This is a genomic window from Bacillus sp. iso_77 (assembly GCF_056173625.1).
This window is the reverse complement of record NZ_CM149683.1, coordinates 2528363-2643705: the sequence shown is the minus strand read 5'-3', so window position 1 is coordinate 2643705 and position 115343 is coordinate 2528363. Positions and strand designations below refer to the sequence as shown.

Sequence of the window (115343 nt, the reverse complement as noted above, 5' to 3'; positions counted from 1 at the left end):
TCCCGCCAACTAGGAGAGAAGCTGCCTCATGCATCCCTGCAAACATCGGGGTATCCTCAGTGCCAAGACCATAACGTTCCCCCTCTGCGGTGGACAGTTTTCCTTCACTTGCCCGCTGTACTGCTTGAATGTAGTCTGTTGTATGGACGAGCTTTAATTCCTCCAGCGTCGCCATACGAGGTGCGACAATCTCATCATCCGTTAATGCCTTCATTTTTTGAAGAAGATCATAAGTTAAGTAGACGCGAAGCTGATTGAAGGGATGATCTTGGTGAAACTGGTACGTTTGAAAAGATGGTGAAAAAACAAAGGTCGCTTCCTTCATTTGATCGTCTGCTCCATAGGCCAGAGCACTTTATAGCCTTTTGCACGAATCAGCTTCATCACATGATCTGCATGCATCGTTTGAAGGCGGAAGACGAGCACTTTAGAGGCTTCATTGGCATGTGGGTACACGAGTACACTCAGCATTTGAATATGCTGCTCTTTTAAAATGGACGTAATGTCTGCAAGACCCTCTGTCACTTGCGCTACTTCAACCTCTAAATGTGATCCAGGCTGATCTGCACCTGTTAGTCTTACAAATGTACGAAGTAAATCTGTTTTTGTGATGATCCCTACAAGCTTGCCACGTCTCACAACGGGAAGACAGCCAATTCCGTGTTCAAAAAAGACACTTGAAATCTCCTCAACGAAATCAAGCGGATGAGCGGTAATCGTCTCTAGCACCATGATGTCTTCAACCGGCCGCTGAATAAAAAGCTGCCTTTTCTCTGTTTCAAAAATACTTGGACTGGCATTTTTAATATCCCGATCTGTCACCATCCCAATGACAGATCCCTGCTCAGATACGATGGGAATATGCCGAATGTGATGTGCACTCATTTTTTGAATGGCTTCTTCAATCGTATCGGTTTTGCGTAGCGTGATCACATCACGCTCCATAATTTGTTCAATCATCATGTTTACCAATCCCCTTTGCCAAAAAAACGAATTGAACGTTAATACATAAAGCGCTGATGGAAGCGAAGACGATCGAAACGCTCGATCGAATCAGGACTCACATTTTTTCCGATCCGTGCCATTAAACAATTGGCTGGATGTGAGCTAATCTCTGGCTCGTCTGTTGCAAACCAGACAAGACCGCCGGCGTTCATCATTTTCTCCATCATTTTGCGGTACTCCCACACGTTTTTCTTTGTCCCCTTTAAATCCCAATGCCAGTAATATTCAGTTGTAATGATAATGTAATTCTCCATTTGCTCATCCATCATGCTCACATCCAGTAAATGCTTGCCAAGTGAGCAGCCTCTGAATGGAGGAGCGACTTCAATGGCACCGAGCTCAATTAAATTGTCCATGTTGCCTTCTGACCAGCGTTCAAGCGGATCAGGGTACAAATACGTGACATAGCCTACGACAAGCTCATCCACCCTAGCAATGATAATACGTCCTTCAGGAAGATCTGCTATTTCAACAAGTGCTTGTTTCTGTTCCTCAGGCGTGCGAAATGCCGTTAGTCCTTCATGAAACGTATAGTTCGCAAGCTCTGATGCAGGTACCGGTCCTTCAATCAGGATGGAACCTGTTTCTCGCTCAATGGTTTTTGAATAATAAGTTTTAGGATGCTCCACGTATCCACCGCCTCAAATTCTAGTGAGTCGTCTCTATTCTATCTTAAATCTTGCAATAATTAAAACGGTTTCATCAGAAGTTTTTTAAAAATTGAGAAAAAAAGTCATCTATACTATAATGGTCATTGTAAACGTATGCAAAGGGGGACTGTTTGATGAAAGTGGAAACGCTACCATCAGTAAAAGGGGACTATCATTTAAATGATTATGAGCAAGCATACAAAGAATTTTCATGGGAGGAAGCGAGAAAAAATTTCTCTTGGTATGAAACAGGAAAAGTAAATGCAGCTTATGAAGCGATTGACAGACATGCGGACTCGTTTCGTAAAAACAAGGTGGCGCTTCACTACAAAGATTCAGAGCGGGATGAAAAGTATACGTTCAGGGATATGAAAATCAAGACAAACAAAGCAGGAAATCTATTAAGAGAACAGGCACATGTGCAAAAAGGGGATCGCGTGTTTATCTTTATGCCAAGATCACCTGAGCTCTATTTTCTACTGCTTGGTGCTGTCAAAATTGGTGCGATCGTCGGTCCGTTATTTGAGGCATTTATGGAAGGTGCCGTCAAAGATCGTTTAGAAAATAGTGAGGCAAAAGTGATTGTGACAACGCCTGATCTGCTTGAGCGGATTCCGTTTGCAGAACTTCCAAAGCTTGAATCCGTCATCATTGTCGGCGGTGAAAAAGAGGATGCAGGTGATGTGCGGACGATTCACTTTGAAGAAGCATTTGAACAGGCAGCGAAGGAACTTGAAATCGAGTGGATGGATGAAAAAGATGGATACCTGCTTCATTACACGTCAGGGTCCACTGGTACGCCAAAAGGTGTGCTCCATGTTCATGGCGCAATGGTGCAGCAAGGCCAGACGGGTAAATGGGTACTTGATTTGACAGAAGAAGATGTCTACTGGTGTACAGCTGATCCAGGCTGGGTAACAGGGACGGTGTACGGTATTTTTTCTCCGTGGCTGAATGGAGCGACGAATGTCATTTTAGGCGGCAGGTTCAATCCTGATACGTGGTACGAAACCATTGAATCGCTTGGTGTGACCGTTTGGTACAGTGCACCGACAGCCTTCAGAATGCTGATGGGAGCAGGAGACGATCTCATTCAAAAATATGATCTCAGCTCACTCCGTCATGTGTTAAGTGTAGGAGAGCCACTAAATCCAGAAGTGATCCGCTGGGGAGACGCTGTATTCGGTAAACGAATTCATGACACTTGGTGGATGACAGAAACAGGTGCACAGCTGATTTGTAACTATCCATGCATGGATATCAAACCAGGTTCGATGGGGAAACCAATTCCAGGCGTTGAAGCCGCGATTGTAGATAATGCCGGAAATGAACTTCCGCCATACCGGATGGGGAACCTTGCCATCAAAAAGGGCTGGCCGTCTATGATGCATACGATCTGGAACAATCCTGAAAAATATGAATCTTACTTTATGCCGGGAGATTGGTATGTTTCAGGAGATTCAGCTTATATGGATGAAGATGGATACTTCTGGTTCCAGGGACGTGTCGACGATGTCATTATGACGTCAGGAGAGCGGGTCGGTCCATTTGAGGTAGAAAGTAAACTGGTGGAACATCCGGCCATTGCAGAGGCTGGTGTTATCGGAAAACCAGATCCTGTGCGCGGTGAAATTATTAAAGCATTTATAGCGCTTAGAAGCGGATACGAACCGACAGATGAGCTGAAAGAAGAGATTCGCACGTTTGTGAAAAAAGGACTCGCTGCACATGCAGCACCGAGAGAAATTGAGTTTAAAGACAAACTGCCAAAAACACGCAGCGGTAAAATTATGAGACGTGTGCTAAAAGCGTGGGAACTGAATTTACCTGCTGGCGATCTCTCGACAATGGAAGATTAATCGCTTCCGTCAGTTGACTTGATATCAAAAGTATGTTAAAAATGACTTTAGTTGAATATGAAAAGGTTTTGACTGAGATTCAGTAGAATCATCTTTCCCTGTCCAAGAGAGCTGACGGCTGGTGCGAGTCAGTACAAAGAGATATTCGAATTACCCTCACGAACCGCTTTTACGAAAAGGAGCATACATGTTGCCTGATTAGTGAAAGAACGGATCTGTCCGTTATCAGTGTAAGTGAAAAGACGTGTTGTTTTGTCTTTTAAGCAGGGTGGTACCGCGATATATATCGTCCCTTCGTTCATTCGAAGGGGCGTTTTTTATGTTGAATTGTAAAAAAAGGAGATTTGGATATGAGTCAATTGATGGAAGAATTATCGTTCAGAGGATTAATTCAGCAGCAAACAGATGAAGAAGGTTTAACAAAATTATTAGCAGAAGAAAAAATCAAGCTATACTCCGGTTTTGATCCAACAGCTGACAGCTTGCACATTGGTCACTTACTGCCAATTTTAACATTGCGCAGATTCCAAGAAGCAGGTCATCATCCGATTGCACTTGTTGGCGGCGCAACTGGACTGATTGGTGACCCAAGTTTCAAAAAAGCAGAACGTTCACTAAACCCAGCAGAAATCGTCGAACAGTGGTCAGAGAAAATCAAAGGCCAGCTCTCTCAATTCCTTGATTTTGAAGCAGGTGACAACCCAGCTGTCATCGTCAATAACTATGACTGGATCAGTCAAATGAATGTCATCACGTTCCTTCGTGATATTGGAAAGAACTTCGGTGTCAACTTCATGCTCGCAAAAGATATCGTCAGCTCACGGATTGAGACAGGAATTTCGTACACAGAGTTCAGCTACGTTATCCTGCAATCTTTAGACTTTTTAAACCTTTACAGAAATGAAAACTGTAAACTGCAAATTGGCGGAAGCGACCAGTGGGGAAATATCACATCTGGCCTTGAGTTGATCCGTAAGTCTGAAGCAGAAGGTGCAAAAGCATTCGGTCTCACAATGCCGCTTGTGACAAAAGCAGATGGCACGAAGTTTGGTAAAACAGAAGGCGGCGCCATTTGGTTAGATAAAGAAAAAACATCACCATATGAATTCTACCAATTCTGGATCAACACAGATGACCGTGATGTCGTGAAATACTTAAAATACTTTACGTTCCTATCAAAAGAAGAGATCGCATCGTATGAAGAAAAAGTGCAAACAGCTCCTGAAAAACGTGAAGCACAGCGCCGTTTGGCAGAAGAAGTCACAACACTTGTGCATGGCCGTGAATCACTAGAACAGGCTGTCAACATCTCAAATGCGCTATTTAAAGGTGAGATTAAATCTCTTACAGCAGAAGAAGTGAAAGTAGGCTTTAAAGATGTGCCATCAATGGAGAAAGACAGTGCAGAAGAATTAACACTGGTTGATGTTCTTGTCGAATCAAAACTGTCTCCATCAAAACGCCAAGCACGTGAAGATATCACGAATGGCGCAGTTTCCATCAACGGAGAGAGACAAACCGACAAAGACTACGTCCTTTCAGCTGAAGATAGAATTGAAAACCAATTTACCGTCTTAAGAAGAGGGAAAAAGAAATATTTCCTTGTGACGTATAAATAAATCCTTATGAAACAGTAAGTATCATGAAAAGCACCTCAAATGTTCATATACATTGAGGTGCTTTTCTTTTTTATTCAGAAGTAGGAATTAAGCTTTTACAGAGCGGTTTTCTCTCATTTGTCTGTTTCTTACTCAAGGAGTGAATCTTCGTTTGTATAAGCATGTTCTACCTTACAAATTCGGGTTGTATAGGATTCATACCAATCTTTTTTTCCTTTTTTTTGAACACGCTGATGTGCTGTATGTGCTTTCCATTCTTTGATGGCTGTTAATGAATCCCAGTAAGAGACAGTGATTCCAACACCATGTTCATCTCGTACACTTTCTATTCCAAGAAACCCGTCTAGTTCTTTCGCTAATTCTTCCATTTTTTGAGCAGCCACGGCGTATTCTTTCTGCTCGACATTTGTTCGTTTTGATGTGAAAATCACGGCATAATAGGGTAGTGCAGGTGTTTGAGTAAACAGCATCTAGCAGAACCTCCTTTTGTCTATTCACATTATATATGAAAGATAGAGGGGCTCGTAGTCTTTTTGTTTTAATTTAAAAAAGTCCAAGGTGCTTTATGATTATTTATATTTCTGTAAAATCATCTTATAAACATTACCTTGTTCACTTTTCTGACATATTTTTCTTGTATAAAATAGAGTCGAATAAGATGAATAAGGGGGAATGAAAGTGATTCGATTTAAGAAAAAGAGTTTGCAAATTCTTGTTGCCCTTGCCTTAGTGCTAGGTTCAATAGCCTTCATCCAGCCGAAAGAAGCCAAAGCGGCTGAGCATAATCCGGTTGTAATGGTACACGGCATGGGTGGTGCGTCTTATAACTTTGCTTCGATCAAACGATACTTGGTATCACAGGGATGGGATCAAAACCAACTTTTTGCAATCGATTTCATAGACAAAACGGGCAATAACCTGAACAATGGCCCGAGGCTCTCTAGATTCGTCAAAGATGTACTAGCCAAAACGGGCGCCAAAAAAGTAGATATTGTGGCTCATAGTATGGGCGGTGCGAACACGTTATACTATATTAAGAACCTAGACGGCGGAGATAAAATTGAAAACGTCGTCACACTTGGTGGAGCGAATGGACTCGTTTCACTCAGAGCATTACCAGGCACCGATCCAAATCAAAAAATTCTTTACACTTCTGTCTATAGCTCAGCCGATCTCATCGTCGTCAACAGTCTCTCTCGCTTAATTGGCGCAAGAAACGTCCTCATCCACGGCGTTGGACATATCGGTCTATTAACCTCAAGCCAAGTCAAAGGCTATGTGAAAGAAGGATTGAATGGCGGAGGACAGAATACGAATTAAATCATGAAAAAAGACAGCGATTTGTGCTGTCTTTTTTGATGTCATGGTTATATAGGATCTGCTAGGTGTTGCAGAAGGTTTTTAGGAGGATAAAAGATGACGCAAAAACTCAAATATGCTTTCTTGGGCTACTTTCTCTATTTCCCATGTTCATTTCTGATCATCTATATGATCTGGATGGCAATCGTCAAATCAGTGCAATGGGCAGAAGTCATATCTAATTGTACATCCATCATTGGTATCTATTACTTAATAGCCAGTGTGTGGTTTGTCTTTTTACTGCAAAAACAGACAAAACATCGTACATAGCCAAATAAAAACATGTACAAATCAACCGCCATTCCTTACACTACATATAATGAACGAGAATCTTCGGAGGTGGGTATTTGTGCAACATCATCAAAAGGCTTTGATTATGGTTGATGTACAGAAAGCATTCGAGCACGAAAAATGGGGAGAACGGAATAATCTAGATGCAGAGAAGAATATCAGTCGTCTATTGACGTTTTGGAGAGAAAAAGGATGGACAGTCATTCATATTCAGCATACATCGGATCAGCCGCACTCCTTATTTCATCCAGCAAATGAAGGGCACTCCTTCAAAGAGATCGCTAAACCGCTAGATGAAGAAACGGTCATACAAAAGAAAGTCAACAGCAGCTTTATAGGTACAAACTTAGAGGAACAACTAAGATCAAACGAGATCAACACTGTTGTGATTGCTGGACTCACAACACCGCACTGCGTATCTACCACAACAAGAATGAGTGGAAACCTAGGCTTTGATACTTACCTCATGTCAGATGCAACAGCCGCCTTTGGACTCGCAGATCAAACCGGTACATACTATGATCCAGAAACGATCCATCGCCTTTCACTTGCAACACTGCATGACGAATTTGCGACTGTCCTGACAACAGAGCAGCTGATCACAAATTGGGCAAGCAAAAGCTCCTAGAATCATCTCTAGGAGCTTTTTGCTTGTTCATCCAGCGGCTGTTTTCGTTGTTCAATACTTGAGTAGATGAGATCAATTCCAATAAATAAGAAGCTGACAAAGAAAGATAAAATGAGTGTGCCGTGCTCCCAAATTGAGATATTTACTAGTTTTATGTAAAGGACATACTTAATCGAGAGGTGTAAAACGATCCAAGAACTGATCCACTCCAAAGCAAAAGTCAGCCATGAAGGGAATTTGAGTAAATAAGCCAGCCCTTTTCCTATGAAAAGAAGAAAAGGTGACCAAAAAACCACGATTCCACTCACCAATAAAGAGAACGAGATGAAAGAAAAAAATGAATCATATGTGATGTAATCTCCAAAAAGATAGTTTATCCCTAAAGCGACGATGCACAGCATGACACTTGGAACAGCGATCACGAGGCAAAGAGAAAAATAAAGCAGTAATATGAACGATATCGTAGCCAGTAGGTTTGGTGGTGCATCTATGACCTGCTTTTTTCTTAAAAGAGAATAGGCGAAAATAGACAAGAAAAAGAGAACGAAAATCATGACTATGGTAAAAAACATGGAATTCCTCCAGCTTAGTGAGTTAGAAAAAAACCTCTATCATCATTGTAACAATAGACAAACGGCAGCTAAATGATATTTTTTTCCTATAGTTGCATGTGGGAATGACAATCACGTAATGAAGCGTGAAGGTGGTTATGCTGCAAAGAAAGGTTTTTAAATATGGAAGGTAACTTCCAATGTTTTCATGAATAATAGAGAGCGTACAAATTTACGGCGTACTCAATGGTGGTCTTGGCTAAATCCCCTTGAAAGGGGGTGCAGCCTATGTCAACTTTTCAAGCGTTGTCCCTTATGTTTTTATTTGGGATGTTTATACTTGCTTTGTTGACGTATATAGACAAAAAGAAATAGACCACCCTTTGAGCCTAGACAACTTGTAGGGTAGGTCCATTTATTGTGTACCTTCTAGCCAGCTCACTTTGAGCCAAGCATTTGTGCATTGCCGGGATGTGACAGCATCCTGGCTTCTTTTAATTTACGCTACATCTATTTGTATTATAACATAAAAAGGATTTTGTTAAACACTGTCATACATCCACTCTCATCTAGTTAGGTGTTAGAACATGATAGAATACAAACAAAAAACCCTAGAAATCCTTGAACAATCAAGGTCTCTAGGGTTTGTTTGATCACTCTCTGAGAGAGTCATGAAATTAACGAGAGTAGAACTCAACGATTAGTTGTTCGCTGATTTCAGGCGCTAATTCAGAACGCTCTGGAAGACGAGTGAAAGTTCCTTCAAGCTTTTCAGCATCGAAAGTAAGGTATTCAGGTACGAAGTTGTTCACTTCAACTGATTCTTTCACAACTGCAAGGTTTTGAGATTTCTCACGAAGAGCAATCGTTTGACCTGGTTTCACAGAGAAAGATGGGATATCTACACGGCTTCCATCAACAAGGATGTGACCATGGTTTACTAGCTGACGAGCTTGGCGGCGCGTACGAGCAAGGCCAAGACGGTATACTAGGTTGTCAAGGCGAGTTTCAAGAAGGATCATGAAGTTTTCACCTTGTTTACCAGGAAGTTTAGCAGCTCTGTCAAATAGTGTACGGAATTGACGTTCGTTGACACCGTACATGTGACGAAGCTTTTGCTTCTCTTGTAATTGTAAACCGTATTCAGATAGTTTTTTGCGTTGTCCTGGACCATGTGGGCCTGGAGCGTAAGGGCGTTTTTCAAGTTCCTTACCTGTTCCGCTTAATGAAATGCCTAAACGGCGGGAAATCTTCCAACTTGGACCTGTATAGCGAGCCATAATGTGACTCCTCCTTATTGTTTTTATTTGTGAAAAATAAAAACCGTCTGTTCTTTGTCTTTTCCGTCATTATGTTTTCATGCATCCTCGCTCCAGCAGCAGGGAGTTACAAGATGCACCTCCATATAGAAGGAACAAAATGATACAAAAAAGCCGAACAAAAAGGCTGCCATATTTCACACAAACTCTATTATATGACGCCAGATAGGAGAAGTCAACCTATTTAAAGAGGAGAATGTCAAACACGGCCGGCTTTTACCGAGAAAGAAAGCAAAACAAAAAAGCAGACACATTGTCTGCTTTTCAAGCATCATGACGCATCAGTAGAGGCTGATAACGCATTTTGGAGAACCTCTGTAAATTGAACTAAGTACGTTTCATCCACTTCATTGAAACGATCTTTCACTGGACTGTCAATATCGAGTACCCCAATGATTTGTCCATTTACTTTAAGTGGGATCACAATTTCAGATTGCGATGCTGCATCACATGCAATATGACCAGGGAATGCATGGACATCAGCGATACGCTGTACATCACCTGTCGCAAATGCTGTACCGCAAACCCCTTTTCCAGAAGGAATGCGTACACATGCGGGCAGTCCGTTGAATGGACCAAGCACAAGTTCTCCGCCTTTTGCTAAATAAAATCCTGCCCAATTGACTTCAGGAAGCGAGTGATAAAGCAGCGCCGCAGCATTGGCTAGGTTGGCAATGAGATCAGGTTCACCATCCGTAATCGCTTCTACTTGCTTGATGAGTAATTGATAGTCTTTCGATGGATCACCAGACTGTTTTTCGACATGAAACATGAAAATCTCCTACTTTCTATCTCAAAAATACATAACTTGCGCTTCGCATGTGGGATTTGTCGAGCAATGATTAAAGGAACTTCCGCCTTCACCTTGAAGTATGTACACATGAAGAGGGGTGAGCGGATGAAAACATCAACAACCGTGCAAACAAAAGACCGTATTATTGAAGCTGCCATCAGACTTTTTAACCAAAAAGGATTTTCTGGAACCTCTGTCCGTGAGATTGCGAAGGAAGCAAACGTCAACGTTGCCCATATATCTTATTACTTTCAAGGAAAAGGAGGGCTGCTCGAGCAACTCGTATCCGATTTTTATGAAGGCTATATTCAGATGATTGAATCGCACATCCAGCACATGGAAACCCGTCATGCAAAAGAATGTTTACTTCATGTGGTTTTTGATATTTTATCTTATCAGCATGAAAATCGTCAATTAACCCGTTTCGTTTATCGAGAGGTGACCATTGATTCAACGCTGATCAGGGAAATCATGTCCACCTATTTAACAAAGGAAAAATACTTGTTTCAGCTCATCATTGAAAAAGGAAAAAGCACCCATGTGATTTGTAAGCAGCTGTCACTCTCATCATTTATGATCCAGCTAAAATCACTTCTGATGATGCCATATTTACAGCCGCAATATTTAACAGAGGTGCTTTATATCAACCCAAATGAGCCTTACTTTTATCAAACGTACTATAAGGAACTGAGCCGGTCGCTTCATCATCTGTTAGAACCAAACGAACCCGCACTTGATCCTCACCTGAAACTCATGATGTCTTCAAATTGATCATACGCATACCCGAGATCTTCCGCTTGATGGGCATCAGACCCGAATATGAGCGGAATTTTTTTCTGTTTTGCAAGATCGATCATCCATTGATCTAAATAGATACTTCTGGCATATGTTTTACGAAGACCTGATGTATTAAAATCTAAGGACATGCCTTTTTTTGCCGTTTCTTCAAGACAAAGGGTGACCCTTTGACATAGTTCTGGCGACATTTCGTATGGAAAAAGCTGTTTGAATTTCTGGACAAGGGTGATATGACCGATTCTCTTTGGCTTATATGGACCTAAAGATGATAGAATAGAAGAATGAATTTGGTCATAGTAGCTTTGATAGACGTGTTCGGTGCTGCCATAGATGCTGATCAGCTGCTTGAAGGCGTGCTCATCAAAATCAAGACAAATATAATCATTGCCAGCAGGAAGAAAGTGAACAGATAAAATGCTATCGTCTAGTTCAGGGCCGTAGCAGTCTAAAAAGGCACTTGTTTCCTCTTCATACTCTTTGATATAGTCGACCTCAAGCCCAGTTTTTACTATTAACTGTCCTTTGTATTCCTGTTTCAGCTGATCCAGCTTCGTCAAATAGGCTTCAAGGTCTCGAAGCTTCATGGCGCTATCCTGCTCAGGCGTTGGATCTCGAAACGAAGGAGGCAGCGGGGCATGCTCGGTAAAGGTGATGGAATCAAATCCCTTTTTCATTGCTTTTTCAATATAAGAATGAAAAGGATCAAGCGTACCGTGCGGGCAAAATGGCGTATGTAAATGTGCATCTTGTTTCAACATGTCGTCACCTCTTGTCGATATTTTGAAAAACGTCATGTTTATCAGCGAAAATAATGAAAAATCATGACCAAAAATGCTGGTTACATGGTATCATAATAACAATGAAAACGACAGCTTCCGCATACATAAAAACAGGTCACATCAATACATGTGATCAAATGATAGAAAGCCTGAATGACTTTCTTGAAAAAACATACATAAAACCGTGAATGGATCGTATTGGGAAAAATACAATCCTGCTTATAAAAAACAAATGCAAAGCGGACACGAAAGGGTTCTCAGGTCTACTCGGGACACTACCCTGACATCACTTAGATCACAACAAGGGGGCTCATTATGGAGTTTATCATCGGTTTAATTGTCATTTTGCTTGCTTTGTTTTCAGTCGGTTATTTCCTCAGAAAAAATATATATAAAGAGATTGACCGATTGGAAGCATGGAAAATTGAAATTTTAAACAGATCAATTGTAGAAGAAATTTCAAAAATCAAACATTTAAAAATGACCGGAGAAACAGAGCAGTTTTTTGAAAGATGGCGTGCAGAGTGGGACGATATCGTCACAGCCCATCTTCCAAAGGTAGAGGAGCTATTATATGATGCAGAGGAGTATTCTGATAAATATCGATTCTCCAAAGCGAAGCAAGTTCTTGCACATATAGGAGATCTGCTCACCGCTGCTGATTCAAACATCGAAGACATTTTAAAAGAGATTGCAGACCTTGTCACAAGTGAAGAGCAAAACCGAAAAGACATCGAGAAGGTCAAAGAGCAATATCAAACGGTACGAAAAAATCTACTTGCTTACAGCCATTTATACGGCACCCTTTATGACAAAATGGAGCAGGACTTAGATGAGGCCTGGGAAGGGATCAAGCAGTACGAGGAAGAAACAGAAAACGGAAACTACATGACAGCAAGGAAAATTTTGCTTGAGCAAGACCGCAGACTCGATCAGCTGCAATTATATATCAATGATGTACCGAAGCTCATCGCAGACTGCAAACAAACGGTGCCAGGTCAGCTGACGAAGCTGAAAGACGGTTATAAAGAAATGACAGACAAAGGCTACAAGCTAGAGCACATCCAGATCACAAAAGAGCTGGAGAACTTGAATAAACAGCTGACCCGGGCGGAGAAACTGCTGATTGATGAACTCAACTTAGATGAAGCATCAAGCATTCTGCAAATGATTGATGATGCGATTCAGACGCTGTATGATCAGTTAGAAGCAGAAGTAGAAGCAGGTCAGGAAATCAAGAGCAAAATGCCTGAGCTGACCGAAGCATTTGAAAAACTTGAACAAGACCACACGCAGACAAAGGCAGAAACGGCTCTTGTGAAAGAAAGCTACAAGCTGACAGCGGGAGAGCTGGATCAGCAGAAAGCCTTCGAAAAACGATTAGAAGAAATTGAAAAGCTCATGAAGCAAATACGAGAGAAGCTTGATCGTGACCATGTCGCATACACATTATTAATGGATGAAATCAATCAGCTTGAGACCTTTATTGAGGAAGCCAAAACGCTTCATGAAGCGTTTAAAGATCACCTTCAATCGTTACGAAAAGAAGAATTACAGGCAAGAGAAACATTGGCTGAACTTAAAACCATGCTGACAGATACAGTGCGCCAGCTGCACAAAAGCAACATTCCAGGTGTACCTGCTGACATCAAAGACCGTGCTGAAAAAGCGCAGGAGATGATTCAGCAAGTGCAGGAGCAGCTAGAGAATTTGCCGCTGAATATGCCAGCAGTGAACCAGCAATTAAAAGAAGCCTCTGAAACAGTCAGACAAGTGGTTGATGAAACACATGACATGCTTCGTAAAGTGGATCAAATTGAACGGATTATACAATACGGCAACCGGTTTAGAAGTCAAAACCACATTCTTTCAGAGCAATTAAAAGAGGCAGAACGAAGATTTTATGCCTATGATTACAACGGTTCATTTGATGTGGCAGCAGCTGCTGTCGAAAAAGCATCACCTGGAGCCGTTCAGAAGCTTTTAACTCAGCAAGAAAAAGAATATCAGCATCAATAAAAAAGCTGAAGTCCATTTTGGGACTTCAGCTTTTTCCATGTTATGAAGCTTGCTTTTGGCGTTCTTCTGAAGCAGAAGAAGTGAATAGAGAGATAACAAATCCAATCACGATTCCGAGTATGGCAGGTACAATCCAGCCAATGCCAAGGTCATATAGCGGCAAGATCGTTTGAAAGAGATCTTTCACAGGACCAATCGGCAGTTTCGCCGCTGCTAAGCCGTCAAACAGACTGACGCAGCCAGTTAAAATCAAAGTAAGGACATACACAGGTCTTCTATGACCAAGCCATTTGTCAGCAAGTGATAAGACGATAATCACAATCGCTAACGGATAAATCGCAGTTAAAACAGGTACTGAAAAAGCGATAATATGAGCAAGTCCAAAATTTGAAATGATAAAACTGAATAATGTCACAAGCGTCACAACTGTTTTATAAGAAAGCTTAGGTAATAACTTTGAGAAATACTCTCCGCACGAAGTCACGAGACCGATACTTGTTGTTAAACAAGCAACCGTAATCGCAGCACCTAACACAATATTTCCTAAACTGCCAAAAAGGAATTGTGAAGACTGAGCCAAGATTTTACTGCCATCTCCAACAAAACCAATGGCGTGTGTACTTGAAGCGCCTAAATACGCAAGTGATAAATAAACAAATGTTAATCCGCAAGCTGCAATCAGACCTGCTTTGATACAAGCAGATGTGAGTGCTTTTTTACTTGTTACACCACGTCCTTTAATGGCGTTGATGACAACAACCCCAAACACAATAGATGCAAGAGCGTCCATGGTTTTATAGCCTTCTAAAAACCCTTTGAAAAATGATCCATTGCTATAGGACACATCAGGTGTGCCAATGACGCCCATTGGTGTCAAAATGGCTTTGACGATAATAATCAAAATGATCGTAAATTTAATCGGTGTTAACACTTTCCCTACACGATCCACAATTTTCGTTGGATTTAGTGCAAGATAATACGTAATACCAAAAAAGGCCAGTGTAAATAAAAGAAGTGAGAGCCAAGCTGGTACACCAGCTAAAAAGGGTAGTGCACCAATTTCATATGAAACCGTTCCTGTACGAGGAATAGCGAAAAGTGGCCCGATGGATAAATATAAAATGACGGTAAACGCTGTTCCAAAAGCTGGGTGAGCTTTATCAGCTAATCCTTTCGCATCTCGACCTGTCAAAGCGATTGCAATAATCCCTAGAAGAGGTAAACCGACACCTGTTAATAAAAATCCGCCCATTGCTTTCCACACATTTTGCCCAGCATATTGCCCAAGCTCTGGTGGATAAATCATATTACCGGCGCCGAAGAATAGAGCAAACAGCATAAAACCTATGATAACCGTATCTTTCGTCGACAAAGTTGCCTTCATTGCATTTAAAGCCTCCATTATTATGTTGAAATATTCTGTTAATTAGTTGCTAGGTAACCGTTCATCATTAACAATCACTAATTATAAAGGATGTACGCCTGATGTCAACATGTGTTTTCGTACAAAAGTCATGAATTTTTCTATTTTAGTATATGAAGAACAATAAAAAAACATCCCCTTCTTCTTTGGAAGGGGATGTTTTGGCTTGTGATGATTATGAGGCAAGTTGCTTTGGTGGGCTGGTAAACATGGAAATAAGTACACCAATCAGAGCACCGATAATAGCTGGTATGATCCAGCCAATGCCTAAATCGTAAAACGGAACAATTGATTTCAAGATGCCAGGCAATCCGCCTAGATTCACTTTGGCAGCTAATAATCCATCAGTGATGGCAAAGAAACCAGTAAAGATGAGAGAAGTGATATAAATGACTCTTCTGCCGTTAATCCAGCGGTCAAGGAACGATAATAAAATAATGACAATGGCCAGTGGATAGATCGCTACGAGTACAGGCACCGACAGAGAAATGATTTGTGCCAGTCCGAGGTTTGCAACGAATGTGCTAAATAAAGAAACAATTAGAACGACAGTACGATAAGAAAGTGCTGGGAAGAGCTTTGAAAAGTATTCTCCACAAGATGAAATAAGTCCAACACTAGTCGTTAAACAAGCGAATAAAATGGCTGCGCCAAGAACAATGTTACCAGCAGAACCGAATAAAAAGTTGGCAGAAAGTGAAAGCAGTTTGCCGCCATCATTTGCTCCAACCATTCCCGTGGCATCGGGGCTTGAAGCACCCACATAAGCAAGTGAAATGTACACGAGTGCCAGTCCAACAGCTGCTACGATTCCTGCCTTAATACAAGCTGCTGCAAGAGATTTTCGCTCTGTGATGCCTCTGTCCTTAACAGCTGTCACCACGACGATTCCAAATACGATAGAAGCAAGTGCATCCATTGTTTTATAGCCTTCTAAAAATCCAGTGAAAAGCGGATTTGCCTCATATGTTTTATCTGGAGCACCGATCATTCCCATTGGCGTAGCAATGGCTTTAATGACAATAATAGCAATAACAGTTAATAAGATCGGTGTCAAAATTTTACCAATACGATCAACCAGCTTTGAAGGATTTAACGCAAGCAAGTATGAAATAGTGAAAAACACTACGGTAAAGATGAATAGTGGTACCCATGAAGTGGCTTGGGCACCTGAGAGAAATGGAGCTAATCCAATCTCATACGAAACCGTACCAGTTCGCGGAATGGCGAAAAATGGTCCAATGGATAAATACAGAATAACGGTAAAGATAGTCCCGAATTTAGGGTGTGCTTTATCGGCAAGACCTTTGGCGCCGGTACCTGTAAGGGCGACAGCAATAACCCCTAATAGTGGAAGACCTACGCCTGTAAGTAGGAATCCGCCGATGGCAAGCCATACGTTTTCACCAGCATATTGTCCAAGAACAGGCGGGAAAATCATATTTCCTGCACCAAAGAATAATGCAAAAAGCATTAGTCCAATAGCCAATGTCTCTTTTATACTTAAACTATTATTCAAAATAGTCCCTCCTCAATCAGTGTATTGTGTCAAATTTAAATATTCTGACAATTTAGGTGTTTATATGACAATTGCACTATGGATGATATAGTGAAAATAAAAAGTTGTCAACTGCCATTTTCAGAAAATTCTCTGTCTGACTTCATTATGGTAACATATAAATGCATTTATTTTTTAAGTTTTTTTGTAAGGAGTTTAAGATATGATTTATCTTGATAATAGTGCTACAACAAAGCCTTATCCAGAGGTTTTACAAGTACATCAGCAAGTGAGTGAGCGTTTTTTTGGGAATCCGTCTTCGCTGCATCAACTTGGAATTGATGCGAGCCGTCTATTAAGTGAAACGCGAAAACAAATCCTTCACTATACAGGTTTTACACAATATGAGATTATTTTTACTTCAGGTGCAACAGAAGCAAATAACATTGCCATCAAAGGGGCTGCTCTTGCCAAGATGAACCGAGGCAGACATATTGTCACAACAGCGATTGAGCATCCATCTGTCATCGAATCGTTTGAACAGCTGAAAACATTATTTGGCTTTGATATTTCCTATATTCAAGTAAATGAGCATGGCCGTGCAGATATGACGCATTTAAAAGAAGTGCTTCGCCCTGATACAGTGCTTGTCAGTCTCATGCATGTAAACAATGAAACAGGCGCGATTCAGCCGATAGAGGAAGCGGCCAGCATCATTCGGAAGTATGCCAAAGAGGCGATTTTTCATGTTGACGGCGTACAAGGAATTGGCAAGGTTCCGCTGCCTAAAGAGATGGATATTGATCTTTTAACGATGTCAGGCCACAAGATTCACGGCCTGAAGGGAACAGGTGCCCTCTTTTTAAAGAGAGAGATCGTACTTGCACCTTTTATCACAGGAGGAGAGCAAGAACTAGGCCTTCGCTCAGGGACTGAGAACCCTGCTGGAGCTGTCAGTTTAGCAAAAGCCATAAAGCAATCATTTGAATATTTAAACAAGCATCATGATGAGATGATCGCCTTAAAAACGGAGCTAGAGCAGCAGCTTGGAAAGATAGAAGGCGTCGTCATAAACACACCGCTGACGCATAGCGCACCGCACATTGTGAATTTTTCAGTGCCAGGTATTCAGATCGAAGTCCTTCTGCATATGCTCGAAAAAGAAGGCATTTACGTTTCGACAACGTCTGCTTGTTCTGCTAAGAAAAAGGAACCAAGCCGTGTCCTGCTCGCGATGGGAAAATCAGAAGAAGCAGCCAAAAGCAGCATGAGAATCAGTTTGACATATGGACAAGGACCAGAGCTAGCGCCACAAATCATCACATCGATCGCACAAAGTGTGAAAAAATTAAAAGGAATGAGATAACAACATGAAGTATGACCATATTTTAGTCCGTTTTGGTGAGATTTCAACAAAAGGGAAAAATAGAAAGAAATTTATCGAAAAACTAAGACAGCATATCCGGTTTGTATTAAAAGACTTTGAAGCATTAAAGTATGCATCTGACAGAGACCGCATTACGATCATGCTAAACGGAGAAGATCCTGAACCGATTTCAGAACAGCTTAAAGGTGTATTTGGCATTCAAAGCTTTAGCCTGGCTGTGAAATGTGAGACAAATCTTGATGCCATCAAAGAAGCGGCACTCTCAGCGGTTCAGGAAGTGTATAAACAAGGAAATACATTTAAGGTCTCAACGAAACGCTCTTATAAACAATTTGAGCTTGATTCAAATGAAATGAACCGAGAAATTGGTGGACATGTTTTAAGGAATACAGACAACTTAACCGTTAATGTGAAACAGCCAGATGTTCACTTGCGAATTGAAATAAGAGAACACGCGACGTACATTACATTTAAAGATGTAAAAGGTGCAGGCGGACTGCCAGTTGGTTCAAGTGGAAGAGCGATGCTGATGCTCTCTGGCGGTTTTGACAGCCCAGTGGCCGGCTATCAGGCAATGAAACGAGGCATTCAAATTGAAGCTGTTCATTTCTTTAGCCCACCTTATACAAGTGAACGTGCCAAGCAAAAGGTCATTGATCTAGCGGAATGCTTAGCTGCCTATGGAGGCGAAGTCAAGCTTCACATCGTTCCTTTTACGAAAATCCAAGAGCTCATTCACAAACAAGTACCAGAAAACTATACGATGACTTCAACGAGAAGAATGATGCTCAAAATTGCAGATAAAATAAGAGCCAAGCGTGATGCGCTTGCCATTATTACAGGGGAAAGCCTTGGTCAAGTGGCAAGTCAGACACTTGAAAGCATGTATGCCATTAATCATGTCACAAACACACCGATCATTCGCCCGCTGATTGCCGTGGATAAGAATGACATTATCGAAGAAGCGAGACGAATTGGCACATATGAGACAAGCATTCAGCCATTTGAGGATTGCTGCACGATCTTTACGCCGCCATCTCCAAAAACAAAACCAAAGCTTGAAAAAGTAGAACGCTACGAAAGCTTTGCTGAATTCGAGCCAATGCTTGATGAGGCAGTGGAGCAGATCGAAACAATCGTTGTCACAAATGAAAAGAAAGCAGCTGACAAATTCGCTGATTTATTCTAAATAAAAAATTTCATAATAATTACCATAAAATCAATCGCATGAAGTCATGTGTTTCTACACATTCTATATTCACAAGGAGGTGAGAACACATGGCTCAACAAAACAGACAAAGCAGTTCTAATCAATTAGTCGTTCCAGGCGCTGCACAAGCGATCGACCAAATGAAGTACGAAATCGCTTCAGAATTTGGCGTAAACCTTGGACCAGAAACAACAGCTCGCGCTAACGGATCAGTTGGTGGAGAAATCACTAAGCGTCTTGTATCTTACGCTCAACAACATATGGGTGGCGGATCTTTCTAAGACACACAATTAAAAAGCTATGGCTTATGAGCGGGTTCATTCCCGCTCTTTTTTTGTACATAAATTGTTAGAATATTTTTAAAAAAGAAGACGAAATGAAAAAATTATGGCATAATACTAGGAGTAGGTCCTAATTCAAGCATTTTTCAGTTATGAGTGTTAGAATAGGTAAATTGAAACATGATTCGTTTCATAGAAAGAGGCTAAAAGGAGCTGTACCATGAAAAGAGAAGACTTAATTGCACCAGAACAATATAACTTAGTCAGTGAGATTGAAGCGTTCAGTCATGACCAGAAGAAAATCGCCCTGCACTGGCAGGACGGAAATGGCCATGAAGCACATGTGACATATGCAGCATTAGTGGAAGAGGCGAATAAAATTGGTCATGTTCTATTAAATGCAGGCTTTAAAAAAGGCGATAAAATCATTGTGATGGTGCCTCGTATGCTAGAGGCATACAGCATTTATTTAGCCATTCTAAAAACAGGAATGGTTGTGATTCCTTGTTCAGAAATGCTTCGCGCTAAAGATATAGATTACCGAATTGAACATGCAGAAGCAAAAGGAGCGATTGTTTACGCATCATTCATTCAATCGTTTGAAGGAACCAACCAGCCAAAAGATTTCAAAACATTCTCGATTGGTGAGAATGATCATGGCTGGACAAACATTGTTGCGCAAAAGGAAGAGCAGTCAAGCGAGTTGAAATTGGCAGACACAACACGTACAGACATGGCGTTTCTCTCTTATACATCAGGCACAACAGGTAACCCAAAAGGGGTTGTTCATACACATGGCTGGGCGTATGCACATTTACGTACTGCGGCCAAAGCATGGCTCTCCATTAATGAAGGGGATAAAGTATGGGCAACAGCAGGACCAGGCTGGCAAAAATGGGTGTGGAGTCCTCTCTTATCTGTTTTAGGAAGCGGAGCAGAAGGTTTTGTTTATGGAGGGAAATTTAATCCGAATACGTACTTAGAGCTGCTTCAAAAAAATGAAATCAATGTTCTATGCTGTACACCAACAGAATATCGATTTATGGCAAAAGTGGATGACCTCAGTCAGTACGAGCTACCCAAATTGCATAGTGCTGTTTCTGCGGGAGAGCCGCTCAACCGTGAAGTCATCGATACGTTCAAAAAACATTTCGATATCGAAGTGCGAGATGGTTACGGGCAAACAGAAAGCACGCTGCTAGTCGGGGTGCTGAAAGGAATGGACATCAAGCCAGGTAGCATGGGCAAACCAACACCTGGAAATGAAGTAGAGATCATTGATGAGAATGGCCAGATCTGTGCTCCAGGAGAAATAGGTGACATTGCCGTTCATCTTGAAACGCCGGCTTTATTCAAGGAATACTACAAAGATGCAGAGCGTACAAAGGCGCAGCGCCGCGGGGATTACTTTATTACCGGTGACCGTGCGAAAAAAGATGAAGACGGGTATTTTTGGTTTGAAAGCCGCAGGGATGACATCATTGTCAGCTCAGGTTATACAATTGGTCCATTTGAAGTCGAAGATGCACTGATTAAGCACCCAGCAGTGAAAGAATGTGCGGTTGTGGCAAGTCCAGATGAAATCAGAGGATCAATCGTGAAAGCATACGTCGTCCTGCGTGATGCATCTGCACAAAGCGATGAGCTGATTAAAGAGCTGCAAACACACGTGAAAAATACAACAGCACCGTACAAATATCCAAGAGAAATCGAATTCATTGACGAGCTACCAAAAACTCCGTCAGCGAAAATTCGACGTGTCGAGCTGAGAGAAAGAGAGCTTGCACGAAAATCATCATAACAGTAGAAACAATAAGCGTCTGGATGGAAAATCATCCAGCGCTTTTTTTATTGGACAAATCAAATATGTAAAATTCGTTCATGATGTTTTATGTTAAAATGTGTAAGGATGACTTGAAAAGGAGAATGTTCTGAAAATGTCGATTGCGATAATTCATGGGATTGTGCTTGCCTTTGGTCTTATTTTACCTTTGGGCGCACAAAATGTATTTGTATTTCAGCAAGGAGCCCTTCAGCCTCGATTATATCGCGTACTGCCTGTGGTCATTACAGCTGCTCTCTGCGACACACTTTTAATTACTTTAGCTGTCATTGGGGTTTCGGTTGTTGTACTCACCATTCCTATCTTGCAAATGGGTCTTTTTATCATTGGATTTTTCTTTTTACTTTATATGGGTTGGTCGGTTTGGAACACGAGCTCCGCAACAGGTAATCAAGAAACGATAGACCTGATGCCTGTGAGAAAACAAATCATATTTGCCTGTTCCGTTTCACTTTTAAATCCTCACGCGATTCTCGATACAATAGGAGTGATAGGAACGAACTCTCTTCAATATCATGGGGCGGAAAAGGTGGCATTTACCGCAGCCTGTATCATTGTCTCGTGGTTATGGTTTATGGGTCTTGCCCTTCTCGGGAAAATGTTAGGAAAGCTAGATACAAACGGCAAGTGGATGAACCGGATCAATAAAGCCTCTGCGGTCATGATCTGGCTGGTTGCATTATATATCGCCTATCAGCTTATTGGATAAAGGATACATAGAGCAAAAGAGACGTGATGCATGAAAATGAGTGCTGAACATGTCATGGGAAAAAGCGTTGGATGGAAAACATCTGGCGCTTTTTTGTTGACTACTATCTCGGTAGAAGCTTCAGTTACATCCTGTTCATTTTTATCAGACATGCTGACGGTTCAATTACCTGGAGGAAATGATCAAAATAGAATGTATGCTACACTATAAAAATGTATTTTATTGGATGTGGAGGTTTTCAAATGGCTCATAAAGAACAGCGTAAAGGGGCAGTGCTTGCTGTCTTTGATACATTGACGTTTGGTGTACCAGTCTTGTTGTGGAATTTATATAAGAATACGAATAAAACATTGAAGCTGATGATCCCGATTATTCCAATAGTAGGTTTCATCACGTATCTTTTAGCATCTCTTTACTAATGTGTTCAAAAATCATTTGCATGAGCGATACGCTCATGCTTTTTTCATTCGATCATTTTTTGAAGATGGTTTGATTTAATAGACGAAGAGCTTGTACGATATCATCCATTTGATTTTGGTCAGAGGAAGAAAGGCTGTCCATGAGCATGGATTCAATTTGTTGAAATGCTTTGTCCATACACGCACGACCTTTTTTAGACAGCATAATGACATGTTTTCGCTTGTCATCTTTATCTGCTTGTCTATCAATGAATTGTTTTTCGTGAAGCTTTTTCAATTCTCTGCTGACATTCGGAAGAGACATGTGCTGACAATCGGCGATTTCACTAGGTGTTAGCGGCTCACTGACGGCTAACTGCTCCAGAATCAAATATTGTAGAGTGGTTAGATCAGATGGTTTGATCTTGCTCATCATAGAATGTTTCAGCTCAGAAAAAGTAGAAGCAAATGTGACAAACTCTTTGAAAAAATGTGGGTTTTTCATCATTTTTCACCTCCTACGTACCATACCAAATTTGTTATTAAAAAACAATTATCATTTGACAACTAAAAAAGAGAGGCGTATGCTTTTTATTATCAAATGATAACTAAAGGAGACAAGCCATGAATGTACTCATTATTTATACTCACCCCCATCACAATAGTTTAAATGGTGCTTTTTTTAAAGAAATCCTAAAGGGCAGTGAAGAAAATCCAAACGTTCAAGAAGTGAGAATCATAGATTTATACCAAGACAAATTTGATCCTGTACTTATTTTTAATGAAGAGAAAAAAAGACGTGATATGCATAAGGACCCTGAGATTCAAGAATATCAAGAGAAAATCAAATGGGCAGACAACATCGTGTTTGTTTATCCGATTTGGTGGGGGCGGCCGCCAGCCATGCTGCTTGGTTTTATTGATCGCATGTTTGCAGCGAATTTTGCTTACCGTCAAACAGGCGGGCTGCTTCCAGAAGGCTTGTTAAAAGGAAAGAGGGCTGTATGTGTATCGACAATGCAAGGACCGACCCACTACCCTTTCTTCTTTTTGCAAAATGCCCACAAGGTGTTAATGAAACGAGCTCTTTTGCAATATGTAGGGATTAAGCCGGTGAAGTTCTTTGAATTTGGCATGATGGAAAGTCCGAAAGGGAAGCATGACGTGAAATTAAAACGGATATACAACTATTTTCGGAATATATCAGCTCATAAAACCACATTCCTTGAGTCACTTTTCTTCTAATTTGAACCTGTTATGTCTTAAAATGACAGAGAGGGTGAGTGACTCATTCTCTTTATTTGAAAAGGGGGATATGGATGAAGAAAACATTGTTTAAAGATGCGGCTCTTATCACACTTGATCCATCTTTAGGTTTTCTGGAGAAGGGAGATCTATTAATTGAAGGGGCACATATTTTAGAAGTCGGACCTTCGATTGAAGTAAGCGGTGCTGATGTTGTGGATGCGTCTGACATGGTCATCATGCCAGGGCTTGTGGATACCCATCGTCATGTGTGGCAGTCTGTCATACGGGGAATCGGAACAGATTGGTCTTTGCAAACGTATTTGAGCAAAATTTATTATGGCAACTATGGGGCGATGAGACGTCCATCAGATGATCGAATTGCTAATTATTTAGGCGCATTAGAGGCATTAGATGCAGGAGTAACCACGTTTTTCGACTGGACGATGATCAATTCTATGGATCATACAGAAGAACTCATTGGAGGTTTAAAAGATGCGGGTATTCGAGCGGTCTTTGGTTTTGGTACCTCTGGAGATGCAGCGTATTGGGACAGAGAGAGTACGCTCACGAATATGGAAGACGCAGCCCGCGTGAAACAAAAACATTTTCAATCATCGGATCAGCTGTTGACGATGGGACTTGCCATTCGTGGACCTGAATTTTCTTCATGGGAGACGACCGTCTTTGAAATTGAAACAGCGAGATCACTAGATGCATTATGCAGTATGCACATTGGCTTTGGAAATTGGGGAGCAGCGGATCGATCGATTGAGCGGCTTCATCAAGCAGGGCTGCTCGGGCCTGATTTGAATATGGTGCATATCAATGCAATTGATGCAGATCAAATGAAGATGTTAGCTGACAGCGGAAGCTCCATCTCTATTACACCTGAGATTGAAATGATGATGGGACACGGATATCCTGTCACAGGGCTCGCCATTGAAAATGGCGTTCTGCCAACGCTTGGTGTAGATGTGGTGACAGCGACAGGCGGAGATTTATTTACCCAAATGAAATTCGGACTACAGGCGGAGCGGGCGATTCAAAATCAATCTTTATTGATGGAAGGGACGATGCCAGGGCCTGAACTTGGATTGTCTGCACAGCAAATGCTTGAAGCAGCCACAATAAACGGGGCTCGTGCCTTGAAGCTTGATGACAAAATCGGCTCACTCACACCTGGAAAAGAAGCTGATTTTATCTTAATTGATCGGACAAGCATGAATCTTCTTCCGATGACAGATCCAGCTGGGGCAGTTGTGCAAACGGCACACCCTTCAAATGTTGATTCTGTCTATGTGGCTGGAAAAGCAGTGAAACAAAATGGGAAGCTAGTTGGAGTGAACGTAGAAGAGATCAAACAAAAAGCTTATGCGGCAAGAGATCATATTTTATCGCATCAGTTTGAATCAACAAAATGACGTGCAATATCCCCATAGGCCACTGCCTATGGGGAATACTTTACAACGATTCTTTAATGACTTTTTTATAATATTGGACAGATAGGAATCCGAAGACGGAGTATAAAACGGTATAAATCGCCATGACAATCAGCATAGGTGTCCACAGTTCGCTGCCAAATAAAAACCAGCCAGATTGTACAGCAAAGTAGCTGTGCAAGAGCCCGACGAGAAGCGGAATGCCAAAGTTGAAAAGCTGTTTGAGCCGAATGCCTTTTAAGAGATCTGTCTCCGTAAAACCAAGCTTACGCAGAATCGTGTATGAGCTTTGTTCCTCTTCGCTCTCATTCATCTGTTTGAAGTATAAAATACAGCCTGATGTCACAAGGAAGCTGAGGCCTAAAAATCCGACTACAAACATCATCAGTCCGATGGTTTGTTTTTGCTGCTGAGTGGTAGCAAATCTAGACATGCTTTCATCACTCAATTTCACAGACATAAAGACGTCATTGGCTTGTTCAACTTTTCCTTCATCTTTTATATTGATCGCAATATATTGGTTATTCTCACGCTGCAGCTTAGGGTCTTTGTTTTGATCAAGCTGCTCAAAGACGTTTTGACTGACGACAGCAACAGGTAGGCCGCCAAAAGTAAACTGGTAAGAGATTAAATGATCCTTTTTCATATCAATTACTTTTAAATCAATTGGTTTTTTTATTAAAAGTTTCACATCACCAGAGCTTTTAATCGGCATGAATTTTTTCAATATATCATTGTAGCCACTTAACATGACTTCGTTGTTCTCTACATGAATATTTGGTACGTTTTTCTCGCTGATCACAGGTAGTGTCAAGACTCCTGGAGCTTTATTCACACTGCTTAACTTTGTATCGATGATCTGATTTGCATCAAAATCGGCTTGAATGACCTCGAACTGCTTTTTCTCATAGGCAATATGCTGATTAGAAAGTGCACGAGTGAATGTGCCAGCATCTTTCTCTGATCCCATGACAAAATGTGCTGGAATTTGCTGTTCAGCTGTTTTTTCTGCTGAGTAGTAGGAAATATAGCTGAGTGATAACAAACCGATGGCAAGTGCAGATACGGTAGTAATAATCGTTAACAGCAATGCATTTGATTTTAAACGGAACATGATCGACGATAAAGACAAGACTTCATGAATGGCAAGGTAGCCATTTTTTCTTTTTCGTACGATATTGGCAATGAATGAAACAGAGCCTTTATAGAACAGGAAAGTACCAATAATGACAGAAGCTAAAATATAGATCATGGCTAAAGATAACGAAAACATCGATGTGTATGAGCCACTAAAAAGCTGAGAAGAAATGTAATAGCCTGAGCTGATAAAGGCAATGCCTAGAACCCCGATGATGATTTCAAAGACAGAGATTTTTTTAATACGCTGCTCTGTAGAAGAGGTTGTTCTAAACAAAGCTAAGATCGTTTGCTTCTGAATAAAACGTCTATTTCTTAGCATGATGACAACATAAATCAAGAGAAACACGATGATTGTTTGCAAAAGAGCCGTGCCAGAAAAATGAAGATTGGCAATTGCATGAACACCTGTCACTTTAAATAGAACCATCAGCATCAGCTTTGAACCGATAAATCCGGCCAATATTCCAATAGCCATCGAAATCATATAGAGGATAAAATTTTCTGCATGGAGCAGCTTGGCAATTTTTTGTTTCGTCATTCCAATGAGCTGCAAGAGACCGATTTCTTTTCCTCTACGTTTGATGAAAATGCTATTTGCATATAAAAGGAAGATGCCGACGATGGCGATCAGCAGAATAGAAGCGGCTTTAATGGACGCACCGCCTTTAATAGACCCTTTCACATCATCAAGTGCTGGTGAATACTGCAAGGTGACAAAGGAAAAATAGAGCGCCACACTAAATACAAGTGCAAACACGTATAAATAGTAATTTTTTAAGTTTTTCTTCAGATTGCGGAAGACGAGCTGATTAATGTTCATGCTTCACACCGCCTAAAACACCTTGCGTTTTCATAATATCCTCGAAAAACATCTTTCTCTCTAATGTGCCTTTATTCAATTGTGTATAGATCTGTCCATCTTTGATAAAAATCACTCGTCTTGAATAACTGGCTGCAACAGGGTCATGCGTCACCATGACAATGGTTGCTTTGCGCTTGTGATTGAATTCTTGCAGCTTGTTCAGTAAGTCAGACGCAGATTTGGAATCAAGTGCTCCAGTTGGTTCATCAGCAAAAATGAGGCTTGGTTCGTGAATAAAGGCACGTACCGCAGATGTCCGTTGCTTTTGTCCCCCAGACAGTTCATTTGGATATTTGTCTCTTAGTTCATAAATCCCCATATCCTCTGCAAGCTGTTGAAAGCGTTCAAAAGCTTCTTTTTTAGGCGTTTTGGAGATGGATAATGGCAAGAGGATGTTCTCTTTAACTGTGAGTGTATCAAGTAAGTTATAATCCTGAAAAACAAAGCCAAGCTGTTTCTTTCTAAATTCAGCGAGCTGCTGATCTTTCATTTGCGTCATTTCTGCATCTGCGATCCGAATCGATCCGCTGGACACATGATCAATCGATGACAATACGTTCAAAAGGGTCGTTTTCCCCGAGCCTGATGGCCCCATGATGCTGACAAATTCTCCAGCTTCTATCGTCAAATCAATGCCTTTCAGCACCTCTTGTTTATTGAATTTATTTCCATAGCTTTTATATAACTTGCGAGCTTCTAAAATGTTCATCTGTCGAACCCCTTTTTTATTTAATTGATATCTCTAGTATAAAAAGAAGCCGATCAGACTTCCTGCGATTTGGCGAACAAAACAGACGAGCATGTGACATTGTTGTCACATGCTCGCAATATGCACAAAATCATTCTTTTTCGGAAAGATAAAGGTGAAAGTTGTCCCTTGATCTAATGTGGAGTTGACCTCGATTGTGATATGAAGAGCGTCAGCTCCCTTTTTTGTTAAATAGAGCCCCATGCCTGTGGAGGCCGTGTCATTGTGATGTCTTGTGGAGGTAAAGCCTTTTTCAAAAATACGGGACACGTCTCTTGGGTCAATTCCTCTGCCTTGATCTGTGATGGTGAGCACCACTTGTTCGTTCATTTGTTTGCTTTCGATGATAATGTCAGATGATTGGCTGTACTTGACGGCGTTTGTCAGCACTTGTCTGATCATAAAGGATAACCATTTTGTATCACTTAATACATCTCGCTCTTCTAATAAAAGGTCAAAGCCAATTCCTTTTTGCATACACCACGATTGGAGCGCTTTGATTTCTTTCGTTAGCATGTTTTGGAGATCCAGTTTTTCAATAAATAAATCATTTTCAATATGTTGGATCCTGCTTTGATGCAGCTGTGCATCAAGGAGTAAATGTATTCTAAGCCATTCATATGTCATATTTGATTTGAGCGGCTGTTCTGTTATGCGGTCAATCATTAAGTGCATCGCCGTGAGCGGCGTTTTCACCTCGTGTATCCATGAGAGCAGTTCATCTTTTTCTTCTTCCAGCGCAGTTTTTTGCTTAGCCGTCATCTGGCGGTATCGGTCGATTTGCTCTGACGTTGCCTCCTGTACAATTTGTTCAAAGGGGGAAGAGGGTTTGAGACGTATTTGATGGTCTATGTTTTCATCCCATTCTTTCAGTTGCATGTAATAAGCAGTTTCTTTCCGATAACGAAAAAAAAGAAAAACAATGAAGAGTAATGTAGACAAAAGCACGATATAAAAAAGAGAAGCGAGTGGAATCGTTGTATCCAAATATGCAACAAAGAGAATGAGAAGCTGCAAACTAAGAAAGAACAAGATCCAGCTTCGTCGTTCTTTTAGAAATGCTTGCAGCATCATTGATCATCCTTTTCTTTTGCAAGATAACCTTGACCCACCTTTGTTTCAATGAAGGCGCCAAGAGAGATTTCGTCTAGTTTTTTTCTAAGGCGGTTGACGTTTACAGTGAGTGTATTGTCACTCACGAATCGTTCATCGTCCCATAAAGCTTGGATGAGAGATTCCCTTTTGACAATATGGTTTTTATGCTGAATTAATTCTTTGAGAATAAAAAACTCATTTTTTGTTAATTCAATCTCACCGTTTTCATTTGTCACTGTATTATTTTCGAGGTCAAGGGTAGCGCCGCACCAAACTTTTAAGTTGGCTGGTTCCGCATTATAATCATGGACTCGGCGAAGGACAGCACTTACTTTGGCGATGAGAACGTCAAAGTGAAAGGGCTTTTGTACAAAATCATCAGCTCCAAGCTGCATCGACATGACCATATCAGCAGGATGATCACGAGAGGAAAGAAAGATGATGGGCACATTAGAATGATGCCGAATCATCCGGCACCAATGAAATCCGTCGTACTTTGGCAGCTGAATATCAATAATGACTAAATCAGGCTGGATGGAAGTGAACTCCTGCATGACCTGTTGAAAATTGTTGATCCCATACACATCATAAGACCAGTTGACTAAACGTTCTTTGATTTCTTGGAAGAGGGTTGTATCATCCTCAATCAGCAAAATTTTAAACAAAACGAGCACCACACTTTTTGAATTACTTGTACATCATTGTAGCGGAAAACAGGCACTCCCGCTAGAAGCAGACAGCAAAAAAGCAAGGGAAGAGATCCCTTGCTTCAGTTTATTTACCTAAAAAGTGCTTTTTAAAGAATGATAATTGATATTCAAGTGTGAGCGGGTCATTAAAGTAAAACTCTTCCGCATTTGCTTCATACACACGATGTTTTTTCACAGCAGGAATGGACTTATAGATTTCACTGTTTTGATAAGAATTGTCCATTTCGCTGTTTTTGCTAATGATCATATAGTCTCCGGCAAATTCAGGGATGACCTCTTGTGATACCGCATAATAGCCAGCTTTTAATGCTTTTTCTTTTACTTTTTCAGGCATTTTTAGTTTCATTGCTTGGTAGAGGATTTCTGTTCCCCGTCCCCACGCATCTCCAAAGACGTAAAGATCTTTTGTGCCGCTTTCAAAGACAGATACGGTTGCATCTTCACCAATTTTTGCTTTGATTTCTTTGCCAGCTTCAGCTGCACGCTGTTTGAAATCCTTGACCCATGCTTTTGCTTCTTTTTCTTTGTTTAAGACTTTTCCAATTTCAATATGCTGCTGAAGGTAATCGACTTTGTTATACGTGAATAAAACGGTAGGGGCGATTTTTTTTAGTTTTTCTACATTTTTTGCACCGCTTAAACCGATGATGACATCAGGTTTTAGCTTCATGATTTTTTCTACATTTTCATCGGATACTTCTTCCACATTTTTTAATTTCTTTTTGAAACGTGGATTCTTTTTTGACCAAGAGTCAACGCCCACAAGGTTCACACCAAGTGACAAGACATTTCCTGTATAAGAGGCGAGAACAACAACACGTTTTGGATTTGCTGGCAGCTTCACAGGTCCATTTTCAGATTGATATGTAATCGTGTCCGATGACGTTGATTGCTTTCCTTTATTTGAGGAAGAGTTGCTGCTATTGCCACATGCGCTCAACGCAAGTACGAAGATGAGCATCAGAGGGAACAATATTTTCTTCATGAATGTAAACTCCTTTGAAATCGGCACATCAGCCGTGTATTTGGTTGTATGAGTGATAATGATAATTATTATCACTCAGATATCATACCATAGAAGTGAGGTTTGTTGTCAATGATATTTTAGCAGTGGATAGAGGAATAATGATAGAAAGAAAAAAAGATCAAGGCAGTGTATGACCTGATCTTTTTTCTTATTTAAACCAGCCTTTTTCTTTGGAACGAGTAATGGCCTCAATTCGGTTTTTGACTTCTAGTTTATCTAAAATAACGGATATGTAGTTTCGGACAGTGCCGCTTTTAATGCTGAGTTCCTTGGCGATTTCTTTTGTGTTTTTTCCGTCTGCGACGAGTTCTAGAACCGACTTTTCTCGTTCAGTTAAAGGATTTTCGTCGCTGTACAAGTCTTCCATTAATTCAGGGGCGTACACCTTTTTCCCTTTCATCACGCTGCGGATGGCACTTGCTAAATCCTCGCTTGGGCTGTCTTTCAGCATGTAGCCGCTAACGCCAGCTTTCAGTGCTCTTTGAAAATAGCCAGAACGGGCAAAGGTTGTTAAAATGATGATTTTCACATCAGACTTTTTGAGTTCTTCAGCGGCATCGAGACCAGATTTTCCTGGCATTTCAATATCCATTAAACAAATATCGACCGGATGTTTTTGAGCAAAATCAATGGCGTCCTGGCCGTTTGTCCCTTTTCCAACAACGGTCATATCGTCTTCTAAATCGAGAAGCGACCCAAGAGCACCAAGCAGCATTTGCTGATCCTCTGCGATAAAGATGTTAATCATTTTATTTCCTCCTTATCTTTCGCTGCTGAATCATTTGGAATACTCATGATCAGCTTCGTCCCGTCTTTTGTTTCAATGTGCAGGCGTCCATTTGCAAATTCCAATCTTTCTCTAATCCCTAAAAGGCCATGTCCCTTCGTTTGAGAGGATGGATCACCGCCTTTAAATGTGCCGTTATCCTCAACTGTAATGACAACTTCCTTTGACTTTTGATGAATGGTGATTTGACAGACAGTGGCATCGCTGTGTTTGACGACATTCGTTACGGCTTCTTTGATGCACATGCTCACAATGTTTTCGTTCAGAAGAGAGATGTATTTCGGCGCTTCCTTTTCATCATAAATCATGTCAATATCGGCGGCTTCAAGGATTTGCTTGATGTTCAATTTCTCATCTTTGATCCGAATGCCTTTCATGGAAGAAACAATTTTCCGCACTTCATTTAGAGACGTTCTAGCTGTCTGTTGGACGCTTTTTAGTTCGGCGCGTGCCTGTTCAGGGTCTTTATACACGAGTTTACGGGCAAGGTCACTCTTTAAACCGATAAGAGAGAGTTTTTGTCCAAGTGTATCATGTAGATCACGAGCAATGCGCTGTCTTTCTTCAAGTTTGACAAGATCGGCGATCCGTTCATTGGCATTTTCTAATTTCTCTTCAAGGCGTTCACGTTCTTTTCGGCTTCGAATGCTGAGAGGGAGGAGAATGGCGCTAATAAGTGTGATCACAACAAAAGGAATTTGTGTGAGAAACCATCCCTTTTTTAAAATCAAGCTAAAGTTCACTGCTACGGCGGCGCTCCCTAGATGAATATAGTATAAGATATAAAAAGGGACTTTTCTTTTAATGTGCCCATTGAAATAGGCGATGCAAAAAGCGAAATAAATATAGCTGTAGAGCATCACATAGCCTGTAGAAATCGCAATCAATAAAAGACCGAAGACATATAAAGACCAGCCTTTTGCGACAAAGGCAAAACGATACACTCCGAAAAAAACCACGTTCAAAATAATGCCAATGACAATACCTAAAGTCGTAGGCGTCTTTAAGATAAAATAGAAGGGCAGGATGAAAAAAATGGCCCATATATAGGGGGAAATCCCATGCAATTTTTGAATTTTAAACTGTTTTTTCATCCGTGTGCCACCTTTTCCGTTTTCGTTCTTTTCCTTACTTTATCAAATTCAACTTACGGTTGCATCCTGTAAATGGCAACAAGCTCCTTCTAGAGTAAGAAAGAGCTTGCACCAATTATGCATTTTTCTTCAGAATGTCTCCTTTAATGACAGGTGCGGGCATCTTCTTAGATTGCCGTGCTTCTTTAAAGGTAACGAATGCTTTCGTTTCTTCATCCCAAAGTCTAAATTTCATTGATTCGATACTTGTTTTTAAAGTGATGGTTGGAACATTTTGAAGCGGCTCACTATGATCATGTGCATGCTCCAAGTGATAATTCGGTACCCTCGGACTTAAATGATGAACATGGTGATAGCCGATATTGCCTGTTAACCATTGAAGAAGCTTTGGTAATTTGTAAAAAGAACTGCCTTCTACTGCCGCCTGCACATAATTCCAATGTTCATCTGCTTCAAAGTAAGAATCTTCAAATGTATGCTGCACATAAAACAGCCATACGCCGATTGATCCTGAGATCAGGAAGATTGGACCTTGGACAAGCAGGAACTCCTGCCAGCCAAAAAGAAGACACGTTGCAGTTGCTAGTGCAATGATGCTCACGTTTGTGAAATACGTGTTCCAGCGCTCTTTTTTACGAGCATTTTTGACGTTGAAACGGTTTTTTAAGAGAAAAACAAAGATCGGTCCTAAAATAAACATCACAAAAGGATTACGGTAAAATCTGTAGCGAAATTTCGTCCAAGCTGATGCTTCTTGATATTCTTTGACTGTCAGGAGCCAAATGTCGCCAGTACCTCGTTTGTCTAGATTACTGCTTGTGGCATGGTGAATTGAATGATCTCTTTGCCATTGAAGATAAGGGAAAAGGGTGAGTACGCCCGTTACAAAACCGAACAGGTGATTCAGCGGCTTCTGTTTAAAAAAGGATTGATGGCAGCAGTCGTGAAAAATAATAAAGACACGTACTAAAAAACCAGCTGCAATCACCGCAAAGAAGAGGGTTAAAAGGTAGGAGATGTTCAGGCTATAATAGGCAAGAAACCAAAGCCCCAAAAATGGAATGAATGTATTAAAGAGTTGAATGATACTTTTTTTCGAATTAGCACCAGAGAATTGGCCAACTTGTTTTCTTAAAGTGGCTTGCTGCTGTGTGTTTGTTGAAGTCGTCATGAACGTTCAAGTCCTTTCCGTTTCTTTCTACTTCAAAGTATAGAAGGAAAGGTGTCATGCTCATAGTAGCACCCATCATGTATTCAATATGACATTTGTCATGTTGGACGCGGGAAAGGCTGATGGTTCAAGGGTTGTAAGCTTATTTTATTTTAAATAAAAAAAGTAAAGGCGCTTAGCCTTCACTTTTTATGCACGTGCTTCATGTACTTTTAACTGCTTGCCTTTAATCGTTGTGTGGCGCATGGCATTTAGCACAAGAGGGCCTTTGCCATTTAAAATATCGACATATGTTTTCGTTTCCTGAATGGTAATAATCCCAATGTCATCAAACGCAACGCCATCTATTTTGGCGATTGTTCCAACGAAATCAACTGCCCGGAGTTTCTTTTTCTTCCCGCCGTTAAAATAAAGCTTCATAATATCCTTTTCAACGCCAGCTTGTTTATTTTCCTTTTGAATCGGCGTTTCAATCTTTTCTTCAAAGCTTTCTACATGCTGTTCTGCGTCTTCTTTTGTAGGATAAGGCTGAGTCTGAAAATGAATGCCAGCTTCCTGCTTTAATTCTTCAATGAGCTGCTGCCCGTGCCTTGTCATAAACGCAATCGTTTTTCCGCTTTTACCCGCTCTGCCAGTTCTTCCGGTCCGATGAATATAGCGTTCTTTTTCATATGGCAAGTCGTAATGAATGACATGTGTCATATCACTGACATCAATTCCTCGGGCTGCTATATCGGTTGCGATCAAATAACGGAATTCCCCGTTTTTGAATTCATCCATTACAGCAAAGCGGTCTTCCTGCCTCATGCCTCCGTGAATTTTGTCACAAGGCACATCCCATTCATCCAGCTTCATTGTGAGTTCGTTCACTCGGTCCTGTGTATTACAGAAAATAATGCAGCTATCTGGGTTTTCAATCACGATCGTACGCTGAAGAAGAGAGAATTTCGCTTCTTCCTCCGTTTCAATCACGGTGTGAGTGATTTGTGGTACAGACGTTTCTTCCCGTGCAATTTCAATTACTTTTGGTGAATGTAAAAACTGTTCACTTAATTTCTTCATCTCATCAGACATGGTCGCTGAAAACAGCATTGACATGCGCTTTGGCGGCAGATACTGAATAATAGAAGAGACTTGATCAATAAACCCCATGTTCAGCATTTCATCCGCTTCATCTAATACAAAAAATTTAAGGTTTTCTAAGGAAAGAGTACCTTTCTCAAGGTGATCCAAGACTCGTCCCGGTGTTCCGCACACAATGTGGTTTTTTTGTGCAAGCTCTACTTTTTGAGCTTGAAAAGGGGCTTTTCCATAAATGGCTGCGGCTTTAATTCGTTTCAATCGTCCAAGACTTGTGAGATCCTGTTTGACCTGCATGGCGAGTTCTCGCGTTGGAACGAGGATGAGGGCTTGAGGTTTATTTTCAGCCCAATCGACCATTTCACAAATCGGCAGACCATAGGCTGCCGTCTTGCCGCTGCCAGTTTGAGATTTGACGATCAGATCCTGTTTTGAAAAAGCAACGGATAAGGTCTCGTGCTGAACAGGTGTAGGTGTATGGAAGTGAAGTGCTTTTAGCGCTTGTTTTAAATCATCGCTTAATGGATATTGATCAAATTGTTGTAATGTCATAGTGTTCTCCTTTTCGTACATTCATACTTGTGACATCATACCATAATCATGACCGTGAATGAAAAGACACGAAAAAAAGCCCCGTAAAGGAGCTTTCAGCGTGTAGACAAACCCTCGCATTCGGTGTCAGATTTGCGCTCCGGTACTCACGAATGTCAAATTCGCTCCGTTCCGGTGCTCACTCTTCCTAGACTTCAAAGGTTTTCTATCACGCTGAAAAGAAAATAAAAGCCCCTTAAAGGAGCTTTTTGATTAAAGGAATCTGCGTTTTACTTTTTCCCAATAGGAGTTATCTTTTAATTTGACCGTTTTGATCACTTTACCAGAAAGGCCAATATCAATTTGTTTGACATGTTTTGTACCTAGCGCTTCGTTATCAAGACCGATAATCGGATGGTCGTTACCGTCCTGAACAACCTTTAGTGTCAGCTTGCGGTCACTGCTTAAAATGAAAGGAGCTCCAAGTGTACGGTATGAGTTGTTATTCAGCGATGCCAGCTCGGTTACTTGCATACACGGAAGCATCGGATCCACCACGGCGCCGTTGACAGATTTATTGTAGGCCGTTGAACCGGTTGGAGTGGAAATAATCATCCCGTCGCCTCTAAATGTTTCAAAATGGAAATCATCTATATACACATCGATGACAAATGTTTTAATGATGCTTGAGCGGATCGACAGTTCGTTTAAGCAATGGAACTGGTTTGTACTGTCAACGCTTACATCGATGATCGGATATTTTCTCACTTCAATCTGTTCAGTGTTCATGGCATCAATCATTTTATCAAAATGTTCTAACGAAAAATCGCAGTATAGGTGCGAATTCTCTGTTTTTGATACCCCTACATACAAGCAGTCATCCCGGAAGTTCGTTTTGCGAACCGCTTGAAGAAATGTACCATCTCCACCAATTGAAGCAATGATATGGGCATCTTCTGCACGCTTTACGACGTGAAAGCCTTGATCGGTAGCGAGCTTCTCCAGAGAAGAAATGTGTCCATCCAATTCATGATCTTTTTTGTAAAAGAAAAATACATTGCGACGATTGTCTGTCATTGACGTTCTCCCCTTTGTTGTCAAAAATAGATTTCGAGTAGTAAAGGGCTTACATAGAAAACCCTTGCTCACATTTTACACTTTTTTCATATGAAAGTAAAAATATTAGAAAGACGCTTCATCATGATAGAGGCTTCCATTTAAGAAATGAGTCATTGTAAGTGATTAGACAACGCTGACTTTGAGCATAATTTAATAGCTCATTTTGGAAGAAAGAGAGGTCTGGGCGTTTCGTTGTGAAGATGGTCTGAGCTATTAGATATAGGAAGAGGATAAAATCGCCAATTTTTCGTCATGATGAGCAAATGATAGAAGATGTAAAGTTGATCGTCATTTCACATCGATGCTATCATATGTTGAAATGAAATGTAAAAAAACCACAGTTCCTGTGAAACATTTCATGTGTGTATTCGTATGAACGAAGTGAGACAAAAAGGAGGAGAAAGAAATGAATGCGAAAAGATGGGTAGCCTTAATCATTGCACTTGGTGTTTTCGGCTTTTCGATTGTGATTAGTATCACGACGGCCTTGTATGAAAGCTTCAATGATAATAAGATGAGCTATCAATTCGGGGACGAAATCGAAGAAAAGGTACTAGAAGATGGGAGCGGTGCGAGTAAAATTGCTGTACTTGAGATTAATGGCACGATTCAAGATAACGGCGGTGCATCCAGCCTTCTAGGCGGGGAAGCATATGATCATCGTGCGTTCTTAAAGGAATTAGATAAAGCAAAAGACGATGCGTCTGTGAAAGGTGTCTTGCTGCGCGTCAACTCTCCTGGCGGCGGTGTCTATGAAAGTGCTGAAATACATAAAAAATTAGAAGAAGTAAAGAAAGCGAAGAAGCCAATTTATGTTTCCATGGGTTCAATGGCGGCTTCTGGCGGCTATTATGTATCCACTCCAGCGAAAAAAATCTTTGCTTCACCTGAAACGTTAACAGGGTCTCTAGGGGTCATCATGCAAAGTTTGAATTATGCAAAGCTGGCAGATAATTTAGGCATCAAATATGAAACCATTAAAAGTGGAAAATTCAAAGACATCATGTCCCCAAATCGTGATATGACAAAAGATGAGCGAGACATCATGCAAAGCATGGTTGACAACTCCTATGAAGGCTTTGTGAAAGTCATCTCAGAAGGACGTGGCATGTCTAAGCAGGACGTCAAGAAAATTGCTGACGGCCGAATCTATGACGGAACACAGGCGAAATCGAACGGATTAGTGGATGAGCTTGGATACTATGAAGATGCTCTAAAAGCAATGAAGAAAAATGAAAAAGGGTTAAAAGGAGCGACAGTGATCAGCTATTCTCAAAGCTTCGGCTGGAACTCTCTCTTCAATATGAGTGCAAGTAAGCTCTTTAAAAGCGAAATTGATTTTCTGAACTTAAAAGAAACACTGGCTGGCTCCAATGGGTCTAAACCGATGTATCTCTATTCAAAATAAAGGAGGGATCATAGATGGATTCTACATTCGATGAAGTAACGGAAAGTCGCAGCCAAGAGGGAGAATCAAGGCCGACTCTTGCGAAGCGCACTTCAATTGAAGCGCAGGCTTTTGCAGGTTTCTGGATTAGATTCTGGGCATTTATCCTAGATTGGCTCGTCGTATGGGGTGTTAACCATTTGACGGTTTCTCCAATCTTTAGTCTCTTTGGCTGGTCAAAAGGTGGAGGTTGGTTTTCCCCATTTTCCGTCACAACGACAATTGTTTTTCTGCTTTATTTTGCGATCATGACGAAGATTTTCCAACAAACACTTGGAAAGATGGTGTTTGGAATCAAAGTCGTCTCACTTCAGCCGGAGAAGAAGCTGCCATGGGATGTCATTTTCTTTAGAGAAATTGTGGGGCGATATATTAATACGCTTTTTGTTCTCTATGCTGTGGTTGGGTTCACGCCGAAAAAGCAAGGGGTTCATGACTACTTTGCAGATACGGTGGTTGTTCATGAACATTTATATGAAAAAACAGAAGCAAACGCATAATCAAAGAGAGTTTGGCCGGGTACCGGTCAAACTCTTTTTTTGGTGATTGGGTATAAAATCCAGAAGGAGAGCCATAATCGTAGAGGAAGCATCATTTGTTATGGAGGAAGTGAGCACAGTGCTGTACGTTTGGATCGCAGCTTTTTTGTTCCTTGTGATCTTATTGATCTTTATGAAAGTGACCATTTCACTGGACTATTCACATGCAAATGACAATGACCATATTGCGGTGAAGATCATCACGTTATATGGAATCGTCAGACTGAAGAAAGACATTCCGATGGTGAAAGTGAATACGGAAGATCAAACGATTGATATTCGTGAAAAGAAAATGGCCAGCACCAAAACGCCTAATCAAGAAAAAGAAACCATGCATAAAAAAGTGGGAAAACGTGATGTAAAGGAAATCCTTCATCAAATGGAGCGTATTACAAAAGAAATTGTCGATCTAAACCGGATCATGCGAACGTTTTTCATTCATATAAAAATCGTCTCATTTCACTGGTCCACATGGATTGGTTTTCATGACGCAGCTTTAACAGGTGTAGCAGCCGGTGGTGTGTGGTCAGTCAAAGGAGCACTTCTTGCCTTTATGCAGGAGCATCTCACCTTTAAGCACAAACCCGTCTATGAAGTGATTCCCGCTTTTCAGCACAAAGTATCACAGACACACTTTGCATGTATAGCTTATTTTCGGATTGGACATGCTATGCTTGCAGCCATTCGATTACTTGTCCATTGGTTAAAAGGGAGAAAGGCGAGAAAAAATGCCTCTCTTCAAGCAACGAAGAATGAATCATCTGTTTAAGGAGGAACCCGAAAATGGCAGATCATCCAATCCAAGGTCTGATGAAGACAGCGATGGAAAACTTAAAAGAAATGATTGATGTGAACACGATCATCGGCGATCCAGTCGAAACCCCTGACGGCAGTGTCATTCTCACTGTGTCAAAGGTTGGTTTTGGATTTGCAGCCGGCGGCAGTGAATTCAACGGTAACCAAAAGAAAGAAAAACGGTCTGATGAACAAGAACGAAAAGAACCGAGACTCCCATTTGGAGGCGGAAGCGGTGGGGGAGTATCGATTACACCAATCGCCTTTTTAATTGTGGGAACAAATGGCGTAAGAATGCTTCATTTGGATGAACACACACATCTGCTCGATAAAATATTGGATTCTGCTCCTCAAGCAATTGAACGTCTTCAGCACATGTTTAAGAAGGATGAACGGGAGCATCGTCACAAAGAACGAAAACTAGATGACATAGACCTTTAAAAAGTTAGCTGCCCTGCAGTTAACTTTTTTTTCAAAATGGACGATTAGGCTTTGCAGTTTTTTGCTTTCTCTACTATGATAGAACCATACATTTGATAAGGGAGGAATTGTTTTGGCATCGATCACATTTAAAGGGAGCCCAGTAACGCTTGTAGGAAATGAAGTGAAAGTAGGCGAGCAGGCTCCAGATTTCACGGTATTAACGAACTCACTAGGGGAAGTTTCACTTTCTGATTTAACAGGAAAAGTGACGATTATCTCAGTGATTCCTTCTATTGATACAGGTGTGTGTGACGCACAAACAAGACGTTTCAATGAAGAGGCAGCCGGTTTAGGTCCGGTCAATATCTATACCATTAGTGCAGACCTACCATTTGCACAAGCACGCTGGTGCGGAGCAAACGGAATTGAAAATGTCGAAACATTATCTGATCATAGAGATATGTCATTTGGTGAAGCGTTTGGTTTATATATGAAAGAATTGCGTTTATTGGCGCGTGCGGTCTTCGTATTAGACCCAAGCGGAAAAGTGGTTTACACTGAGTACGTAAGCGAAGCAACCAATCATCCAAATTATGAAAAAGCCATTGAGGCTGCGAAATCACTGTTATAAAAGCAGCATCGACAAGAGCTCCGGCTTCATACTGGGGCTCTTTTCAATGAGAACATATAGCTTTTAACAAAGCGAGGAGAGAAAAGCATTGCAGAAAGATCAAGTGAGTACGATTTTTGAGCTGCTCGATACAGCTTCAATTCGTTTAAAAAAGGAACAGAACATTTCCTATATTGAAGCATTGGCAGAAGCAGGAGAAGCCTTTTTCCAGGCAAATGATCGAAACGGTTTACTAAAAGATTTAATAGAGAAAGCAGATTTCGCCTCTTATGATCATGAGCAGATTCGTAAAGCGTTTCAGCTCGCCGTATTAAAAGGACAAAAGGATATTTCACATCCAAACCGGCAGATGACACCTGATACAATTGGTCTGTTTGTCAGCTATTTGGTCAATAAATTTTTAGAAGGACAAAAAGAGCTGGTTGTCTTTGATCCAGCAGCGGGAACAGGGAATTTACTGCTTGCGGTCCTCAACAATGTAACAGCAGAAACAACACGCGGTTTTGCCTCTGAAATTGATGACGTGCTCATTAAAATTGCGTGGGCACAAGCGAACTTAGAAGAAAAAGAAGTAGAGCTTTTCCACCAGGACAGCTTAGAGCCGCTTCTTATCTCACCAGCAGATGTTGCTGTATGTAGTCTTCCTGTCGGGTTTTATCCAAATGATGAGCGCGCTAAAGACTATGAATTAAAGGCAAAAGAAGGTCATTCCTTTGCGCATTATTTATTCATTGAGCAAAGTCTGCGTCACACGAAAGAAGGCGGCTTCTTATTCTTCATCATTCCAAACGATTTGTTTGAAGGAAAAGAAAGCGTACAATTAAAGGATTTCATCAAAGAACATGCATATATGAATGCGTTAATTCAGCTGCCAGTCTCTATGTTCAAAGACAAAAAGCATGCCAAAAGCTTATTTGTGATGCAAAAGAAAAAAGAGGGGCTCGAAGCACCGAAACGTATGCTATTTGCCAATCTGCCATCTTTCTCACAGAAAGAAGCAATGGTTGGCGTCATGAGAAAATTAGACCAATGGTTTATAGAAGAAAAAGAAACGAAAGAATAGCCAGAGTGATGTCTGGCTATTTTATTATTCAGAAAATAACGACTTATTGATGTAAGCGGTAACAGTTCGAAGGTGTACTTGAAATGCAAAGTTTTCAATGTTTAAATGAAAAAGTCAGATATTTTTCGGACTTATCGTTAAACTATAAAAGACCCGTTCAAACAGGTTGAATATAGCACCGAAAAAACGTGAAACCTTATATAACAACTGAGTAAAAGGAGCGACAGTAATGTCCAAAATTATTGCAATCAACGCAGGAAGCTCATCTCTTAAATTCCAATTGTTCGACATGCCAGAAGAAACCGTTTTAACAAAAGGTCTTGTTGAAAGAATCGGAATGGACAACAGTATCTTCACGATTTCTGTAGATGGAGAAAAGAAAACAGAAGTCACAGATATTCCAGATCATGCAGTAGCGGTTAAAATGCTGCTTGAAAAACTAATTGAATTTAACATCATCAAAGACTTTAATGAAATTGATGGCGTAGGACACCGCGTCGTTCACGGCGGAGAAAAATTCAGCGATTCTGTTGTTTTAACAGATGAAGTCATCAAAGACATTGATCAGCTTTCAGAGCTTGCACCACTTCACAACCCTGCAAACGTTGTAGGAATCAAAGCATTCAAACAAATTCTGCCTGACGTACCAGCGATTGCTGTGTTCGATACAGCGTTCCACCAAACAATGCCAGAGCAGTCTTACCTATACAGCCTTCCGTACGACTACTACAAAAACTTTGGTATTCGTAAATACGGATTCCACGGGACAAGCCATAAGTTCGTAACAGAGCGTGCAGCAGAGCTATTAGGCCGTCCTCTTGAAGAGCTTCGTTTGATTTCTTGCCACCTTGGAAATGGTGCAAGTATCGCAGCAGTTGAAGGCGGAAAATCAATCGATACGTCAATGGGCTTCACACCACTTGCGGGTGTTGCAATGGGAACACGTTCAGGTAACATTGACCCTGCCCTTATTCCATTTATTATGGAGAAAACAGGACATACAGCTGAAGAAGTACTTTCTACTTTGAATAAGAAGAGTGGTCTTTTAGGTGTGTCTGGTCTTTCAAGTGATCTTCGTGATATCGAAGAAGCGACAGAAGAAGGAAACGACCGTGCTGAAGTAGCACTAGATATTTTTGCAAGCCGTATTCATAAATACATCGGTTCTTATGCAGCGAGAATGAATGGTGTAGATGCCATCATCTTCACAGCTGGAATCGGTGAAAACAGCTCAGAAGTGAGAGCACGTGTACTTCGTGGTCTAGAATTCATGGGCGTATATTGGGATCCATCTCTTAACAACATGAGAGGCGAAGAAGCATTCATCAGCTACCCTCACTCTCCTGTAAAAGTCATCGTGATTCCAACGAACGAAGAAGTTATGATTGCAAGAGACGTTATGCGTTTAGCGTAATATCCTTTTGAAGCTCTTTTCCTCAGCGGAAAAGGGCTTTTTTCTATTGAAATCAGCATGCTATAATGTGAGGCAATATGAAAGGAGCGGTGTGAAGATATGAGCGTCGAAGAACATAAACGCGAAGCGAAAACGAGGCTTCATGTAAAAGTCATTACCGTCAGTGATACAAGGACAAAAGAAACAGATAAAAGCGGCCGTCTGATGATTGATTTGCTCAAAGAACAAGGGCACCTTATTCTTGCATACGATATTGTGAAAGATCACATTGGAGCGATTCAAGATGCCGTTTTAGAAGGAACAAGTGAAGCGAAGATTGATGCCGTCTTGTTAAACGGGGGAACTGGTATTGCAGCAAGGGACGTCACGATTGAATCCATTACACCTCTTTTCTCAAAAGAGCTGCCGGGCTTTGGAGAAATTTTTCGCATGCTGAGCTATACAGAAGATATTGGATCAGCCGCTATCTTATCTAGAGCGACGGCAGGGGTGATTAACCAAAAAGCCGTTTTTGCCACACCAGGCTCTACCGGAGCAGTTCGGTTAGCCATGACCAAACTCATTATTCCAGAGCTTCCTCATGTCTTGCGAGAGCTTGAAAAAGATCAAAAATAGCCCAAAATGACTCTGCCAAGAAAATTTGGCAGAGTTTTTTTCATAAAGGGGTTGAAAAAACAATTTTTCCTTGTTACAGTGTATACATACTAAATGCATGTTTATAAATTAAAACTTATTTTTATGCAAAAAACATTCACAGAATCAAAACAAGCGAGAGGAGCTTTTCAAACATGTCACAAAATAAAAAAGTCGTATTAGCATATTCCGGAGGTCTTGATACCTCTGTTGCAGTTAAATGGTTACAGGAGCAAGGTTACGAAGTTGTTGCTTGCTGCCTGGACGTAGGTGAAGGAAAAGATTTAGCATTCGTTCAACAAAAAGCACTTCAAGTCGGAGCTGTTCAATCTTACATGATCGACGCAAAAGAAGAGTTTGCTGAAGAATTTGCACTTGCTGCACTGCAAGCACACACGATGTACGAAGGGAAATATCCACTCGTGTCTGCACTATCTCGTCCGCTCATTGCCAAAAAGTTAGTGGAAGTCGCAGAGAAAGAAAACGCCGTAGCCGTTGCACACGGATGTACAGGTAAAGGAAACGACCAAGTTCGTTTTGAAGTATCAATCAAAGCATTGAATCCAGACCTAGAAGTTCTTGCACCAGTGCGTGAATGGAAATGGTCTCGTGATGAAGAAATCGACTATGCACAAAAGCACGGGATTCCAATTCCGATTAACTTAGACAGCCCATATTCAATTGACCAAAACCTTTGGGGCAGAAGTAACGAATGTGGTATTTTAGAAGATCCTTGGGCAGCGCCGCCAGAAGGTGCTTATGATCTAACAAATCCACTTGAAAAAACACCAGACACACCTGAAATCATTGAAATCACGTTTGAAAAAGGAAAACCAACAGCTATTGACGGAATCCAGTATTCATTATCTGATCTCATCCTTCATTTAAATGAAGTTGCTGGCCAGCATGGTGTAGGCAGAATCGATCATGTTGAAAACCGTCTTGTTGGAATCAAATCTCGTGAAGTGTATGAGTGCCCAGGTGCAGTTACCCTATTAAAAGCACACAAAGAACTTGAAGACTTAACGCTTGTTAAAGAAGTGGCACACTTTAAGCCAATCGTGGAACAAAAAATGGCTGAATTAATATACAACGGCTTATGGTTCTCACCACTTAAAGGAGCACTAGATGCATTCTTACAAGAAACGCAAAAGAACGTAACAGGTGTTGTACGTGTGAAACTATTTAAAGGCCATGCCATTGTAGAAGGACGTAAATCACCATATTCACTTTATGATGAAAATCTAGCAACTTACACAAAAGCAGATGAATTCGATCATGATGCAGCTGTAGGATTTATTAACCTTTGGGGTTTACCAACAAAAGTAAACAGCATCGTGAACAAAAAGGAGCAGGTTAAAGCATGAAAAAGCTTTGGGGAGGCAGATTTCAAAAAACACCAGAAAAATGGGTCGATGAGTTTGGTGCATCCATTCATTTCGACAAACAATTAGTCAAAGAAGATCTGACCGGCTCCCTTGCCCATGCAAGTATGCTGAATAAATGCGGTATCATCGGTGATGAGGAGGCCGCTGCAATCAAAGACGGACTGAATACGCTCATGAAAAAGGCAGAGGCGGATGAACTCGATTTCTCAGTAGATTATGAGGACATTCATTTAAACCTTGAAAAAATGCTCATTGATGAGATTGGTCCGCTTGGCGGCAAATTGCACACAGCGAGAAGCCGGAATGATCAGGTCGCAACCGATATGCATTTATATTTGAATAACCAAGTAGAGCATATCATTGAGCTGATCTCTTCTTTTCAAACAGTGCTTGTAGAAAAAGCTGAACAACACGTTGAAACGATTTTTCCAGGATATACGCACTTACAGCGTGCACAGCCTATCTCCTTTGCTCACCATATGCTCGCCTACTTTTGGATGCTTGAGCGGGACAAAGCGCGTTTTCAAGATTCATTGAAGCGGATTAATGTGTCACCACTTGGATGCGGGGCGTTAGCAGGAACGACATTCCCAATTGATCGTGAATATACAGCAGAGCTTCTGGGCTTTGACCATATTTACGAGAACAGCCTTGATGGCGTGAGTGATCGTGATTTCATTTTAGAGTTCTTGTCTAATAGCAGTCTTGTGATGATGCACCTCTCACGTCTTTGTGAAGAAATCATTTTATGGTGCTCTCAAGAATTCAAATTCATTGAGCTTGATGACACGTACGCAACAGGTAGCAGCATGATGCCGCAAAAGAAAAACCCGGATATGGCTGAATTGATCCGCGGAAAAACAGGCAGGGTATATGGCAACCTGATGGGGCTGCTCACGATTATGAAAGGCTTACCGCTTACGTATAACAAAGACTTGCAAGAAGATAAAGAAGGCATGTTTGATACGGTGAAAACGATCGCTGGCAGCCTGCAAATCTTCACAGGCATGATTCAAACGATGACAGTGAACGAAGATGTCATGAAAAAAGCAACAAAAGAAGATTTCTCAAATGCGACCGAAGTGGCTGACTACCTTGCGAAAAAAGGTATGCCATTCCGTGAAGCACACGAAATCGTTGGGAAGCTTGTGTATACATGCATTCAAAAAGGCATCTATTTAAGTGACCTTCCATTTGAAACATTTACAGAAGCAAGCGGCCTCTTTGAACAAGACATTTACACTGTTCTTGATCCGTATGTTGCTGTTGAAAAAAGAACAAGTGCAGGTGGAACTGGATTCAAACAAATTCAGCTCGCTTTAGAAAAAGCAAAAGCCTGCCTAGCATAATTCGCCAAAACCATTCGTTTATACGGATGGTTTTTTTCATGGGAAAAAGGAGATTGATCTTCACTGGAGAAAATGAAAGCATACCAGTGTCAAGCTGAATAAGGAGTGACAACAGTTCATGAAGAAAACGCTTCAGGCTTTGTTTGATCAGCCTATCGTATCAGTGAAAACGTTAGGAGAACCATACGACGGCCGGGCTAATGATGTGTGGCTGATTTCCTTACAAGACCAGACGGAATATGTAGTGAAATCTCCTAAAACTGCAAGAGAAGAAAGTGAATTTGTGTATGGGATCAACATGATTTATGGAGTAGATGCCCGTACTGTACAGGAGCATCTTGATGAAATCAATGAAAAGCTGGCTCATACGAATTCCTTTCATATTCCGAAAGTTGTTCGTAAAGTGAAGAAGGCGGGGAAACACTTTTATGTCATGGAAAAAGTAGAAGGAATCCCTTTAACATCTTTTGAGGGCCGTTCAGCACAATTCTATAGGGATTACGGGAGGAAACTAGCGCATCTTCATTCATATCAAACAAACTTTTTCGGTGCAGTATACGGGGGAGAAAAGAGACATTTGAGAGAATTCCATGCGCTGTTAAAAAAGACTGTCTCCAAACTCATCAGCCACTATTACGCTGATCAGCCTGAATATCAGAATTATGCAGAAAAGGTGCAGCAAAAGCTTGAAAAGCTAAGTCCTCCTGATGCAGCTAGTCTCATTTTAATTGATTTAGACCCATCGCAATATATTGAAGACGATGATCAAGTGACGAGTCTAGTTGATACGGAATATGTCGTATTTGGACCAGCTACGTTTGATTTGATTGCACTCGAATACCTTTTGACGAAAGAAGCTGCACAAGCGGTTCAATTAGGGTATGAAGAGATTTGCCCGCTTCCTCGCCAGCTTCATGAGGTGAGAGAATGCTATCGGTTTGTTTCGCTACTTCTCGATATCCATGGTTCATGGGATATGAAAAAGTGGATGAATCACCCTATACGGTTTTCCCCTCACTGTTAAAGGGTTCAAAAGTGCGAAGGAAGCCGGTTTATAGTAAAGTAAAGATAACAAAAGAAACACATGAACTTGCAACCTTTGCTTTAGGAGGAGATTGTGTGCGACACGCATTAATAACAGCGGGTTCTAAAGGACTTGGCAGGAAAGTCACCGAGTCTTTACTGAATATGGGGTATTCTGTGACGGTGAATTATCGAAGTGATGATGAAGCTGTCCGGCAGATGAAAGAAGAACTGCAAGAATACGAAGAAAAGCTTCAATTTGTCCAAGGCGATGTGACAAACAAAGAAGATTTAAAAAACATGGTCGAGCTGGCAGCAGAGCGATTTGGGCGGATTGACGCCTTGATCAATAATGCTGGACCTTATATTTTTGAACGAAAAAAACTCGCGGATTACTCTGAAGACGAATGGTATCAAATGATGGAAGGCAACCTATCCGCAGTGTTCCATTTGTTCCGAATGGTGATCCCTATGATGAGAAAACAAGGCTTTGGCCGGATTATCACGTATGGCTTCCAAGGAGCAGACCATGCGCCAGGCTGGATGCACAGATCAGCCTTCGGAGCGGCAAAAGTGGGGCTTGCGTCATTGACGAAAACCATTGCGATTGAAGAAGCCGAAAACGGCATCACCGCTAATATGGTGTGTCCAGGTAAAATCGTTGGAGACATGAAAGAATCAACGATAGAGGAAGCACGTCAGATAAAAGACGATGAAACACCGATTGGTCGGTCTGGGACAGGTGAGGATATCGGTCGTATCATTTCATTTCTATGTGATGATCGTTCAGACCTCATTACAGGAACCGTCATTGAAGCAACAGGTGGTCTTAACGTAATTCACAGGCACTAAGTTTTTCAGCTTTTTATAGAGGGAATAGACAAAATGAGATCAAATTCGAAAGGTGGATATATTTACATGAAAGCTACATATCATGGACATTCAGTCGTACACATTGAAACAAACGGATACCATATTTGGATTGATCCATTTTTAAATGGAAATAAGCATACAGAGATCAAACCGCAAGATGTGAAAGCAGATGTGATTTTGCTCACGCACGGGCATGGAGATCACGTCGGAGACACGATTGAAATCGCTAAAAACAATGACGCACTCGTGATTGCGCCATTCGAACTTGCCACTTATTTAGGCTGGCAAGGGGTGAAGACACACCCGCTTTCTATTGGTGGCGGACGTGAATTTGAATTTGGTAAAGTCAAGCTGACGCAAGCGTTCCATGGCTCAGCGGTCATTGATGAAGAATCCAAAACGATTACGTATACAGGGATGCCATCCGGTATTTTATTTACTGCTGAAGGCAAAACAATTTATCATGCTGGAGACACGGCTCTCTTCTCGGATATGAAACTCATTGGGGAGCTGAATCATATTGAGCTCGCCTTCCTGCCAATAGGTGATAACTTCACAATGGGACCAGACGATGCGAGAATCGCAGCAGAGTGGCTTCGTGCGAAACAAGTCGTACCGATTCATTACAGTACATTCCCGCCGATTGAGCAAGATCCTCATGCGTTTGCAGACAGCTTGCATGGCGGCGTGGGTCACGTATTAAACAGCGGAGAATCCATCGAGATTTAATCAATAGAAAGAAAAGCCGGCACTCTACCGGCTTTTTTATTTGCCTGTATCGTGCTCGTGTAAAAGACAAATTGCTATTAAAAGCCTCCTGCCTTTATAATGAAATATAGATGAAAACGCTGAAAACAAAAAGGGTGAACGGGATTGGCGACAAAGCATGAGCAAATTTTATCGTATATTGATTCATTGGATGTCGGAGAGAAAATTTCTGTCCGGCGTATAGCGAAAGAAATGAAAGTCAGTGAAGGCACGGCTTACCGGGCTATTAAGGATGCTGAAAATAAAGGGTTCGTGAGCACCATTGAACGAGTCGGTACCATTCGAATTGAACAGAAGAAAAAAGAAAATATTGAAAAGCTGACATATGCGGAAGTCGTCAATGTCATTGATGGTCAGGTACTTGGCGGACGAGCCGGCTTACATAAAACGTTAAATAAATTTGTCATCGGTGCAATGGAACTGGATGCGATGATGCGATACACAGCAGCAGGCAACCTGTTAATCGTCGGAAACCGAATCAATGCTCACCGGCAAGCATTAGAGGCGGGAGCGGCTGTGCTGGTCACGGGCGGATTCTCAACAGATGATGAAATTATTCAGCTCGCAGATGAGCTTGAGCTGCCCATTTTATCAACAAGCTACGATACATTTACCGTAGCGGCTCTCATTAACCGGGCCATTTATGACCAGTTGATTAAAAAAGAAATTGTGCTTGTGGAGGATATTTTAACGCCGATAGAACGGACCGTCTATTTATCGCCAGAAGACAAGCTTGAGAAATGGTATGAAAAGAATTATGAAACCGGACACGGCCGGTTCCCGGTAGCAGACGATCAAATGAAAATTCACGGCATTTTGACCTCAAAGGATATTGCAGGCCATGACCGTTCTACACCGATTGAAAAGGTGATGACAAAAAATCCGCTGACCGTTATTGGCAAAACATCTGTCGCTTCAGCTGCACAAATGATGGTGTGGGAAGGTATTGAGGTGCTGCCAGTTGTAAATGATCATGCGAAGCTTATTGGGATGATTAGCCGTCAGGACGTGCTGAAGGCGCTGCAAATGATTCAAAAGCAGCCGCAGGTCGGTGAAAAGCTGGATGATGTCGTTTCTAGAGGGTTTAAGGAAGCCGATACAGAAAAACCAAAAACAGATGCGGTGTACCAATATGAAGTCTCACCACAAATGACAAATCAGCTCGGCAATATTTCGTACGGGGTGTTTACACAAATTTTAATCGAATCAGCCAACCGCTTCTTAAAGTCTCATAAAAAAGGTGAACTAATTGTAGAAAGTCTTTCTGTCTATTTCTTAAAACCGGTTCAAATGGAATCCACGATACAGATCAAACCGAATATTTTAGAAGTTGGGCGCAAGTTTGGAAAGCTGGAAGTGGAAGTTTACCATCAGTCAAATATTGTAGGCAAAGCGATGTTGATGGTTCAGCTGATGGAGAGAGGATAAATGGCAAAAAAGGGCGGCATGAATGCGCCCTTTCAGCGTGTAAACAAACCCTCGTATTCTTTATCAGTCCTGCGTGCTGGTGCTCACGAATGACAAATTCGCTCCGTAAAAGTAGCTGTCCTTCCTAGACTGCAAAGGTTTTCTAACACGCTGAAAAGAAGAGAAAGGGCTAAAATCAAGTTCATTTTAGCCCTTTTTCTATTATGCGTGGTCTTTTTCGCCTTCCTTTAAAAAGAGCGGAAGATAGTGCTTATAGGCTTTATATCCGGCCCATGTACTGCCGATACCAACTGCAACAAAAATAAACCCAATGACAAATGCGAGTGACGAGCGGTTTAAAAATAATTGATTCACACCGAAGAGCAGGACAAAGCAGCCAAGTGCCATACTTGATTTAGCAGACCAGAATTTCTTTTCGACCGGCCGGTTCGTACGGACATTCTTTGCTTTGTAGTATAAATAAAACATGGCAGAACAAATAATAAACACAATCAAAACAAGCATGTGCCAAGCCTCCATTGTAAGTGGTTACAACCCTATTTTAAACGTAAATAGGCTTGCTTACTAGAATAAATTGTCTATTCCTCACTTTTCTGTCTGGGTAGATTATGATTTAATAATAAAAAGAGTATCGCATAAGAAGGAGTATTTATGAAAAAAGAACTGATTAGAACCATATCATTATATGACACCATCATCATTCATAGACATGTAAGACCTGATCCAGACGCCTATGGATCGCAGTGCGGCCTTACGGAAATCTTGCGTGCCACCTATCCAGAAAAAAATATTTATGCGACAGGAACCCCTGAGCCATCTCTTTCATTTTTATATGAATTAGATGACGTGCCGGATGAAGTGTACAAAGGTGCCCTTGTCATTGTCTGTGACACTGCGAATCAAGCAAGAATTGATGATCAGCGCTATTCAATGGGCAATAAACTGATGAAAATTGATCATCATCCGAATGAAGATCCGTATGGTGATTTGCTTTGGGTTGATACAGAAGCAAGCTCTGTCAGTGAAATGATTTATGAGCTGTATTTAGAGGGGAAAGAAGAAGGATATCAGCTGAATACAAAGGCGGCAGAACTCATTTATGCCGGCATTGTAGGAGACACAGGCCGTTTCCTTTTCCCAAACACAACGAAAAAGACACTCAAATATGCGGGTGAACTCATCGAATATCCGTTTTCATCATCAGACCTTTTCAATCAATTGTATGAGACAGATTTGAATGTCGTGAAATTAAATGGCTATATTTTTCAACATATCTCTTTATCAGAGAATGGCGTAGCTTCTGTTTTTATTAAACGTGACATTTTGGAGTCGTTCCAAACAACAGCGCAGCAAGCCTCACAGCTTGTTGGGACACTTGGAAATATTGCAGGGATTAAGGCATGGGTCTTTTTTGTGGAAGAGAACGATCAGATTCGTGTGAGATTCCGCTCAAAAGGCGTCGTCATTAACACCATTGCTAAAAAATATCATGGCGGAGGTCACCCGCTTGCAGCCGGTGCGTCCATATATGATTGGGCAGTTGCAGATGAGATTTTGCGTGATTTAGAAGAAGTATGTAAATCATCATCGTGAGAGAGGGGCTTCAAGTCCCCCTCTCTTTTTTTGAGCTTTGAGAAAAGGGTTACTTGGATACAGGGATGAACCAGCAGCCGATGTCAGTTGAATCTTCATAGGCTTGGAGATTTTGATGCTTTAATTCTTTTTTAATTAAATGGGCCATCATTTCTGTCTCAGCATAAGCACACATGCCGTCTTTAATCCGGCTTGCTTTGTCTCGTGCCATTTGACGATAGCTGTAAACCTCCATTGTTCTCACCTCTTTCTTATGATCATCTCGTTCTTCTTTTAGTGTATAAAAATAACAAGTGAAAAGCGATCATTGAGTGCAGAAATTCATAAAAATTCCACATCATCTATTATTCAGCAAAGGAAATACGCACTTCAAGCGAAAGCTTTGTATAGATGGTCAGTTCGGTGACTTTGGCGCGGTATGCCTTTTCTCTAATCGTATATTCTTTATTTTCCACGGTCCGTTTTAAGAGCTCTTTTGTTTTATAGACACTTTCAATATCCTTTGTGATCACCTCTGAGATATCTTCTTTCACCTGATCTTCAAATTTCAAGGTATCTGGCTCCGGAATTTTGTACTGCTCACGGTTGACGAGGTGAACGTCTACGCTCTGAATAAGCAGACGCTGCTTATTGTCTTCATTTAATTTATGCAAATCTTCCCGATAGAGTGTGATTTGTTCTTTCAGACTGTCCATGTGGTGCTGCTGGCTTCTGAGCAGTGTCACCTGCTTCTCCTGAAAGGTGCCATACGTAAAGAGAAAAATCAGCCAGCTGATAATTGCGCCGAACATCATCCCAGCAAAAAAACGCTGCCAGCCTGGACGTTTATACAGCTCAGGCACCCTCATGATGACACATGCTCCTGAGTGAGCCACGTAATCAGGAGATACCCCGTTTGCGCACCGCCCATAGCAGAGATAATGAGCAAGATCTGCTTGAAAATATCACGTGTGTTCCCTTCGAAAATCCCTCTTTCAAAACTATAAACCGCATCAAAAGTTCCACCGATTGCCGCAACAAGTGCCCAAATTTTTAAGCGGTTGGCAAGACTTGAAATAATTGATAGCGGCGGCTGACCAGATAAATATGCACCTACCCCGCCTATAATGGCACCGCCCAAAATAACCCCTAGTGCGATAAAATAACAGCTAATAAAGTTTGGAATAAAGGCTTCCTTCACATCCATTTTTCCCACCTCACTCTATTCAATATATGGCGAATGCTGGACAAGTATGAACGAGCGGAAAAGAAAGAACATTTGTTTCTCACCGCATCGCGATTTATAATGAAAGAATGAATTTAGACGAAAGGAGTGGATTAAGCATGTCCTATGTTCATCTTCAGGTCCACAGTGGATACAGCTTGTTGAGCAGTGCAGCGAAGGTCAAGGAGCTCGTATTAAAGGCGAAAGAACTTGGCTATCAAGCGCTCGCTCTTACCGATGACCATGTGATGTATGGAACGGTTGAATTTTATAAGGAATGTAAAACACATGGCATCAAACCGATTATCGGTTTAACAGCTTCTGTCTTCATAGATGAACAAGAGACAGAGGCTTATCCTTTGATCCTCCTTGCCAAAAACAATGAAGGCTATCAAAACTTGATCAAAATTAGCAGTGTCTTGAAATCAAAATCAAAAACCGGCCTGAAAGAGAAATGGCTGAAAGCCTATCATCATGGCCTTATTGCCATCACACCAGGCGTATCCGGCTATATTGAAACGCTGCTGCAACATGATCAGCTAGATGAAGCAAGGGATGCGGCCAGCCATTTAAAAGATCTTTTTGGTGAGGAACATGTGTATTTAGCCGTTCAGCCGTTTCAGCAGGACGAAGAGCTGTCTCATAAGCTCAGGGAACTCTCAAAAAGGGCGAACATCCCGCTTGTGGCAACAGGTGACGTCCACTATATCCATCAAGAGGACAAAACCGCATATACATGTTTAAAAGCCATTAAAGCAGGCCAGCAGCTATCAGAAATTGAGGAAGACCAAGCAGACAAGCATTTCAGATCGATCGAAGAAATGATGAAGTGGTATGGTGATGATCCAGAATTGCTGGCAAGAACGGTTGAGATTGCAAACCGCTGCGAGGTCGATTTAAATCTTGGCCAGACGAAACTGCCAACCTATCCGACGCCTGATCAATCAACAGCTGATCAATTTTTACGAAGAGTGTGCCAAGAAGGCATGAAACGAAGACAGATTGCTTCAAATGACACATATATCAAAAGGCTTGAGTATGAGCTGAGCATCATTCAAAAAATGAATTTCAGTGATTATTTCCTCATTGTGTGGGATTTTATGAAGTATGCTCATGATCATGGCATTGTCACAGGTCCTGGCAGGGGATCAGCAGCAGGCTCTTTAGTTGCGTATGTTCTGTTTATTACAGATGTCGATCCGATCCGTCACGGGCTTTTATTTGAGCGTTTTTTAAATCCTGAACGAATCAGCATGCCAGATATAGATATCGATTTTCCTGACACGAGAAGAGATGAAATCATTTCATATGTAAAAGACAAATATGGGGATATGCATGTGGCGCAAATTGTCACGTTTGGAACACTTGCCGCAAAGGCAGCTTTAAGAGATGTCGGACGTGTGATGGGAATTGATTCAAAAGCAGCAGACCGCCTTGCAAAGCTCATCCCATCAAAGCCAGGGACGACACTGAAAGAAGCGGTGACAGTCTCCTCAGAATTAAAAACACTGCTCCAGCAATCTGAGGAGCTGCAAAGAGTGTTTCAAACCGCTTTAAAGGTAGAAGGATTACCAAGACATACGTCAACACATGCAGCCGGCGTTGTCCTAAGTGAGGAGCCGCTCACACAAGTCGTGCCTATTCAAGAAGGGCATGATGGAGTGTATTTGACGCAATATGCGATGAATTATTTAGAAGATCTCGGTCTTTTAAAAATGGATTTTTTAGGTTTGAGAAACTTAACATTAATTGAATCCATTAAAAACCAGATTGAAAGACAGGAAAACGTCCACATTAACTTTAGTGACATTTCATATGAAGATCAGAAAACGTTTGATTTGTTATCAGCGGGAGATACAACGGGGATTTTCCAGCTGGAGTCACAAGGTATGCGTCAGGTGCTGAGACGACTGAAACCTTCTAGTCTAGAAGATATCGTGGCTGTCAATGCCTTATACCGCCCAGGTCCGATGGAGAATATCCCGCTCTTTATCGACCGAAAGCATGGCAGAGTGAAAGTCTCCTACCCGCATCCAGATTTGTATGACATCTTAAAGGATACATATGGGGTCATCGTCTATCAGGAGCAAATCATGCTGATTGCAGCAAAGATGGCAGGCTTTAAGCTGGGCGAGGCCGATCTACTAAGAAGAGCCGTTTCAAAGAAGGATAAAAAGGTGCTTGATGAAGAGCGAAGCCATTTTGTTGAAGGATGCCTAAAAAAGGAGTATCCTGTTAACATTGCAAATGACGTTTATGACCTAATCGTCAAATTTGCAAACTATGGTTTTAATAGAAGCCATGCTGTTGCATATAGCATGATCGGCTTTCAGCTTGCTTATTTAAAAGCGCATTATCCGTTATATTTTATGTGCGGTCTTTTAACGAGTGTGATTGGAAATGAAGACAAAGTGGCTCAATATTTCTATGAGGCAAAGGAAAAAGGGATATCGGTGTTGAAGCCTTCTATTAATAAGAGCGAATTTCCATTCACGGTTGAAAAAGGGGAGATCCGCTACAGCTTAAGAGCGATTAAAAATGTCGGAGTGTCAGCTGTAAAGGATATATACAGAGCAAGACAGGAAAAGCCATTTGAAGATTTATTTGATTTTTGCGCAAGGGTATCAACAAAGAGTGTCAACCGAAAAACGATTGAAGCCCTCATTTTCTCAGGGGCAATGGATGAGCTTCATCCAAATCGTGCTTCGTTATTAGCATCGATAGATATTGCGTTAGACCATGTGTCATTTTTAACACCTGAGGATCAGCTGGACTTTCTTGGGGATACAACGTTCTCCATTAAGCCAAAATATGCGGAGATAGACGAACTGCCGCTTGTTGATCTCCTGCAATTTGAAAAAGAGGCACTTGGGTTATATTTATCAAATCACCCTATACAAGCGTATCGAGATCGCTTAAGAGAGAATGGTGCGGTGGAAATCATCAGACTTTCTTCCTATATAAAGCGAAAGATCTCAATGGGTGGTCTTTTGACAAAGGTGAAATCGATTCGGACAAAAAATGGACAATCGATGGCATTTGTCACATTCGGGGATGAAACGGGAGAAATGGAAGGTGTCGTCTTTCCAGAGCAATTTAGAAAGCTGTCCCCCTTACTTGAGGAGGGCGCAATGCTTTATGTTGAAGGCAGAATAGATGTCAGAAATGAGAGCAGTCAAATCATCGTGCAAGAAGCTGTTCTACTGGAAGAGATGGGCTCTAAAAGAAAAGAATCTGTCTACATTCGAGTCAAAGAAGAGAACCATACGCAGGAGCTGCTAGAACAAGTGAAGCGAGTGATCTCCATGCACAGGGGAGAAGCAGATGTCTATTTGTATTATGAAAAGCAAAAAAAGACGATGAGACTTCCAGATGCATACAAAGTTCATGCAGATCATGCGGTCATTTTCCAGTTAAAAGAGCTGCTAGGTGAACAAAACGTTGTGATTAAATGATGACAAATTGTCTGAATATGTTTTACAATTTCACCTATTGTGTTATCATTTTAAAGATTCTGTGTATTTAAACTGCCAAGTATGTGCTTATCAACTTAGCAATTCATTAAATCATTTTCCACTTGAAGGAGTGTTCATCACATGTCATTAAGAGAAGAAGCATTACATATGCACAAAGAGAATCAAGGCAAACTCGAATCAAAATCAAAGGTACAAGTGAAAAATGCGAAAGACTTGAGCTTGGCTTACTCACCAGGTGTGGCAGAGCCATGTAAAGATATTTATGACGACACAAGCAAAGTGTATGATTATACAATGAAAGGCAATATGGTCGCTGTTGTCACAGACGGAAGTGCTGTATTAGGGCTTGGAAACATTGGGGCAGAAGCATCTCTTCCAGTAATGGAAGGAAAAGCTGTCTTATTCAAAAGCTTTGCAGGTGTTGATGCATTCCCAATCGCGCTTGCAACAAACGATGTAGACAAAATCGTTGAAACAGTGAAGCTTCTTGAGCCGACGTTTGGCGGCGTGAACCTTGAAGATATTGCAGCACCAAACTGCTTTATCATTGAAGAGCGTTTGAAAAAAGAGACAAACATTCCTGTTTTCCACGATGATCAGCACGGGACAGCGATTGTAACAGTGGCAGGACTTGTGAATGCACTGAAGCTGTCTGGAAAATCAATGTCTTCAATTAAAGTGGTTGCAAACGGCGCTGGAGCAGCAGGAATTGCGATTATCAAACTTCTTTATCATTTCGGTGTACGTGATATCATCATGTGTGATACAAAAGGCGCTATTTATGAAGGCCGTCCGAATGGTATGAATGCAGTGAAAAATGAAGTAGCTAAATTCACGAACCAAGATCGTAAAGAAGGTTCTTTAGAAGAAGTGATTGAAGGCGCAGATGTCTTTATCGGCGTTTCAGTAGCAGGTGCTTTAACTAAAGAAATGGTTGGAAAAATGGCAAAAGATCCTGTCATCTTCGCAATGGCGAATCCAAACCCAGAGATCATGCCAGAAGACGCACATGCAGCAGGTGCAAGTGTTGTAGGAACTGGCCGTTCTGACTTCCCGAACCAAGTGAACAACGTCCTTGCATTCCCTGGTATTTTCCGTGGAGCGCTTGATGTACGTGCGACACACATTAACGAAGAAATGAAAATTGCAGCTGTTGAAGCGATTGCTTCCCTTGTATCAGATGAAGAATTGTCAGCGGAATACGTTATCCCTGCACCATTTGATGCACGAGTAGCGCCAGCAGTAGCCAAAGCAGTGGCAAAAGCAGCAATGGAAACGGGCGTTTCAAGAATCAAAGTAGACCCAGAAGCTGTTGCAGAAAAAACAAGAAAATTAACGATTATCGGCGAGTAATCGAATTGGAAAAGTGTGCACGTTCTTTCTGAATTTGGAGGAAAAACGTGCACCATTTCCTCTCTTACACGAAATTTTTTTCATCCTAAATGAGATTTTTTTGTAGACGTTCACAATTCACATATACCAACTACTCAGCGCCCCAAACCTATACTCATTTCTCCTCAATTCCCCACTGAAAAAATTGAATGAAGGATGACAGCGTTTGACAAAAAAAGTACAATAGTTTCGGTACAGTTATGACATGTCCTATAATAGTGGATGTGCGTGTAAAGAAAAAACCCTTCAAAAAGGGAGGTAGTCATTTGTCAATCAAGAATATTTTCAGTAAAAAGAAAAAATATGCATCTGTACCCTCTGAACAGGCAAGTCAAGATGTGCCTGAAGGCATCATGACCAAATGTCCGCAATGTAAAAAAATAATGCTCACCAAAGAACTAGATAAAAATTTACGTGTTTGCATGAATTGCGGCAGACATTTGCAAATGAATGCAAAACAACGTATTGAAAGCCTTGTAGACGAAGGCACATTTGAAGAATTTAACGGTCACCTCATTTCTGAGAACCCGCTCGGTTTCCCAGGCTACGAAGAAAAGCTTCAGAAAGACAGAGAAAAAACATCTTTGAATGAAGCCATCGTAACAGGAAAAGGTGAAATTAAAGGTCAAAGTGCTGTCATTGCTGTCATGGATGCCACGTTCCGTATGGGCAGCATGGGCTCAGTCGTTGGTGAAAAGATTACATTAGCTATTGAGAAAGCAAAAGCGGACAAGGTGCCATTTATCATCTTCACTGCATCTGGAGGAGCAAGAATGCAAGAGGGAATTCTTAGTCTGATGCAGATGGCAAAAACAAGTTCAGCATTAAAGCTGTTCAGCGAGGATCAAGGTCTGATTATCTCTGTGATGACCAATCCGACAACTGGCGGTGTATCAGCTAGTTTCGCATCTCTCGGTGATTACAACTTTGCAGAGCCTGGTGCATTAATTGGTTTTGCTGGTCGCAGAATCATTGAACAAACCATTCGTGAAGACCTACCAGAGGACTTCCAAACGGCTGAATTTTTAATGAAGCATGGTCAGTTAGATGCTGTGATTCACCGTGCAGAAATGAAAGAAACATTAGGCCAAATCTTAGCATTACACAGCACAGGAGGTGAACGAGAGTGGCTGGAGAACTAGAATTTGAAAAACCTGTCATTGAACTCCGAGCGAAAATTGATGAATTGAAAAAGTTCACACAAAACTCAGAGATGGATTTAAGTGCGGAAATTGAGCGCCTTGAAACGCGTCTGAGTAAGCTTGAAGCAGACATTTATACAAATTTAAAGCCGTGGGACAGAGTACAAATTGCTCGTCATGCGATGCGCCCAACAACTCTCGATTACATTCAAGAGCTGTTTGATAACTTTTTCGAATGTCACGGTGACCGTTTTTATGGCGACGATGAAGCCATCGTTGGAGGAATTGCTACGTTTAAAGGACTTCCTGTCACAGTCATTGGTCATCAGCGCGGAAAAGACACAAAAGAAAACTTGCGCCGTAATTTCGGGATGCCGCATCCAGAAGGTTACCGTAAAGCATTGCGCTTGATGAAACAAGCAGATAAATTTAATCGTCCAATCATTTGCTTTATTGATACAAAAGGAGCTTATCCTGGTAAAGCAGCTGAAGAACGCGGGCAAAGTGAAGCAATTGCGAAAAACCTTTTCGAAATGGCAGGACTTCGTGTACCGGTTGTCTGTATTGTCATTGGAGAAGGCGGAAGTGGCGGAGCACTAGGCTTAGGCGTAGGAAACCACCTATTTATGCTAGAGAACTCAACATATTCAGTGATTTCACCTGAAGGTGCAGCAGCACTGCTCTGGAAGGACTCATCACTTGCGAAAAAAGCTGCAGAATCAATGAAAATTACCGCTCCAGACCTAAAAGAATTAGATATTATAGATGATGTTATTAAAGAAGTGCAAGGTGGAGCACACCGAGACGTGAAACAACAAGCAGCCTACATTGAAAAAACAATAAAACAGTCACTTACATCTTTGCTCAAACAATCGCCTGAAGAATTAGTCGAACAAAGATATCAAAAATACAAAGCAATCGGCAAAGTATCGATTGAAAATCAATATATTGGGGTAAACTAAATAAACGTACAGCCTTTTGGCTGGCGTTTATTTTTTTCGTCTTTTTTCATCAAAACGATCTCATGTAAGCGCTATTTGAAAATAATTTTCTTTTGTTTTCATAAAATTTGAAACGTCTGAAAACGTTGATTTGACAAGGTTTAGAGCACTTGGATCAACTGTTTTTTGAACAAAGTGCTTTCATGACTTTCTTAACTTTTGTTTAAAAACATTTTATTTAATTGTATAATAAGTACGGTTTTAGAAATTCGTATTGAAAACATCCGGTTTTGCTCATGATTGTTTTCAAGCAGTGGAAATGGTATGTTTAATTCATATATGGTCTCTGAGGTGAAAAAGATGAAGCGTATAGGAGTTTTAACGAGCGGTGGGGATTCCCCAGGAATGAATGCAGCTGTGCGCGCAGTTGTAAGGAAAGCAATTTACCATAATGTAGAAGTTTACGGTATTTATAATGGATATTCAGGTCTAATTAACGGTAAAATTGAGAAACTCGAAATAGGTTCAGTAGGCGATATCATTCATCGTGGAGGAACAAAACTTTACACGGCAAGATGTCCTGAATTCAAGACAGTTGAAGGTCGTGAAAAAGGGATTGAGAACTTAAAAAAATTCGGTATTGAAGGACTTGTTGTCATCGGTGGAGATGGCTCATTCATGGGAGCGAAGAAATTAACAGAGCTCGGTTTTCCATGTGTAGGTGTCCCTGGCACGATTGACAATGACATTCCTGGTACTGATTTCACTATTGGCTTTGATACAGCACTAAATACAGTCATTGATGCCATTGATAAAATTCGTGATACAGCCACATCTCATGAACGTACATACGTAGTGGAAGTAATGGGAAGACATGCAGGGGATATTGCCCTGTGGTCAGGTCTTGCAGGCGGAGCTGAATCGATTTTGATTCCTGAAGCAGACTATGACATGGACGAAATTATTGCCAGATTGAGAAGAGGACATGAGCGCGGCAAGAAGCACAGTATCATCATCGTCGCAGAAGGCGTAGGCAGCGGTGTCGAATTTGGTAAGAGAATTGAAGAGGAGACAAGCCTTGAAACGCGTGTATCTGTCTTAGGACATATTCAACGTGGAGGTTCTCCAAGTGCGTTTGACCGAGTGCTCGCAAGTCGCCTAGGAGCGTATGCAGTAGAACTTCTTCTTGAAGGAAGAGGCGGACGCTGTGTAGGTATTCAAAGCAACGAACTCGTTCATCACGATATTTTAGACATCTTAGATAAAAAGCATACAGTCGATCAAAATATGTACCGACTTTCACAAGAGCTCTCTATATAAAACGAGAAGACCTTAGGAGGAACAGTAATGAGAAAGACAAAAATCGTTTGTACAATCGGTCCAGCAAGTGAAAGCATTGAAAAGCTGACTGAATTGATTGAAGCAGGAATGAATGTAGCCAGACTAAACTTCTCTCATGGAGATTTTGAAGAGCATGGTGCACGTATTGAAAACATTCGCAAAGCAGGTAAAACTTTAGGCAAGGACATTGCGATCCTTCTTGATACAAAAGGTCCAGAGATTCGTACACGCACAGTTGAAAACGGCTCAATTGAGTTAGTTGCTGGTGCTGATCTTATCGTGAGTATGGAAGACATTGTGGGAAACACTGAAAAAATCAGTGTGACGTACGAAGATTTAATTCATGATGTAGAAGTGGGCTCAACCATCTTATTAGATGATGGTCTGATTGGTCTAGAAGTAAAAGAGTTAAATAAGGACCGAAAAGAAATCGTCACAAAAGTAATGAATACAGGCACACTGAAAAACAAAAAAGGTGTCAACGTACCAGGTGTGAGTGTGAACTTGCCGGGTATTACAGAAAAGGATGCCAATGATATTCTGTTTGGAATTGAACAAGGTGTCGATTTCATCGCAGCTTCTTTTGTGAGACGAGCTTCTGATGTTCTTGAAATTCGTGAGCTACTTGAAAAGAACAACGCAGCTGACATTCAAATCATTCCGAAGATTGAAAACCAAGAGGGCGTTGATAACATCGATGAAATCCTTGAGGTATCAGATGGACTGATGGTCGCGCGTGGAGATCTTGGTGTAGAGATTCCGGCAGAAGAAGTACCACTTGTTCAAAAAATGCTAATCAAAAAATGCAACCGTTTAGGCAAGCCTGTCATCACAGCAACTCAAATGCTGGATAGCATGCAGCGTAATCCGCGTCCAACACGTGCGGAAGCAAGTGACGTGGCAAATGCTATTTTTGACGGTACAGATGCGATCATGCTATCTGGTGAAACAGCAGCAGGAACATATCCGGTTGAAGCTGTGCAAACGATGCACAACATTGCCTCACGTTCAGAGGAAGCACTTAACTATAAAGCAATCCTTTCTCGCAGAAGCGAAGAAGTAGAGGTCAGCATTACAGATGCAATCGGTCAATCTGTTGCGCACACTGCTATGAAGCTTGATGTGGCAGCGATTGTGACACCTACTGAGAGTGGTCATACAGCAAGAATGATTTCAAAATATAGACCTAAAGCACCAATCGTTGCAGTCACAGCAAACGAATCAGTAGCAAGAAAGCTATCTCTCGTATTCGGTGTATTTGCGAAGAGTGGATCAAATACGTCATCTACTGATGAAATGCTAGAGAATGCAGTAGAAAAATCTATTGAATCTGGCTATGTAAGACATGGCGACTTGATTGTCATTACAGCTGGTGTGCCGGTTGGAGAAGCTGGTACAACGAACTTAATGAAAGTGTATGTTGTCGGTGACATCATTGCGAAGGGTCAAGGAATTGGCCGCAAATCTGCATTTGGACCGGTTGTTATTGCACAAAGCGGAAAAGAAGCAGAGGAAAAAATGTATGATGGTGCGATTCTTGTCGCAAACTGCACAGATCGTGATATGATGGGTGCTTTAGAAAAAGCGTCTGCCCTTATCACGGAAGAAGGCGGTCTAACAAGCCATGCAGCAGTCGTTGGGCTTAGTCTTGGCATTCCAGTCATTGTCGGTCTTGACAGTGCCACAACACTTCTAAAAGAAGGCGAAGAGATTACAGTAGATCCAGCACGCGGAGCGATCTACAAAGGCCGTGCAAGCGTCCTTTAAATCACACACGAGGGGAGTTATCTGACTCCTCTCTTTTTTTATGTTACACTAAAAAAAGTAAACAGCTTTCGATGAAAGAGACCCCATGAGGTGATATGGTTGAAAAAATATTTTCTACTATTATTGATTCTGTTCCCGGCAGTGGAAATTAGTTTATTTTTAATCTCAAGTAACATCATTGGTATTTTACCAACGATGCTAGTCATTGTGCTGACAAGTGCACTAGGTGCTTACTTTGCAAGGAAACAAGGAATAGAAGCATTTCAGAAAGTGCAGCGAGATTTACAGTATGGCAAAATGCCAGGGGCCACCATTGTCGATGGCTTTTGCATTCTGATCGGTGGTTTGCTGCTGCTCATACCTGGATTCCTTTCAGATCTGATTGGGGCTGTGCTGCTCATTCCCATGACAAGAAAACGGATCAAACCGCTCTTTGAGCGCTGGCTTAGAAATATGTCTAATCGCAAACGCTATACGATTATTCGCTAAAGAGACCTTCGCATCAGGTCTCTTTTACTTTTGCGCACCATACCGAATGTACTGATAAAGGTCTCTGAAAACCCCTGCATTACGAAACGCCTGCCAAACGACAAGAGAAGCGGGACCGAGTGCAAGTCCAAGAAAACCAAAGCATTTTAACCCGACAAACAGTGCCACAAGTGTTGCTAAAGGATTAAGACCGATTGATTTACTTAAGACTTTTGGCTCTGATATTTGTCTTTGAATGAGCACCACAATATACAAAATGCCCAGTCCAATGGCGAGTGAAAGATTTCCTGTCATCGCGGAGTAAATGATCCACGGAAGAAAAACCGTGCCACTCCCGATGTAAGGAAGTAAATCAACTAGACCAATACATAGAGCAATCACAATCGCATGCTCGACCTTTAAGATGAAAAGTCCAATCAGCACGATCCCAATGGTCATGGCAACAAGGAGAAGCTGGGCTTTCATAAAGCCAGAAATGGCTTTTTTGATTTCAGATAAAATGGCACGTGTATGAAGCATCCATTTGGCGGGAAAGATACGAGAACCATATTTTTTTAACGTAAACCAGTCTTTTGTGATAAAAAAAGTCGCTAGTGCGGAAAATAAAAGTGTCGCTGCTGCATCAGGCAAAAGACCTAAAAAAACTGGAATGAATTCAAGAGTTTTTGAAAGGAAAGTCCCGATTTTTGCCGCTGCTTCGTCACCAAGTGCTTGGATTTGTCCTAAAATCGATTCCTTTTGACCTGCTTGAAGTGTATTAAATTGAGCAGTCAAATCATGATATAAAGGCAAAATCTGATCTGTGAAAAAACGTTCCACGATCCCAATCAGTTGATCAAGATGACCTGGCAGTACCTTTGCTAAATAAGCACTTCCTGAAATGATTTCCGCTACTAAAAGTGTCATGAATCCAGCTGCTGCCACTAAAAAGAGTAATAGCACAATGATGACAACAAAACCTCTTGGCATCCCGGTCATGTTTTCGATTTTGCATACGGCTGGATGAATCAAACACGACACGGCAAATGCAATCCAAAATGGATATAAAAACGGAAAAGACTGATATAAAAAAACAACCGCACAAACGGCGATGCTGAAAATCATCAAACTTCGCAAAAAAATGCCCACATAAGTGTGATTCACACAATCCCCTCCAAAAAACAAGCATGTCCGATACTTCATTTTATTCAAAAAGATTAGTAATATGAAAAGGTCGCAATAAAAAGAAAGAAAGGAGCGGCGTATGTTTACTCAAGCAAATTTGTTTTTGGTTCTTTTACTCGTTATTGCACTTATTGCAAAAAACAATTCCTTAATTTTAGCGGTCTCTGTGCTGATTGCCATTAAGCTGATTGGCCTGGATCAAAAAATATTCCCGGTTCTGCAATCAAAAGGTATCAATTGGGGTGTGACGGTCATCACGATCGCTGTGCTTGTACCGATCGCAACAGGGGACATTGGATTTAAACAGCTTGGAGAAGCGATGAAATCTTCCTATGCTTGGATAGCTCTTGGAGCGGGTATATTAGTAGCATTAATTGCAAAAAACGGCATTGTGCTACTCGAAAACGATCCGCATATCACAGCAGCACTTGTATTCGGTACGATTTTGGCAGTTAGTTTATTCAAAGGTGTGGCTGTTGGCCCGCTGATTGGTGCTGGAATTGCCTATTTAGCGATGCAAGCAGTGAAATTTTTCAGCGGTTAAAAAGAGAGTGGCACATGCCACTTTCTTTTGATTTTTTTTCTGGCGTGAGCTTTTGCAAAAAAACATAATTAAATATATTAAAAGAAGCAAAATCCCTTTATTCCATGCCCGAACCGGAAGGCTGGAAAAAAAAATATCAAAAAAAATTATAGTTAAACATTTAACAAATGTCTGATTATTGTTTATAATGGGAATAGGCTTAATTTTGAACTCATTGATCAAACACGAGATATGAGGCTAAAAGCGCTCTAACCGTATAGGTAAATGTAAGCATTTTCTTTTCTAAACCTGCCAGCCTATTTTGGTTGGATAGCGCTTTCAAAAAGCGAGAATTTTGCAACGAAGGGGAATCTTTTTAAAAAGGGGAGATTGAACATGACAGCAACAAGAGGTCTTGAAGGTATCGTGGCAACAACTTCATCCGTAAGCTCAATTATTGATGATACTCTTACTTATGTAGGGTACAATATCGATGATTTAACTGAAAAAGCGACTTTCGAAGAAATTGTCTACCTGTTATGGCACTTAAAGCTGCCGAATGAGCAGGAGCTAAGCGAGTTAAAGCAGCAGCTCAATGAAAATGCTCATATTCCGCAAGAGATCATTGAGCACTTTAAATCTTATTCGCTGGATGGGGTTCATCCAATGTCTGCGATTCGTACAGCGGTATCCTTATTAGGTTTACTTGATGACGAATCAGAGATTATGGACAAAGAAGCGAATTACAGAAAAGCCATTCGCTTACAAGCGAAAATTTCTGGACTTGTCGCTGCATTCTCACGTATTCGAAAGGGACTTGAGCCTGTACAGCCAAAAGAAGAATACAGCTATGCTGCAAACTTCTTATATATGCTAAACGGCGAAGAGCCTTCACCAGTAGAAATTGAAGCGATTGATAAAGCGCTCATTCTACATGCGGATCACGAATTAAACGCATCGACATTTACAGCACGTGTATGTGTTGCTACACTATCAGATATCTACTCTGGTGTAACAGCGGCTATCGGCGCATTGAAAGGACCACTTCATGGCGGCGCAAATGAAGGCGTAATGAAGATGCTCTCAGAAATTGGCGAAGTTGAAAACGTAGATTCCTATATTCATGGTAAGCTAGAGAAGAAAGAGAAAATTATGGGCTTTGGCCACCGCGTTTACCGTCAAGGTGACCCGCGTGCAAAACATTTAAAAGAAATGAGCCAGCGCTTAACAAATCTCACAGGCGAGCCAAAATGGTATGAAATGTCTGTACGCGCAGAGGAAATCGTGACATCAGAGAAAAATCTTCCACCAAATGTTGATTTTTATTCTGCTTCTGTCTATCACAGTCTTGGGATTGATCATGACTTGTTTACACCAATTTTCGTGATCAGCCGATTCTCTGGATGGATTGCTCACATTTTAGAGCAATATGACAACAACCGTCTGATCCGTCCAAGAGCTGACTATATTGGACCTGATCTTCAAACGTTTGTTCCGATCAGTGAAAGAGACTAATGTTTATAGAATAGCGGAGGCTGATCCATCTAAACCAATCAGCCTCCATATCAACAAAAATCGAATCACGTGAAAAACTTCTTGGCTTGCAGACATCAAGCTTGGAAGTTTCAAATATTCACTACATAACCTGGGAGGTAATATCATTGTCACAAGGCGAAAAAATTACAGTTACTGGCGGCGTATTGAATGTACCAAATAATCCAATTATCCCGTTTATCGAAGGGGACGGAATCGGTCCTGACATTTGGAAAGCAGCATCAAGAGTTCTTGAAGCAGCTGTAGAAAAAGCATATAAAGGTGAAAAGCAAATCACTTGGAAAGAAGTATATGCAGGTGAAAAAGCTTACAATAAAACTGGCGAGTGGCTTCCAGAGCAAACACTTGAAGACATTCGTGAATATTTAATCGCGATCAAAGGACCACTGACAACACCAATTGGCGGAGGAATCCGTTCATTGAACGTGGCACTAAGACAAGAGCTTGATTTATTCACATGCTTACGTCCAGTTCGCTGGTTCAAAGGTGTACCGTCTCCTGTGAAACGTCCAGAAGACACAGACATGGTTATCTTCCGTGAAAACACTGAAGATATCTATGCAGGAATCGAGTATGCAAAAGGATCAGACGAAGTAAAGAAGTTAATCGACTTCTTGAAAAACGAATTAGGTGTGAATAAAATCCGTTTCCCAGAAACATCAGGTATCGGAATCAAACCAGTTTCTGAAGAAGGAACATCTCGTCTTGTCAGAGCAGCGATCCAATATGCGATTGACCAAGGCCGTAAATCTGTGACACTTGTTCACAAAGGAAACATCATGAAATTTACAGAAGGAGCCTTCAAAAACTGGGGCTACGAAGTGGCTGAAAAAGAGTTTGGCGACAAAGTCTTTACATGGGCACAATATGATCGTATTGTAGAACAAGATGGAAAAGATGCGGCAAACAAAGCGCAAAGTGAAGCAGAAGCTGCTGGCAAAATCATTGTCAAAGACAGCATTGCAGATATTTTCCTTCAACAAATTTTAACTCGTCCAGCTGAGTTCGATGTTGTCGCAACAATGAACTTAAACGGAGACTACATCTCTGATGCACTTGCAGCACAAGTTGGTGGAATTGGTATCGCACCTGGTGCAAATATCAACTACGAAACAGGACACGCTATTTTTGAAGCGACTCACGGAACAGCACCGAAATATGCTGGTCTTGATAAAGTGAATCCATCTTCTGTTCTTCTATCAGGCGTGCTTTTACTTGAGCACCTTGGATGGCAAGAAGCTGCTGATCTAGTGATTCAATCTGTTGAAAAAACAATTGCATCTAAAGTCGTCACGTACGATTTTGCTAGATTAATGGATGGTGCAACAGAAGTGAAATGTTCTGAGTTTGCTGACGAGCTCATCAAAAACTTGTCTTGATTCTTAAACTTTAAAGTTAAAGGGGAAAAAGGAAATGGCAAACAAGCGTAAAAAAGTATCTGTCATCGGAGCAGGCTTTACTGGAGCAACTACAGCATTTCTAACAGCTCAAAAAGAATTAGCGGATGTCGTATTAGTGGATATCCCTCAGCTTGAGAACCCGACAAAAGGGAAAGCACTTGACATGCTGGAAGCAAGTCCTGTTCAAGGCTTCGATGCGAATATTACAGGAACTTCTAACTACGAAGATACAGCCGGTTCTGATGTCGTGGTCATTACGGCAGGAATTGCAAGAAAGCCGGGAATGAGCCGTGACGACCTCGTGTCAACAAATGAAAAAATCATGCGCAGTGTGACACGTGAAATCGTTAAATATTCTCCAGAAGCGATCATTGTTGTGTTAACAAACCCTGTTGATGCAATGACATATGCAGTTTATAAAGAATCAGGATTACCAAAAGAAAAAGTCATCGGACAATCAGGAATTCTTGATACAGCACGTTTCCGTACGTTCGTTGCTCAAGAATTAAACCTATCTGTGAAAGATGTGACGGGCTTTGTTCTTGGTGGACATGGGGACGACATGGTTCCTCTTGTACGTTACTCTTATGCAGGCGGTATCCCGCTGGAAACATTAATTCCTAAAGAGCGAATTGATGCAATTGTTGAAAGAACAAGAAAAGGCGGCGGTGAAATCGTCAACCTATTAGGTAACGGTAGTGCGTATTATGCACCTGCTGCTTCACTCGTTGAAATGGTTGAGGCGATCTTAAAAGATCAACGCCGCGTCATGCCGACGATTGCATACCTTGAAGGTGAATATGGCTACGAAGGCATTTACCTTGGAGTTCCAACAATCGTAGGTGGAAACGGCCTTGAGCAGATCATCGAGCTTGAGCTGACAGAAGAAGAAAGAAGTCAGCTTGACCGTTCTGTTGAATCTGTAAAGAACGTCATGAAAGTATTGTCTTAATATGAATAAAAAAGAAGGCTTCTCGTATGAGGAGTCTTCTTTTTGTTTACAAAGCCAATCTTGTCGAAATTTTAAATTGTTCTCTTGTTAAGCTTTCGTTAAAATGAAAGAGAAAGCATGACTTCTCGCTTTTCACATAAGATACAAAAAACCGGATGCAGGGGAAATCACTAATTGGAGGCACAACATGAATAAAAAAATATTAGTTGTGGATGATGAAGAATCAATTGTAACACTTCTAAGCTATAACCTTGAAAGGGCGGGCTACGATGTCGTCACAGCAAGAGACGGAGAAGAAGCGCTTGAAAAAGCAGCAAGTGAACAGCCTGATCTGATTGTGCTTGATTTAATGCTTCCGAAAATGGACGGCATTGAAGTGTGCAAACAACTGAGAATTCAAAAAATGATGTTCCCTATTTTAATGCTGACAGCAAAGGACGATGAATTTGATAAGGTGCTCGGTCTTGAACTTGGAGCCGATGATTACATGACAAAACCTTTCAGTCCTAGAGAAGTGGGTGCTCGGGTAAAAGCCATTTTGAGAAGAGCACAGCAATCTCAGCCGGCTCCCGTGCAAGAAGAGAAGGAAGAGATCATTGCAGACCAAATCAAAATTGGAGACCTGCGCATTTTACCTGAACATTACGAAGTCTATTTCCAAGAAGAACGTCTAGAGCTCACGCCAAAGGAATTTGAACTGCTTCTTTATTTGGCTAAGCATAAAGGCCGTGTCCTTACGCGTGATCTATTGTTAAGTGCGGTTTGGAATTATGACTTTGCAGGTGATACTCGTATTGTGGATGTGCATATCAGCCACTTGCGGGACAAAATTGAAAAGAACACGAAAAAACCAACATATATTAAAACCATTCGAGGCTTAGGCTACAAATTGGAGGAGCCAAAGCCAAATGAGTAAAGTGAGAACCCGCCTTTTTTCTGGGCTCATTTTTCTCCTGTTTATTGTGTTTGTTGCGCTTGGTCTTTTCTTGGATCATATGTTTCATATTTTCTATGAAACAAAATTAACCGAACGAATGGAAAAGGAATCGAGTTTTCTCCTTTCTTCTATGAATGTTGAAGATTTGAATGCGGAGCAAAACAAGAAGATTCTCAATCAAGCAAAGCAGCATCTCGATATGAATGCGTCGATTGTGGACGTGAAGGGGAATATCATACATACAACGGGTCAAGCAGAACAAAGGGCTGTCATTTTAAACACACTGAAAAGTGAGCAGCTCCAAACAAAAGGAACGTTCATTGAGGATGAGAAGGATGCGCTGTTTCATTATGCAGTCCCAATGATGAAACAAAACGAACCGGCGGGATATTTATTTCTTCATGCTTCATTCCAGCCTTTGAATGAGATTGATGGTCAGCTCTGGCTTGCATTAGCCTTTTGTCTTGGTTCGGCCATCATTATCATCGTCTTCTTTGGCTATCGCATGTCGATGAAGTATGTAAAGCCGATTGATTATGCCACAAAGGTGGCCAAACAGCTTGAACGAGGGAACTATGATACAAATAACTATGAAGAGCTGATCATTGAAACAAGTGAACTCAATACATCAATGAAGCGTCTGGCAGAAAGTCTTCAAGACATGACAAGCGCTGGCGAAATGCAGCGAGATCGTCTGCAAACAGTCATTGAAAACATTGGAGCGGGGATCATTTTGATTGATAAAATGGGCTATATCCACTTAGTCAATCGAACATTCCGCAAGCAATTCAAAGTGCAAAAACATATTTACATGCACAAGCTGTATCATGAAGCCTTTACCCATGAAGAGATTATTGAGTTAATAGACGAAATTTTCATGACAGAAACCAAGGTCCGAAAGTTTTTACGTCTCGCTGTTGACATCGAGCGCCGTTATTTCCAAGTCGATGGTGTTCCGATCTTAAGTACAGACGATGAATGGAAAGGGATTGTTCTTGTCTTTCATGATGTGACAGAAACAAAGCAGCTAGAACAGATGCGAAAAGACTTTGTCGCTAACGTGTCACATGAATTAAAGACACCGATCACGTCAATTAAAGGCTTTTCTGAAACACTTCTGGATGGTGCCATTGACGATAAAGAAGCGCTGACACAATTTTTGTCCATCATCCTAAAAGAGAGTATTCGTTTAGAAACGCTCATCCAAGACTTACTTGATCTCTCGAAAATTGAACAGCAGCATTTTAAGCTGAATATTCAAGAAGCCAATGCGACAGAAATCATTCAAGAGATTGAAGTACTGCTAAAACAAAAGGCTGCTGAAAAAGGCATTGACCTACAAGTGCGTGTCCCGAAAGAGCCGGTCTATGTCATGGCAGATCCGCTGAGATTAAAACAAATTTTCCTCAACCTGATCAATAATGCCCTCACCTATACACCAGAGGGAGGAAGTGTCACGATCACAGCAAGACAGAGGAAAGACAGCTATGAATTTGATGTAGCAGATACAGGGATCGGTATGAAAAAGAGTGAGATTCCAAGAATATTCGAGAGGTTTTATCGAATTGATAAAGATAGAAGTAGAAACTCAGGCGGTACAGGGCTTGGTCTTGCCATTGTCAAACACCTTGTCGAAGCACATGAAGGAACGATTTCTGTTCATAGCAAACAAGGCAAAGGGACGACGTTTACCGTGAGTTTAAAGTCAAAATAGAGAAGAATGGAAAGTGGCGTTAAAATTTACATGATCTTTACAATGAATTCATGTTTTGTTAATCAATCATTGGTAGGATGAATAGGAACCCCTTCATCCAAGGAGCCAATTTTGGAAGGACGAAAACACTTGTTGTTTTCGTCCATTTTTTATGCAGGCTTGTCTATTTTCTTTTCAAAATAAACTTTGATAAAATGAACATACAATGTGCGAAAGAGACGGCTGAGCCGGCTCAGTCGATGGAGGATTAAAAGATGACAGATCAAAAGAAATTAGTACTTGTGGATGGAAACAGTCTCGCTTATCGAGCTTTTTTTGCTTTACCGCTATTATCCAATGATAAAGGCGTACATACAAATGCCATTTATGGCTTTGCGATGATCTTAATGAAGATGCTGGAAGACGAGAAGCCGACTCATATGCTCGTAGCATTTGATGCGGGTAAAACCACCTTCCGTCACGAGACCTTTAAGGAATATAAAGGCGGAAGACAAAAAACTCCGCCAGAACTATCAGAACAAATGCCGTTCATCCGTGAGCTATTAGATGCTTATCAAGTGAAAAGGTACGAGCTTCCGCAATACGAGGCGGATGACATTATCGGCACACTGGCTGTAGAGGCAGAAAAGGACGGCTTTGAGGTCAAAATCTTCTCAGGAGATAAAGACTTAACGCAGCTTTCAACAGACCATACAACAGTAGCCATTACGAAAAAAGGCATCACAGAAGTAGAATATTACACACCGGCCCATATTGAAGAGAAATACGGCCTCAGACCAGATCAAATCATCGACATGAAAGGGCTGATGGGAGACTCATCAGACAATATCCCTGGCGTGCCTGGTGTCGGTGAAAAAACAGCGATCAAATTACTAAAGCAGTTTGAAAGCCTTGAAAATCTGCTTGATCATATTGACGAAGTCAGCGGGAAAAAGCTAAAAGAAAAGCTTGAAGAATATAAAGAACAAGCGGTGATGAGTAAAAAGCTGGCGACGATTCTCGTAGAAGCACCAATAGATGTGTCAAGCAAAGAGCTCGCCTATGAAGGTCCTTACATGGAGCAGGTCATCTCTCTTTATAAAGAACTGGGCTTTCAAACGCTGCTAGAGCGTTTAGGAGAAGCGCCAGAATCAGATGAACCAGTAGAAATAGACGAACTAGACGTGAAGAAAATGACAGATGTCACGGAGGACATGCTGACAGATCACGCTGCACTTGTGGTAGAACAGCTAGGAGACAATTATCACGAAGCCGATTTGATAGGGTTTGCGATCCATAATGAGAACGGTGCATTTTTTATGACAAAAGAAGATGCTCTGCAATCTGAAGCGTTTAAACAATGGGTACAGGATGAAACGAAGAAGAAATGGGTCTTTGATTCCAAAAGAGCGGTTGTTGCCCTTAGATGGCATGATGTTGATCTAAAAGGTGTCGATAACGACGTCCTGCTCGCTTCCTATGTGGTCAATCCGCAGAAATCCTATGAGGACGTTGCAAGTGTGGCGAAGGAATATGGCCTGAACATAGCCCTTTCCGATGAAAAAGTTTACGGAAAAGGAGCGAAACAGGCGATTCCACCTGAAGAAGAGCTAAAAGACCATCTTGGAAGAAAAGCAGCAGCGATCTCTGCGCTGCATGATTTGACCCTTGAAGCGTTAGAAAAAAATGATCAGCATGAGCTGTATGAAGATTTAGAGTTGCCACTTGCCCTCATCTTAGGTGAAATGGAATCTCTTGGAGTAAAAGTGGATGTTGAACGTCTTCAGAAAATGGGTGAAGAACTCACGAAGAAGCTGAAGGAATATGAAGAAACCATTCATCGGTTAGCAGGAGAAACATTTAACATCAATTCACCGAAGCAACTTGGTGTGATTTTATTTGAAAAATTAGGACTGCCGGTTATCAAAAAGACCAAAACAGGCTACTCTACGTCTGCGGATGTCCTTGAAAAGCTTGAAGATAAGCACGAAATTATTCGGTCCATTCTGCATTACCGTCAAATAGGAAAGCTGCAATCCACTTATGTGGAAGGCTTAATGAAAGTGACGCGCAAAGATACGCATAAAGTGCACACAAGATTTAATCAGGCACTTACACAAACAGGAAGATTAAGCTCAACAGACCCAAACCTTCAAAACATCCCGATTCGTTTAGAAGAAGGCCGAAAAATTCGTCAAGCGTTCGTTCCGTCAAAAGAAGGCTGGCTCATGTTTGCAGCTGACTATTCTCAAATTGAGCTGCGTGTACTCGCGCACATTTCTCAAGATGAGAACTTAATTGAAGCCTTTACGCAAGATATGGATATTCACACGAAAACAGCCATGGATGTGTTCCATGTCTCAGAAGAAGAAGTGACTTCCTCTATGAGAAGACAGGCCAAAGCTGTCAACTTCGGAATCGTATATGGAATTAGTGATTATGGACTGTCTCAAAACCTTGGGATTACAAGAAAAGAAGCAGCGGCCTTCATTGAGCGTTATTTAACAAGCTTTAAAGGCGTGAAAACCTATATGGAGGACATCGTGCAGGAAGCAAAACAAAAAGGGTATGTGACCACGCTTCTTAAACGCAGACGATATATCCCAGATATCACAAGCCGTAATTTTAATGTGAAAAGTTTTGCGGAAAGAACGGCAATGAATACACCGATCCAAGGCAGTGCCGCCGATATCATCAAAAAAGCGATGATTGATATGGCACGAAAGTTAAAAGAAGAGAATCTGCAGGCAAATCTGTTATTGCAAGTGCACGATGAACTGATCTTTGAAGCGCCAAAAGAAGAAATCGCCATATTAGAAAAAATCGTCCCTGAAGTCATGGAAAGCGCACTTCAGCTCGATGTGCCGCTAAAAGTCGATTTCGCTTCAGGTCCATCTTGGTACGACGCAAAATAAAGAGAGAGAAAAAGGAGCGAGGAGCATGCCGGAATTACCAGAGGTTGAGACCGTCCGGCGCACTCTTCAGCGGTTAGTCAAAGGAAAAACGATTGAAACGGTCGATATCAAATGGCCAAATATCATCAAACGTCCTGGGGAACCGGAAGAGTTCGCTAGAAGGATGGTAGGAGAAACCATTCAAACCATTGAAAGAAGAGGGAAGTTTCTACTCTTTCATTTAGACCACTATGTGATGGTCTCCCATTTAAGAATGGAAGGGAAATACCGTGTACATGAAATTGGTGAGCCTTATGATAAACATGTACACGTCGTCTTTACGTTCACAGATGGTACCGAACTTCGGTATCATGATGTCCGTAAATTTGGGACGATGCACCTATTTCAGCCAGGTGAAGAAGAAAAAGAACTTCCACTATCACAGCTGGGGTATGAACCTTTTTCAGACTCATTTACACCAGACTATTTATGGGAGCAATTAAAGAAAACCTCCCGCGTGGTCAAAACGGCTTTACTTGATCAAAAAATCGTGGTTGGTCTCGGTAATATTTATGTAGATGAAGTGCTGTTTAAATCAGGCATTCATCCAGAAACAAAAGCGAATCAGCTAAGTCTTGCATCTTGCAAGGTGCTCCACAAACATATTATTGACACGCTTCAAGTGGCTGTTGATGCAGGAGGCAGCACCATTCGCTCCTACATCAATTCACAAGGTGATATTGGGACTTTTCAATTACAGCTTCTTGTATATGACCGGCGGGGAGAACCTTGCCAGACGTGCGGCAGTATCATAGAAAAAACAGTGGTGGGAGGGCGCGGCACTCATTTTTGTGTGACCTGCCAAAAACGCCCTTCATAAAGGTAAGCCGTCAGCATGCTTCCTTTTTGCCATGCATACGATAAAAAACATTCTTTTTTCAGCAAGGTGTAGACTGACACACAGCCCACCTGCTCTTCATATAGTGAAGAAGAGTCTAAGGACGCCTAGAGACTCTTGATCATCGTTGCATGAACAGAAAGGAAGAGTACAGGTATGATTTCGTTTTCGCTTCTGTTTTTAGCTATTGCCGTCAGCATTGACAGCTTTTCTGTAGGTTTTACGTATGGTCTTCGCAAGATGAGGATTCCATTTAAAGCCATCGTTATTATTGCTTGCTGTTCAGGAATTGTGTTGCTCATTTCCATGCTGATTGGCAGCCTGCTCACGACATTCCTCCCTGTCTCAGTGACAGATAAACTGGGTGGAGGCATCTTAATTGCCATCGGACTTTGGGTTCTGTATCAATTTTATAAACCAGCGAAAGAGCGTGATTTGCTCCTTCATGAAAAAACACTTCTCAATGTAGAAGTGCAGTCTCTTGGGCTTGTCATTCATATTTTGCGAAAGCCTACAAGTGCAGATATTGACCGCTCTGGCACCATTAATGGAATGGAAGCGGTGCTTCTTGGAATTGCTTTATCCATCGATGCATTTGGTGCAGGGATTGGTGCAGCGATTCTTGGTTTTTCTCCAATTGTCATGAGCATCACGGTCGCTGTGATGAGTTCTCTTTTTGTATGCATCGGCCTGCGTGCAGGTCATTATTTGGCCAATTGGCGCTGGATCGATAAACTCGCATGCTTACCAGGGCTGTTGCTCATTTTAATTGGGGTGTGGAAGCTGTAAAGGAGGAAACGAATTGACGCTCGTCATTGGATTAACAGGCGGGATTGCTAGCGGAAAAAGCACAGTCTCGCAGATGATAAAAGAGAAAGGCATTCGGGTGGTGGATGCTGATATCATTGCAAAAGAAGCGGTTTCTAAAGGATCGGCTGCCCTTCATCAAATCGTTCAAACTTTTGGTGAAGAGGTTCTTCTGCCAAATGGTGAACTGAACCGGCAGCAGCTTGGTGCGATCATTTTTTCTGATGAAGAGAAAAGAAAAAAGCTCAATGCCATCGTTCATCCTGAAGTCAGAAAGGAAATGCTCGAGCAGCGTGATGAAGGGGTGAGCAACAATGAAACATTTGTTGTGCTTGATATCCCGCTCCTATTTGAGAGCAAGCTGGAAGGGCTAGTCGACCGCATCATCGTTGTGTACACGACGCCTGAATTGCAGCTGTCGCGGCTCATGAATCGAAACGACCTGAGCGAGGAAGAAGCACTGAATCGCATTCACTCCCAGCAGCCTCTTGAGGAAAAATGCCAAAAAGCAGACCGCGTGATAGAAAACACAAAAGATCTTGCTTTTATTAGAAAGCAATTAGAGAACATATTAAACGAATGGGAACATACAGATAAGTAAGAGTACATACAGTACTCTTCTTTTTTTATGCTTTTTTCGTCAATTTCATTGCAAAAAGCAGCCCTTTTTTGAAAATATACGTTTATATACTGGCAATTACATTCTAATGTGATATACTAATTTCATAAATAAATTTATTGAGTATAACACATAATAGAGGAGTGACCTGTTCATGAAGGTAAAAGCAGCGATCAATGGGTTTGGCAGAATTGGACGCATGGTCTTCAGAAAAGCAATGCTTGATGATCAAATTCAAATTGTAGCGGTGAACGCAAGCTATCCTGCCGAAACGCTAGCACATTTAATTAAATATGACACAAATCATGGACGTTACGAATGCGATGTGACAGCAGAAGATGACGCTTTGATTGTCAATGGCAAAAGAGTGCTTTTGCTCAATAATAGAGACCCAAAGCAGCTCCCATGGGGAGAGCTTGGGATTGATATCGTGATCGAAGCAACAGGGAAATTTAATTCAAAAGATCAAGCGATGGGCCATATAGATGCCGGAGCGAAAAAGGTCGTACTTACAGCTCCAGGTAAAAATGAAGACGTTACAATTGTAATGGGTGTCAATGAGGATGATCTTGATCCTGAAAAGCACGTCGTTATTTCAAACGCATCTTGTACAACAAACTGCTTAGCACCAGTTGTCAAGCTGTTAGATGATGAATTTGGCATCGACAACGGCTTAATGACAACGGTTCATGCTTATACAAATGATCAAAAAAATATCGACAACCCCCACAAGGATTTGCGCCGGGCAAGAGCATGTGCCCAGTCCATCATTCCAACGACGACGGGTGCCGCTAAAGCGCTTTCTTTAGTGCTGCCGCACATGAAAGGGAAATTACATGGACTTGCACTTCGAGTGCCAGTTTCTAATGTATCGATGGTTGATCTTGTGGTCGACTTGAAAAAAGATGTCACAGCAGAAGAGGTCAATGCTGCCTTTGCAACGGCTTCAAAAACATCTCTTGCTGGCATATTAGATTACACCGATGAACCACTTGTCTCCACAGACTTTAACACAAACCCTTATTCTGCTGTCGTTGATGGACTTACAACGATGGTGATGGAAGGCAGAAAAGTAAAAGTTCTTGCATGGTATGACAATGAATGGGGCTATTCTTGCAGAGTGGTTGATCTTGTAAAGTTTGTTGGTTCCCAGATGAAAGAGCTTTCAGCTGTTTGAAATGAAGAAGACTGAACGTCCCTTTTCAAGAAATGAGAGAAAATCCCACTAAAAACACAGCTTGCAAAATGGGTCTAAACAAAGTATACTATTTTTCGTGAACTTCTTGTTCGCAGACTCATTCGGGTATACTTAAAGGGTTAGGACCTCTTTGGACTAACTTTCCCCCGTGGTATATGTCCGGTCCGGCTGCTTAGAACTTCACTCTTTCATTCTTGTTTAAGGGGGGTCCATGATGGAAACAATCGGACGTCACGTTATCTCCGAGTTATGGGGATGCGACTGTGATAAACTGAACGACATGGATTTTATTGAAAAAACGTTTGTAAATGCAGCTTTGAAATCAGGAGCTGAAGTAAGAGAGGTTGCTTTTCACAAATTTGCACCTCAAGGAGTAAGTGGAGTTGTCATTATTTCTGAATCTCATCTGACAATTCACAGCTTTCCTGAACATGGTTATGCGAGCATAGATGTTTATACTTGCGGCGATCTAGATCCGAATATTGCAGCAGATCATATCGGAGATGAACTAGGTGCTGAAACAAGAGAAAACATCGAAATTCCTCGAGGCATGGGACCTGTACAAGTGAAACAGGCGCAAGCCAAAGCACTGTAAACATAAAAAAGATTGCAATGGGAGCTGGCCAAAAGCATTAAATGCCTTTGTGTTATGCTCCTTTTTATATTTGTTCTATACACGACATCCAGCATGATCCAACCTGTCTATACTTTTGTTCTAGGAAAACAAAGGTTTTTTTTATAAAATAAAGAAGAGGGTTTATGACAAAGGGGATACGTGTATGACTTTAGGACAAAAGCTCAAACGATTCATTTCAAATCATACAGAAACATCTGACCATCATCCAGTGTCAGAGCTGAAAAGCCATTACTACAAATCGACACAAACTCAAGTTTTCCAAGCGGTAGAAGCCGTTCTTTCAAGAAACGATTCCTATCAAGTGACATCTGTTTCAGCAGAACGAGGTGAAATCAGCGCAAACATACGAACGCCGAAAAAAGCTTTTCTCGTGGCGACTGTCATTTCAATTCGTCCTTTTGAAACAGCTGTCGATTTTAATGTGACAACAGAAACAGCACTGCCAACAGACTTTGGCTACAGTCAAAAGGCTGTTTTGTCCCTCTATAAAGAACTAGACAAACAACTTCCAAGAAGAGATCGGAGCTGATGAAATGAAATGTCCCACATGTCAGCACCTTGGCACAAGGGTGCTTGATTCAAGACCAGTAGATGAAGGGAAGTCCATCCGTCGGAGAAGAGAGTGTGAAAGCTGTCAATATCGCTTTACGACGTTTGAAAAATTAGAAGAATTGCCATTGATTGTGGTGAAAAAAGAAGGAATTCGAGAAGAATTCAGCCGGGAAAAGATGCTGAGAGGCCTCATCAAAGCATGTGAAAAACGTCCTGTCGCTTTAAAACAGCTCGAGGATGTCTGCTTTAACATCGAGAAGGAATTGCGTAACCAAGGCATGTCAGAGGTGAAAAGCGAGCTTGTAGGGGAAATGGTGATGGACGAGCTGGCGAAAATCGATGAAGTGTCTTACGTCAGGTTTGCCTCGGTTTACCGTCAATTTAAAGATATCAATGTATTTATTGATGAATTAAAAGATTTATTAAAGAAAGAACGCTAAAAAAGAGCTGAAGATTCTTCATGCTCTTTTTCCTGCGTAAAGCGTAAAACGCAAAAAGAGTGTACAATGAAGACAACCGTATTAAGGGAGGATCAGCATATGACAGAGCATTGGAAGGAAGTGCTAGCCGTCGATCCGTATGTCGTCAAAAGCGCTTCATTGCTCGGTGACATCGATAGACAGCTTATTACTCTTTTATATCAGCCGCTTATTGGCATGTCCGCTTTCAGTTTATACATGACGCTGTGGGGAGAGCTGGAACAAAATCGAATGTGGGGGAAACCCGCACCTCACCGTCAGCTGATGGTGATGCTGCAAACGAATTTAAATGATATTTTTGAGGAGCGTTTAAAGCTTGAAGCGATCGGATTACTCCGCACATATGAACAGGAAACGGAAGAAGGCAGACTGTTTACATATGAGCTCGTGCCGCCGCTGAGACCGGATGAATTTTTCCAAGACGGTATGCTGAATGTCCTTTTGTATCATCGGGTAGAGAAAGCAAAATATATGCAGCTTCGTGATTATTTTTCTTATCCAGGAGTTCCTGCTGATGCAAAGAACATCTCCCGATCGTTTGAAGAAGTGTTTCACGTCTTGCAGCCAGGAGAGCGCAAGATGACAGAGGAAATCAATCAGGCGTCATCGCTTGACGAGGGCTACGAATATGTGACAGTTGGCTCAAGTCAGCCTGCACCGCTTTCAGATGAATCTTTTGATTTTGATCTATTGTTAGCAGGCATGTCGGACATGATGATTCCAAGAAAAGCTTTGACAAAGCAAGTGAAAGAGACAATTAAGAAGTTAGCGGTCGTCTATGGCATCACCCCGCTGCAAATGCAAAATATTGTCGCAGGTGCCTGTGGTTCAGATCAGATGATATCAACTGAGGATCTGCGAAAAGCAGCGAGAGACTGGTATCAAATTGAATACAGAGGCGAACAGCCGAAGCTGATTGATCAAAAACAGCCAAGACATTTACGTCACAATGTCACGCAGAATTCAGGTGCAGATGCACCTGATGCGAAATTGATTGAAAAGCTTGATCATATTTCGCCTAGAGAGCTTCTAAAAGATATGGCAGATGGCATTGAGCCGACGTATGCAGACTTAAGAATTGTTGAAGATATTATGCTTGAGCAGCAGCTAGAGCCTGGGGTCATGAATGTCCTGATCTACTATACACTGCTAAAAACGGATATGAAGCTGTCCAAAACATATATGCAGAAAATCGCCGCCCACTGGGTGCGAAAGAAAATCAAAACCGTGGCAGCTGCTATGAAAATTGCAAAAGAAGAAAATAGGCAAATGACAGAATGGGCACAGCAAAAAAATAAGCGTCAATCATATGGATCAGGAAAAGTGATCCGCGAGGAGAAGCTGCCTGACTGGATGAAAGAAGCTGAAACGAAAGAACAGCCAAAAGAACAGACAGATAACTTATCTACAGAGGACCTCGAACGAGAAAAAGAAAAATTGTTAGATCAGTTTAATAATATGAAAAAGTACAATGCACATTAATGTGAGGTGAGATGGAGATGAAACCGATCGGTCGTTCATTTGATCAGCTAAAAGGACGGGTAGATTTTCGCGTGAGATACAATCAGATTAAAGAAAGTGTCCTAGCTGATGAAGATGTAAAAGCTTTTTTAAAGGAGCATCAAGAGGACATCCAAGAAGACATGATCAATCGCAGCTTGAACAGGCTCTTTGAATATGTACAACAATCAAAGGGTTGTTCTTACTGCTTAGAGGAAGAGAATGTAAATGTCATTTTAGACGGGTATCACCCGAAGCTTGTGATCAAAGGTCAGAGCATTGATATTGAATATTCCCCTTGTCCTGTCAAACTGCGGCTTGATAGACAGAAAAAACAGCAAGAACTCATGAAAAGCATGTACATTCCGCAGAATGTTCTTCAAGCGACGTTTGCTGATTTAAATGTGGTTGGAAGACAAGAAGTCATTCAAAAAGTAGGTCAATTCTTGCAAAGTTATGATGAAACAGGTAAGGGAAAAGGCCTCTATTTACATGGAAAGTTTGGGGTCGGAAAAACATTTATTCTGGCAGCAATTGCGCAGCAGTTAGCGGTAAAAGAGTATCCATCTCTCCTTGTATACGTGCCTGAATTTGTGAGAGAGTTAAAAAATTCGTTAGCCGATCATACACTCGAAGAGAAGCTGAATATGGTCAAATCAACACCAATTTTAATGCTTGATGATATTGGAGCAGAGTCGATGACAAGCTGGGTACGAGATGAACTTTTAGGAACAATCTTGCAATACCGCATGGCAGAGCAGCTGCCGACTTTTTTCTCTTCTAATTTCTCACCGAATGAGTTAAAACATCACTTTACGTACTCGCAGCGCGGGGAAAAAGAAGAGGTGAAGGCAGCTCGATTAATGGAACGTATTCTCTACCTAGCTGAACCAGTTCTGCTTGAAGGGGAAAATCGCCGTCATTTATAAAAAGATAGGTCACGTGAAGGGGAGCGGATGAAATGAATAAAAGAAAATGGCTGCTTTTCCTCGTGATTGGCGTCCTAGCTGCTGTGCTATGGTGGCTCAACAAACAGCATTTTCAACTGTCGCCGAAAGATGTGAAGAATTGGATTCTTCAATTTGGGATGCTAGCTCCCTTTGTCTTTCTTTTCTTATCGCTTTTTCGTCCATTTGTGCTTGTCCCTCTCACCGTCTTTTCGATAGCAGCAGGTTTGGCATTCGGCAGTGTCCTTGGGACCATTTATGCCTTAGCTGGTGCGACAGCAGGTGCAACAGGATCTTTCCTGCTTGCCTCAACCTTCCGTTCAAACAAGCAGGAAACCGAATCAAGCAATCGGAAGCTAAAAGCGGTGACGTCCCGTATTCAAGAGCATGGATTTCTTTATATCCTCTTATTACGCATTGCGCCCATTCACTTTGATTTTGTCAGTTATGCCGCAGCAGCTTCACGTGCGAATTATCGTGCATTTGCGGCGGCGACTTTTTTAGGGTTAATACCTGGTACTGTGGCGTTAAATGTCCTTGGATCAAGCTTTGTGAGCGGAAATTATGCCGCCTTAGCGATTGTTTGTTTGATTTATTTGATCTTTATCTCAGTGCCACTGATTTTAAAAAGAAAGATGCCTGATTTATTTTAGGCGTCTATTTTTTATGTTCCCCCCATATATATGTAACAGATGTCGTTAGGGGGGACAAACATGCTTGAAATAATCTTTGAAGATGAATATGATACCGCCGCTTTTTTACATCTTGCTGAACACTTGGACAGTCGGCATCACATTTCGATTCAACAAGGGAAAGACCGGCTTCTCATAGAAGCGAAGAAATCAGGAGAAGCCATAGAGCACATTGTGCGGACATTACTGATTCACTTTTTTTTGGAATGCAAAGAAAATGAACGCATGCGCAGCATCCTTGAAAACACATACTTATTTAAAGATCCAGAAGAGCAGCACCAAATTCTTTCAATCGCCCATAGCATCATGAAAGGGGATCTAGATGATATTCCTGGAATTCATCAAGACCCACCGAGGGAGGATCTGTTAAAAAAAGAGCTTGAGACGATTTCTTTACAGAAAGGTGTTTTTTCCATTGGTTCATTTATGACATTTAGGCTCTCAGCGTATGACAGAAGGCTGAAGAACTATGTTGAAGTATCCATTGAAGAATATAAAATGGAACAAGAATATCAAAACTTTATTCAATCCCTTCGAGACTATGTGATGTCAAGAGAACCTAAGCTTGAAAAAGTACATGTTGTGCATCAGGACCGCCTGATGATTTGGGAATTTCGGTACGCTTCTGAGCGTGATCAAAAACAATACATAGACAGACAGTTTGTAAGAGAGCATCCAATGTATATTGATTCGCAGTTGATTGCACCGCTTGTATCCATTGCGCCACAAAAGATTGACCTATTTACAGATGATACAGGTCACTCGATGGTGCAAACCATTCAAAATATTTTTCAAGAAAGAGTTGAGGTATTCCCTTCTCATTCGTTTCAGGAACAGCATGTTCAATTTGTTCCTAGTCATTTGGAAAAGAAAAGTGAAAAGCTTTCTTGATTTTCACGAAAAAACGTTTTATAATACGGTGTAACTTCATACAGAGACCGTATTGATAAGGACATGAACAAATGAACACCCGCTTAAAGAGAGGGAAGCCGTGGCTGAAAGCTTCCTAGCAGAGGACCATTTGCTTTACCACCTTTGAACATCAGCTGTGAACTGTTTAGTAATAGCTGACGGGAATTCCCGTTATTGAACCACAAGCCGTATTTGCTTTTGACAAAGCAAGCTGCAAATACGGGAAAAAGGGTGGAACCACGATTCCGTTTATTCAACCTCGTCCCTTTCCAGGGGGCGGGGTTTTTATATTGCCAAAAAAGGAGTGACTAGAGATGTCAGAACAAATTCAACTTACATTTCCAGATGGAGCAGTCAAGGAGTTTGACAAAACAGCTACAACAGAAGACATCGCGGCATCAATTAGCCCAGGCCTAAAGAAAAAAGCGCTTGCCGGTAAATTGAACGGCAAAGAAATAGATCTGCGTACGCCGCTGTTAGAAAGTGGAACAATCGAGATCATCACAGATAAGAGTGAAGAAGCGCTCGATATTATGCGCCACAGCACAGCGCATTTACTAGCACAGGCAATCAAACGCATTTATGGAAAAGAGCATCACGTCCAGTTTGGCGTAGGCCCTGTCATCGAAAATGGCTTTTACTATGATGTCGACATCGATGTAGCGATTACACCTGAAGATTTACCAAAGATTGAAAAAGAAATGAAAAAAATCATTAACAGCAATTTGCCGATTGAGCGCATTGAAGTTTCAAGAGAAGAAGCGAAAGCACGCTTTGAAGCAATTGGCGATGAATTGAAGCTAGAGCTGTTAGAAGCAATCCCAGAAGGCGAAGCCGTCACAATTTATGAGCAAGGTGAATTCTTCGATCTATGTCGTGGTATTCACTTGCCGTCTACAGGGAAAATCAAAGAATTCAAGCTGTTAAGCCTTGCAGGTGCTTACTGGAGAGGCGACAGTAACAACCAAATGCTTCAGCGTATTTACGGAACAGCTTTCTTCAGCAAAGAAGAATTAAACGAGCATTTACGTCTGCTTGAAGAAGCAAAAGAGCGTGATCACCGTAAACTAGGCAAAGAATTAAAACTGTTTGCGAACTCTCAAAAGGTGGGCCAAGGTCTTCCGCTCTGGCTGCCAAAAGGGGCCACAATTCGCCGCGTCATTGAGCGTTATATTGTTGATAAAGAAGTACGCCTTGGTTATGAGCATGTGTATACACCCGTTCTTGCGAGTGTAGAATTGTATAAAACGTCAGGCCACTGGGCGCATTATCAAGAAGACATGTTCCCTGTGATGGAAATGGACAATGAAGATCTTGTTCTCCGTCCAATGAACTGTCCGCACCATATGATGATTTACAAAAACGAGCCGCATAGCTATCGCGAATTGCCAATTCGGATTGCAGAGCTTGGTACAATGCACCGTTATGAAATGTCAGGTGCTTTATCCGGCCTTCAACGTGTTCGCGGGATGACATTAAACGATGCCCATATCTTTGTTCGTCCAGATCAAATCAAAGACGAATTCATTCGTACAGTTCGCCTAATTGAAGAAGTGTATCAAGACTTCGGCTTAAATGATTATACGTTCCGCTTATCTTACCGTGATCCAGAAGATACTGAGAAGTATTTTGACGATGATGCAATGTGGAATAAAGCACAGTCTATGCTGAAAGATGCAATGGACGAGCTTGGACATGACTACTATGAAGCAGAAGGCGAAGCGGCATTTTATGGTCCGAAGCTTGACGTCCAAGTAAAGACAGCTCTTGGAAAAGAAGAGACTTTGTCTACTGTACAGCTAGACTTCTTACTTCCAGAGCGTTTCGATCTCACATATATCGGAGAAGATGGAAAACACCATCGTCCAGTTGTCATTCATAGAGGAGTTGTGTCCACAATGGAACGCTTCGTTGCCTTCTTAATTGAAGAATACAAAGGAGCTCTTCCAACATGGCTGGCACCTGTACAATTCCAAGTCATCCCGGTTTCACCATCTGTCCATCTAGATTACGCGAAAAAAGTGCAAGAACGTTTGCAGCTTGAAGGACTGCGTGTAGAACTAGACAGTCGTGATGAAAAAATAGGATACAAAATTAGAGAAGCGCAAATGCAAAAGATCCCGTACATGCTGGTTGTCGGTGATCAAGAAGCAGAAAATGGCGCGGTCAATGTAAGAAAATATGGGGAACAAGATTCAGAAACAATGGACCTCGAAGCTTTTGTGAAACATGCAGTAGCAGAAGCAAAAAAATAATGAAGGCGAACGAAACAGTCAGTGATCTCATCTATTGAGGTTGCTGGCTTTTTTCTTATGGAAAAAAATTCTCCACTAGTGATCCAAGTACGCAAATGATACGTTTAGATAGTACGAAAGTATGGGTAAGTATGTACTATTAGAGAGAGGCAAATTGGGGGAATGAAAGCGATGATTCAAACAACAAACACTTTATCAACACAAGTATTAGAGCAATCAGCTGTGCTTCGTGCGCTAGAACACTCACTGGCGATGATTGAATTTGATGTCACAGGTAAGGTCCTATGGGTCAATGATATTTTTGCAAAAGCCATGAAGTATTCAAAGGATGAAATGATTGGTTTAAAGCATAGACAGTTTTGTCCTCCGCATATTGCAGAAGACGCAAGTTATCAAATGTTTTGGAAGCGTTTGAAGAATGGTCAAGTGTTTCAGGAAAAGGTGCAGAGGATCACGAAGTACGGTGACACCTTATGGCTTGAAGCGACGTATACGCCAGTGCTCGATGAAGAGGGGAATGTAGTGGCTGTCGTGAAAGTGGCAACAGATATTACAGAGAGAGAAAACACAATGAAGCAGGTAGTAGAAGACCTAAAGGATATGTCTGCAAAATTAATGGAGCGAGCGGAAATCGGCATCCAGCATAGTCAAAGTGTAAATGCTTCTTTTGAACATATCGCGAATGAAACTGATCAAAACATGAGTTTGCTAGAAGGGTTAACAGAGCAGGTGGAGTCGATCAGCTCAATTGCTACAACGATTAACAGTATCGCTTCCCAAACGCAGCTGCTCGCATTGAACGCGGCCATAGAAGCTGCGCATGCGGGTTCCTATGGAAATGGCTTTAGTGTCGTCGCAGCAGAAATCCGTAAGCTTGCGACAGATTCAAAGGAAGCGATCGTAAAGGTGGATCGTTATGTGAAGGCGATCCATTTAGAAGTTGAAAAGGTCAGCAACGGAACAAGCCGTGCAAAGACAAGCGTGTTTACAAACCGGGATCTTGTCAAGCAAGCAAGCGAAGAATTCATGAATGTAGGAGAAGCAGCACGCGGCTTAGATCGTCAAGCACAAAGTTTAGCAGCAATTGTATAGCCGAAAACGAAAAAACACCCAATCTCGATCAGGAGAAGGGTGTTTTTCCTATGGTTTATTTTAAAATATCAAACAATTCGTGTAAGTCTTTAATTTCATAATCTGGTGTCACATCTGTTTCATTTTTCTTGCCATGACGATTGATCCAAACGGTTTGGATGCCAGCGCGAGAAGCGCCGAGAATATCTGTTTTTGGATTATCTCCTACCATGATGACGTCATCTTTTGTGAGATTTAACAGCTGAAGGCAGTGCTCAAAGATGCCAGGATCAGGCTTTCCTTTTCCGTAATCTCCTGAAATCACAATTTCATTAAAGTAAGGGGCAAGTTCCGGAACACCTGCAAGTTTTTCTTTTTGCAGACTAGGATCTCCATTTGTTAAAAGGAGTAATTCATAAGTGCCCTTCAGGCGCTCTAAAACAGGGTACGTTTCTTCATAGACATACGGGCGTTTTCTGCGCTCTGCTGAGAAGAAATCTGCTAAGTATTGACCAAATGCTTCATCGTCAATTCCTGCCTCTTTTAAGCCGTTCGTCCAAGCATTTTTGCGATACTCTGGTGCAAGGGCGTTCAGCTTTTGAAAGCCTTCGCTAATCGGCTCACTAAAATTAGACCACAGTCCTTCAAAAGGATTAATGCCAATCATAACAGTATAATCATATGTTTCATAAGAAGAGTATAGCTTTCTTGCTTCTTCACGCACAATCTGTTCAAACGATTCTGGATCAAGTCCATATTTCTTTTCCGCTTCCCTGCATGTTTCCTGAAAAGTGGTATGAATGCTTTTTTCATCCCAAAGCAAAGTATCATCTAAATCGAAAAATACGGCTTTCATGATCTTCTCCCTTGTTATGTATGTAGTTACCCTCAATTGCATGTGACAGGCTCATGTTCATTTTACAATAGAAGGAGAGGGCAATAAAGAAAAGATTTGAGAGATTTTTGAGCATTGACCGTGCATGATAGAATAGATAGACAGTAGATATCACATACATCAATTGAGGTGGCCGGTTTGCTTCATTTAATTATTATGATGATTGAGCGTGTAGGAATCATCGTTATTTTGGGATTTGTGCTTGCCCATGTCAAGGGCTTTCGCAATCTCTTACTACATAATCAAGGGTTTCGAAAAAAGGCAATCCTTGTCTTTATCTTTGCTTCTTTTAGTATCATCAGCAATTACACTGGAATTGAAATCCAGCAGCAGATTGTGATGAACCACGAATTTTCATATCACTTAGGCTCATCAAGTTCTATCGCCAATACGAGAATTATGGGGATCGAAATGGGCGGCTTAATAGGGGGGCCGTTTGTTGGGATTGGTGCTGGGCTTTTAGCTGGCATTCATCGCTATTCACTAGGAGGGAGCACCGCGCTTAGCTGTGCAATTTCTTCCATTTTAGCCGGTGTGATTGCAGGCTATGTCGGCAGGCGATTTAAGCGGAAGAATCGAATGGTCACACCGCGGCAAGCAGCGATTTTTGGTGTAGCGATGGAATCTTTACAAATGGTCATTATCCTTCTGTTTACGAAGCCATTTGCTGATGCTTGGGGCCTTGTGAGTATTATTGCGCTGCCAATGATCTTTGTGAATGGAATCGGGAGTTTTATCTTTTTATCTATTTTACAGTCAGTGATTCGTCAGGAAGAGCAGGCAAAAGCGATGCAGACGCATCGGGTATTTTCTATCGCAGATCAGACACTTCCTTATTTCCGGCAAGGGCTAAACGAACAATCATGTAAAAGTGTGGCAGAAATCATTCATCGTTTAACAGAAACAGATGCTGTCTTCTTAACAGATACGGAAAAGATTTTAGCGCATGTCGGTGATGGAACAGATCATCATATTCCATCGAAAAGCCTGATTACAGGACTGTCTAAGCAAGTGTTGATAAGTGGGAAGATTATGAAGGCGCACTCAAAAGATGAAATCAATTGTTCAGTCGCCCACTGCCCGCTTGAAGCAGCCATAGTGCTTCCTCTCACGTCTAATGGTCAAACAATTGGAACATTAAAAATGTATTTCAATTCTCCAGTCGGATTAAGCAGAGTAGAAGAGGAGCTTGCAGAAGGTTTGGCGATGCTCTTTTCCACACAGCTTGAGCTTGGGGAGGCTGAGACCCAAAGCCGTCTGCTGAAAGATGCAGAGATCAAGGCGCTTCAGGCCCAGGTGAATCCGCACTTTTTATTTAACTCCATTAACACCATCTCCGTTTTGTGTAGAACGAATGTAGAGATGGCAAGGAAGTTGCTACTACAGCTGAGTATTTATTTTCGATCGAATTTACAAGGTGCTCGCCAGCTGCTTATTCCAATGCATAAAGAAATTCAGCATGTGGAGGCTTATTTATCACTGGAGCAAGCGAGATTTCCAAATAAATATCTAGTGACCTTTCAAATTGAAAAAGAGCTGGAACAGGTCATGATCCCTCCCTTTGTGCTTCAAGTGCTTGTTGAAAATGCAGTGAGACATGCTTTTCCTAAACATCAAACAAATTGTGAAGTCATCGTATCCGCTTTGATAAAAGATGGGCATGTCTATATGAAAGTCACAGATAATGGCCAGGGGATTGAAGACGACAAGATGGCTCAATTATTAAAATCGCCAGTTGAATCAAAAGAAGGAACAGGTACAGCACTTTATAATTTAGACCAGCGGCTAAGAGGAATTTTTGGCCGGCCAGCTGCTTTATCCATTCATAGCGGCAATGGTACTGACATCTCATTTCGCATTCCAATGGATTATGTAAAAAAGGATGATTCTCGTTGATAAAGGTATTGATTGTAGATGATGAAGTTTTAGCAAGAGACGAATTAAAATATTTGTTACAAAGAACAAAAGAGAATGTTCAAATAGAGGAAGCGGAAAATATAGAATCTGCTTTTGACCGGATGGTCGATCATAAGCCCGATTTGCTCTTTTTAGATATCGATTTATCAGGCGAGAATGGGTTTGATATTGCCAAAAGACTCAACCGAATGTCTGATCCGCCGGCGATTGTATTTGCTACAGCATTTGATCAATATGCGCTGAAGGCGTTTGAGGTGAGTGCACTAGATTACTTAACAAAACCTTTTGATGAAGAGCGGCTGTTGCAAACGATGCAAAAGTTTAAGAAGTGGAAAGCTATTGAGACGCAGGAACCGTCTCTTTCAGAAGACAAATTTTCTCACAACCAAAAATTAGCGATCTCTGTCGATGAGTCTATTGTGATCTTGCAGGTTGACGAGATTATGTATGTAGGGCTTAGTGAAGGAAAAAAGGTTGTGAAAACAAGAGATCATATGTATGAGGTGACAGAACCGCTTGTGGTCATTGAAAAGAAATTACCTGAGGCTTATTTTATGAGAGTTCACCGAAGCTATATCGTCAACACGTCTCATATGAAAGAAGTGCAGCCTTGGTTTAATTCAACGTATAATCTTCATATGACAGACGGGTCTATCGTCCCTGTCAGCCTAACATATGCGAAAGAACTAAAGAAGTCGCTCCTATTAGAATAGGGCGGCTTTTTTCATTTGCATTTCAATCCTCATTTTCTGCATTTCAGTCAGGATATTAGGTGAGTTTTATTGTAAACGCTTCATTTGTTTGTTTCATGCCATATACTGAGGGCAGTCGAAGAAAGAGGTGAAAGGGCATGAGTGCCACAAAAGTATATGGATTTCTATCTCAAGCATTTATCTTTGCAACGGTAATGTTCGTTTCTAATCTCATTTCAATGTATTTACCGATTCCGATGCCAGCATCTGTTATTGGTTTGGTTCTATTATTTATTTTATTAACAACAAAGATTGTGAAACTAGAGCAAGTAGAGCAATTAGGTAGCTCATTGACAGGTCTTATTAGTTTTCTATTTGTTCCTTCTGGTATCTCAGTCATTCAATCATTAGGTGTCATGCAAGAAGTAGGGGTACAGGTAGTGGGTGTGATTATCATTGCAACCATTATGTTACTTGCCGCCACTGGGCTGTTCTCTCAGCTTCTGATGCAGTTATCAGAAAGACCACAGCGTCAAAAGACAAAGGAGAGCAAATCCACTCCTTCTCATTCAAATAAACCAGCTTCAACTACGCATTAAAGGAGAGGTGTAAGATGGGTACAAGTACTATGAGTCCTTATTTTGGCATTGTCGTCTCATTAGTGGCCTTTGGAATTGGCACATTTTTATTTAAAAAGTCTAAAGGTTTCTTCTTATTCACCCCGCTATTTGTTGCCATGGTGTTAGGCATTTTGTTTTTGAAAATTGGCGGTTTTTCCTATGCAGATTATAATGAAGGCGGTAAGATTATCAAGTTTTTCTTAGAGCCTGCGACCATCGCGTTTGCGATTCCTCTTTATAAACAGCGAGCACTGCTGAAGAAATACTGGTGGCAAATTCTATCCGCTATTTTTGTCGGCTCACTTTGTTCTATTACGATTGTTTATGTAGTAGCAAAAGGGATTCATCTTGATGCTGCTGTTATGAAAAGCATGCTCCCACAAGCAGCGACGACAGCGATTGCTTTGCCAATTGCAAAAGATATTGGCGGAATTGCAGATATTACAGCCTTTGCAGTCATTTTTAATGCGGTGATTGTCTATGCGCTAGGTGCCTTCTTCTTAAAATTGTTTCGGATTAAAAACCCAGTGGCCAAAGGCCTTGCACTTGGTACATCTGGACATGCGCTTGGCGTTTCTGTTGGGATTGAGATGGGGGAAGTGGAAGCGGCAATGGCGAGTATCGCTGTGGTGGTAGTAGGGGTTGTCACCGTAATTGTCATCCCAATCTTCTTGCAATTGATTCTTTAATCGCAGCATTGTTTGAAAAAAGCTTGCCCAAATCGTTTCGTCATGCTAAAATGAAAAAGTTGTTTCAAGAGTTCGGTTACTTGACGGACAAATGAAAATTGTGTAGAATAGTTAACGAATTGAATAGATATCACAAGCAGAAGCACCCGCTTCTCACCTGATTGACACATGTTTGTAGTTGACAGGTTGACCGTACATTTATTTTTTCATGCAAATGTTCGCAGTGTGGGTGTTTTATATGCCCACACTTTTTGTTTGCCTGTAAAACATACAACGAAATGGTCAAAATGAATTGTGAACTCAATTCAAAATCTCATGGAGGTGGCTCACTATTAGCAAAGATCAATTAGTTAATGAAGGTATTCGTGCGCGTGAAGTTCGTTTGATCGGACAAAATGGCGATCAGCTGGGGATTAAAACCCGCCAGGAAGCTCTGGAAATTGCTACGAAAGCCAATCTTGACCTTGTGTTAGTTGCTGCAAACGCAAAACCACCTGTTTGCCGAATCATGGACTACGGTAAGTTCCGATTCGAACAACAGAAGAAGGAAAAAGAGGCACGTAAGAATCAAAAAATCATTAGCTTAAAAGAAGTTCGGTTGAGCCCGACAATCGATGAACATGATTTTAACACGAAGCTCCGTAATGCAATCAAATTCCTTGAAAAGGGAGATAAAGTGAAAGCTTCTATCCGCTTTAAAGGCCGTGCGATTACGCATAAAGAAATCGGACAGCGCGTGTTAGACCGTTTCTCTGAAGCTTGCGCTGAAGTAGCAACAGTAGAAACAAAACCTAAGATGGACGGACGCAGCATGTTCCTCATGCTTGCACCAAAAGTCGAAAAGTAAAAGTAACAGAGGGAGGAAACATCCAATGCCAAAAATGAAAACTCACCGCGGATCTGCTAAACGTTTCAAAAAAACAGGTTCTGGTAAACTTAAACGTTCTCATGCGTACACAAGTCACTTGTTCGCTAACAAATCTACAAAGCAAAAACGTAAATTGCGTAAGAGCGCAATCGTAAGTGCTGGAGATTTCAAACGTATCAAACAACAACTTGCAAACATCAAGTAATCTGGAATAGGAAACATAGGAGGGAATTACAATGCCAAGAGTAAAAGGCGGAACTGTGTCGCGTCAGCGTCGTAAAAAGGTTCTTAAATTAGCAAAAGGTTATTTCGGTTCAAAACATAGATTATATAAAGTAGCAAACCAACAGGTGATGAAATCTGGAAACTACGCTTTCCGTGACCGTCGTCAGAAAAAACGTGACTTCCGTAAACTATGGATCACTCGTATCAATGCTGCAGCTCGTATGAACGGTCTTTCTTACAGCCGTTTAATGCATGGCTTAAAGCTTTCTGGTATCGAAGTAAACCGCAAAATGCTTGCTGATCTTGCTGTGAATGACCTAAACGCATTCAACCAGCTTGCTGATGCTGCAAAAGCACAACTAGACAAGTAAGTCATATAAAAGATCATTCCGCCAAGGAGTGATCTTTTTTTCTCATCATGTGAGGTGAAATCAATGAATATCGCTCTGATCGTGCTGCTCATCTTGGTCAATGTCTATGGGTTTTGTCTCATGGGAGAGGATAAACGCCGGGCGAAAGCACACAAATGGAGAATATCAGAAGCGCACTTATGGAGTGCTGCAGTACTTTTTGGTGCTGCTGGGTCATTTCTTGGCATGCAGTATTTCCGTCATAAAACAAAGCATCCTGCCTTTCAAATGGGTATGCCTGCTTTAATTGTTGTCCAATTGGTGATATTGGTCTATCTCAATCTCATCTGAAAAGGGAGCAGACGCCGTTAAATCGGCGTGTCTGCTCCCTTTTTTTGTTTGATTTTTTTGATGGGCTGATCCCAATCAATTTTTGTTTGAGGATACCGTTCAATGATGTTTTCCTCAAGTTTTTCAAAGTCTTCTAATGTGAATTCATTTAGCTTCTCAGGTGACTCCGTCCAAACGTAAATGGAGTGGACAAACAGAGGATGATCCTTAGAAGGAACATGCTTCTCCCCTTCAAACAAGACACCTTTATAGACGAAATTAAAATTTTTACGGGCATTTTGCTGTTCGTCCATAAAATAAAAGCCTTCTTTTAATTGTGCTTGTTTCAGCTTTCTTCTCGGGTTTGAGAAGAATTTTACCGCCATGTAGAAAATATAGACAAGCAATGCAACAAGAGCAAGTCTAATGAGGATGACAAACATGACAGGATGCACCTCCAATACCGTTATCTGATGTACTACGAATGAGAAAGACAAAAGGTTTCAACTTTTTTTTAAAAAATATTTCGATTAACGAAAAAATATTCATAAAAAGATCGTATTGAACGAAAGAGGTTTTGTATAATAAGAATGCACCATGAAGAAAAAGGAGGATACACAGAATGACAAAACTAGATCAAACATTAACTATGCTGAAAGACCTAACGGATGCAAAAGGGATTCCAGGAAATGAACGTGATGTAAAAAAAGTCATGCAGTCATACATAGAAACATATGCGGATGAAGTCTCTACAGACCGCCTTGGCAGTTTAATTGCTAAGAAGGAAGGAAATGCAAACGGGCCTAAAGTGATGCTTGCTGGTCACTTAGATGAAGTAGGATTCATGGTGACAAAAATCGATGACAAAGGCTATATTCGTTTTCAAACGGTCGGTGGCTGGTGGTCACAAGTTATGCTGGCGCAGCGTGTCACCATTGTGACGAAAAAAGGAGACATTACAGGTGTGATTGGTTCTAAACCGCCACATGTCTTATCACCAGAAGCACGAAAGAAATCAATCGAAATCACAGATATGTTCATTGATATTGGGGCTTCGAGCAAAGAACAGGCAATGGAATGGGGCGTCCTCCCTGGAGATCAAATCGTACCTTACTTTGAGTTTACGGTAATGAATGACGAAAAAATGCTTCTTGCAAAAGCCTGGGACAACCGTATCGGCTGTGCAGTAGCGATTGATGTCATGAAGAATTTAAAGGATACTCAGCATGAAAATATTGCATACAGTGTAGCAACTGTCCAAGAGGAAGTTGGCTTGCGAGGAGCTAAAACAGCTGCAGCTACCATCCAGCCTGATATTGGATTTGCTATTGATGTTGGAGTAGCAGGTGATACACCAGGTATTACTGAAAAAGAAGCAACAAGCAAACTTGGCAAAGGACCAACGATTGTCGTATTCGACGCTTCCATGGTTTCTCATAAAGGGCTTCGCGATTTTGTTGTCCAAACTGCAGATGAATTAAACATCCCTTATCAATATGATTCCATGCCAGGTGGAGGAACAGATGCTGGAGGTATTCACTTAACAGGTCATGGCGTTCCATCACTATCCATCGGGATTCCAAGCAGATATATTCATACCCATGCAGCCATGATTCATCGAGATGATTATGAAAATGCGGTGAAGCTTTTAACAGAAGTCATCAAAAGACTTGATCAAAAAACGGTCGAACAAATTACGTACGGTTCTTAATGATGAAACCTTTCCTCAGTATGGGGAAAGGTTTTTTAATTGCGTTGAATTTCCCAGGAAATGAAATCTGGAATGTAAGTTGTGTCAAAAGAACTGTTTTCAGTAAATGAAGTGATATTTTTCTAGTGAGGAAGGCACATGTGATCCATCTTGTATTTATGTAAGATGAAATCAATAAAAAGGACAGAGCCAATTGAGGCTCTGTCAAAAGAGAGTTTATGGAAGTAGGTGAAGCTTATTTTAGATTAAATCAATTATTCCTATTTGTCAACTTGGTTTTAAAAGAAAGAAAAATCACTCAATTTATGTTATATTTGTAACAAATTGTTTATACAAAGGGGATGGTTAAATGAATGCGGTTTCAATTGTGATAGGATCGATGTGTATTTTAGCGATTGCCTATCGCCTCTATGGCACGTTTATGATGGTGAAGGTATTAAAGGTCACAGATGATCATCCTACACCGGCTCATGCACTCGAGGATGGGAAAGATTATGTGCCAACAAACAAATGGGTCACATTTGGGCATCACTTTGCTGCAATTGCCGCTGCTGGTCCATTAGTTGGTCCGATTTTAGCCGCACAATTTGGGTATTTACCTGGTCTCCTTTGGCTCTTAATTGGAGCGGTGATTGGCGGAGCTGTTCATGATCTTGTGGTCTTGTTTGCTTCGATGCGAAAAAAGGGGAAATCACTATCCGAGGTAGCGAAAGAGGAGCTTGGTCCTGTGGCAGGATTTTGCACAGGGCTCGCCATGTTATTTATTATTACAATTACAATGGCAGGACTGTCCATGGTTGTGCTTCATGCTTTAGAACGAAATCCTTGGGGAACCTTTGCAGTTGGTATTACCATTCCAATAGCGATGGGAGTCGGCCTTTATTATAAAAAGACTGGCAATTTAAAGCTGGCGACATCTGCGGGATTCATATTACTGATGTTGGGGGTATTCCTTGGGCCGAATATTCAAGGAACAGCACTTGGAGATTTGTTAACACTTGATACAAAAACGCTTGCTCTTGCCCTGCCAATCTATGCTTTTTTTGCTGCGGCCCTGCCGGTTTGGTTGCTTTTGGCACCAAGAGACTATTTAAGCAGTTTTATGAAAATTGGTGTTTTCATCGCGCTGATTGCGGGAATCTTTGTGGTTAATCCAACCATCCAATTTCCGGCGTTTACGGAGTTTGTAAATGGAGGAGGGCCTGTCTTAGCTGGACCTGTATGGCCTTTTATTTCGATTACCATTGCTTGTGGTGCGATTTCTGGTTTTCATGCATTTGTTGGCTCTGGCACAACGCCAAAAATGCTAGATCGTTGGAGTGATATGAAGCCGGTTGCGTTTGGCGCGATGCTCGTAGAATGTTTAGTGGGAATCATGGCGTTAATTGCCGCTACTGCGCTTCATCCGGGAGATTATTTTGCAATTAATAGTACACCTGAAGTGTTCCGTACGCTTGGTATGAGTGTCGAGAATCTTCCTCAACTAAGCAAAGAAATCGGTCTTGACTTAGAAGGAAGAACAGGTGGAGCTGTTACATTAGCTGTAGGGATGGCGTACATCTTTACGGGTATTCCGTTCTTTAGTCATTTGGCCTCTTATTTCTTCCAATTCGTGATTATGTTTGAAGCCGTCTTTATTTTAACGGCGATTGACGCAGGAACCCGTGTCGCGCGATATTTGATCCAAGACTTCTTTGGAGAAGCATATAAACCGCTGAAACGAAATGACTGGGTACCAGGGTCAGTCTTTGCAAGTGCACTTGCTTGTTTTATGTGGGGATACTTGCTTTACTCTGGAGACATTGGATCCATTTGGGCACTCTTTGGCGTGTCAAACCAATTAATGGCCTCGGTCGGATTAATCATTGGGGCGACGGTTGTATTAAAAATTGCGGATAAAAGACGGTATATGTTGACTTGTTTAATTCCACTTGCTTACTTATATGTGACGGTGAATTATGCGGGTTATTGGATGGTTGCGAATGTCTATCTCAATCCTGAAGCATCTGGCTACAGTGTACTGAACGCCGTGCTTTCGATGATTATGCTGATTTTAGGTTTTGTCATTATCGTGTTCGCTATTAAAAAATGGATCGAGATTTGGCGCGATCCAGCTCTTCGAATGGAGACGCCAATCACTGGCTAAATGAACAAAGCCGGCTTGCTCATAGATAAGCAAACCGGCTTCTTGTTATTGCTGATGCTCAGGCTTTAAGCCCTGCTCTAATGTTTCAAGAATTTCATTTTTTTCATCTTCTGATGCCTCTTGCCATAACACCTCAAACAAAACGCCAAGCCCTGGCAGCATTTTTTCCTCGCCACTTTGAATCGCATCTAAAATCGTATGCTCAAGCTGCTCTTGATTATGGCCAGTAATGTTTTGAATCACTGCGCCTCTTAAATTAAAATCCATTGCCCACACTCCTTTTTTGATGGTGATAGCCCTATTCTGTCTCAAAGACAGGTTTATTATGTAGTGTGCTTGAGATATAATAAATTCATGATATTTAAAGGAGTTAAAGTCGCTTGAAATATATAGAATCAGCTAAAAACGCACACATTAAACAATGGAAAAAGCTCCATACAAAAAAAGAAAGAACGAAAACAGGGCTATTCCTTGTTGAAGGAAAACACTTAGTAGAAGAAGCATTGAAAAGCGGGGTTGTAAAAGAGTTAATGGTCGCAACGCCTGACATGCTCCCTGCTGACATCGAGCCTGACATTGAGCTGTATGAATTAAGTGAAGAGGCTTTTACTGCGATGACGGAAACGGAAACACCTCAGCAAATCGCAGCGGTTTGTACAATTCCTGTATTTGAGGAGAAAAAGTATGAACGAATGCTTCTGTTGGATGCAGTGCAGGATCCGGGGAATTTAGGCACACTCATTCGGACAGCAGATGCAGCGGGGCTTGATGCTGTGATTCTAGGGGATGGAACCGTTGATGCGTTTAACGGAAAAACGCTCCGTTCAGCACAAGGGTCTCATTTTCACCTGCCTATCTTCAAACAAACACTACAACAGACAATTCTAGCATTAAAGGCGCAAGGTATACCCGTATATGGGAGTGCTTTAAAAGATGCGAAAGAGTATAGACACATAGCATCAGAAGGTCCATTTGCGTTAATTGTAGGCAACGAGGGAGCAGGTATTGATCCAGAGATTCTTCAAATGACAGATCAAAATTTATATGTTCCAATGTACGGACAAGCGGAATCATTAAATGTGGCTGTGGCAGCAGCGGTTCTTGTCTATCATTTGCGCGGATAGTGTTGCATCACGTCCTATTTTTCACTATAATGAAACTAATATTTTAAAAACCATGATAGAGGAAGATTGTTTCACGGAGCGTCCTATTAGGGAGAATGCATCGTAGACTGAAAGTGCATTTAAGGAATGCTGAAACAGGAATTCACCTCTGGAGTTGTCACCGGGACCGCAGGTTTTGCGTAAAGGTGAACCGGATTCGTTTGATTCCGTTATGTCAATGAAGCTTATTCGCACATATATTTGTGCTTAACAAGGGTGGTACCGCGACCACAACTCGTCCCTTCTTTTTTGGAGGGGCGGGTTTTTTTATTGTCTTCAAACAATCAAACACCCGTTTATTCAGACGGTTTTGTATATTAAAAGGAGGATAACACTCATGCAAGAAACGTTAAAACAGCTTGAAACAGAAGCGATAGCGAAGGTAGAAGCAGCCAGCTCGCTCAAAGAAGTCAATGATATTCGTGTTCAATATTTAGGGAAAAAAGGTCCGATTACAGAAGTGCTGCGCGGAATGGGCAAGCTTTCCGCTGAAGAAAGACCAAAAATGGGCGCACTTGCAAATGAAGTGAGAGAGCAGATTGCTGGTGCCATTGCTGAAAAAAATGAGCAGCTAGAAGCAGAAGAAGTGAAAAAGAAACTGGCTTCTCAAACCATTGATGTCACATTACCAGCAAGTCCGATCAAAATTGGGGCAAGACATCCATTAACGATTGTCGTAGAAGATATTGAAGATTTATTTATCGGCATGGGCTATACCGTTGAAGAGGGCCCAGAGGTGGAAACAGATTACTATAACTTTGAAGCGCTCAATCTTCCAAAAGAACATCCGGCACGTGATATGCAGGACAGCTTCTATATTACTGAAGACACACTCATGAGAACGCAAACATCACCCGTTCAAGCACGTACACTTGAGAAATATAAAGGCCAAGGCCCTGTGAAAATCATCTGCCCTGGTAAGGTGTATAGACGTGACAGCGATGATGCCACTCACTCCCATCAATTCATGCAAATTGAAGGACTTGTGGTCGATCACAATATTAGCATGAGTGACCTCAAAGGAACGCTTGAGACAGTCGCAAGAAAAATGTTTGGTGAAGATCGTGAAATTAGACTGCGCCCAAGCTTTTTCCCATTCACAGAACCTTCCGTTGAAGTTGATGTGTCATGCTTTAAATGCGGCGGGAAAGGCTGTTCTGTATGTAAAGGAACAGGCTGGATTGAAATTTTAGGTGCAGGAATGGTACACCCGAATGTATTGAAAATGAGCGGATTTGATCCAGATACTTATCAAGGCTTTGCTTTTGGAATGGGTGTTGAACGTATTGCGATGCTGAAATACGGCATAGATGACATTCGTCATTTCTACACAAATGATATTAGATTCACGAAGCAATTTAAGCAGGACTAAGAGGAGGAAATCAACATGTTTGTTTCATATAAATGGTTAGAGGACTATGTCGATTTAGAAGGCATTCAGCCGGATGAATTAGCAGAGAAAATCACAAGAAGCGGAATTGAAGTGGAAGCCGTTGAGTATAAAGGCGAAGGCATCAAAGGTGTTGTCGTTGGACACGTCATTGAACGTGAACAGCATCCGAATGCGGATAAATTAAACAAATGTCTTGTTGATATCGGCGAAGACGCACCGGTGCAAATTATATGTGGGGCTCCAAATGTGGATAAAGGACAGCATGTGGCCGTCGCAACGGTTGGTGCAGTCCTTCCTGGAAACTTTAAAATTAAAAAAGCAAAACTGCGCGGTGAAGAGTCTCATGGCATGATTTGTTCTCTGCAAGAATTAGGCGTAGAGAGCAAGCTCGTACCAAAAGAATATGCAGAAGGTATCTTTGTTTTCCCGAATGACGTGAAACCAGGAGATGATGCCCTTCAAGCGCTTCAATTAGATGACGCGGTACTTGAACTTGGCTTAACACCAAACCGTGCCGATGCCCTTAATATGCTAGGAGTGGCTTATGAGGTTGCTGCCATTTTAGGGAGAGACATCAAGCTTCCTGATACAGCGCATGACACTTCTTCTGAAAAAGCAGCAGACTATATTTCTGTTAAAATTGAGGATCAAGAAGCGAATCCACTTTATGCAGCGAAGATCATTAAAAATGTAAAGATTGGACCAGCACCACTTTGGATGCAAACAAGATTGATGAATGCAGGTATCCGCCCAATTAACAACGTCGTGGATATTACGAATTTTGTCTTACTTGAATACGGTCAACCTCTACATGCCTTTGATTATGACCGGTTTGGTTCAAAGCAGGTGGTCGTTCGTAAAGCGGCTGAAAATGAAATGATTCAAACTCTGGATGAACAAGAACGTACATTGTCTTCGAAGCATCTTGTCATTACAAATGGCACAAAAGCGCATGCTGTTGCAGGTGTCATGGGCGGTTTTGAATCAGAGGTGCGTGATGAGACGACAACGATTCTTTTAGAAGCGGCATATTTCAACGGTCAAACCGTCCGTCAAGCATCTAGAGACTTAGGGCTTCGCAGTGAATCAAGCACACGATTTGAAAAAGGGCTCGATCCGCAGCGGACGAAATCAGCAGCCGAAAGAGCAGCGCAATTGATCAGTATGTATGCAGGTGGCGAAGTGCTAAGTGGTACAGTTGAGGAAAACCACCTTGAAACAAGTATGAATGTCATCCACGTATCAACTGAGCGTGTGAACAAGGTGCTTGGCATGAGCATTTCAAAAGAAGATATGATTCAGATTTTCAACAAACTAGGCTTTACTGTGGGTGAATCAAATGATGTGCTTGTCGTAACGGTTCCTTCCCGCAGAATGGATATTACGATTGAAGAGGACCTCATTGAAGAAGTCGCGAGATTATACGGATACGACAATATTCCATCTACACTGCCTGCGACAGCTGGTACCGTTGGCGGTCTCACGCCATACCAAGTGAAGCGCAGAAAGGTGAGACGTTTCTTAGAGGGCGCAGGGCTTTCTCAAGCGATTACGTATTCATTAACGAATCAGCATAAGTCCACAGCCTTTGCTTTAAATTCAGCTTATCAAACAAGACTTTCCCTGCCAATGAGTGAGGAACGCAGTGTGCTGAGACAAAGCCTTCTGCCAAACTTACTTGATTCTGTCGCATATAACTTAGCAAGACAAGCTGATTCTTTTGCCTTTTACGAAACAGGTTCTGTTTTCTTAGCGGAAACGGAAGGCGCAAAACCAGTAGAGAAAGAGCATGTGGCAGGTGCTCTGACAGGTCTTTGGCATAAAAATCTTTGGCAGGGCGAGAAAAAAGCTGTCGATTTTTATGTAGCGAAGGGTATTGCAGAAGGGCTGTTTGAAAAGCTTGGTGTATCAGAAGAGATCACGTATGTTCAAGCAGAGCGTGAGGGCCTTCACCCAGGACGTACAGCCGATGTTCATTTAAATGGAAAAGTGATTGGCTTTGTAGCTGCACTTCATCCAGTAGTGGAAAAGGAATTAGATTTAAAAGAAACGTATGTATTTGAATTTGATTTAACAGATGTAATGACGTCTGAAACAGAGGATATGAAATATACGGCTATTCCGAGATTCCCAGCAGTGACAAGAGACATCGCACTTGTCGTAGATCAGCATATTTCAAGCGGACAGCTTGAGCAAGTCATTTATGAAGCTGGCGGCCAATTGCTCACAGACCTTTCCGTCTTTGATGTGTATGAGGGTGAGCATATGGAAGAAGGCAAGAAATCTGTTGCATTCTCTCTGCAATATTTAAACCCAGAACAAACGTTGACCGAGGAAGAAGTCACGGCTGTTCATACAAACGTATTGAAAGCATTAGAAGATACGTATCAAGCCGTCTTGCGCGGATAATAAAAAGAGCTATCGCTTTATGCGCGATAGCTCTTTTTTGATTATAACCATTTTTTCGCTTTTTGGGTGTTGGCAAAATGAAGTTTTGTAAATTGGCGTAAAGCCTCTTCGCCGTGCTGTTTCATCAGCTTTGCTGCCGCTTTGTCAACATGCGGACCGGCCCCTTTTGGAATGTCAAAGCCCGCTGCTTTTGATAATTTATCCATTTCAATTAAAAAAGCATACCTTGCAATAATAGAAGCTGCAGCAACCGATAAGTGGATGCCTTCTGCTTTCGTACTAAAATATGTACGCTCCCGAATAATCTTTTTCCCCGCAAGGTGCCTGAAATAAATGCCTGGTTCGGCAAATTGGTCAATGAGAATGGCTTCTGGTTTCTTGCCATCCAGTTTTTCTAGCACGGAGGTGATGACTTGGTTATGAAGCAGTGCCTTCATTTTCCCTTGGCTCATGCCCTTTTCTTGCATCGCATTGTATTTTTCATTCCGAAGCACGAGAAGGCTGAAGGGGATGGTTTTGATCAAGTCTTTGGCAATGTTGATAATCTGCGGATCTTTTAGTCCTTTTGAGTCTTTCACCCCGAGCTCTTTCATGAGAGCAAGCTGACTGGAATCAACATAAGCCGCACAGACCGTAATGGGTCCAAAATAATCGCCAGTACCGACCTCATCTGAGCCAATAACCGACATGGAAGCAATGCCGGGTGGTGGGCTGTACTGTGTGATGGATGGTGTTTTTTTGCTTTTTGTTTCAGCTGCTTGTAAATTGTTGAACTGACTCGCTTCAGCTTCTGCCTTTTGTCCTTGGAACAGTACTTTTCCAGATTTGTAGGCTGTAATCGTACAGCCGGGAACCTTTGCTTGAAAAAGAGCGCCTGGCGGCAAAATGTCAGTTAAATGCTGAGCGTACACGCTCTTCATTTTTTTCATGTCTTCTGATGTTGCTTTTAAGACGGATTGGGGCACAGTGGATAACTCCTTTTTACCTTGATATCATTGATTTCTAAAGTGTACCATAACAGGGAAGGGCTCGTCTTTCCATTCAATGTCTAAACATGTTATGATAGAGACTAGGATTCTCGTGGAATGGAGGAGAAACGTTGTCTGACGGCGGTAAAACGAAAACAACAGTTGAGATTTACGGACAGTCCTATACGATCATCGGCCAAGAAACGAAGATGCATATGCGACATGTTGCTTCAATTGTTGATGATAAAATGAGAGAAATCAATGAAAAAAATCCATACCTTGATATAAACAAATTAGCTGTACTGACAGCAGTCAATGTCGTCCACGACTACTTGAAATTAAAAGAGCAATACGAAAAACTAGAGCTTCATCTAAAAGAAAAGGAATGAAATTACCGTGATCGATATCATCATTTTGTTTTTGCTTCTTATGGGAACGCTTGTCGGTCTAAAACGCGGGTTTATTCTTCAATTTATTAAATTGATTAGCTTTGTTGTTTCTATTTTAGTGGCTTCTATGTTTTATCAGTCACTTGCACCACAGCTTACGTGGATTCCAGCACCTAATTTTAGCGGCGGTCAAGCGCAGCTCGCTTTCTTTAGTGGGAATCTAGAAACAGCTTATTATAATACCATTGCGTTTATCATTCTGTTTATCTTGACCAAAATCCTGCTCGCTATCATCGGCGGATTGCTCACAACCATTGCAAGTATCCCTGTGATTAAACAGGTCAACAAACTGCTTGGCGCTGTTTTAGGATTTCTTGAAACCTATCTATTTGTGTTTATTCTATTGTTTGTGGCTGCATTACTTCCAGTCGATGCGCTTCAAGCCATGATGAGCAAATCAATGTTAGCAGATGTGATCGTAAATAGCACCCCTTACCTGTCCGGTCTTGTCAAAGACCTCTGGTCGACGTATGGAGTTTAAGAACTTCTCCTTTCTTGGAGAAGTTTTTTCTCATTCCATGACAGAAAGTTGTAGGATGAAGGGAAAGTTTGTATATTTATATAGGAAGATGCCAAAGCGGCTGGAGGATGAGAGATGAATAAAAAAGATATTATCAAACTTCTTGAAACAATTGCAGTCTATATGGAGCTAAAAGGAGATAATCCTTTTAAAATTTCTGCCTTTCGTAAAGCAGCTGCGGCACTGGAACAAGATGACCGCAGTCTTTCTCAAATAGATGACCTATTAGCATTACCCGGCATTGGAAAAGGAACCTTTGCTGTGATCACAGAGTATATCGAAAAAGGACAGTCTGAAACACTCGAACAATTAAAAAAAGAAGTGCCTGAAGGACTTGTCCCGCTCTTAAAATTGCAAGGACTCGGTGGGAAGAAGATTGCTAAGCTCTACCAAGAGCTTGGTGTTCACGATGCACAGTCTTTAAAAGAAGCATGTGAAGCGGAAAAAGTACAAACGCTTGCTGGGTTTGGCAAAAAAACAGAAGAAAAGATTCTTGCCGCTCTTGAGGAGGCGGGAAAGCAGCCAGAACGACTGCCAATTGGTTTTGCATTAGATGTGGCAGAACGAATTGATCATGCGCTGGAACAGATGGAGGGAATCATCCGTTTTTCAAGAGCGGGCAGTTTAAGACGTGCGCGTGAAACAGTCAAAGATTTAGATTACATCATTGCGACTGATAATCCTGAACAAGTGAGAGAACAACTTGTTGCTCTTGATGATGTCAAAGATGTCATTGCGAGCGGTGATACGAAGGTATCGGTCATGCTTGCACTTGATTTTGAAATCAGTGTAGATTTCCGGCTTGTGACAACAGACCAATTTGCAACAACGCTGCACCATTTCACTGGCTCAAAAGATCATAACATTCGTATGCGACAGCTTGCGAAGGAGCGCGGTGAGCGTATTAGTGAATATGGGGTTGAAACGATCGAAACTGGGGATGTGAAAACATTTGAAGACGAAAGCGCTTTTTATGCACATTTCCAACTACCGCTCATTCCGCCAGAAATTCGTGAAACCGGAGCAGAGATTGATTCGTATAAAGAAAGTATGCAATTTGTAGACCGAAAAGATATCAAAGGCGACCTTCATATGCACTCGACATGGAGTGATGGCGCTTTTTCTATTCGCGAAATGGCAGAGGCATGTATCGCAAAAGGCTATGAATACATGGCGATCACAGACCACTCACAATATTTAAAAGTAGCAAACGGTTTAACAAAAGAACGTTTGCGTTTGCAAGCAAAAGAAATTGACAAGCTGAATCAAGAATTCGAGCATTTTCACATTTTCAAAGGGGTCGAAATGGATATTCTGCCGGATGGATCGTTAGATTATGATGATGACTTTCTAGCAGACATGGATTTTGTCATTGCGTCTATTCATTCTAGCTTCTCTCAGCCGGAGGAAGTCATTATGGAGCGCCTAGAAAATGCCTTGAATAATCAGCATGTGGATTTAATTGCCCATCCAACTGGCCGTTTGATCGGTAGACGAGACGGCTATGCCTTAAATATTGATCAGCTCATAGAGCTTGCGAAAAAAACGGGCACTGCACTGGAACTCAACAGCAACCCGTCAAGACTTGATTTAAAAACAGAGCATTTAATGAAAGCAAACGAAGCGGGTGTGAACATCATGATCAATACAGATGCACACAACATCGCTATGCTCGATCATATGGACGTCGGTGTCACAGCTGCAAGAAAAGGATGGACACCAAAAGCAAATGTCGTGAATACATTTTCACTCAATGAGATGAAAAAGTTTTTAACGCGTGACAGGTAGTCGTTAGGAGGCTGGACCATGCTGCAACAAAAAGTGTTAGCATCATTAGAATTTCATAAAGTAAAAGAAAAAGTCATGTCCTATACTGCTTCGACTTTAGGGAAAGAAAAAGCGCAGGACTTAATACCACTCACAGATATCGAGAGCATTCAGCATCTGCTAGAAGAGGTAGCAGAAGCGCAAGATGTGATTCGTTTAAAAGGATCTGCGCCATTTGGCGGGTTAACGGATATTAGACGAGGAGTCAAACGAGCAGAAATAGGCAGTATATTAAGCCCTTCTGAGCTGATGGAAATTGCGGCGCTGTTATATACCACAAAAAACATGAAGCACTTTCTCGCCTCTATGTATGAGGACGGAGTAGAGATACCCCGTCTTCATACATATGCAGAATCGCTGATTTTACTGCCAGACGTGAGAAAAGAAATCGAAAGCTGTATTGGTGATAATGGAGAAGTGCTTGATCACGCAACGCCAGCCCTCCGCACCATACGAACGCAGTTACGATCACTAGAATCAAAAGTACGAGATAAATTAGAATCAATGATTCGTTCACAATCTGCCTCGAAAATGCTGTCAGACACCATTGTGACGATTCGTAATGATCGGTTTGTCATTCCCGTAAAACAAGAGTACCGCTCGAATTATGGAGGGATTGTTCACGATCAATCTTCTTCAGGCGCAACTCTTTTTATTGAGCCGCAGGTGGTCGTAGATTTAAATAACACCTTGCAGCAAACTCGCCTAAAAGAAAAGCAAGAGATTGAAAAGATTTTGCAAATGCTGACAGCGAGTGTGTCAGAGCACATTGATGAATTGCTTCATAATGTGAATGAACTTCAGACATTAGATTTTATTTTCGCCAAAGCCAAATATGCAAAAGCAGAAAAAGCCACAAAACCTACTGTGAATAACCAAGGGGAGATTTATTTAAAACGGGCAAGACATCCCCTATTGCCCCGAGATCAGGTTGTGGCAAATGATATTGAGCTAGGGAAAGATTTTTCTACGATCGTCATCACAGGTCCAAATACAGGCGGTAAGACCGTCACTTTAAAAACACTCGGACTTCTTACGCTGATGACGCAGGCAGGTCTTCATATTCCAGTCGAAGAAGGATCAGAAGTGGCTGTATTCGATCAAGTCTTTGCTGATATTGGAGACGAGCAGTCTATTGAACAGAGCTTGAGTACTTTCTCATCTCATATGGTCAATATTGTGGATATCTTAAAGCATTTGACGTCTAATTCACTCGTGTTATTTGATGAATTAGGTGCAGGAACAGATCCTGCTGAAGGTGCAGCACTTGCGATGAGCATCTTAGATGAAGTTCATCAAACAAATGCGCGCGTCATCGCAACGACTCACTATCCTGAGCTGAAGGCATACGGGTATAACCGAGAAGGCGTCACAAATGCGAGTGTAGAGTTTGATATTGAAACCTTATCCCCTACATATCGCTTGCTCATCGGGGTGCCGGGACGAAGTAATGCATTTGAAATTTCCAAGCGTCTAGGACTGCCTCATCATTTAATTGACCGTGCAAAAGCAGATATGCACGCAGAACATAATGAAGTCGATCAGATGATTGCTTCATTAGAAGACAGCAAAAAACAAGCAGAAGAAGAACTGCATGAGACGGAATTCTATAGAAAAGAAGCAGAGAAGCTCCATAAAGAACTGCAAAAACAAATCCTTGAATGGAATGAACAAAAGGACAAACTGCTTGAAGAAGCCGAACAAAAAGCGGCAGAAAAAATTGAACAAGCAACAAAAGAAGCAGAAGAGATTATTCAAGAGCTTCGGTCCATTAAAAGTGAGCATCGTTCATTCAAAGAACATGAACTCATTGATGCGAGAAAGCGTCTTGAAGAAGCTGTCCCTGAGTTTGACCGTAAGAAAAAACCAGAGCCAGTGAAAAAAGCAGCAAGACAGCTAAAGCCAGGCGATGAAGTCAAAGTGCTGACGTTTGGCCAAAAAGGAACGCTCATCGAACAAACGGGTAACAAAGAATGGAGTGTCCAAATGGGCATTCTAAAAATGAAAGTAAAAGAAAAAGATATGGAATTTATCAAATCAGCACCGGAATTTAAACAAGAGAAAGCCATCACGGCGGTCAAAGGAAAAGACTATCATGTATCACTTGAGCTTGATTTAAGAGGAGAGCGTTATGAGAATGCCTTAAGCAGAGTCGAGAAATACTTAGATGATGCCGTCTTAGCTGGCTATCCGCGCGTGTCGATCATTCACGGTAAAGGCACTGGCGCCTTGAGAAAAGGGGTCCAGGAATTATTAAAACAGCACCGTAGTGTAAAAAATGCTCGTTTTGGAGAACAAGGCGAGGGAGGATCAGGCGTCACCATCGTCGAATTAAAGTAAAAAGGAGAAAACGCATGAAAGCCTTTTGGGAAAATGAACTTGTGGAAATTGCCGCCTATTACAGCGTGGCCGTCCTATGTCTTGTCTTATTTCTTACCATATTTGAACTCGTGACCTCCTATAAAAACTGGGAAGAGATTCAGCGGGGGAACTTAGCTGTTGCTATGGCAACCGGCGGGAAGATTTTTGGGATTGCCAATGTCTTTCAGCATTCCATCGCCCAGCACAACTCGCTTCTTCAAATGGTCGGATGGGGCGTATACGGCTTTGTGATGCTGCTCGTCAGCTATTTCATTTTTGAATTTTTAACACCACGATTTAAAGTAGACAAAGAGATTGAGAATGATAATAGAGCGGTCGGGTTTATTTCACTCATTATTTCTGTTGGGCTGTCTTATGTAGTAGCAGCCGGCATTTAAGGAGACGACATGGAAAAACTAGCCAAAGTATTAATTGTAGTTGCCTGCACTTTTGCGGTTATTGGTGCCGTTTACATGTTCCTGTAAAATGAAGAATACATTCTAGAAAGCTGTCAGGGAAAACCTTGACAGCTTTTCACTCATCAAAGGCGGCGAATCAGAATGAATCAAATTTTGCAAAAAGACGAACTCATAAAGCGCATTGACAGTTGTCTCAAAAAGACATCTCTTCCCCAAGACATATATGAACCGTATATTGCACGTCCTTTTCAAACGACTGGTTTTTTTGATGATTTGAGCCCCTATATTGAAATTGATCCAGCCGGCTATATTCTTATTCAATATGAACGAGGGATTAAAGTGCTTCATAAAAGAACAAAAGAGGCGGATGAAGTCGTTTATTGGATTTTAGAAGACACCATCTTTCTAACTGTGTATCTAGACATGATGAGACAATATCAAGTGGACAACATCCACACACATTTACCTAATGACCCTAGTATCCATAAACAGATTGTGGAGAGAGTCCATGAGTCATTTCGTGCGATCGGTGGATTATACGAAAAGTGGCATCATGAAGGGAAAAGAGCCTCTATAGAAACACCGGCGAAAAAATGAAGATGTGTCATGGAACGAGCTCGATTTGAAAAAAGCAAACAGCCATAAGGAAAAGTTTGCTATAATAAAATAGTACGAAAGTTCAGGAAGGAGGGTTTTTATGCAGTCAGATAAACGTTGGCTTCTGCATTACCCGAATCAAATTCCCCACGAACTCACCATCCCAAATGAAACGTTGCAATCTTACTTATTCAGCTCCGCAGAGGCAGCACCTGAGCATACAGCCATTCATTTTTTAGGAAAAAACATCACCTACCAGCAGTTACAAGAAGATGCACTGAAATTAGCCAGTCACTTGATTGACATCGGTGTCAAAAAAGGCGACAGAGTAGCGATTATGCTGCCAAACTGCCCGCAATCGGTGATTTCTTATTATGCGGTTTTAATAGCAGGCGGCATTGTCGTTCAAACCAATCCGCTTTATACGGAGAAAGAACTGGAATATCAAATGGAGGACAGCGGCTCTAAGGTGCTGATCACTCTCGATCTACTGTATCCAAAGGCCTATAAAATGAAAGCGCTGACAAGCATGGAACATTTGATCATCACAAAATTACAAGATTACTTGCCATTTCCGAAAAACATATTGTTTCCGATTGTCCAGCGAAGGAAAAACAACATGGTCATCCAAGTGGAGAAGAGTGAGACCATTCATCATTTCTCACAGATCATGAAAGAATCGTCAGGAGAACGGATTCCGCAAATATCCTTTCAACCGAAAGAGGATGTCGCAGTTTTGCAATATACAGGCGGAACGACCGGGTTACCAAAAGGGGTCATGCTCACACACGAAAATATAGTAGCCAATACAGAAATGTGTGCATCCTGGATGTATAAAACGAACCGTGGAAAAGAGCGGATTCTTGGGATCATTCCGTTTTTTCATGTATACGGCATGACGACCGTGCTAAACCTTGCAGTCAAAGAAGGTCATCAAATGATTCTTCTTCCGCGTTTTGATGCAGCGGATGCCTTGAAGACCATTGAAAAACAGAAACCGACGCTGTTCCCAGGAGCACCAACGATGTATATTGCCCTGCTTCATCATCCGAATATTGAAAAGTATGACCTATCATCCATCACCGCATGCTTAAGCGGATCGGCCGCTCTTCCTGTTGAAGTCAAACAGAGTTTTGAAAAACTAACAGGAGGAAGGCTGGTGGAAGGGTATGGACTTTCAGAAACTTCTCCTGTCACTCATGCCAATTTCTTATGGGGAGCGAACAAAATAGGAAGTATCGGGTGCCCTTGGCCGAATACAGATGCCGGTATTTATTGTGAAGAAACGGGTGGACTCAAAGCGCCATATGAGCACGGAGAGATTATCGTCAAAGGTCCTCAAATCATGAAAGGATACTGGAATCAGCCGGAGGAGACAGCGGCAGTGTTAAGAGACGGCTGGTTTTTCACAGGAGACATTGGGTATATGGATGAGGATGGTTTTTTCTATATCGTAGACCGGAAAAAGGATGTCATCATCGCGAGCGGCTATAATATTTACCCAAGAGAGGTTGAAGAAGCCCTTTATGAGCATGAGCTTGTACAAGAAGTTGTTGTGGCGGGTATTCCAGATCCGTATAGAGGGGAAACAGTAAAAGCCTTTGTTGTCCCGAAAAAGGATGCCTATGTAACAGAGGATGAACTGGATCGTTTTGTAAGAACAAGAATTGCCTCATTTAAAGTGCCGCGTGTCTACGAATTTAAGGAATCACTGCCTAAAACGGCTGTAGGGAAAATCTTGCGCAGAGTGTTAATTGAAGAAGAAAAAAGAAAGCAATCATCTTCAACAGAAGAACCAGTCGATCAATGAGAGAATGAACCAGCATCATCCGGTCAAGCGGCCGGATGATTTGAATTGTAGGTGTCTGCTCTGGTATGCTAAAGGTTGAAAAGAAAGAAGAACATCACTTGACAAATCACTCGTTTCTTTTTAACATAAAGTTATGAATGAATGCTCATTCAATTTAGAAAGGGACGAAGCACATTGAAGCAGAAAAGACCGAAGTACATGCAAATTATTGATGCAGCCGTTGTGGTGATTGCAGAGAACGGCTACCATCAATCACAAGTTTCAAAGATTGCCAAACAAGCAGGGGTAGCAGACGGAACCATTTATCTCTATTTCAAAAACAAAGAGGACATTTTGATCTCGTTGTTCAAAGAAAAAATGGGACAATTCATCGAACGGATGGAAAACGATATTCAAAAGAAACCGTCTGCCAAAGAAAAGCTTCTTCTCCTCATTCGAGAACACTTTCGCCTGCTATCGCAAGACCATCATTTGGCCCTTGTGACACAGCTTGAACTCAGGCAGTCAAACCTTGAACTGCGCCAAAAAATCAATGAGGTGCTGAAAGGGTATTTAAATATGCTAGACTCCATTTTAACCGAAGGAAAGAAGACAGGAGAATTTAGACAAAATCTAGATGTCCGCTTAGCGAGACAAATGGTATTTGGGACGATTGACGAAACCGCTACAACATGGGTCATGAATGATCAAAAGTATGACCTGCCTGCACTCGCAGAAAGTGTACATGATCTTCTCTTAAACGGAATACATCAATCTTAAAGACAATTGAAAAAGGATGATTGACATGGAAAAAATACTTAGCTTACACCAAGACGAACAGACAGCACTCATCACGATTCAACACCCACCTGCAAATGCCTTATCCTCTCAGCTTCTCACTGAACTCAACGACATGTTTGATCAGCTTGAACAAAACAGTGAAGTGAGAGCTATTGTCATTCATGGAGAAGGTAGATTTTTCTCAGCAGGTGCTGATATTAAAGAATTTACGACCTTGCAGGAAGAATCTGATTATGCCAGCCTTGCAGACAGAGGACAGCAAGTGTTTGAACGAATTGAACAATGTCCAAAGCCGGTGATTGCTTCCATTCACGGGGCAGCATTAGGCGGCGGGCTTGAGTTGGCGATGTCATGTGATATTCGAATCGCAACAAAAGATGCAAAGCTGGGACTGCCGGAATTAAATCTCGGTATTATCCCAGGATTCGGCGGAACGCAGCGCCTGCCTCGCTATGTTGGATCAGCTAAAGCACTTGAAATGATGGGAACAGCTGAGCCGATTACAGGGGAAGAAGCATTTGCTTGCGGACTTGTTTCAAAACTTGCGGAAACAGAAGAAGAAGCGCTGGAAACAGCCAAAACATTGGCGGCGAAATTTGCAGCGAAAAGCCCTAAAACACTTGAGTATGTGCTTGAGTTATTGAATGCGACAAAAGTGTACTCATATGATGGCGGAATGAAGCTGGAAGCCAAAAAGTTTGCTGAGGTGTTTCAGTCGAATGATGCCAAAGAAGGCATCCAAGCTTTTATCGAAAAGCGTAAACCGAATTTTAAAGGGGAATAAGGGATTAGTACGACACAAGGGGGAGAAATGAATGAATATTTTTGTTTTAATGAAGCGTACGTTTGACACGGAAGAGAAAATCTCTATTCAGTCTGGTGCTATTCAAGAAGATGGGGCAGAGTTCATTATTAATCCTTATGATGAGTACGCAATTGAAGAAGCGATTCAGCTTCGGGATGAGCATGGGGGAGAAGTAACGGTCGTGACAGTTGGCAATGAAGATGCGGAGAAACAGCTTAGAACAGCACTTGCAATGGGCTGCGATCAAGCCGTTTTATTAAATGTTGAAGATGATTTGGAGGAGTGGGATCAGTTTTCCGCTTCTACGATTCTATATCACTATCTCAAGGATAAAGAAGCTTCCTTGATCTTAGCAGGGAATGTAGCGATTGACGGCGGGTCTGGACAGGTGGCCCCGCGTCTTGCTGAATTACTCGGTTTTCCATATGTCACAACCATTACAAGTATTCAAATCGACGGCGGCTCAGCTTCAATTGAGCGAGATGCAGAGGGTGATGTGGAAGTGATTTCTGCCGAGCTCCCGCTAGTGGTCACCGCGCAGCAAGGTCTCAATGAGCCTCGTTATCCATCGTTACCAGGCATCATGAAGGCAAAGAAAAAGCCTTTAGAAGAATTAGAATTAGACGATCTAGATCTAGATGAAGACGATGTGCCATATAAAATCAAAACAATCGAACGTTTCTTACCGGAGAAAAAAGAGGGTGGCAAGGTGCTGAGCGGCGAGCTTCAGGATCAGGTCAAGGAACTGACAGACCTGCTAAGAAATGAAGCAAAAGTCATCTAAACATCCACTTTACGATATCACGAGAACAAGGGGGAGCTTAAAGGATGAGTAAAAAAGTTGTTGTACTTGGAGAAAGTCGTGACGGTAAATTAAGAAATGTGACGTTTGAAGCGATTGCTGCCGCTCGCGAGGTGGCTGATGGCGGTGAAGTGATTGGCGTTTTAATAGGGGATCACGTCAAAGATCAAGCGGATGAACTGCTTTATTATGGAGCGGATCATGTGATGATCGTCGAGCACCCGCATCTTTCTTATTATACGTCTGATGGTTTTGCGCAGGCGCTTCAAGCAATATTAGATCAAGTCAATCCTGATGCAGTGCTGTTCGGTCATACATCGATCGGAAAAGACTTGTCACCAAAAATAGCTGCACGCCTGCAAACAGGCTTAATTTCAGATGCAATAGATGTAAGCGTTACCGGTGAACATCTTGTTTTCACTAGACCGATTTATTCAGGAAAAGCTTTTGAAAAAGTCATTTCAACAGATCGTCTGCTTTTGGCTACTATCCGTCCAAACAACGTGGCACCGCTGGAGCGTGATGCGTCACGCAGCGGAGAAGTGACGCCAGTTTCTGTCGATATTCAAAACCTAAGAACGATCGTGAAGGAAGTCATTAAAAAAACATCAGAAGGTGTAGATTTATCTGAAGCGAAGGTCATTGTCGCAGGAGGCAGGGGGGTCAAGAGCAAAGAAGGCTTTGAACCGCTGAAAGAACTTGCCCAAACGCTTGGCGCAGCAGTCGGTGCCTCGCGTGGTGCATGTGACGCTGACTACTGCGATTATGCCCTGCAAATTGGTCAAACCGGTAAAGTGGTCACACCTGACCTTTACATTGCCTGCGGGATTTCAGGAGCTATTCAGCATTTAGCCGGTATGTCCAACAGTAAAGTCATTGTTGCAATCAACAAAGACCCTGAAGCTGAAATCTTCAAAATTGCCGATTACGGAATTGTCGGTGACTTATTCGAAGTCGTTCCGCTTTTAAATGAAGAGTTAAAAAAGATGAATATCCATTCTTAACGCTCATACACTCAGAATGCCTAGGTATTCTGGGTTTTTTTGTATGTCATCGCGAAACAAAGGAGCGGTTTACAAGTGAATGGGACAGTAAAAGCGAATGAAGTGATTGGACGCATTTCTAAACACATCTATGGACACTTTCAAGAGCATTTAGGAAGAGGAATTTATGACGGCATTTGGGTAGGGAAAGACTCATCGATTGACCATATTGAAGGGATACGTACCGATGTACTAAAGGCACTTCAAGCCTTACATATCCCGGTGCTGAGGTGGCCGGGCGGCTGTTTTGCAGACGAGTATCATTGGGCAAACGGCGTCGG

The 115343-nt window shown here is 41.6% G+C and carries 113 protein-coding genes and 3 other annotated features (2 of these 116 running past the window's edge); of the genes, 83 read left to right on the top strand and 30 right to left on the bottom strand.

Annotated elements, in window-relative coordinates:
- The 3 genes in view from AC0VYC_RS13535 to AC0VYC_RS13525 are tightly spaced (at most 38 nt apart) and all read right to left on the bottom strand, a layout consistent with a single transcriptional unit that may run on beyond the window.
- Positions 1-325: the 5' portion of an acetoin utilization protein AcuC gene (locus AC0VYC_RS13535; RefSeq protein ID WP_045034170.1), read on the bottom strand. 836 nt of this gene lie to the left of the window's left edge; only the first 325 of its 1161 coding nucleotides appear in the window; the start codon lies at positions 323-325; its stop codon lies beyond the left edge, outside the window.
- Complete coding sequence (locus AC0VYC_RS13530) at positions 322-963, bottom strand: CBS and ACT domain-containing protein (RefSeq protein WP_017358312.1); 642 nt, start codon at positions 961-963, stop codon at positions 322-324. The genes AC0VYC_RS13535 and AC0VYC_RS13530 overlap by 4 nt, the downstream gene beginning before the upstream one ends.
- 38 nt (positions 964-1001) lie before the next feature.
- Positions 1002-1634: a GNAT family N-acetyltransferase gene (locus tag AC0VYC_RS13525; protein ID WP_058337273.1), complete on the bottom strand. Its 633-nt coding sequence runs from the start codon at positions 1632-1634 to the stop codon at positions 1002-1004.
- Between the two features lie 155 nt (positions 1635-1789).
- Here AC0VYC_RS13525 and acsA point away from each other — a divergent pair, with 155 nt between their 5' ends.
- The gene (gene acsA / locus AC0VYC_RS13520) at positions 1790-3514 is read left to right on the top strand and encodes an acetate--CoA ligase (RefSeq protein WP_475388668.1); all 1725 of its coding nucleotides are present in this window, start codon (positions 1790-1792) and stop codon (positions 3512-3514) included.
- Positions 3515-3573: 59 nt separating this feature from the next.
- Positions 3574-3811 (top strand) — a binding site (T-box leader).
- Between the two features lie 53 nt (positions 3812-3864).
- Complete coding sequence (gene tyrS, locus AC0VYC_RS13515) at positions 3865-5133, top strand: tyrosine--tRNA ligase (protein ID WP_135009408.1); 1269 nt, start codon at positions 3865-3867, stop codon at positions 5131-5133.
- Between the two features lie 128 nt (positions 5134-5261).
- Here tyrS and AC0VYC_RS13510 read toward each other — a convergent pair whose 3' ends face one another.
- Complete coding sequence (locus AC0VYC_RS13510) at positions 5262-5603, bottom strand: antibiotic biosynthesis monooxygenase family protein (RefSeq protein ID WP_178896951.1); 342 nt, start codon at positions 5601-5603, stop codon at positions 5262-5264.
- A 202-nt stretch (positions 5604-5805) separates the two neighbouring features.
- Between AC0VYC_RS13510 and AC0VYC_RS13505 the strand changes: the two genes are divergently transcribed.
- The 3 genes from AC0VYC_RS13505 to AC0VYC_RS13495 all read left to right on the top strand — a co-directional run bounded on the left by AC0VYC_RS13505 (position 5806) and on the right by AC0VYC_RS13495 (position 7411).
- The gene (locus tag AC0VYC_RS13505) at positions 5806-6453 is read left to right on the top strand and encodes an esterase/lipase family protein (protein ID WP_041092577.1); all 648 of its coding nucleotides are present in this window, start codon (positions 5806-5808) and stop codon (positions 6451-6453) included.
- Positions 6454-6549: 96 nt separating this feature from the next.
- Positions 6550-6762: a hypothetical protein gene (locus AC0VYC_RS13500; RefSeq protein ID WP_039170275.1), complete on the top strand. Its 213-nt coding sequence runs from the start codon at positions 6550-6552 to the stop codon at positions 6760-6762.
- A 49-nt stretch (positions 6763-6811) separates the two neighbouring features.
- Positions 6812-7411 carry a cysteine hydrolase family protein gene (locus AC0VYC_RS13495; RefSeq protein ID WP_475388666.1) on the top strand — a complete coding sequence of 200 codons (600 nt, stop codon included), beginning with the start codon at positions 6812-6814 and terminating at the stop codon, positions 7409-7411.
- 8 nt (positions 7412-7419) lie between these two features.
- Here the strand turns inward: AC0VYC_RS13495 and AC0VYC_RS13490 are convergent, their stop codons facing one another.
- Positions 7420-7983, bottom strand: a complete 564-nt coding sequence (locus tag AC0VYC_RS13490) for a hypothetical protein (RefSeq protein ID WP_058337279.1) — start codon at positions 7981-7983, stop codon at positions 7420-7422.
- Between the two features lie 267 nt (positions 7984-8250).
- Here AC0VYC_RS13490 and AC0VYC_RS13485 point away from each other — a divergent pair, with 267 nt between their 5' ends.
- Positions 8251-8337 (top strand): putative holin-like toxin, encoded by an 87-nt coding sequence (locus AC0VYC_RS13485; RefSeq protein ID WP_017358303.1) that lies wholly within the window; start codon positions 8251-8253, stop codon positions 8335-8337.
- 302 nt (positions 8338-8639) lie between these two features.
- Here AC0VYC_RS13485 and rpsD read toward each other — a convergent pair whose 3' ends face one another.
- On the bottom strand, positions 8640-9242 hold the full coding sequence (gene rpsD / locus AC0VYC_RS13480) for a 30S ribosomal protein S4 (RefSeq protein WP_007501777.1): 603 nt from the start codon (positions 9240-9242) through the stop codon (positions 8640-8642).
- 310 nt (positions 9243-9552) lie between these two features.
- Positions 9553-10053, bottom strand: coding sequence for a GAF domain-containing protein (locus AC0VYC_RS13475; RefSeq protein ID WP_041092574.1), 501 nt, complete (start codon positions 10051-10053; stop codon positions 9553-9555).
- A gap of 126 nt (positions 10054-10179) precedes the next feature.
- Between AC0VYC_RS13475 and refZ the strand changes: the two genes are divergently transcribed.
- Entirely contained in the window at positions 10180-10845 is a 666-nt protein-coding gene (gene refZ / locus AC0VYC_RS13470) for a forespore capture DNA-binding protein RefZ (protein WP_008343081.1), read from the top strand.
- Here refZ and hisJ read toward each other — a convergent pair.
- The gene (gene hisJ / locus AC0VYC_RS13465; protein ID WP_047945281.1) at positions 10815-11630 is read right to left on the bottom strand and encodes a histidinol-phosphatase HisJ; all 816 of its coding nucleotides are present in this window, start codon (positions 11628-11630) and stop codon (positions 10815-10817) included. The genes refZ and hisJ overlap by 31 nt on opposite strands.
- A 336-nt stretch (positions 11631-11966) precedes the next feature.
- Here hisJ and ezrA point away from each other — a divergent pair, with 336 nt between their 5' ends.
- Entirely contained in the window at positions 11967-13670 is a 1704-nt protein-coding gene (gene ezrA / locus AC0VYC_RS13460; RefSeq protein ID WP_475388664.1) for a septation ring formation regulator EzrA, read from the top strand.
- A 40-nt stretch (positions 13671-13710) separates the two neighbouring features.
- Here ezrA and brnQ (AC0VYC_RS13455) read toward each other — a convergent pair whose 3' ends face one another.
- On the bottom strand, positions 13711-15054 hold the full coding sequence (gene brnQ / locus AC0VYC_RS13455; RefSeq protein ID WP_039170261.1) for a branched-chain amino acid transport system II carrier protein: 1344 nt from the start codon (positions 15052-15054) through the stop codon (positions 13711-13713).
- Positions 15055-15268: 214 nt separating this feature from the next.
- A complete protein-coding gene (gene brnQ / locus AC0VYC_RS13450; RefSeq protein ID WP_144667149.1) occupies positions 15269-16612 on the bottom strand; it encodes a branched-chain amino acid transport system II carrier protein in 1344 nt (447 codons plus the stop codon).
- 202 nt (positions 16613-16814) lie between these two features.
- Here brnQ (AC0VYC_RS13450) and AC0VYC_RS13445 point away from each other — a divergent pair, with 202 nt between their 5' ends.
- The 6 genes from AC0VYC_RS13445 (at position 16815) to AC0VYC_RS13420 (ending at position 22440) form a co-directional block, all read left to right on the top strand.
- Complete coding sequence (locus tag AC0VYC_RS13445; protein ID WP_138278876.1) at positions 16815-17957, top strand: cysteine desulfurase family protein; 1143 nt, start codon at positions 16815-16817, stop codon at positions 17955-17957.
- 4 nt (positions 17958-17961) lie between these two features.
- Positions 17962-19167, top strand: coding sequence for a tRNA uracil 4-sulfurtransferase ThiI (gene thiI / locus AC0VYC_RS13440; protein ID WP_024718686.1), 1206 nt, complete (start codon positions 17962-17964; stop codon positions 19165-19167).
- Between the two features lie 89 nt (positions 19168-19256).
- Positions 19257-19469, top strand: coding sequence for an alpha/beta-type small acid-soluble spore protein (locus AC0VYC_RS13435; protein ID WP_003216385.1), 213 nt, complete (start codon positions 19257-19259; stop codon positions 19467-19469).
- Positions 19470-19689: 220 nt separating this feature from the next.
- On the top strand, positions 19690-21270 hold the full coding sequence (mbcS, locus tag AC0VYC_RS13430) for an acyl-CoA synthetase MbcS (protein WP_249855654.1): 1581 nt from the start codon (positions 19690-19692) through the stop codon (positions 21268-21270).
- A gap of 136 nt (positions 21271-21406) precedes the next feature.
- Positions 21407-22021 carry a LysE/ArgO family amino acid transporter gene (locus AC0VYC_RS13425; RefSeq protein ID WP_025207793.1) on the top strand — a complete coding sequence of 205 codons (615 nt, stop codon included), beginning with the start codon at positions 21407-21409 and terminating at the stop codon, positions 22019-22021.
- A 242-nt stretch (positions 22022-22263) separates the two neighbouring features.
- A complete protein-coding gene (locus AC0VYC_RS13420) occupies positions 22264-22440 on the top strand; it encodes a hypothetical protein (RefSeq protein WP_008356320.1) in 177 nt (58 codons plus the stop codon).
- Between the two features lie 52 nt (positions 22441-22492).
- Here the strand turns inward: AC0VYC_RS13420 and AC0VYC_RS13415 are convergent, their stop codons facing one another.
- On the bottom strand, positions 22493-22927 hold the full coding sequence (locus tag AC0VYC_RS13415) for a MarR family winged helix-turn-helix transcriptional regulator (protein ID WP_427243333.1): 435 nt from the start codon (positions 22925-22927) through the stop codon (positions 22493-22495).
- 116 nt (positions 22928-23043) lie between these two features.
- Here AC0VYC_RS13415 and AC0VYC_RS13410 point away from each other — a divergent pair, with 116 nt between their 5' ends.
- The gene (locus AC0VYC_RS13410) at positions 23044-23664 is read left to right on the top strand and encodes an NAD(P)H-dependent oxidoreductase (protein ID WP_427243331.1); all 621 of its coding nucleotides are present in this window, start codon (positions 23044-23046) and stop codon (positions 23662-23664) included.
- A 74-nt stretch (positions 23665-23738) separates the two neighbouring features.
- On the top strand, positions 23739-25088 hold the full coding sequence (locus tag AC0VYC_RS13405; RefSeq protein WP_025207791.1) for an amidohydrolase family protein: 1350 nt from the start codon (positions 23739-23741) through the stop codon (positions 25086-25088).
- A 40-nt stretch (positions 25089-25128) separates the two neighbouring features.
- Here AC0VYC_RS13405 and AC0VYC_RS13400 read toward each other — a convergent pair whose 3' ends face one another.
- The 10 genes from AC0VYC_RS13400 to AC0VYC_RS13355 all read right to left on the bottom strand — a co-directional run bounded on the left by AC0VYC_RS13400 (position 25129) and on the right by AC0VYC_RS13355 (position 36428).
- Positions 25129-27066, bottom strand: coding sequence for an FtsX-like permease family protein (locus AC0VYC_RS13400; RefSeq protein ID WP_427243329.1), 1938 nt, complete (start codon positions 27064-27066; stop codon positions 25129-25131).
- Positions 27056-27817 carry an ABC transporter ATP-binding protein gene (locus AC0VYC_RS13395; RefSeq protein ID WP_058337289.1) on the bottom strand — a complete coding sequence of 254 codons (762 nt, stop codon included), beginning with the start codon at positions 27815-27817 and terminating at the stop codon, positions 27056-27058. Before AC0VYC_RS13395 ends, AC0VYC_RS13400 begins: the two co-directional genes overlap by 11 nt.
- A 105-nt stretch (positions 27818-27922) precedes the next feature.
- A complete protein-coding gene (locus AC0VYC_RS13390; RefSeq protein WP_058337290.1) occupies positions 27923-28927 on the bottom strand; it encodes a sensor histidine kinase in 1005 nt (334 codons plus the stop codon).
- Positions 28927-29616 (bottom strand): response regulator transcription factor, encoded by a 690-nt coding sequence (locus tag AC0VYC_RS13385; protein WP_025207787.1) that lies wholly within the window; start codon positions 29614-29616, stop codon positions 28927-28929. Before AC0VYC_RS13385 ends, AC0VYC_RS13390 begins: the two co-directional genes overlap by 1 nt.
- A gap of 109 nt (positions 29617-29725) precedes the next feature.
- Entirely contained in the window at positions 29726-30646 is a 921-nt protein-coding gene (locus AC0VYC_RS13380) for an iron-hydroxamate ABC transporter substrate-binding protein (protein WP_025207786.1), read from the bottom strand.
- A gap of 190 nt (positions 30647-30836) precedes the next feature.
- Positions 30837-31436, bottom strand: coding sequence for a response regulator transcription factor (locus tag AC0VYC_RS13375; protein WP_007501749.1), 600 nt, complete (start codon positions 31434-31436; stop codon positions 30837-30839).
- A complete protein-coding gene (locus AC0VYC_RS13370; RefSeq protein ID WP_475388658.1) occupies positions 31433-32569 on the bottom strand; it encodes a sensor histidine kinase in 1137 nt (378 codons plus the stop codon). Before AC0VYC_RS13370 ends, AC0VYC_RS13375 begins: the two co-directional genes overlap by 4 nt.
- Before the next feature lie 115 nt (positions 32570-32684).
- Positions 32685-33740: a Delta(5) desaturase DesA gene (gene desA, locus AC0VYC_RS13365; protein WP_007501745.1), complete on the bottom strand. Its 1056-nt coding sequence runs from the start codon at positions 33738-33740 to the stop codon at positions 32685-32687.
- Between the two features lie 189 nt (positions 33741-33929).
- Positions 33930-35372, bottom strand: coding sequence for a DEAD/DEAH box helicase (locus AC0VYC_RS13360; protein ID WP_475388657.1), 1443 nt, complete (start codon positions 35370-35372; stop codon positions 33930-33932).
- A gap of 252 nt (positions 35373-35624) precedes the next feature.
- A complete protein-coding gene (locus tag AC0VYC_RS13355; RefSeq protein ID WP_008343132.1) occupies positions 35625-36428 on the bottom strand; it encodes an NAD kinase in 804 nt (267 codons plus the stop codon).
- A gap of 448 nt (positions 36429-36876) precedes the next feature.
- Between AC0VYC_RS13355 and sppA the strand changes: the two genes are divergently transcribed.
- The 14 genes from sppA (at position 36877) to AC0VYC_RS13285 (ending at position 50244) form a co-directional block, all read left to right on the top strand.
- The gene (sppA, locus tag AC0VYC_RS13350; protein ID WP_024718673.1) at positions 36877-37878 is read left to right on the top strand and encodes a signal peptide peptidase SppA; all 1002 of its coding nucleotides are present in this window, start codon (positions 36877-36879) and stop codon (positions 37876-37878) included.
- A gap of 14 nt (positions 37879-37892) precedes the next feature.
- Entirely contained in the window at positions 37893-38417 is a 525-nt protein-coding gene (locus AC0VYC_RS13345) for an RDD family protein (protein WP_138278862.1), read from the top strand.
- A gap of 100 nt (positions 38418-38517) precedes the next feature.
- The gene (locus AC0VYC_RS13340) at positions 38518-39225 is read left to right on the top strand and encodes a DUF2953 domain-containing protein (RefSeq protein ID WP_034647385.1); all 708 of its coding nucleotides are present in this window, start codon (positions 38518-38520) and stop codon (positions 39223-39225) included.
- Between the two features lie 14 nt (positions 39226-39239).
- Complete coding sequence (ytfJ, locus tag AC0VYC_RS13335; RefSeq protein WP_007501733.1) at positions 39240-39692, top strand: GerW family sporulation protein; 453 nt, start codon at positions 39240-39242, stop codon at positions 39690-39692.
- Between the two features lie 112 nt (positions 39693-39804).
- Positions 39805-40305, top strand: coding sequence for a thiol peroxidase (tpx, locus tag AC0VYC_RS13330; RefSeq protein ID WP_007501731.1), 501 nt, complete (start codon positions 39805-39807; stop codon positions 40303-40305).
- Positions 40306-40393: 88 nt separating this feature from the next.
- Entirely contained in the window at positions 40394-41368 is a 975-nt protein-coding gene (locus tag AC0VYC_RS13325) for a class I SAM-dependent methyltransferase (protein ID WP_135009396.1), read from the top strand.
- A 229-nt stretch (positions 41369-41597) separates the two neighbouring features.
- On the top strand, positions 41598-42782 hold the full coding sequence (locus AC0VYC_RS13320) for an acetate kinase (RefSeq protein ID WP_024718669.1): 1185 nt from the start codon (positions 41598-41600) through the stop codon (positions 42780-42782).
- Between the two features lie 99 nt (positions 42783-42881).
- Positions 42882-43397: a MogA/MoaB family molybdenum cofactor biosynthesis protein gene (locus AC0VYC_RS13315; RefSeq protein ID WP_024718668.1), complete on the top strand. Its 516-nt coding sequence runs from the start codon at positions 42882-42884 to the stop codon at positions 43395-43397.
- 173 nt (positions 43398-43570) lie between these two features.
- Complete coding sequence (locus AC0VYC_RS13310) at positions 43571-44782, top strand: argininosuccinate synthase (protein WP_017358278.1); 1212 nt, start codon at positions 43571-43573, stop codon at positions 44780-44782.
- Positions 44779-46152, top strand: a complete 1374-nt coding sequence (gene argH, locus AC0VYC_RS13305; protein WP_008343150.1) for an argininosuccinate lyase — start codon at positions 44779-44781, stop codon at positions 46150-46152. The genes AC0VYC_RS13310 and argH overlap by 4 nt, the downstream gene beginning before the upstream one ends.
- A gap of 118 nt (positions 46153-46270) precedes the next feature.
- Entirely contained in the window at positions 46271-47176 is a 906-nt protein-coding gene (locus AC0VYC_RS13300) for a phosphotransferase (RefSeq protein WP_335350681.1), read from the top strand.
- Between the two features lie 95 nt (positions 47177-47271).
- Entirely contained in the window at positions 47272-48027 is a 756-nt protein-coding gene (locus AC0VYC_RS13295; protein ID WP_008343153.1) for an SDR family oxidoreductase, read from the top strand.
- Between the two features lie 66 nt (positions 48028-48093).
- Positions 48094-48777, top strand: coding sequence for a metal-dependent hydrolase (locus tag AC0VYC_RS13290; protein WP_039168887.1), 684 nt, complete (start codon positions 48094-48096; stop codon positions 48775-48777).
- A 144-nt stretch (positions 48778-48921) separates the two neighbouring features.
- Positions 48922-50244: a CBS domain-containing protein gene (locus AC0VYC_RS13285; protein WP_007501721.1), complete on the top strand. Its 1323-nt coding sequence runs from the start codon at positions 48922-48924 to the stop codon at positions 50242-50244.
- Between the two features lie 201 nt (positions 50245-50445).
- On the opposite strand, the gene AC0VYC_RS13280 is transcribed toward AC0VYC_RS13285, so the two are convergent.
- Positions 50446-50748, bottom strand: a complete 303-nt coding sequence (locus AC0VYC_RS13280; protein WP_003216665.1) for a YtpI family protein — start codon at positions 50746-50748, stop codon at positions 50446-50448.
- A gap of 147 nt (positions 50749-50895) precedes the next feature.
- Here AC0VYC_RS13280 and AC0VYC_RS13275 point away from each other — a divergent pair, with 147 nt between their 5' ends.
- Entirely contained in the window at positions 50896-51837 is a 942-nt protein-coding gene (locus tag AC0VYC_RS13275; RefSeq protein ID WP_335350682.1) for a DHH family phosphoesterase, read from the top strand.
- Between the two features lie 49 nt (positions 51838-51886).
- On the opposite strand, the gene AC0VYC_RS13270 is transcribed toward AC0VYC_RS13275, so the two are convergent.
- The 3 genes from AC0VYC_RS13270 to ytrH form a co-directional block, all read right to left on the bottom strand.
- A complete protein-coding gene (locus AC0VYC_RS13270; RefSeq protein WP_008346082.1) occupies positions 51887-52072 on the bottom strand; it encodes a YtzJ family protein in 186 nt (61 codons plus the stop codon).
- Positions 52073-52181: 109 nt separating this feature from the next.
- On the bottom strand, positions 52182-52685 hold the full coding sequence (gene ytrI, locus AC0VYC_RS13265; RefSeq protein ID WP_007501718.1) for a sporulation membrane protein YtrI: 504 nt from the start codon (positions 52683-52685) through the stop codon (positions 52182-52184).
- The gene (gene ytrH, locus AC0VYC_RS13260) at positions 52682-53023 is read right to left on the bottom strand and encodes a sporulation membrane protein YtrH (protein WP_007501717.1); all 342 of its coding nucleotides are present in this window, start codon (positions 53021-53023) and stop codon (positions 52682-52684) included. Before ytrH ends, ytrI begins: the two co-directional genes overlap by 4 nt.
- Before the next feature lie 137 nt (positions 53024-53160).
- On the opposite strand from ytrH, the gene dnaE reads away from it, so the two are divergent.
- The 7 genes from dnaE (at position 53161) to AC0VYC_RS13225 (ending at position 63589) form a co-directional block, all read left to right on the top strand.
- Positions 53161-56496, top strand: a complete 3336-nt coding sequence (dnaE, locus tag AC0VYC_RS13255) for a DNA polymerase III subunit alpha (RefSeq protein ID WP_475388652.1) — start codon at positions 53161-53163, stop codon at positions 56494-56496.
- A 141-nt stretch (positions 56497-56637) separates the two neighbouring features.
- Positions 56638-57870 carry an NADP-dependent malic enzyme gene (ystJ, locus tag AC0VYC_RS13250; protein WP_007501712.1) on the top strand — a complete coding sequence of 411 codons (1233 nt, stop codon included), beginning with the start codon at positions 56638-56640 and terminating at the stop codon, positions 57868-57870.
- Positions 57871-58175: 305 nt separating this feature from the next.
- Positions 58176-59051 (top strand): acetyl-CoA carboxylase, carboxyltransferase subunit beta, encoded by an 876-nt coding sequence (accD, locus tag AC0VYC_RS13245; protein ID WP_008346077.1) that lies wholly within the window; start codon positions 58176-58178, stop codon positions 59049-59051.
- Positions 59036-60013, top strand: coding sequence for an acetyl-CoA carboxylase carboxyl transferase subunit alpha (gene accA / locus AC0VYC_RS13240; RefSeq protein WP_327872103.1), 978 nt, complete (start codon positions 59036-59038; stop codon positions 60011-60013). The genes accD and accA overlap by 16 nt, the downstream gene beginning before the upstream one ends.
- A 339-nt stretch (positions 60014-60352) precedes the next feature.
- Positions 60353-61312, top strand: a complete 960-nt coding sequence (gene pfkA / locus AC0VYC_RS13235) for a 6-phosphofructokinase (protein WP_017358271.1) — start codon at positions 60353-60355, stop codon at positions 61310-61312.
- Positions 61313-61339: 27 nt separating this feature from the next.
- The gene (gene pyk, locus AC0VYC_RS13230; protein WP_024718661.1) at positions 61340-63100 is read left to right on the top strand and encodes a pyruvate kinase; all 1761 of its coding nucleotides are present in this window, start codon (positions 61340-61342) and stop codon (positions 63098-63100) included.
- A 99-nt stretch (positions 63101-63199) separates the two neighbouring features.
- Positions 63200-63589: an FxsA family protein gene (locus AC0VYC_RS13225; RefSeq protein ID WP_007501703.1), complete on the top strand. Its 390-nt coding sequence runs from the start codon at positions 63200-63202 to the stop codon at positions 63587-63589.
- A gap of 24 nt (positions 63590-63613) precedes the next feature.
- Here the strand turns inward: AC0VYC_RS13225 and ytvI are convergent, their stop codons facing one another.
- Positions 63614-64732 (bottom strand): sporulation integral membrane protein YtvI, encoded by a 1119-nt coding sequence (gene ytvI, locus AC0VYC_RS13220; RefSeq protein WP_268362785.1) that lies wholly within the window; start codon positions 64730-64732, stop codon positions 63614-63616.
- 100 nt (positions 64733-64832) lie between these two features.
- Between ytvI and AC0VYC_RS13215 the strand changes: the two genes are divergently transcribed.
- The 20 genes from AC0VYC_RS13215 to AC0VYC_RS13120 all read left to right on the top strand — a co-directional run bounded on the left by AC0VYC_RS13215 (position 64833) and on the right by AC0VYC_RS13120 (position 87294).
- Positions 64833-65297, top strand: a complete 465-nt coding sequence (locus AC0VYC_RS13215) for a DUF441 domain-containing protein (protein WP_007501699.1) — start codon at positions 64833-64835, stop codon at positions 65295-65297.
- A gap of 375 nt (positions 65298-65672) precedes the next feature.
- Positions 65673-66791, top strand: coding sequence for a citrate synthase (citZ, locus tag AC0VYC_RS13210; protein WP_008346063.1), 1119 nt, complete (start codon positions 65673-65675; stop codon positions 66789-66791).
- Between the two features lie 146 nt (positions 66792-66937).
- Positions 66938-68209, top strand: coding sequence for an NADP-dependent isocitrate dehydrogenase (gene icd, locus AC0VYC_RS13205; RefSeq protein WP_024424789.1), 1272 nt, complete (start codon positions 66938-66940; stop codon positions 68207-68209).
- 34 nt (positions 68210-68243) lie between these two features.
- The gene (gene mdh, locus AC0VYC_RS13200) at positions 68244-69182 is read left to right on the top strand and encodes a malate dehydrogenase (RefSeq protein ID WP_007501693.1); all 939 of its coding nucleotides are present in this window, start codon (positions 68244-68246) and stop codon (positions 69180-69182) included.
- A 187-nt stretch (positions 69183-69369) separates the two neighbouring features.
- Positions 69370-70098: a response regulator transcription factor gene (locus AC0VYC_RS13195; protein WP_007501691.1), complete on the top strand. Its 729-nt coding sequence runs from the start codon at positions 69370-69372 to the stop codon at positions 70096-70098.
- Positions 70091-71833, top strand: a complete 1743-nt coding sequence (gene pnpS, locus AC0VYC_RS13190) for a two-component system histidine kinase PnpS (protein ID WP_017358268.1) — start codon at positions 70091-70093, stop codon at positions 71831-71833. Before AC0VYC_RS13195 ends, pnpS begins: the two co-directional genes overlap by 8 nt.
- 254 nt (positions 71834-72087) lie before the next feature.
- Positions 72088-74727 carry a DNA polymerase I gene (gene polA, locus AC0VYC_RS13185; protein WP_475388649.1) on the top strand — a complete coding sequence of 880 codons (2640 nt, stop codon included), beginning with the start codon at positions 72088-72090 and terminating at the stop codon, positions 74725-74727.
- 25 nt (positions 74728-74752) lie between these two features.
- On the top strand, positions 74753-75586 hold the full coding sequence (mutM, locus tag AC0VYC_RS13180) for a DNA-formamidopyrimidine glycosylase (RefSeq protein WP_072367446.1): 834 nt from the start codon (positions 74753-74755) through the stop codon (positions 75584-75586).
- Positions 75587-75760: 174 nt separating this feature from the next.
- The gene (gene ytaF, locus AC0VYC_RS13175; protein ID WP_007501684.1) at positions 75761-76393 is read left to right on the top strand and encodes a sporulation membrane protein YtaF; all 633 of its coding nucleotides are present in this window, start codon (positions 75761-75763) and stop codon (positions 76391-76393) included.
- 13 nt (positions 76394-76406) lie between these two features.
- Entirely contained in the window at positions 76407-77012 is a 606-nt protein-coding gene (gene coaE, locus AC0VYC_RS13170) for a dephospho-CoA kinase (RefSeq protein ID WP_024718656.1), read from the top strand.
- A gap of 172 nt (positions 77013-77184) precedes the next feature.
- On the top strand, positions 77185-78207 hold the full coding sequence (locus tag AC0VYC_RS13165; RefSeq protein WP_008346043.1) for a glyceraldehyde-3-phosphate dehydrogenase: 1023 nt from the start codon (positions 77185-77187) through the stop codon (positions 78205-78207).
- A gap of 235 nt (positions 78208-78442) precedes the next feature.
- Entirely contained in the window at positions 78443-78823 is a 381-nt protein-coding gene (gene speD, locus AC0VYC_RS13160) for an adenosylmethionine decarboxylase (RefSeq protein WP_003216492.1), read from the top strand.
- A 184-nt stretch (positions 78824-79007) separates the two neighbouring features.
- Positions 79008-79394, top strand: coding sequence for a hypothetical protein (locus AC0VYC_RS13155; RefSeq protein WP_017358264.1), 387 nt, complete (start codon positions 79008-79010; stop codon positions 79392-79394).
- Between the two features lie 4 nt (positions 79395-79398).
- Entirely contained in the window at positions 79399-79857 is a 459-nt protein-coding gene (nrdR, locus tag AC0VYC_RS13150) for a transcriptional regulator NrdR (protein ID WP_003216720.1), read from the top strand.
- Positions 79858-79956: 99 nt separating this feature from the next.
- A complete protein-coding gene (gene dnaB / locus AC0VYC_RS13145; protein WP_017367826.1) occupies positions 79957-81378 on the top strand; it encodes a replicative helicase loading/DNA remodeling protein DnaB in 1422 nt (473 codons plus the stop codon).
- Positions 81379-81395: 17 nt separating this feature from the next.
- A complete protein-coding gene (gene dnaI, locus AC0VYC_RS13140; RefSeq protein WP_008346034.1) occupies positions 81396-82325 on the top strand; it encodes a primosomal protein DnaI in 930 nt (309 codons plus the stop codon).
- Positions 82326-82357: 32 nt separating this feature from the next.
- On the top strand, positions 82358-82996 hold the full coding sequence (locus AC0VYC_RS13135; RefSeq protein WP_475388647.1) for a TVP38/TMEM64 family protein: 639 nt from the start codon (positions 82358-82360) through the stop codon (positions 82994-82996).
- Positions 82997-83056: 60 nt separating this feature from the next.
- Complete coding sequence (gene ytxC / locus AC0VYC_RS13130; RefSeq protein WP_039168873.1) at positions 83057-83926, top strand: putative sporulation protein YtxC; 870 nt, start codon at positions 83057-83059, stop codon at positions 83924-83926.
- 43 nt (positions 83927-83969) lie between these two features.
- Positions 83970-84217 (top strand) — a binding site (T-box leader).
- A 44-nt stretch (positions 84218-84261) separates the two neighbouring features.
- Positions 84262-86202 carry a threonine--tRNA ligase gene (gene thrS / locus AC0VYC_RS13125; protein WP_007501674.1) on the top strand — a complete coding sequence of 647 codons (1941 nt, stop codon included), beginning with the start codon at positions 84262-84264 and terminating at the stop codon, positions 86200-86202.
- Between the two features lie 171 nt (positions 86203-86373).
- Positions 86374-87294, top strand: coding sequence for a methyl-accepting chemotaxis protein (locus tag AC0VYC_RS13120; RefSeq protein WP_251210898.1), 921 nt, complete (start codon positions 86374-86376; stop codon positions 87292-87294).
- A 55-nt stretch (positions 87295-87349) separates the two neighbouring features.
- Here AC0VYC_RS13120 and AC0VYC_RS13115 read toward each other — a convergent pair whose 3' ends face one another.
- A complete protein-coding gene (locus tag AC0VYC_RS13115) occupies positions 87350-88129 on the bottom strand; it encodes an HAD family hydrolase (RefSeq protein WP_327861916.1) in 780 nt (259 codons plus the stop codon).
- Between the two features lie 177 nt (positions 88130-88306).
- Between AC0VYC_RS13115 and AC0VYC_RS13110 the strand changes: the two genes are divergently transcribed.
- From AC0VYC_RS13110 to AC0VYC_RS13075, 8 genes are all read left to right on the top strand, one after another.
- Positions 88307-90064, top strand: coding sequence for a LytS/YhcK type 5TM receptor domain-containing protein (locus AC0VYC_RS13110; protein ID WP_475388644.1), 1758 nt, complete (start codon positions 88307-88309; stop codon positions 90062-90064).
- The gene (locus AC0VYC_RS13105) at positions 90061-90798 is read left to right on the top strand and encodes a LytR/AlgR family response regulator transcription factor (RefSeq protein WP_475388642.1); all 738 of its coding nucleotides are present in this window, start codon (positions 90061-90063) and stop codon (positions 90796-90798) included. Before AC0VYC_RS13110 ends, AC0VYC_RS13105 begins: the two co-directional genes overlap by 4 nt.
- A 137-nt stretch (positions 90799-90935) precedes the next feature.
- Positions 90936-91376 carry an antiholin-like murein hydrolase modulator LrgA gene (gene lrgA, locus AC0VYC_RS13100; RefSeq protein ID WP_041092522.1) on the top strand — a complete coding sequence of 147 codons (441 nt, stop codon included), beginning with the start codon at positions 90936-90938 and terminating at the stop codon, positions 91374-91376.
- A 14-nt stretch (positions 91377-91390) separates the two neighbouring features.
- Positions 91391-92086: an antiholin-like protein LrgB gene (gene lrgB, locus AC0VYC_RS13095; protein WP_172673019.1), complete on the top strand. Its 696-nt coding sequence runs from the start codon at positions 91391-91393 to the stop codon at positions 92084-92086.
- 128 nt (positions 92087-92214) lie between these two features.
- Positions 92215-92346 (top strand) — a sequence feature (ribosomal protein L20 leader region).
- 71 nt (positions 92347-92417) lie between these two features.
- Positions 92418-92933, top strand: coding sequence for a translation initiation factor IF-3 (gene infC, locus AC0VYC_RS13090; RefSeq protein ID WP_024718649.1), 516 nt, complete (start codon positions 92418-92420; stop codon positions 92931-92933).
- Positions 92934-92958: 25 nt separating this feature from the next.
- Positions 92959-93159, top strand: coding sequence for a 50S ribosomal protein L35 (gene rpmI, locus AC0VYC_RS13085; protein ID WP_003216324.1), 201 nt, complete (start codon positions 92959-92961; stop codon positions 93157-93159).
- Between the two features lie 31 nt (positions 93160-93190).
- Complete coding sequence (gene rplT, locus AC0VYC_RS13080; protein WP_007501659.1) at positions 93191-93550, top strand: 50S ribosomal protein L20; 360 nt, start codon at positions 93191-93193, stop codon at positions 93548-93550.
- Between the two features lie 63 nt (positions 93551-93613).
- On the top strand, positions 93614-93880 hold the full coding sequence (locus tag AC0VYC_RS13075; protein ID WP_008346019.1) for a DUF1294 domain-containing protein: 267 nt from the start codon (positions 93614-93616) through the stop codon (positions 93878-93880).
- A gap of 17 nt (positions 93881-93897) precedes the next feature.
- On the opposite strand, the gene AC0VYC_RS13070 is transcribed toward AC0VYC_RS13075, so the two are convergent.
- Complete coding sequence (locus AC0VYC_RS13070; protein ID WP_057079222.1) at positions 93898-94302, bottom strand: hypothetical protein; 405 nt, start codon at positions 94300-94302, stop codon at positions 93898-93900.
- Between the two features lie 179 nt (positions 94303-94481).
- On the opposite strand from AC0VYC_RS13070, the gene AC0VYC_RS13065 reads away from it, so the two are divergent.
- Both AC0VYC_RS13065 and cstA read left to right on the top strand, forming a co-directional pair.
- A complete protein-coding gene (locus AC0VYC_RS13065) occupies positions 94482-95570 on the top strand; it encodes a M42 family metallopeptidase (protein WP_017358255.1) in 1089 nt (362 codons plus the stop codon).
- 349 nt (positions 95571-95919) lie between these two features.
- Entirely contained in the window at positions 95920-97716 is a 1797-nt protein-coding gene (gene cstA, locus AC0VYC_RS13060; protein ID WP_039168858.1) for a carbon starvation protein CstA, read from the top strand.
- Between the two features lie 45 nt (positions 97717-97761).
- Here the strand turns inward: cstA and sspI are convergent, their stop codons facing one another.
- Complete coding sequence (gene sspI / locus AC0VYC_RS13055; protein ID WP_008346010.1) at positions 97762-97983, bottom strand: small acid-soluble spore protein SspI; 222 nt, start codon at positions 97981-97983, stop codon at positions 97762-97764.
- Between the two features lie 113 nt (positions 97984-98096).
- On the opposite strand from sspI, the gene AC0VYC_RS13050 reads away from it, so the two are divergent.
- The 3 genes from AC0VYC_RS13050 to pheT all read left to right on the top strand — a co-directional run bounded on the left by AC0VYC_RS13050 (position 98097) and on the right by pheT (position 102681).
- Positions 98097-98840 carry a TrmH family RNA methyltransferase gene (locus AC0VYC_RS13050; RefSeq protein WP_475388637.1) on the top strand — a complete coding sequence of 248 codons (744 nt, stop codon included), beginning with the start codon at positions 98097-98099 and terminating at the stop codon, positions 98838-98840.
- Positions 98841-99216: 376 nt separating this feature from the next.
- Positions 99217-100251: a phenylalanine--tRNA ligase subunit alpha gene (gene pheS / locus AC0VYC_RS13045; RefSeq protein ID WP_008346004.1), complete on the top strand. Its 1035-nt coding sequence runs from the start codon at positions 99217-99219 to the stop codon at positions 100249-100251.
- Between the two features lie 15 nt (positions 100252-100266).
- Positions 100267-102681, top strand: coding sequence for a phenylalanine--tRNA ligase subunit beta (gene pheT / locus AC0VYC_RS13040; protein ID WP_039168856.1), 2415 nt, complete (start codon positions 100267-100269; stop codon positions 102679-102681).
- A 41-nt stretch (positions 102682-102722) separates the two neighbouring features.
- Here the strand turns inward: pheT and rnhC are convergent, their stop codons facing one another.
- Positions 102723-103646: a ribonuclease HIII gene (gene rnhC / locus AC0VYC_RS13035; RefSeq protein WP_327855099.1), complete on the bottom strand. Its 924-nt coding sequence runs from the start codon at positions 103644-103646 to the stop codon at positions 102723-102725.
- Positions 103647-103780: 134 nt separating this feature from the next.
- Here rnhC and zapA point away from each other — a divergent pair, with 134 nt between their 5' ends.
- From zapA to AC0VYC_RS12975, 12 genes are all read left to right on the top strand, one after another.
- Positions 103781-104038, top strand: coding sequence for a cell division protein ZapA (gene zapA / locus AC0VYC_RS13030; protein ID WP_008345998.1), 258 nt, complete (start codon positions 103781-103783; stop codon positions 104036-104038).
- 7 nt (positions 104039-104045) lie between these two features.
- On the top strand, positions 104046-104579 hold the full coding sequence (locus AC0VYC_RS13025; protein WP_039166871.1) for a CvpA family protein: 534 nt from the start codon (positions 104046-104048) through the stop codon (positions 104577-104579).
- 114 nt (positions 104580-104693) lie between these two features.
- A complete protein-coding gene (polX, locus tag AC0VYC_RS13020; RefSeq protein ID WP_178930442.1) occupies positions 104694-106406 on the top strand; it encodes a DNA polymerase/3'-5' exonuclease PolX in 1713 nt (570 codons plus the stop codon).
- Positions 106407-106427: 21 nt separating this feature from the next.
- A complete protein-coding gene (locus AC0VYC_RS13015) occupies positions 106428-108785 on the top strand; it encodes an endonuclease MutS2 (protein ID WP_024718639.1) in 2358 nt (785 codons plus the stop codon).
- A 14-nt stretch (positions 108786-108799) separates the two neighbouring features.
- Complete coding sequence (locus tag AC0VYC_RS13010) at positions 108800-109204, top strand: DUF350 domain-containing protein (RefSeq protein ID WP_007501637.1); 405 nt, start codon at positions 108800-108802, stop codon at positions 109202-109204.
- 162 nt (positions 109205-109366) lie between these two features.
- The gene (locus tag AC0VYC_RS13005; RefSeq protein WP_007501636.1) at positions 109367-109822 is read left to right on the top strand and encodes an Imm63 family immunity protein; all 456 of its coding nucleotides are present in this window, start codon (positions 109367-109369) and stop codon (positions 109820-109822) included.
- Between the two features lie 100 nt (positions 109823-109922).
- Positions 109923-111632, top strand: a complete 1710-nt coding sequence (locus AC0VYC_RS13000; RefSeq protein WP_113767054.1) for an AMP-binding protein — start codon at positions 109923-109925, stop codon at positions 111630-111632.
- A 174-nt stretch (positions 111633-111806) separates the two neighbouring features.
- Positions 111807-112391 carry a TetR/AcrR family transcriptional regulator gene (locus AC0VYC_RS12995; RefSeq protein ID WP_017367816.1) on the top strand — a complete coding sequence of 195 codons (585 nt, stop codon included), beginning with the start codon at positions 111807-111809 and terminating at the stop codon, positions 112389-112391.
- 25 nt (positions 112392-112416) lie between these two features.
- Positions 112417-113196: an enoyl-CoA hydratase gene (locus AC0VYC_RS12990; protein WP_017358245.1), complete on the top strand. Its 780-nt coding sequence runs from the start codon at positions 112417-112419 to the stop codon at positions 113194-113196.
- Between the two features lie 31 nt (positions 113197-113227).
- Positions 113228-114001: an electron transfer flavoprotein subunit beta/FixA family protein gene (locus AC0VYC_RS12985; protein WP_024718636.1), complete on the top strand. Its 774-nt coding sequence runs from the start codon at positions 113228-113230 to the stop codon at positions 113999-114001.
- 44 nt (positions 114002-114045) lie between these two features.
- Positions 114046-115023, top strand: a complete 978-nt coding sequence (locus tag AC0VYC_RS12980) for an electron transfer flavoprotein subunit alpha/FixB family protein (protein WP_039166889.1) — start codon at positions 114046-114048, stop codon at positions 115021-115023.
- Positions 115024-115098: 75 nt separating this feature from the next.
- On the top strand, positions 115099-115343 hold the 5' portion of the coding sequence (locus tag AC0VYC_RS12975; RefSeq protein ID WP_475388630.1) for an alpha-N-arabinofuranosidase. The gene runs 1234 nt beyond the window's last position; 245 of the gene's 1479 nt are visible here — the first part of the coding sequence; its start codon is at positions 115099-115101; the stop codon falls past the right edge of the window.

Excerpts from the sequence above, each read along its gene's own strand:
- AC0VYC_RS13370 (WP_475388658.1), bottom strand. The coding sequence starts at position 32,569 with ATGAAAAAACAGTTTAAAATTCAAAAATTGCATGGGATTTCCCCCTAT.
- nrdR (WP_003216720.1), top strand. The coding sequence starts at position 79,399 with ATGAAATGTCCCACATGTCAGCACCTTGGCACAAGGGTGCTTGATTCA.
- polX (WP_178930442.1), top strand. The coding sequence starts at position 104,694 with ATGAATAAAAAAGATATTATCAAACTTCTTGAAACAATTGCAGTCTAT.
- AC0VYC_RS13005 (WP_007501636.1), top strand. The coding sequence starts at position 109,367 with ATGAATCAAATTTTGCAAAAAGACGAACTCATAAAGCGCATTGACAGT.
- pheT (WP_039168856.1), top strand. The coding sequence starts at position 100,267 with ATGTTTGTTTCATATAAATGGTTAGAGGACTATGTCGATTTAGAAGGC.
- AC0VYC_RS13000 (WP_113767054.1), top strand. The coding sequence starts at position 109,923 with ATGCAGTCAGATAAACGTTGGCTTCTGCATTACCCGAATCAAATTCCC.
- AC0VYC_RS13390 (WP_058337290.1), bottom strand. The coding sequence starts at position 28,927 with ATGCTGCAAGCATTTCTAAAAGAACGACGAAGCTGGATCTTGTTCTTT.
- AC0VYC_RS13075 (WP_008346019.1), top strand. The coding sequence starts at position 93,614 with ATGAATATCGCTCTGATCGTGCTGCTCATCTTGGTCAATGTCTATGGG.
- acsA (WP_475388668.1), top strand. The coding sequence starts at position 1,790 with ATGAAAGTGGAAACGCTACCATCAGTAAAAGGGGACTATCATTTAAAT.
- AC0VYC_RS13530 (WP_017358312.1), bottom strand. The coding sequence starts at position 963 with ATGATGATTGAACAAATTATGGAGCGTGATGTGATCACGCTACGCAAA.
- speD (WP_003216492.1), top strand. The coding sequence starts at position 78,443 with ATGGAAACAATCGGACGTCACGTTATCTCCGAGTTATGGGGATGCGAC.
- rplT (WP_007501659.1), top strand. The coding sequence starts at position 93,191 with ATGCCAAGAGTAAAAGGCGGAACTGTGTCGCGTCAGCGTCGTAAAAAG.
- AC0VYC_RS12985 (WP_024718636.1), top strand. The coding sequence starts at position 113,228 with ATGAATATTTTTGTTTTAATGAAGCGTACGTTTGACACGGAAGAGAAA.
- AC0VYC_RS13195 (WP_007501691.1), top strand. The coding sequence starts at position 69,370 with ATGAATAAAAAAATATTAGTTGTGGATGATGAAGAATCAATTGTAACA.
- tyrS (WP_135009408.1), top strand. The coding sequence starts at position 3,865 with ATGAGTCAATTGATGGAAGAATTATCGTTCAGAGGATTAATTCAGCAG.
- AC0VYC_RS13135 (WP_475388647.1), top strand. The coding sequence starts at position 82,358 with ATGAATAAAAGAAAATGGCTGCTTTTCCTCGTGATTGGCGTCCTAGCT.
- AC0VYC_RS13415 (WP_427243333.1), bottom strand. The coding sequence starts at position 22,927 with ATGATGAAAAACCCACATTTTTTCAAAGAGTTTGTCACATTTGCTTCT.
- hisJ (WP_047945281.1), bottom strand. The coding sequence starts at position 11,630 with ATGTTGAAACAAGATGCACATTTACATACGCCATTTTGCCCGCACGGT.
- AC0VYC_RS13435 (WP_003216385.1), top strand. The coding sequence starts at position 19,257 with ATGGCTCAACAAAACAGACAAAGCAGTTCTAATCAATTAGTCGTTCCA.
- AC0VYC_RS13115 (WP_327861916.1), bottom strand. The coding sequence starts at position 88,129 with ATGAAAGCCGTATTTTTCGATTTAGATGATACTTTGCTTTGGGATGAA.
- AC0VYC_RS13495 (WP_475388666.1), top strand. The coding sequence starts at position 6,812 with ATGAACGAGAATCTTCGGAGGTGGGTATTTGTGCAACATCATCAAAAG.
- pfkA (WP_017358271.1), top strand. The coding sequence starts at position 60,353 with ATGAAGCGTATAGGAGTTTTAACGAGCGGTGGGGATTCCCCAGGAATG.
- dnaI (WP_008346034.1), top strand. The coding sequence starts at position 81,396 with ATGAAACCGATCGGTCGTTCATTTGATCAGCTAAAAGGACGGGTAGAT.
- AC0VYC_RS13215 (WP_007501699.1), top strand. The coding sequence starts at position 64,833 with ATGTTTACTCAAGCAAATTTGTTTTTGGTTCTTTTACTCGTTATTGCA.
- AC0VYC_RS13490 (WP_058337279.1), bottom strand. The coding sequence starts at position 7,983 with ATGTTTTTTACCATAGTCATGATTTTCGTTCTCTTTTTCTTGTCTATT.
- AC0VYC_RS13320 (WP_024718669.1), top strand. The coding sequence starts at position 41,598 with ATGTCCAAAATTATTGCAATCAACGCAGGAAGCTCATCTCTTAAATTC.
- citZ (WP_008346063.1), top strand. The coding sequence starts at position 65,673 with ATGACAGCAACAAGAGGTCTTGAAGGTATCGTGGCAACAACTTCATCC.
- pnpS (WP_017358268.1), top strand. The coding sequence starts at position 70,091 with ATGAGTAAAGTGAGAACCCGCCTTTTTTCTGGGCTCATTTTTCTCCTG.
- AC0VYC_RS13290 (WP_039168887.1), top strand. The coding sequence starts at position 48,094 with ATGAAAGCTACATATCATGGACATTCAGTCGTACACATTGAAACAAAC.
- sspI (WP_008346010.1), bottom strand. The coding sequence starts at position 97,983 with ATGGATTTTAATTTAAGAGGCGCAGTGATTCAAAACATTACTGGCCAT.
- AC0VYC_RS13355 (WP_008343132.1), bottom strand. The coding sequence starts at position 36,428 with ATGACAGACAATCGTCGCAATGTATTTTTCTTTTACAAAAAAGATCAT.
- AC0VYC_RS13445 (WP_138278876.1), top strand. The coding sequence starts at position 16,815 with ATGATTTATCTTGATAATAGTGCTACAACAAAGCCTTATCCAGAGGTT.
- AC0VYC_RS13380 (WP_025207786.1), bottom strand. The coding sequence starts at position 30,646 with ATGAAGAAAATATTGTTCCCTCTGATGCTCATCTTCGTACTTGCGTTG.
- dnaB (WP_017367826.1), top strand. The coding sequence starts at position 79,957 with ATGACAGAGCATTGGAAGGAAGTGCTAGCCGTCGATCCGTATGTCGTC.
- AC0VYC_RS13275 (WP_335350682.1), top strand. The coding sequence starts at position 50,896 with ATGAAAAAAGAACTGATTAGAACCATATCATTATATGACACCATCATC.
- AC0VYC_RS13270 (WP_008346082.1), bottom strand. The coding sequence starts at position 52,072 with ATGGAGGTTTACAGCTATCGTCAAATGGCACGAGACAAAGCAAGCCGG.
- ytrH (WP_007501717.1), bottom strand. The coding sequence starts at position 53,023 with ATGGATGTGAAGGAAGCCTTTATTCCAAACTTTATTAGCTGTTATTTT.
- thiI (WP_024718686.1), top strand. The coding sequence starts at position 17,962 with ATGAAGTATGACCATATTTTAGTCCGTTTTGGTGAGATTTCAACAAAA.
- AC0VYC_RS13315 (WP_024718668.1), top strand. The coding sequence starts at position 42,882 with ATGAGCGTCGAAGAACATAAACGCGAAGCGAAAACGAGGCTTCATGTA.
- AC0VYC_RS13010 (WP_007501637.1), top strand. The coding sequence starts at position 108,800 with ATGAAAGCCTTTTGGGAAAATGAACTTGTGGAAATTGCCGCCTATTAC.
- mutM (WP_072367446.1), top strand. The coding sequence starts at position 74,753 with ATGCCGGAATTACCAGAGGTTGAGACCGTCCGGCGCACTCTTCAGCGG.
- ytrI (WP_007501718.1), bottom strand. The coding sequence starts at position 52,685 with ATGAGGGTGCCTGAGCTGTATAAACGTCCAGGCTGGCAGCGTTTTTTT.
- AC0VYC_RS13165 (WP_008346043.1), top strand. The coding sequence starts at position 77,185 with ATGAAGGTAAAAGCAGCGATCAATGGGTTTGGCAGAATTGGACGCATG.
- AC0VYC_RS13505 (WP_041092577.1), top strand. The coding sequence starts at position 5,806 with ATGAAAGTGATTCGATTTAAGAAAAAGAGTTTGCAAATTCTTGTTGCC.
- AC0VYC_RS13500 (WP_039170275.1), top strand. The coding sequence starts at position 6,550 with ATGACGCAAAAACTCAAATATGCTTTCTTGGGCTACTTTCTCTATTTC.
- AC0VYC_RS13300 (WP_335350681.1), top strand. The coding sequence starts at position 46,271 with ATGAAGAAAACGCTTCAGGCTTTGTTTGATCAGCCTATCGTATCAGTG.
- AC0VYC_RS12980 (WP_039166889.1), top strand. The coding sequence starts at position 114,046 with ATGAGTAAAAAAGTTGTTGTACTTGGAGAAAGTCGTGACGGTAAATTA.
- AC0VYC_RS13120 (WP_251210898.1), top strand. The coding sequence starts at position 86,374 with ATGATTCAAACAACAAACACTTTATCAACACAAGTATTAGAGCAATCA.
- AC0VYC_RS13345 (WP_138278862.1), top strand. The coding sequence starts at position 37,893 with ATGGATTCTACATTCGATGAAGTAACGGAAAGTCGCAGCCAAGAGGGA.
- lrgB (WP_172673019.1), top strand. The coding sequence starts at position 91,391 with ATGGGTACAAGTACTATGAGTCCTTATTTTGGCATTGTCGTCTCATTA.
- ytxC (WP_039168873.1), top strand. The coding sequence starts at position 83,057 with ATGCTTGAAATAATCTTTGAAGATGAATATGATACCGCCGCTTTTTTA.
- pheS (WP_008346004.1), top strand. The coding sequence starts at position 99,217 with ATGCAAGAAACGTTAAAACAGCTTGAAACAGAAGCGATAGCGAAGGTA.
- dnaE (WP_475388652.1), top strand. The coding sequence starts at position 53,161 with ATGTCCTATGTTCATCTTCAGGTCCACAGTGGATACAGCTTGTTGAGC.
- pyk (WP_024718661.1), top strand. The coding sequence starts at position 61,340 with ATGAGAAAGACAAAAATCGTTTGTACAATCGGTCCAGCAAGTGAAAGC.
- ystJ (WP_007501712.1), top strand. The coding sequence starts at position 56,638 with ATGTCATTAAGAGAAGAAGCATTACATATGCACAAAGAGAATCAAGGC.
- lrgA (WP_041092522.1), top strand. The coding sequence starts at position 90,936 with ATGAGTGCCACAAAAGTATATGGATTTCTATCTCAAGCATTTATCTTT.
- thrS (WP_007501674.1), top strand. The coding sequence starts at position 84,262 with ATGTCAGAACAAATTCAACTTACATTTCCAGATGGAGCAGTCAAGGAG.
- desA (WP_007501745.1), bottom strand. The coding sequence starts at position 33,740 with ATGACGACTTCAACAAACACACAGCAGCAAGCCACTTTAAGAAAACAA.
- sppA (WP_024718673.1), top strand. The coding sequence starts at position 36,877 with ATGAATGCGAAAAGATGGGTAGCCTTAATCATTGCACTTGGTGTTTTC.
- AC0VYC_RS13395 (WP_058337289.1), bottom strand. The coding sequence starts at position 27,817 with ATGAACATTTTAGAAGCTCGCAAGTTATATAAAAGCTATGGAAATAAA.
- AC0VYC_RS13375 (WP_007501749.1), bottom strand. The coding sequence starts at position 31,436 with ATGATTAACATCTTTATCGCAGAGGATCAGCAAATGCTGCTTGGTGCT.
- AC0VYC_RS13420 (WP_008356320.1), top strand. The coding sequence starts at position 22,264 with ATGGCTCATAAAGAACAGCGTAAAGGGGCAGTGCTTGCTGTCTTTGAT.
- AC0VYC_RS13485 (WP_017358303.1), top strand. The coding sequence starts at position 8,251 with ATGTCAACTTTTCAAGCGTTGTCCCTTATGTTTTTATTTGGGATGTTT.
- AC0VYC_RS13280 (WP_003216665.1), bottom strand. The coding sequence starts at position 50,748 with ATGCTTGTTTTGATTGTGTTTATTATTTGTTCTGCCATGTTTTATTTA.
- AC0VYC_RS13070 (WP_057079222.1), bottom strand. The coding sequence starts at position 94,302 with ATGTTTGTCATCCTCATTAGACTTGCTCTTGTTGCATTGCTTGTCTAT.
- AC0VYC_RS12990 (WP_017358245.1), top strand. The coding sequence starts at position 112,417 with ATGGAAAAAATACTTAGCTTACACCAAGACGAACAGACAGCACTCATC.
- AC0VYC_RS13425 (WP_025207793.1), top strand. The coding sequence starts at position 21,407 with ATGTCGATTGCGATAATTCATGGGATTGTGCTTGCCTTTGGTCTTATT.
- ytfJ (WP_007501733.1), top strand. The coding sequence starts at position 39,240 with ATGGCAGATCATCCAATCCAAGGTCTGATGAAGACAGCGATGGAAAAC.
- AC0VYC_RS13475 (WP_041092574.1), bottom strand. The coding sequence starts at position 10,053 with ATGTTTCATGTCGAAAAACAGTCTGGTGATCCATCGAAAGACTATCAA.
- AC0VYC_RS13400 (WP_427243329.1), bottom strand. The coding sequence starts at position 27,066 with ATGAACATTAATCAGCTCGTCTTCCGCAATCTGAAGAAAAACTTAAAA.
- AC0VYC_RS13360 (WP_475388657.1), bottom strand. The coding sequence starts at position 35,372 with ATGACATTACAACAATTTGATCAATATCCATTAAGCGATGATTTAAAA.
- brnQ (WP_039170261.1), bottom strand. The coding sequence starts at position 15,054 with ATGAAGGCAACTTTGTCGACGAAAGATACGGTTATCATAGGTTTTATG.
- cstA (WP_039168858.1), top strand. The coding sequence starts at position 95,920 with ATGAATGCGGTTTCAATTGTGATAGGATCGATGTGTATTTTAGCGATT.
- mdh (WP_007501693.1), top strand. The coding sequence starts at position 68,244 with ATGGCAAACAAGCGTAAAAAAGTATCTGTCATCGGAGCAGGCTTTACT.
- AC0VYC_RS13510 (WP_178896951.1), bottom strand. The coding sequence starts at position 5,603 with ATGCTGTTTACTCAAACACCTGCACTACCCTATTATGCCGTGATTTTC.
- rpsD (WP_007501777.1), bottom strand. The coding sequence starts at position 9,242 with ATGGCTCGCTATACAGGTCCAAGTTGGAAGATTTCCCGCCGTTTAGGC.
- polA (WP_475388649.1), top strand. The coding sequence starts at position 72,088 with ATGACAGATCAAAAGAAATTAGTACTTGTGGATGGAAACAGTCTCGCT.
- ytaF (WP_007501684.1), top strand. The coding sequence starts at position 75,761 with ATGATTTCGTTTTCGCTTCTGTTTTTAGCTATTGCCGTCAGCATTGAC.
- AC0VYC_RS13310 (WP_017358278.1), top strand. The coding sequence starts at position 43,571 with ATGTCACAAAATAAAAAAGTCGTATTAGCATATTCCGGAGGTCTTGAT.
- argH (WP_008343150.1), top strand. The coding sequence starts at position 44,779 with ATGAAAAAGCTTTGGGGAGGCAGATTTCAAAAAACACCAGAAAAATGG.
- mbcS (WP_249855654.1), top strand. The coding sequence starts at position 19,690 with ATGAAAAGAGAAGACTTAATTGCACCAGAACAATATAACTTAGTCAGT.
- AC0VYC_RS13065 (WP_017358255.1), top strand. The coding sequence starts at position 94,482 with ATGACAAAACTAGATCAAACATTAACTATGCTGAAAGACCTAACGGAT.
- AC0VYC_RS13410 (WP_427243331.1), top strand. The coding sequence starts at position 23,044 with ATGAATGTACTCATTATTTATACTCACCCCCATCACAATAGTTTAAAT.
- ezrA (WP_475388664.1), top strand. The coding sequence starts at position 11,967 with ATGGAGTTTATCATCGGTTTAATTGTCATTTTGCTTGCTTTGTTTTCA.
- refZ (WP_008343081.1), top strand. The coding sequence starts at position 10,180 with ATGAAAACATCAACAACCGTGCAAACAAAAGACCGTATTATTGAAGCT.
- rpmI (WP_003216324.1), top strand. The coding sequence starts at position 92,959 with ATGCCAAAAATGAAAACTCACCGCGGATCTGCTAAACGTTTCAAAAAA.
- AC0VYC_RS13340 (WP_034647385.1), top strand. The coding sequence starts at position 38,518 with ATGGAGGAAGTGAGCACAGTGCTGTACGTTTGGATCGCAGCTTTTTTG.
- AC0VYC_RS13405 (WP_025207791.1), top strand. The coding sequence starts at position 23,739 with ATGAAGAAAACATTGTTTAAAGATGCGGCTCTTATCACACTTGATCCA.
- AC0VYC_RS13155 (WP_017358264.1), top strand. The coding sequence starts at position 79,008 with ATGACTTTAGGACAAAAGCTCAAACGATTCATTTCAAATCATACAGAA.